We start from the raw sequence: 114042 nt of genomic DNA, 5'->3' as shown, positions 1-114042 counted from the left end.
CTCCTGGATCTGGGCCTCGGTGAACAGCACGTTGACGAGGTCGTTCTCCACGTGGGCAGAGTCCATGGCGCAGAGCCTAGGGGCGCTGCGGGTCGGTGGCGACGGCGGGTCAGTGGCGACGGCGGGGCTTGTAGACCTCGACCGGCACCCGCTGGGAGCTGGAGCCCTTGAGCAGGTCGTTGCCGGCGTAGCTCGCGACGAAGGTGTGCTCGCCGCGGTCCAGGCGGCCCAGGTCGAGCACGACGGTGCCGTTGTCGCGCAGCTGGCCGCGCTCGACGACGCGACGGCCGGCGGTGAGCACGACCGCGCCGCTGGGGGTGGCGGGGTCGCCGGCGGCGCTCACGCGCACGGTGACGCGCACCTTGTCGCCGAGCTCGACGCGGCGCGGGGCGCGGGCGTCGGTGTCGGAGGCGACCGGCCTCTTGGTCAGCTCGACCTCGCCGATGCCGGCCTTCTCGCGGCGGGCGCGGTCGACGACGATGCTCTCGCTGGCGTAGCCGGGCTTGGAGAAGGTGACCTCGTAGCTGCCGCTGCGCACCCGCAGGGCGAAGTAGCCGTGCTCGATGTCGTTGTCGGGCGAGGCGTAGGACAGGTCGCTGGCCACGACGTCGCCGGTGGCCAGGTCGACGGCCTGCACCTCGACGTCGTCGACGTGGCGACCGCGCTGGTCGACGACCGCGCCCTGCACCATCGCCCCGCCCGTGCCGGCGACCCGGGGGGCGACGCCGTGGCTGGAGGACGCGGTGGCCGTGGTGCCGGGAGCGAGCATGGCCGTGGCGGCGAGGGTGGCGGCGGCGACGAGCGTGGTCGTGAGCATCTTCATCGGGGGGTCTCCGGGGGGAGCGGCGGGCAGGGGGCGCCCGAGGGGGTCAGGTCCGGCGGGGTGGGCCGGGGGCGGCCGGGGGGCTGCCACGCAGACCATCGGCACGTCGGGTCGCCGACCTAAGGCGTTCGGCCCGCCCTGCCCGTGGGGCGTCGAGCGGTCTGGACCGCCCGTCGCGGTCCGGCCCGGGACGGCCCGGGGGCCCGGGGGCCCGGGAGGGCTCAGGCCACCGGGGGCGCCGCGATCCGCAGCAGGCCGTCGGCCCGGGTGCCGCGCAGGGGCCCGGGGAGGTCGATCCAGCGCTGGCCGTGCCAGTCGGTGACGAGCGCGTCGAGGGCGCGCACGTGCTCGTGGAGGAGCTCGGCGGCCGGGGCCCCGGCGTCGAGGGCGGCCAGGCGCAGGACGCGGCGACGCAGGGCGTCGGGCCGGTCGGCGAGCTCGGCCACCGGCAGGGCGCCGTCGGACCCGACCAGCCGGGCGTGCTCGACCTCGGCGAGGTCGTCGAGCAGGTCGGCGTCGGCGCGCAGCTGCTCGGCCGTGCGGGCCAGGGCCGCGGCCACGCCGGGGCCCAGGTGCTCCTCGAGGGCGGGCAGCACGGCGCGGCGCACCCGGACCCGCGCGTAGCCCGGGTCGTGGTTGTGCGGGTCGTCCCAGACGTCGAGGCCCTCGACCTGGCAGGCGGTGACCGTGTCGTCGCGGGCGACCTCGAGCAGCGGGCGGCGGTAGCGGTCGAAGCGGCGGCGCATCCCGGCCAGGGAGCGGGCGCCGGAGCCGCGGGCCAGCCCCAGCAGCACCGTCTCGGCCTGGTCGTCGCGGGTGTGGCCGAGCAGCACCGCGGCGGCGTCGAAGTGGGCGCCGACCCGGTCGAGCACGGCGTAGCGGGCCCGTCGCGCCGCCCCCTCGGGACCCTCGCCGTCGAGCACGACCTGCACCCGCGCCCCCGCCGTCTCGTCGGCGCCCAGCGCGGCCATCTGCTCCACCACGCGGGCGGCCTGCTCGGCCGAGCCCTCCTGCAGGCCGTGGTCGACCGTGACCCCGACGACGCGCCAGCCCCCCGCCCGCGACTCGTGCACCGTGGCGGCCAGCAGGGCGAGCGAGTCGGGCCCGCCGGAGCAGGCCACCACCACCGTCGCGCCCGCGGGGAGGTCGGCCAGCTCCCGGCGTACGGCGAGTCGGACCGCGGCGACCGCGGGGTGCAGCCTGGGCATCGCGCTCGACCCGGCCTGTTTCAGAGGACCCGGGCGACCCAGGCGGAGGGGTCGTGGATCTCGGCCTTGCTCGGGAGGTTCTGCGGGCCGGCCCACACGGCGTTGAACTGCTCCATGCCGACCCGGTCGACGACGGTGCGCACGAAGGCGGCGCCGTCGCTGTACTGCGCCATCTTGGCGTCGAGGCCGAGCAGGCGGCGCAGCAGGCGGTCGAGGGCGCCGACGCCCTTGCGCCGCTCGTCGAAGCGGCCGCGGATGTGCTCGACGCTCGGGATGACGCGCGGGCCGACGCCGTCCATGACCACGTCGGCGTGGCCCTCGAGCAGGCTCATGACGCCGGTGACCTGGTCCATCAGCTCCTTCTGCTCGGGGCTGCTCACCAGGTCCATCAGCGAGCCGCCCTCGCCGTCGCGACCACGCGAGCGCAGCACCTCGCTGACCCGCTTGAGGCCGTCGTCGAGCATGCGGGAGGAGTCCATGGTGTCGGCGACCTGGCCGACCAGGGAGAAGAGGTGGTCGCGCATCCAGGGGACGGCGGTGAACTGCACGCGGTGGGTCTCCTCGTGCAGGCAGACCCAGAGCCGGAAGTCGGTGGGGTCGACGCCGAGCTCCCGCTCGACGTGCACGATGTTGGGGGCGACCAGCAGCAGCCGGCCCGACGGGGCGAAGAACGGGTCGAACTGGCCCAGCACCTTGCCGCCGAGGAAGCCGAGCAGCCCGCCGACCTCGAGACCGGTGATCCGCGACCCCAGGGCCAGCGAGAGCCCCGAGGGGGGCTTCTTCTCCACCAGCTTGGCCACGACCGGGGCCAGCACCGCCTTGAAGCCGTCGGCGTTGGCCTGCACCCACCCGGCACGGTCGACCACGAGGACCGGCGCGGTGCCGTCGGGGGTGTCGAGCCCGGTGAAGTCGCGCACCAGCCCGGTGGAGCGGTGGGCGCCGGCGCGCAGCTCCTCCACGACGGCCGTCGCCTCGGCCCGCCCGACCGTGGGGCCGTCGCCGGCCAGGCGCGAGCCCAGCGAGACCGCGAGGTCCCAGTCGATGATCTCCGGGGTCTCCGGCGTGGGGGTGCTCATGGCCCCGAACCTATCCGTGGCGCCCTGACCCGGGCGCGGGTCAGGGTCCGGGTCACGAGCAGGTGCAGGCCGCGAGGGCGGCCGCGGCGCGGTCGAGGGCGGCCCGGGCGTCGAGGGTGTCGACCTCGCGGATCCGGTCGGCCATGAGCGCGAAGACCAGCGGCGTGCCCCGGCGGTCGACCGCGACGCCGGCCAGGCTGCTCACCCCGGTGAGGGTGCCGGTCTTGGCGCGCACGTCGCCGACCGCGTCCGGAGCCACGTCGTCGAAGCGCAGCGCGAGCGAGCCGGTGAAGCCGGCCACCGGCAGGCCGCCCAGCACGGCGCGCAGCGGGGAGTCCGCGGCGGAGGTGCCGACCGCGCGCAGCACCCCGACCAGTGTCTCGGGGGCGATGAGGTTCTCCCGCGACAGCCCGCTGCCGTCGAGCTGGCGCACCGGCACCGGCACGCCGAGGTCGCGCAGCACCTCGGCGACGCCGGCCACCCCGGCCGCGCTGCTGCCCTCTCCCCCGCTGGCCAGGCCGACGTGGCGCAGCAGCACCTCGGTGGCCTCGTTGTCGCTGACCTGGAGCAGCTGGTCGACGATCTCGGGCAGCGGCGCGCTGCTCACCTCGGCCACCGGGTCGGCACCGACCGCGGCCTGGGCGCGCCGCGGGCGGCCCTGCACCGCCACGCCGGCCTGTCGCAGCGCGGCCGCGAAGACGTCGGCGGCCTCGCGCGCCGGGTCGGCCACGCGGCCGACGCCGCTGGCGGGACGGCCCTCGTCGACCCACAGCGCCGAGATCGGCGCCACGACTCCGTCGGGCACGTAGTCGGCGGGCCACGACGGGTTGACCGCGGGGCCGGTGAAGAGGCTGGCGTCGTAGGTGAGGCGCAGCGGGCCGGCGCCCGTGCCCCGCAGCGCCGCGGCCGTGCGGCGCGCCAGCGTGGTCACGTCGGCCCGCCGGGGGTACGCCGCGCCCTCGGCCGCCGCCGGGGTCCGGGCCAGGAACGGGTCTCCCCCGCCGACGAGGGTCAGCGTCGACCCGCGGCGCACGACCCGCGTCTCGAAGGTGGTCGCGGGGTCGAGCACGCTGAGCGCGCCCACGGCGGTGAGCAGCTTCGTGGTGGAGGCGGGCACGGCGGCCGGCGTCCGCCCGCGGGCCACCAGGCCCACCGGCGCCGACCCCGCGGCGCCGTCGCCGAGGCCGGCCACCGCGGCGACCACGTGGCGCCCGAGGTCGCGGTCGCCGAGCGCGGCCGCGAGCGTGCGTCGTACGGCGGCACGGTCGAGGGTGCGCAGGCCGGCCGCGACGGCGACGGGCGCCGGCTCGTCGAGGTCGGGGAGGTCGAGGCCGTCGGGCGGCGGGACGCGGGAGGGGTCGTCGGGGCCGGGCGCGGGGTCGCCGGTGAGCGCGGCGAAGCGGTCGCCGACCTCCCGGGCGGCGTCGTCGAGCACGCCGGTGCGCCACGCCGCGGCCCCGCCGGCGCCGAGCGCGAGCACGAGGACCACCGCCAGCAGACGCCCGCCACGCCGCCGCGGAGCGTGGCCTGCGTCACGTCGACCCACCGAATCCCCTTCCCGCTGCAGCGTTTCGGGTCATTGTGCGCGACAATCGCCGCCGGGCCCACGTCGGGCCCGAGGACCTGGCCCCCGACCCGACCGGTCGAGGGCCCACCGACATCCGGCCCACGACGGGCCGACACAAGCGGAGGCTGACTGTGCTGGAGTTCGACGTGCTCGTGGAGATCCCCAAGGGTCAGCGCAACAAGTACGAGGTCGACCACGAGTCGGGGCGCATCCGCCTGGACCGCACCCTCTTCACCTCCACGCAGTACCCCGCCGACTACGGCTACATCGAGGACACCCTCGGCATGGACGGCGACCCGCTCGACGCGCTGGTCATCCTCCAGGAGCCGACCTTCCCGGGCTGCCTGATCAAGTGCCGCGCGATCGGCATGTTCCGCATGACCGACGAGGCCGGCGGCGACGACAAGGTCCTCTGCGTGCCGGCGACCGACCCGCGCCAGGAGCACCTGCGCGACATCAGCCACGTCTCGAAGTTCGACCGCCTGGAGATCCAGCACTTCTTCGAGGTCTACAAGGACCTCGAGCCCGGCAAGTCCGTCGAGGGCGCGGAGTGGGTCGGCCGCACCGAGGCCGAGGCCGAGGTCCACGCCTCCTTCGACCGCTTCAAGAAGACCGGCCACTGAGCCGACGCCCTCCCGCAGCCCCCGTCCGGTCACCCGGGCGGGGGCTGCGGTGCGTCAGGGGAGGCGGCGGACGCCGCGCACGTAGGCCACGGCGCCGCTGACCTGGAGGGTGACGTCCTGGACGCCGCCGCGGGCCAGCCAGCTGCGCAGCTCGACGCTGGAGCAGCCCGGCCCGAGCAGCCCGCTGGCGCGACCGACCTGCCAGGCCGGCGAGAGCGCCGGCACGGTGCCGCGCAGCAGCAGGCTGGCGCTGAGCACGCCGCCGGGCCGCAGCACCCGCGCGAGCTCGGCCACGGCGGCGGCGGGGTCGGGGAAGCAGTGCAGCCCCATGAGGCTGACGACGAGGTCGAAGGAGGCGTCGTCGAAGGGCAGGTCGGCCACGTCGGCGGCCGCCGTGGTGACCAGGTGGTCGACCTTGCGGTCGGCGGCGGCGCGACGGGTCCGCTCGAGCATCACCTCGGCGATGTCGACGGCCACCACCTCCACCTGCTGGTCGGCGCGCAGCGAGCGCAGCGCCACCCCGCCGCCGCACGGCACGTCGAGCACGCGGGAGCCGTCGGGCAGGTGGCCGACCTCCTCGGCGGCGGTGAAGAGCAGCTGCTGGTCGGTGCCCAGGCCCAGGCGCCACAGCGGCCCACCGACGCCGGGGTGCTCGACGGTCCAGTCGTAGAAGGCGCCCCACAGCGGGTCGCCCTCCCAGCCGCCGGTGACCCGCCCGGGCAGGCGCGCGACCTGCTCGCCGGCCGCACGCGCCCCGACGTACGCCGAGCCGAGCGCACCGCCGACGGCGGAGACCAGGCGGGCCGGCCCGCGCGGGCGCGCCATCAGGCCCCGGCCCGCTCCGCCGCGGCGCGCACCGAGGACTCGCGCGGGGTGCCGGCGGGGCCGACGAGGGCCGGCGAGCGCAGCATCTCCTCGGGCACGCCGAGGGCGTCGACGAGGTCGACCGCGATCGGGCGGACCTTGCGGCACAGCGAGGAGACCTCGCGGCTGATCGCCTTGGAGCGCTGCACCGAGAGCCGGCCGTGCTCCATGAACCACGCCCGGTCGGCCTCGATGACCGAGAGGGCGTGCAGGTCGCACAGCAGGTTGAGGGCCACCTTCTGGTCGCCGTCGGGCAGGGCGCGCACCTTGGCCACGAAGGCCTCGAGCACGAGCCGCTCCATGTGGGCGTGGGCCGCGCCGATCACGTGGTCCTGCACGCGCGAGAAGACCTGGCCGGCGTTCATGCCGCCGTCGATGCCGCGCTTGAGGCGCCGCGCGACGCCGCTGACCATGTGCTCCTCGCGGAAGCGGAGCATGCCGAGCTGGTACTCGGGGTCGAGCAGCCCGGCCTCCTGGTCCCACTCGTCGCCGCCGGGCAGCACGTCGCGCAGCCGCTGCACCAGCTTGTGCACGGCCGTCTTCTCCACGACGGTCTCGACGGCCAGGCCGGCGACGAACCGGACCATGCCGAACTGGTCCATGTCCTCGAAATCGCTGGCGTAGCCGGTGAGCAGGCCCTTGGCCACCAGCTGCATGAGCACGGTGTTGTCGCCCTCGAAGGTGGTGAAGACGTCGGTGTCGGCCTTGAGCGCGGCGAAGCGGTTCTCGGCGAGGTAGCCCGCGCCGCCGCAGGCCTCACGGCACTCCTGGATGGTGCGGGTGGCGTGCCAGGTGCCGAGCGCCTTGGTGCCGGCGGCACGCGACTCCAGCTCGCGCTTGGCCGTCTCGGCCTCGACCTCGTCGCCGCCGGCGGCGGTGGCCACGGCGTGCAGGTCGGCGGCGACGACCTCCTGGGCGAAGTGGAGCGCGTAGGTGCGGGCCAGCAGCGGCAGCAGCCGGCGCTGGTGCACGCCGTAGTCGAGCAGCAGCTCCTCCTGCTCGGGGTCGGAGGCCTCGAACTGGCGGCGCCGGTCGCCGTACCTGACCGCGATCGCGATCGCGACCTTGGCGGCGTTGATGCCGGCGCCGCCGACGCAGACGCGGCCCTGGATGAGGGTGCCGAGCATGGTGAAGAAGCGGCGGTTGGGGCTCTCGATCGCGCTCTCGTAGACCCCGGCGGGCGTGACGTCGGCGAAGCGGTTGAGCAGGCTCGTGCGCGGCACCCGCACGTGGTCGAACCACAGCCGCCCGTTGTCGACGCCGTCGAGGCCCATCTTGGGCCCGTCGTCCTCGATGCGCACGCCCGGCGCGGGCTCGCCGTCGACGCGGATCGGCACCACGAAGGCGTGCACGCCCTGCGACTCACCGCCGATCTCGAGCTGGGCGAAGACCACGGCCACCGTGCCGTGGACGGCGGCGTTGCCGATGTAGTCCTTGCCGGCCTCCTCCGAGGTCGTGGTGATCACGAACTCCTGGGTGGCCAGGTCGAAGGTCGCGACGGTGCCGAGGGCCTGCACGTTGGACCCGTGACCGGTCTCGGTCATCGCGAAGCAGCCCAGCAGCCGCCCGGCGATGAGGTCGGGCAGGTAGCGGTCGTGGTGCTCCTTCGTGCCGAGCTGGAGCACGGCGCCGCCGAAGAGGCCGAACTGCACGCCGGTCTTCACCAGCACCGAGAGGTCGCCCAGCGCGAGGGTCTCGAAGGCCGCCACCGAGGCGCCGACGTCGCCGCCGCCGCCGTACTCCTCGGGGAACCCGAGGCCGCTCTGGCCGGTCGAGGCGATCTCGACCACGACGTCCTTGACCCGCTCGCGGAACTCGTCGGGCGTCATCGTCTCGGCGTCGCGCAGCACCTGCGCGTGGTCGACGAGGCTGTCGCGCACGAGCTGGCGCACCTCGGCGTACTTCCCGTCGAGCAGGCGGGTCATCGCCGCCACGTCGACCTCGGGCTGGCGGTAGCCCGAGCGGTGACGCTCCGGCTCGGGCGTGCTCGCGGCCGGGGCGGGGGCCTCGGTGGCGGCCGACGGGGTGACGGTGTCGCTTGACATGCTCCGACGCTACTCGCGGGTCACCGGGGCGCCCAGGGAAACGCCCGATCTGCCGCCCTCACGGGTGAGACCGGGGCGGGCGCGGTCCGGGCCGGGGGCTCAGTCGCGGGAGACGGGCACCTTCGAGGTGGTGGTCGTCGGGTGCGACTGGAGGGGGTAGCGGTCGAACTTCTGCCCGCTGGCCAGGCCACCGACGTAGAAGGCGACCAGCGCGATCATGATGCCGGCGATGTCGTCGGCGATGTAGTGCCAGCCGAAGTAGAGGGTGGCGACGACGGTGACGCCGAAGTTGACCCAGAAGACGACCTTGAGCACACGGTTCTGCAGCGTGAACTGCACCATGAGGGCCACCAGCAGCGTGATCGCGGTGTGGAGGCTGGCGAAGCCGGCGACCGACTGCACCTGGCCCTCCAGGCCCGGGATCATGTAGCTCTGCCGGGTGTAGACCAGCGACTCCATCAGCGACGTCGTCGGTGTGTCGGCCAGCGGCTGGTAGATCGCGACGTACTCAAGGCCCGGGCCCAGGGTGGGCAGGGCGTAGTAGGAGATCGTGCCGAGGGTCCACGCCACGCACTGCGAGGTGACGAACCAGTAGCCGTAGGACATGTTGCGCGACCACACCAGCCAGGCCGTGACCGCCAGCGGCACCAGCGGCAGGAACCACAGGTAGATGTAGCTGAGCAGGTGGGCGGCGACGGTGGTGCCGAGCAGGTCGTGCAGCACGATCGCGGGGTCGTTGCCGAAGAAGAGCGCGCGGTCGAGCAGGTGCAGCTCGCGGTCGTACATCCGGTCGGAGACGAGCGGGAGGTAGGACTTGATGTTGCGGTAGCAGACGTAGACGACGTAGAAGCAGATGATGCCGAGCGCGACCAGCGTCAGGCGCTCCTTGTTCCAGTGCGAGCGCAGGCGCTCGCGCACGATCGCCGGCATCAGCGTCGGGCGGCCCTTGGAGTACCACAGCGTGCGTGGCAGCAGGTCGAGCAGCAGCGCGCCGAGCAGCAGCAGCGGCAGGCGCAGCCACGACGGGCCGAGGAAGCTGCCCTCGGGGTCGACGAGGCCCTGGTCGAGCACGGCGGCGGTGATGACGGCCCACAGGCCCATCCCGATCGCGGTGACCACGAGGAGGACGTAGGCGCGGCGATACACGCAGGTCAGTGTAAGGACTGTCCCTACGCTTCGCCCCCTCCGCGCGCCCCGGGGAGCACCGCGAGCCGCGTGGCGTCCACCACCACGCCCACCCGGTCGCCCGGCGCTACCCGGTGGTCGAGGCCCGCCACGGCGTCGACCTCGCCCACCCCGTCGACGTCGAGGACCAGCCGCAGCTGCTCCGGCGTGCCCCGCAGCGAGCGCACCGTCGCCGCCAGCGCGCCGACCTGCGCGCCCGTCTGTGCGCCCGGCTGTGCGCCCGTCTGCCCGGGCGTGGCCAGCTGCAGCGCGGAGCGGCGTACGGCGACCGCCGCGGCCCCGCCCGCGGCGACGGGCCGGCCGGCCGCCGCCAGCACCCGGTCGGCCGCGGGGCCGTGCAGGACGCGGGCGTAGCCCAGGAAGAGGGCGGTGGCCTCGTCGACGGGGTGGCGCCACACCTCGCCGATGTCGCCGTGCTGCACCAGGCGACCCGCCCGCATCACCGCGAGCCGGTCGGCCACGGTGAAGGCCTCCTCGTGGTCGTGGGTCACCATCAGCGCGGTCGTGCCGGCGCGGCGCAGGATGTCGCGCAGCTCCACGGCCAGCCGCTCGCGCAGCCCGGCGTCGAGGGCCGAGAGCGGCTCGTCGAGCAGCAGCAGCCGGGGCTCGACGGCCAGCGAGCGGGCCAGCGCCACCCGCTGGCGCTCGCCGCCCGACAGCGTGCCGGGCAGCCGGTCGGCGTAGCCGGTGAGCCCGACCAGCTCGAGCAGCTCCTCGACGCGGCGGGCCTGCTCGCGGGTCCCGGAGCGCGAGCGGCGGCGCAGGCGCAGGGCGTAGCCCACGTTGCGCCCGACGGTGAGGTGGCCGAAGAGCTGCCCGTCCTGGAACATCAGCGCGAAGCCCCGCCTGTGGGTCGGCACGCGGGCCAGGTCGTCGCCGTCCCACGCGATCCGGCCCGTCGCGGGCTCGAGGCCGGCCACCGCGCGCAGCAGCGTCGACTTGCCGCACCCCGAGGGGCCCAGCACGGCGAGCACCTGGCCGTCGGGGAGGTCGAGGTCGAGCCCGCTGACGGCCGGGCGGCCGTCGTAGGACACCGAGACGTCGCTCAGCGCGAGCATCGCGCTCCTCCTGTCGTCGGGCCGGTCACGGGGCCGGTCACGAGGCCGGTCACGGGGCCGGTCACAGGGCCGGTCACAGGGCCCCCAGCGACGGCACGCGCAGCCGCTCGACGGCCAGCATCACACCGGCGGTGGCCGCGGCCAGCACCACGGAGGCGGCCAGGGCCATGCCGTAGTTCATCGCCCCGGGGCTGCCGATGAGGCGGTAGATGACCACCGGCAGGGTCGGGGACTCCTCGCGCGCGAGGAAGGACGTGGCCCCGAACTCCCCCAGCGACACCGCGAAGGCGAAGCCGGCGGCGGCCAGCAGGGGGCGCCACACCACCGGCAGGTCGACGGTGAGCACGGTGCGCCAGGCCCCGGCGCCCAGCGAGGCGGCCGCCTGGCGCTGCCGGTCGTCGACGCCGCCGAGCACGGGGGCGATCGTGCGCACCACCAGCGGCAGCGCCACCAGCGCCTGGGCCACCGGCACCAGCAGCGGGGAGTCGCGCAGGTCGAGCGGCGGGGAGTCGAGGGTGATGAGGAAGCCGAAGCCGAGCGTCACCGCCGAGACGCCCAGGGGCAGCATGAAGAAGCCGTCGAGGGCCGCACGCACCCGCCGCTCGGCCCGCCCGCGGGAGCCCCGGGTGACCACGACGGCCACCAGCAGGCCCAGGGTCAGCGACATCCAGGTCGCGTCGACCGCGGTGCGCAGCGAGGTGAGCAGCGCGTCGGTCACCGGCACCAGCAGGGCGCCGCCCTCGCCGGGGGTGCGCAGGGCGCGGTAGTTGCCCAGGCTCCAGGCGTCGTCGACGCGCAGCGAGCCGCTCACCAGCACGGCCACGGGCGCGGCGACCACCACGAGCAGCAGCGCGGTGGCGCCCAGCTGGGGGAGGTCGCCGCGGCGGGGGCGGCGCGGGCGGGGCACGACGCGCGCCAGCGTCGGATCGGGCACCGCCCGCAGCCGCGCGGCCACCAGCAGCAGCGCGGTGACCGCCACGAGCTGGAGGATCGACAGGGCCGCGGCCGCCTGGAGGTCGAGCAGGTTGGTGGTGAGCAGGTAGATCTCGGTCTCCACCGAGGAGTAGCGCAGCCCGCCCAGGGTCAGCACGACGCCGAAGGCGGTGGCGCAGAAGAGGAAGACCACGCTGGCCGACGACACGATCGCCGGGCGCAGCGCCGGCAGCGTCACGGTGCGCAGCACCTGCAGCGGGCTCGCACCCAGCGCCGCGGCCGCCTCGCCCGGGCGCGGGTCGAGCGACTCCCACGCCGCGCCCACGCCGCGGATGACCACGGCGACGTTGAAGAAGACCAGGCCCGCCACGATCGCCACCGGGCTGCCGTCGAGGCCGAGGAAGGCCAGCGGGCCCGCCTCGCCCAGCAGCTGGCGGAAGGCGATGCCGACGACCACGGTCGGCAGCACGAAGGGCACGAGCAGAGCGGCGCGCACCACCCGGCGCAGCGGGAAGTCGAGGCGGTGCAGGGCGAAGGCGGCCGGCAGGCCCAGCAGCACCGACAGCGCCGTGGCCACCGTCGCCGACCAGACGGTGAACCACAGCACCCGGTGCACCCGCTCGCGGCCCAGCACCTCGAGCACGGCACCCGGGTCGAGCACGCCGTCGACGACGAAGCCGCGTGCCAGCATGCCGCTCACCGGCAGCACGAAGAAGACCGCCAGCACCGCCACCGGCAGCGCCGCGAGCGCCAGCAGGGTCAGCGCCCGCCTCACCGGGTGACGACGTCCGTCCACTCCTGCAGCCACGTGGCGCGCTCGGTGGCGATCTCGGCGGGGTCGACCTCGTAGGGGTCGGTGGGGCGCGCGGCGTGCCGCGCCCAGTCGGTCGGCAGCTCGGTGCCCTCGACGACCGGGAAGACGTACATCGACTCCGGCAGCGCGGCCTGCACCTCCGGCCCGGTCATGAAGCGCACCAGCGCCTCGGCCCCGGCCACGTTCTCCGCGCCCGCCAGGACCCCGACGTACTCGACCTGCTGGAAGCAGGTGTCGAGCAGCGCCCGGGTGGTCGACGAGCCGTCGTCGGCGAGGGTGAAGGCCGGGGAGGAGTCGTAGGAGACGACGACCGGGCGGTCGCCGGAGCCGCCGCCCTGGGTGAAGTCGGTCTGGTAGGCGTCCGACCAGCCGTCGACGAGCTTGGCGCCGTTGTCCATGAGGTCGGCCCAGTAGTCGGGCCAGTCCTCGCCGTACTCCGCGATCGTGGCCAGCAGGAAGGCCAGGCCCGGGGAGCTGGTCGTGGCCCCGGGCACCACGAGCAGGTCGCGGTAGGCGGGGTCGGTGAGGTCGTCGAGCGAGGCCGGCGGCTCGAGGTCGCGCTCGGCGAACCACGTCTCGTCGACGTTGACGCACACGTTGCCGTTGTCGACCGCGGTCAGCGCCCCGTCGTCGTCGCCGGGCACCGCGTAGTCGGAGACCCCGGCGGGGGTCTCGAAGGAGTAGGGGGCGAAGACGCCCTCCTCCAGGGCGCGGGAGGCGAAGGTGTTGTCCACGCCGAAGGCCACGTCGCCGGTCGGGGAGTCCTTGGTCAGGACCAGCTTGTTGGTCAGGCTGCCGGCGTCACCGGAGGCGCGGACCACGAGGTCGTAGCCCGACTGCCGCTCGAAGGCACGCTCGACCTTCGTGGGCAGGAAGAACGACTCGTGGGTGACCAGCACGACCTCGCTGCCGTCGCCGGTGGCCCCCTCGGTGCCGCCGGCGTCGGTGGAGGAGGGGCCCGCACCGCCCGCGTCACCGGCGGTCGGGTCGTCGTCGCCGGTGCCGACCAGTGAGCAGGCCGGGGTGAGGCCGAGGACCACCGCGGTGGTCAGGACGGTGAGTGCGCGCGCACGCCTCATGTGGACTCCCTTCGCCGGTGCTAACCGGAGCAGGTTCGGAGGGTCTGCGGTACGACGCGACTCGTCGTCCGCACTCTCAGCACGCCACCGGTGGCCGGTCGTGCTCCCCTGTCTTCTGCGGCCAGTGTAGGTCGCCGGCCGCTCCGGCACGGTCGGCCGCCGGGCCGTGGCCACCCGGCGCCCGCCCGGTGGGTGCGGCTGGCGGGGTCTGAGAGGCTTCCGGCGTGCCGAGCCTCCGCCACCAGCTCCTCGCGACCCTCATCCCCCGACTGCGCCGGGCCGGCGAGCTGAGCTCGCTGCCCGAGGAGCGCGAGCGCGTGCTCGAGGGGCAGGCACGCCGCGCGCCCGGGCTGGCGACGGGGCTGGTGCCCGGCTTCGCGCGGCGCTTCACCCTGGTCACCGACTCCTCCGCCGGCTTCGACGTGCACGTGCTCGCCCCACGCGGGGTCGAGCCCGAGCGGACCCTGGTGTGGATGCACGGCGGCGCCTACGTCGCCGGCATCGACCCCTTCCACGTGCGCTACGCCGCCGCGCTCGCCCGCCGGCTCGGGGTGCGGGTGGTGCTGCCCGACTACCCGCTGGCCCCGGGCAGCACCTGGGCCGACTCCCACGACCGGCTCGTCGACGTCGTCGCGCGCGCCTGCGCCCACGGCCCGGTGCTGCTGGGCGGCGACTCCGCCGGCGGCGGCATCGCGCTGGCCGTGGCCCAGAGCGTGCGCGACCGCGGTCTCGACCCGGCGGGGTCGCTGGAGCGGCTGCTGCTGCTCTCGCCCTGGGTCGACCTCACCACCTCCACGCCCGCGACGCGGTGGTTCGCGGCGCGCGACCCGTGGCTCTTCGAGTCCAAGCTGCACGCCTACGCCGCGTGGTGGGCCGGCTCCCCCGACGACCTGGCCCGCCCCGAGGTCTCCCCGGCGCTGGGCGACCTCGCCGGCCTGCCGCCGGCGCTCGTGCTCTGCGGCACGCGCGACCTGCTCGTCCCCGGCGTACGGCTGCTGGCGCGGCGGGCCGCCGAGGCCGGGTGGGACCTCACCTACGTCGAGGAGCCCGACCTCATCCACGTCTACCCGATCCTGCCGCTCATCCCCGAGGCACGTCGGGCCCGGCGCACCGTCGAGGCCTTCCTGCGGGGGTCGGCCCGGTGAGCGGCCCGGTGGGCCGTTCGGCGGGCGGTTCGGCGGGCGGCCCGGTGGTGTGGTCGAGCGACTTCGCGGGGCTCGCGCCCGCGGTCGCCTACGCCGTGTGGCGGCTGCGGCAGGAGGTCTTCGTGGTCGAGCAGGCCTGCCCCTACCCCGACCTCGACGGCCGTGACACCGAGCCCGGCACCCGCCACGTCGTGCTCCCCGACCCCGAGCGACCCGACGAGGTGCCGGTGCTGGGCTACGCCCGGGTGCTCGACGACGGCGACACGTGGCGTATCGGCCGGGTCGTGCTGCATCCCGCGGGGCGCGGGCGAGGGCTCAGCGGTGCGCTGATGGAGGCGTGCGTGGCGCTGTGCGACGGGGTCGGGACCGGGGCCGAGACCGGGAGCGCGGTGCGCCGTGACGTCGTGCTCGACGCCCAGGCGCCGCTGGCGGGCTGGTACGCCGGCTTCGGCTTCGCCGTCGACGGGCCGGAGTTCCTGGAGGACGGCATCCCCCACGTACCGATGCGGCGGCGCGGCTGAGAGGTCCCGGCGTGGCCTGCGGGGGTGGTGGGGGCCGCGGAGGTTTCGAGACGGTCGCTGGCGCTCCCTCCTCGACCACCGGGGGCGGGGCGGGGCGGTCGCCGGCGGGGTCGGGCGGGCGTAGGGTCCGAGACGTGCTGCGACGACTCGGACTCTCCCTGGCCACCCTCGCCCTCGCCTCGACCGGGGTGGTGGCGCTCGCGCCCCCGGCGGCGTACGCGGCCCAGGCCGGCAGCGAGGCCGGTGCGGGCGGCGACACGCTCTTCCCGCGGCAGGGCGACGCGCGCTACCAGGTCCGGTCCTACGACGTGTCGCTCGACTACACGCCCGTGACCAACCGGCTCACCGCCACGACGCGGATCGTCGCCGTCGCGGCGCGCGACCTGGGCCGCTTCGACCTCGACCTCGAGGGTCTCGACGTGTCACGCGTGCTGGTCGACGGCGAGCAGGCCGCCTTCTCGCGCGACGGCCACGAGCTCACGGTGCGCCCCGACGGCGGGCTCGACCGGGGGCGCTTCACGGTGCGCGTCGACTACGCCGGGGAGCCGCAGGAGCACATCGACCCCGACGGGTCCACCGAGGGCTGGGTCCGCACGGCCGACGGCGCCACCGCCCTGGGCGAGCCGGTCGGCACGATGACCTGGATCCCCTCCAACAACACCCCCGGCGACAAGGCGCGCTACACCTTCCGCCTCACCGTGCCCACCGGCTACGAGGCCACCGCCAACGGCGTGCTCGTCTCCCGGCGCGACGAGGGCCTCACCACCACGTGGACCTGGCGGGCCGACGACCCGATGGCGACCTACCTGGCCATGGTCTCGATCGGGCAGTTCGACGTCTTCGAGTCGCAGACCGAGTCGGTCGACGGCCGCACGATCCCGATCTGGTCCTTCACCGACGTGACCGGCGGCGACGCCGCTGCGGCGCGGCGGCTGCTGCCGAAGGTGATCGCCTTCCAGGAGAGGCTCTTCGGCCCCTACCCCTTCGACGCCGCCGGGCTGGTCGTCGACGACGCCGACGTGGGCTACGCGCTGGAGACCCAGACCCGTCCGTTCTACCCCTCGGTCGGGGCCGCCGACGGCGCGCTCGTCCACGAGACCGCGCACCAGTGGTTCGGCGACTCCGTGACCCTGGTCGACTGGCACGACATCTGGCTGGCCGAGGGCTTCGCGACCTACGCCGAGTGGCTCTGGGACGCCCGCCACGGCGGTGACACCGCTCAGGAGCACTTCGACGACCTGTACGCCACCCCGGCCTCGGGTGCCCTGTGGCGCCCGGCGCCCACCGAGTTCACCGACGCCGCCGACCTCTTCGGCAGCCCGGTCTACAACCGCGGGGCGATGACGCTGCACGCGCTGCGCAAGGAGGTCGGCGGCGACGACTTCTTCCGAATCGTGCGGCTGTGGGCGCAGCGCAACGAGGACGGCAGCGTGCGCACCGCGCAGCTCGTGCGGCTCGCGGAGCGGGTCTCCGGTCGCGAGCTGTCGCCGCTCTTCCGCACCTGGCTGGAGAAGGCGGGCAAGCCGGCCGGTTACTGACCGCTGGGCTCGGAGTCGCTGGGTCCGGAGTCGCTGGGCTCGGGGTCGCTGGGCTCGGGGTCGCTGAGCCCGGGGTCGCTGGGTCCGGGGTCGCTGGGTCCGGGGTCGCTGGGTCCGGGGCCGCTGGGTCCGGGGCCGCTGGGTCCGGGGTCGCTGGGTCCGGGGTCGTGGGACTGTTGGTCGGTGGGCCCGGGCCCGGGGTAGCCGGCCTGGCCGGGGGCCGCGGGTCGGCGTGGCTCGCGGACCGGCCCGTGCTGGCGCAGGAGCGCGATGGTGGCCCAGCCGAGGGCGTCGATCGCCCGCTGCGGCGACCACGGTTCCTGCCGGTCGCAGAGCGCGACCCGGAGCCCGTCGACCAGACCCTGGAGCACGTCGAGGGCGACCTCGTCGTCGAGGCCGGTCAGGTGTCGGATCCAGTGGCGCTCCTGGGTCCGGGCCTGCGCGACCGCCGCGGCGAGGGCGTCGTCGGCCCGGGCGAGCTCGCAGAGGGCCAGCCACACCCTGACCGCGCGGTGGCCCTCCTCACCAAGGGGCAGCAGCGTCGCGAGGGGACCGTCGCCCCGGCCCCTGCCGCCGAGGTCGCTGGTCGCTCGCACACCGGCCCAGGCCCGGACGCACATCAGCTGCATCAGCCGCTCCCGTCCGCCGAGGTGGTGCAGCACGGTGCTCGGGCTGAGGTCGGCCTCGGCCGCGATCCGGCGCAGCGACAGGGCCTCCACCCCGTCACGCGTCACCAGCCGCGACACGGCGGCCGCGAGCTCCTCGACGCGGTAGGTGGTGTCGAGGATCCGGGGCACGACGTCATCCCAACACGGTCTGACGCAGCGCGTCGCCGGCTCTCCACAGGCCCCGGTCGCCACCGGCCGCCTCTCCACAGACCGGTTCACCGCCGGCTGCCCCTCGCGGCCGCCGGTCGCTCGTCGGCAGTCCGCGGTGAGCGTCCGCGGGTTGAACGAACGTTCGATCAACCCGCGAGCAACTCCCCCGCGAAGCCGGAGCGACAAGCGGCACCGACCAGCAGCGAGCCCAAGGGCGGAGCGCTCCGGTCATGCCGAGACGTTGAACGAACGTTCGATCAACCCACGAGCGACTCCCCCGAAGCCGGAGCGACCGGCCGCACCGACCAGCAGCGAGCCCAAGGGCGGAGCGCTCCGGTCCTGCCGAGACGTTGAACGAACATTCGATCAACCCACGAGCGACTCCTCCGAAGCCGGAGCGACCAGGCACGCTCGGTCGGCAGCAGGCGCGGGCCGGGCGGGCCTGCGGCGGTGGGAGCGCGGCGGTGGGAGCGCGTCGGTGAGGATCCGCGGACGGAGCGAACGACCCACCACCACTGAAGCCGGCCCCGGCGAGCCGGGCCGACGGACGCGCCAGTCAGCGACGGACGCGAGCCGAGCGCGAGGACCCCGCGGTCATGACCGGGATGGGACGAGCGTTCGACCACGCCCAGGGCACGTCTCAGGGAGCGACTCGTGAGCTCCGGTCACCCGTCGCCGATGCCTGCCGCGGGGCCGAGCACGGTGACTGCTCCGCGCGCGAGGCATCGACTCAGCGGGTCTCTCCCCCGCGGTCGAGCTGCACGTGGTCGGCGTGCCAGCTCGTCGCCGGCTTGGCCCGGGTGTCGCCGCAGGACCCGAGGCGGGGCGCCACCGTGGACGACAGGTGGACGGTCGCCACGAACGCACCCGCGGGGTCGACGACCCGCAGCACGGCCTGCTGTCCCTCTGCCTGTCCCTCTGCCTGTCCCTCTGCCTCTCCCTCTGCCTGCCCCGCTGCCTGCCGCCCCTCTGCGTGCACCTCGGCACGCGGCGGCGGGAGCGCCTCGAGGCTGACCGCGAGCGGCACGTCGTGGGCCAGCCCGAGCCGCTCGCGCACCGCCAGCTCGGCGACCTGCTCGGGCGCGGACCGCCCGGCGCTCCCCCGTACGCGCCCGGGCGGGAGCGCACCGGCCACGACGGCCTCGGCCACCGCCACGGCGTCGTCGGCGCCGACCCGGCCGAGGGCCAGTCCGCTGGGGAGGGCCAGCAGGGTCCCGGAGAAGCGGTGGCCGCCGAGGTGGGTGGTCTCCCAGGTGCCCTCGGGCCAGCGGGCGGCCAGCGCCGCGGCGACCGGGCGACCGAGCTCGGCGCAGCACAGGTCCCGCGAGCCGTTGGTGCACACCAGCCACAGCGGCTCCGCGTCGTCGCGGTGGGGCAGCAGCCCGGAACCCTCGGGGTCGTGGGGGTCGACCCCGGTGACGGCGTCGGCCGAGGGCAGCGTGGCCGACCAGAGCCGCGGTGCCTCCCCGTCGTCGAGGTGGGCCACGACCACCCGGGCCGGTGTGACCTCGCCGGGCAGCGGCGTACGGGCGCCGGGGCGACGGAGCAGCTGGACGCGCACGTCGCGCAGACCGGCGAGGTGGGCGCGGGCGGACTCGGGCAGGCGCGACTCGCGGAGCGCCTTGCGCCCCCACGGCCCGGGCTGCTCGAGGAAGAGCCAGCGACGGTCGGTGGGTGCGGTGCCGGCGAGCGGCTCGTCGTCGGCGAGGCTGGCGGCGGCGCAGCGGAGGTCCACCGGCCCATCAGACCACGCCGTGTGGCTCGGGCCTCGGGACGGCCGTGAGCTCGGACCCGGCACCGGGCGCGGGGCCGAGCGCGGGCCGAGCGCGGAGCCGAGCGGGGGGGCCGGGCGCAGGGCCTGACCGGGGTCCGGGGCGCCCGCTCACACCACCTGCCGACCACCGACCCAGACCGCCTGCACGAGCGGCACCCCGGGCCGGTAGGCCAAGTGCACGTGGCTCGGCGCGTCGAGCACGACCAGGTCGGCGCGGGCCCCGACGGTGAGCCGTCCGACGTCGTCGCGGTCGAGCGCGGCCGCCCCGACCGCCGTGGCCGCGTGCACGGCCTCGCCCGCGGTGAGGCCCATCTCGCGCACGGCCAGGGCGATGCAGAAGGCCATGCTGCTGGTGAAGCTGGAGCCGGGGTTGCAGTCGCTGGCCAGCGCCACCCGCACGCCGGCATCGAGCAGCCTGCGGGCGTCGGGGTAGGGCTGCCGCGTGGAGAACTCCACGCCCGGCAGCAGGGTCGCGACCGTGGCCGTCTCGCGCAGCGCGTCGACGTCGGCGTCGGTGAGGTAGGTGCAGTGGTCGACGGCGCTCAGACCGAGCTCGGCGGCCAGCAGCACCCCGGGCCCGGGCCCGAGCTGGTTGGCGTGCAGGCGCCCCCGCAGCCCGACCGCCGCTCCCGCAGCGAGCACCGCGCGGGCCTGGTCGGCGTCGAAGGCGCCGGTCTCGCAGAAGACGTCGATCCACCGGGCGTGGGGCGCGGCGGCCTCCAGCATCGGCCCGGTGACGAGGTCGACGTAGGCCGCCGGGTCGTCGGCGAGCTCGGCGGGCACGACGTGGGCCCCCAGGTACGTCGTCTCCTCGGTGAACTGGCGCGCCACCGCGAGCGAGCGCGCCTCGTCGCGCACGGTCAGGCCGTAGCCGCTCTTGGTCTCCAGCGTCGTCGTGCCCTGCCGACGCATCTCCGCGACCAGGCGCGCCACCGTGGCAGTCAGCTGCTCGTCGGTGGCGGCGCGGGTCGCGGCGACCGTGGTGCGGATGCCGCCGGCGGCGTAGGGACGCCCGGCCATCCGTGCCTCGAACTCCGCGGCCCGGTCGCCGGCGTGCACCAGGTGGGAGTGGGAGTCGACGAAGCCCGGCAGCACGGCCCGCCCGCCGAGGTCCACGCGCAGGTCGGCCGTCGGCGCCGACGCCGCCGGCCCCACCCACGCGACCCGTCCGCGCTTGACCAGCAGCGCCGCGTCGTGGCGCAGCCCGAGCAGGTCGTCGTCCTCGGGGTCGTTGGTCACCAGCTCCCCGATGCCGGTCAGCAGGGTGGTCGGCCCGGCGGCCCCGCCCGCACCGGACGGGCCGGGCGGGCCGGACGGGATGGATGGGGTAGGGCCGGGCGGGGTGGGGCCGGGCGGGGTGGGGCCGGGCGGGGTGAGGGGGGTGTGCGGGCCACCGGTCACGGCAGGACCTCCTGGATCGCGGCGGCCAGGGCGGCGCCGAGGGGCTGGTCGGGGGCCGGGGCCGCGGGGCCGACGACCCAGCGACCGTCGACCATGACGGCGAGGACGTCGGCGGCGCTCGCGGCGAAGACGGCGGTGTGCTCGTCGTAGCCGGTGCCGGCGGTGCGCGGGGAGGTCGTGTCGAGCACGACCAGGTCGGCCCGGGCGCCGACCTCGAGGCGTCCGGCGTCGGGGAAGCCGAGCCCGGCGTGGTCGGTGCCGGCCGCGAGGAGCTCGCCCGCGCTCCAGTGACCGCGGCGGCGCGAGGTCAGCCGCTCGTCGAGCTCCAGGGCGCGCATCTCCTCCCAGGGGTCGACCACGGCGTGGCTGTCGCTGCCCAGCGAGAGGACCGCTCCCGCGTCGGCGAGACGGCGCGCGGGGCCGACGCCGTCGCCGAGGTCGCGCTCGGTGGTCGGGCAGAGGCAGACGCGCGTGCCGGAGCCGCCGAGGAGGTCGACGTCGGCGTCGGTGAGGTGGGTGGCGTGGACCGCGGTGGTCCGGGGGCCGAGCGCGCCGGCGTCGGCGAGCAGGCGGGTCGGGGTGACGCCGTGGGCGGCGAGGCAGGCGGCGTTCTCGGCCGGCTGCTCGGAGAGGTGCACGTGCAGCGGGCCGCTGGCGGCCGCGGCCACCACCGTCGGCAGGTCGACCCGGGGCACCGCCCTCACCGAGTGGATCGCCGCGCCCACGACGACGTCGTCGCTCCCGTGCAGCCGCTCGACCAGCGCGGCGCGCCGCTCGGCCCAGGCCTGCGCGGAGCCGTCGCTGCACCGCCGCTGCACACCCTCGACCGGGGCGCCGAAGCCGCTGCTGAGGTAGCAGGTGTCGAGCAGGGTCAGCCGCAGTCCGACCGCGCGGGCGGCCTCGACGAGGGCGAGCTCCATCGCGTGGTCGGGGTAGGGCGTGCCGTCGGGCCGGTGGTGGAGGTAGTGGAACTCCCCGAGGGTCGTCACGCCCGAGGCGACGATCTCCCCGAGGACGGCCCGGGCGAGGCGGTGGTAGGAGTCGGGGTCCAGGCGCGCGGCGACGGCGTACATCTGCTCGCGCCAGGTCCAGAACGTGCCCCGGCCGCGCTGGGTGCGCCCCCGCAGCGCGCGGTGGAAGGCGTGGCTGTGGGCGTTGGCCTGCCCCGGCACGACCAGGCCGTCGAGCACCACCGCCTCGCGCCCCTCGCGCCCCTCGCGCCCTTCGCCCACCGCGCCCCCCGGCTCCACGCGCGTGAAGCGACCGTCGGCCACCTCCACCAGGACGTCGTCGCGGGTGGCGCCGCCGACCCACGCCCGCCGCAGCACGTACGCCGCGGTGGCCGCGCCGGCCCCGGCGCCGGCCGGGCGGGCGGCTCCCCGGGGCGAGCCGCCGGTCGCGGGGCCGGTCGAGGGGCCGGTCGAGGGGCCGGTGACAGGTCCGCTCACCGCGCCAGCACCTCGAGCGCGTCGGCCAGCGCCTCGACGCCGGCGAGGCAGTCGGCGACCTCGGCGTGCTCGGCCGGGGAGTGCGAGACGCCGGTGGGGTTGCGCACGAAGAGCATGGCCGTCGGCACGCCGGCCGCGGCGAGCACGCCCGCGTCGTGGCCGGCCTGCGTGTCGAGCACCGGCCAGCCGCGCCCGACCGCGTCGAGGACCCCGACCAGCGCCGGGTCGAAGCCCACCGCTCCCGAGACCGACTCGGGGTGCACCGCCAGCGAGGTGCCGTCGCGCTCGGCGCGGGCGACGCCCTGGGCGGTGATCGCGGCGACCAGCGCCTCCAGCTCGGGCTCGCTCGCGGCCCGGGCGTCGAGCCAGGCGCCGACCTTGGAGGCGATGACGTTGGTCGACCCCGGGGTCACCTCGACCCGCCCGATCGTGGCGCGGGCCCCGGCCAGCCGCGCCTGCTTGTGGGCCGCGAGCGCGATCATCGCGAAGGTCAGCACCGGGTCGGCGCGGTCCTCCATGCGGGTCGTGCCGGCGTGGTCGGCGCGGCCCTCGAGGTCGAGCCGCCAGCGCCCGTGCGGCCAGATGCCGCGAGCCGCGCCCACCGGCGCGTCGAGGTCGACCAGTGCCCGGCCCTGCTCGACGTGCAGCTCGACGAAGGTGCCGACGCCCTCGAGCAGCCCGGTCCCCGGCCCTGTGCCCGATCCTCCGCGCGACCCCACGCCCGACCCGGCGCCCGACCCTGCGCCCGGCCCCTCCTCGAGCCCTTGCCCCAGCCCGGCCGCCTCCAGCGCGTCGGGCAGCCGCACGCCGTCGGGGTCGACGAGCTCGCGCAGGTCGGCCCACGCCGCCCTGCCGGTGGCCCACCGCGAGCCCAGGCAGGCTCGCCCGAAGCGCGAGCCCTCCTCCTCCGCGAACACCGACACCCCGACCGGACGGCCGGGCCGCACGCCCCGCTCGCGCAGCCGGTCCAGCGCGGCCAGGGCCGAGACGACGCCGAGCGGACCGTCGTAGGCCCCGCCGTCGTCGACGGAGTCGAGGTGCGAGCCGGTCAGCACCCCCGGACCGCTCGCCCCCTCCGGGCGCCACCACGCCACGACGCTGCCCAGCCCGTCGACCCGTACGTCGAGCCCGCGGCCCGCGCACTGCTCCAGGAACCACGCGCGCAGCTCGCGCTCGGCGCCGTCCCACGGCCGCCGGTGGTAGCCGCCGGTGCGCGCCGAGCGGCCGACGGGCGCGAGGTCGCGCCACATCGCCTCGAAGTCCGGGCGACGGCCGGCGGGCCGCTCAGCGGGGGTGTCGGGCACAGTGACCTCCGTGGAGTTCCGAGACGTGGTGCGGCGTCGCCGCATGGTGCGCCGCTACAGCGACCGACCGGTCGACCCGGCCGTGGTGACCCGCGCGATCGAGCACGCGACCCGTGCGCCGAGCGCCGGCTTCAGCCAGGGCTGGGGCTTCCTGGTGCTGGAGGACCCCGCCGACGTGCGCCGCTTCTGGGAGGCCACCAGCGACGACGTGGACGACCCCGGCCCGTGGCTGGCGGGCATGATGACCGCGCCGGTGGTGATCGTGCCGTGCAGCAGCAAGTCGGCCTACCTCGCCCGCTACGCCGAGCCCGACAAGGGCTGGGAGGACCGTGCGGAGGCGCGCTGGGCCAAGCCCTACTGGCACATGGACGCCGCGATGGCCAGCCTGCTCATCCTGCAGACCGCGGTCGACGAGGGCCTGGGGGCCTGCTTCTTCGGTGTGCCCCCGGGGCGCGAGGCCGCGCTGCGCGAGGCGTTCGGGCTGCCCGACGAGGTCGACCCGATCGGGGTGGTCGCCCTGGGCCACCGGGTCGCCGACACCGGCAGCGCCGGCTCTCCGGCGCGCCGTGGGCGCCGGCCGCTGGAGGAGGTCCTCCACCGCGGCCGCTGGGGAGCCGGCGCGGGCGCCGCCACCGGCGCCGACGGTGCCGGTGGCGCCGACGGTGCCGACAGCAGGGCGGCGGACGACGACGGGTAGCGGCACCGAGCCAGTCCACCGGCCGCCGCGCGGCCGGTCAACGCGCCGGGGGGCCAGGCCGTCTCGGATCCGAGACGGCCCGTCCCCGGGGGGTCCGTAGGCTGGGGCACGCGGAGGTGAGGTCAGATGAGCGACGAGACCCGGGCGGCCCGCAGGGACCAGGCCGCCGACGAGCGCGAGCGGCGCAAGCGCAGCGGGCAGAGCGCGGCCGCCGCCCGCATCCAGCACCAGTCCAGCTGGGTCGACCAGCAGATCCGCGTGGCCATGGCCCGCGGCGACTTCGACGACCTGCCCGGCGCGGGCAAGCCGATCCAGGGCCTCGGCACCGACCACGACCCCGACTGGTGGGTCAAGAAGCTCGTCGAGCGCGAGCAGATCACCGGCGTGCTGCCGCCGAGCCTGGCCCTGCGCAAGGAGGACGCCGAGCTCGACGCCCGCCTCGACACCTTCACGATGGAGGCCGAGGCGCGCCGGGCGGTCGAGGACTTCAACGCCCGCGTGCTGCACGCTCGCTACACCCCCACCGACGGCCCGCCCCTCATCACCATGCCGCGCGACGTGGACGCGGCCCTCGCCGGCTGGCGGGCCCGGCGCGAGGAGCGGCGCGAGGCCCAGCGCCATGCGCTCGCCGCCCGGGCCGCGGCCGCTCCCGCCCCGCGGCGCCGCTGGTGGCACCGGCGCGCAGCCGACCGGTAGCCGCGGCCTCCCACCCGGCCGCCGACGCACCCACCAGCCCCACCCACCGACGCACCCTCCGGCCCACCCACGGCAGCGGCCCGCCCCCGTCCGTCCGGCGAGAGATCGGTCATACCCGTCGGTAACCGTGCGCTGCTACGTTCGCGCGCATGCGACCCAGCAAGGACTTCCTCCGCCCCCTCGCGGTGGGTGCGCCCACCCCGCCCACCGACATCCCGGCCCGCCCCAGCCGGGCGATCCACTTCTTCGACCCGAGCAACGCGAAGATGGCGGCCAAGATCCCGCAGATGGTCGGCGGCGTCGACGTCCTGCTGGGCAACCTCGAGGACGCGGTCAAGGCCGACAACAAGGTGGCCGCGCGGGAGGGCCTCGTGCGGATCGGCCAGGAGACCGAGGGCCTCGGCGGGCCCGACAGCCCCACGCAGCTGTGGACGCGCATCAACTCCCTCGACAGCCCGTGGGCCCTCGACGACCTCACCACGCTGGTGCCGGCGATCGGCCACAAGCTCGACGTGGTCATGGTGCCGAAGGTGCAGGGCGCCGAGGACATCCACTACGTCGACCGCCTGCTGGCCCAGCTCGAGGCCAAGGCCGGTCTCGACCGCCCGATCCTGGTGCACGCCATCCTCGAGACCGCGCGCGGCATGGCCAACGTCGAGGAGATCTGCGGCGCGAGCCCGCGCATGCAGGGCCTCAGCCTGGGCCCGGCCGACCTGGCCGCCGACCGCCGCATGAAGACCACCCGCGTCGGCGGCGGCCACCCCGGCTACCTCGTGCGCCAGGACCCGCCCCGCAACGAGCTCGGCGTCGCCGAGATCGAGGCGCCGCGCTCGGTCTTCCAGCAGGACCTGTGGCACTACACCATCGCCCGCATGGTCGACGCCTGCGCGATGCACGGCATCTACCCCTACTACGGCCCCTTCGGCGACATCGCCGACGTCGTGGCCTGCGAGGACCAGTTCCGCAACGCCTTCCTGCTCGGCTGCGTCGGCACGTGGAGCCTGCACCCCAAGCAGATCGCCATCGCCCACCGGGTCTTCAGCCCGTCGGTCGAGGACGTCGCGCACGCCCGGCGCGTGGTCGCGGCCATGGGCGACGGCACGGGCGCGGTGATGCTCGACGGCAAGATGGAGGACGACGCCTCCCTCAAGCAGTGCCTGGTCATGGTGGAGCTGGCCGAGCAGCTGGCCGCCATCGACCCCGAGCTCGCCGAGCAGTACGCCGCCGCCGGGTCGGAGGACTGAGATGACCGAGCACCCCACCGCGCCCGAGACCCCCGCGCACACCCCGCTGCGCTCGGTGCTCTACATGCCCAGCTCCAACGAGCGCGCCCTGGAGAAGGCCAAGTCGCTGCCGTGCGACGGCCTCATCCTCGACCTCGAGGACGCCGTCGCCCCCGACGCCAAGCCCGCGGCGCGCGAGGCGGCCGCGGCCGCCGTGGCGTCGGGCGAGTACGGACGGCGCACCGTCACCATCCGCGTCAACGGCCTCGGCACCGAGTGGCACGACGCCGACCTCGTGGCCGCCGCCCAGGCCGGCCCCGCCGGCGTCGTGGTGCCGAAGGTCGGCAGCGCCGACGAGGTCCGTGCCCTGGTCGCCGCCCTGGAGAAGGCCGGCGCCCCCGACCACACCCGGCTGTGGGCCATGGTCGAGACCCCGCAGGCCATCCTCGACGTGCGCGAGATCGCCGCCGCCTCCGACCGGCTCGCGGTGCTGGTGATGGGCACCAACGACCTGGTCAAGGAGCTCTACGCCGAGCACGTGCCCGGCCGCGCGCCGCTGCTCACCTCGCTGTCGCTGTCGCTGCTGGCCGCCCGGGCCGCCGGCGTCGCGATCCTCGACGGTGTCTACAACGACGTGAAGGACGCCGACGGGTTCCTCGCCGAGTGCCGCCAGGGCCGCGAGATGGGCTTCGACGGCAAGACCCTCATCCACCCCGGCCAGGTCGAGGGCGCCAACACCGCCTTCGCCCCGAGCCTCGAGGCGGTCGAGGACGCCCGCGGCGTGCTCCGGGCGTGGGAGGACGGTCGGGGCTCGGGCGTGGTGACCTACCGCGGCAAGATGGTGGAGAACCTCCACGTCGAGTCCGCGACCCGCACGCTGCGCATCCACGAGGCGATCACCGCGCTGCAGTGACCCGGCGGTGATCCTGGCGGTGGTCCGGGCGGTGGTGTGATGGGGGCGTGAGCCTCCTCGACGCGTTCCACACCAGCATCCGCCTCGCCGGGCGGGAGGACGAGCCCGCACCCGGCATCGTCCTCGACACCGACGGCCCGGTGCGTCGTCGCTACCCGGCGACGCCCGGGTCGTCGTACTGCATGGTCGAGTGCCCGGAGGGTCTCGGCGAGGACCCCGACCACTGGATCGCGCGGCAGGTGGCGTTCTTCTCCGGGCGCGGGGAGCAGGTGGAGTGGAAGACCTACTCCTACGACTCCCCCGCCGACCTCGCCGACCGGCTCGTCGCGGCGGGCTTCGTCGCCGAGGACGAGGAGACGCTGCTGCTCGGCGAGGTCGCCGGGCTGGTCCACGACGTGGCGCTCCCCGACGGCGTCGCCCTGCGGCAGGTGAGCAGCGAGGAGGACCTCGCGCGGGTCGACGTCCTCCTGCGCACGATCTGGGGCGAGGGCCGCGACGACGGCTCGCTCGCCGCCGAGGTGCGCGCCGACCCCGACGCGCTCGACGTCGTCGTGGCGGAGGAGTCGCCCGCAGGGCCGGTGCTGTGCGCCGGGTGGCTGCGCTACACCCGCGGCACCGACTTCGCCAGCATGTGGGGCGGCTCGACGCTGCCGCAGTGGCGGCGTCGTGGGCTCTACCGGGCGACGGTCGCGCACCGCGCCGCGCTGGCCCGCGACCGCGGCCACCGCTACGTGCGCCTCGACACCTCGCCACAGTCGCGACCGATCCTCGAGCGGCTCGGCCTGCGGGCGGTCGCCACCACGACGCCCTACGTCCTCGACGGGCGCAGCGGCGCCGCGCGGTCTTCGTGAACCAGCCGTGAGCCGGTCGTGATGCGGTCGACGGCCGCCTGACCTGGGACGACGCCGCACGGTCACCCCCAGAGGTGAGCGCCGTCACAGTCGTCGGGGAGTAGACCTGGACCTCCACACTCTGGAGGGAGTCTCACATGGTCCTCATCGGACTTGTCCTGCTGCTCATCGGCATCTTCGCGTCCATCCCGCTGCTCACGACGGTCGGCATCATCCTGCTGGTCGTCGGCCTGGTCCTGAACCTCGTGCCGATCGGAGGCACCCGACGGCGGGTCTTCTGACCCCCGCTCGGCGACCAGCACGACCGCGGCACGACCGCGCCGCACGACGACCCCCGGCCCTCGGTCGGGGGTCGTCGTCGTGAGGCGCCGCGCAGCCGGTCAGCCCCAGAGGTCGCGGACCCGGTCGACCCACGCGGCGGCCTGGGCGTGCCCGGCGCGGGCCGAGGGTGGGCGCGCCGCGGGGTCGAGCACGTTGCGGCCGATGGCCGCCCGGGCGTCGTCGTCGGGCGTGATCACCAGGTGGGCCACGCCCAGGTCGGCGAGCTGCCGACTCGCGCTGCGCAGTGGCCCGACGCCCCGGTCGGCGGGGGCGAGCACGACCACGGGGTCGCAACCCTCGGCGAGGTCGGCGTTGGTGCCCGAGCGCACGCCGCCGTCGACGTAGGTGCGCCCCAGGATCGGGATGGGCGGGTAGACGCACGGTACGGCGCAGCTGGCGTTGACGGCGTCCTCGAGGCCCACGTCGCCGCCGGGCCCGAAGCGCACCAGCTCCCCGGTGGCGACCTCGACGGCGGTCACGACGAGGTCACGCTCGGGCCAGGTGGTGCTGGTGAGGCGGCGTCGCACCTGCGCGTAGCGCTCCTCGACGCTGGGGGTGCGCCCCGCGGCCGCCAGGCGTACGGCGCGCCGCCCCAGCACCCGGCCGAAGCGCTCGACGTCGCCGCGCGAGGCCAGCAGCCCCAGCGCGAACTGCGCCACGACGCCCACCCCGATCCGCGCCGGCGGGTCGGTGTCGGTGGGGGGCAGCAGCTGACGGCGGTAGAGCTCCTCGAGGCCGACGCCGCTGGTGACCTGCGCCCCCACGATGGAGCCCGCCGACGTGCCGACGACCCGGTCGGCGACGGTCAGGTCCACCCCCGCCTCGGCCAGGCCGGCGAGCAGGCCGGTCTCCCAGGCGATCCCGGTGATGCCGCCGCCGCCCAGGACCAGTCCGCGTCTCGTCACGGCGCCATCCTGCCCTCCCCCCGCCCGACGGGGGCGCGGCGCGCGGAGCGCGGACCTCAGCCCTCGTGCCGCTCGCCCGCGTCGAGCCGGGCCACCCGCCGCGGGCCCGCGGTGCGCCGGTAGGACGCGTCGACCAGCTCGGCCACCTCGGCCCACTGCTCCTCCCACCCCGGCGACCCGGGTGCCGCGAGGTCGAGGCCGACCCAGCCCGAGGGACCCAGGTAGGCCGGCACGAACGAGCGCGGGTCGCCCAGCACGGCCTCGCGCTCGCCGGGCTCGAGCAGCACCACCACGCAGCGGGGGTGCTGCACCCAGGCGCCGTCGACGCGCCGGGAGCAGCCGTAGTAGGCGAAGACCTTGCCGCGCGGGGCGGCGAAGAAGGCGGGGCGGCCGTGGGAGACCTTCACCGCGGCGTCGGGCAGGGCCAGCGCGAGCGTGCGCAGCCGCAGCAGGGCGGGGTCGTCGTCGTCGAACATTGGCGGGTGGGCCACGCCTCAGGTTGGCTCCCAGCCGGCGAGGAAGTCCAGCACCACCGCCGCCGGCATCTCGCACGGGCGGAAGCGGTCGGCGCCGTCGCCGGGCGAGTAGAGGTTGGCGCTCACCACCGCCGTACCGCCGCGCTCCTCGGCCCACACCTTCTGCGAGCGGCCGCCGACCTGCTCGCTGCGGGTCAGCGACCAGGTGCGCCCGGCGTAGCGCACGGTGCTGTGGCCCAGCGGCACCCGCGCGAAGAGCCGCGCGGCCTCCGTGGCCTCCTGGTCCACCTCGGGCTCGGGTCGGGGCGCGGGGTCGGGCACGCCGCCATCATGGCGCGCTCCCGGGCGCCCGACATGGCGGCCGGCGCGGCGGCCGGCGCGGCGGCCGACGCGGGCGGCGATGATGGGGCGCGTGAGAGCGGTGGTGCAGCGGGTGACGTCGGCGCGCGTCGAGGTGGCGGGGGCCGACGGGCCCGCGGTGGTGGGGGCGATCGAGCGGCCGGGCCTGCTGGTCTACCTCGGCGTCACCCACGACGACGGGCCCGCCGACGTGGCCTGGGTGGCCCGCAAGGTGTGGGAGCTGCGGCTGCTGCGCGGTGAGGTCTCCGCCTCCGAGGCCGGGGCCCCGGTGCTGGTCGTCAGCCAGTTCACGCTCTACGGCGACGCGCGCAAGGGGCGCCGGCCCACCTGGCACGCGGCCGCTCCCGGCCCGGTCAGCGAGCCGCTCTACGACGCGGTCTGCGCCGAGCTCGAGCGTCTCGGCGCCGAGGTCGCCCGCGGCGTCTTCGGCGCCGACATGGCCGTCACCTCCGTCAACGACGGCCCGATCACCCTCGTCCTCGACTCCCCCCGCCCCCACGCTGGGTGAGCGGGCAGCGCCACCCGCCCCGGTGGTTGAGGAGGGAGCGCCAGCGACCGTCTCGAAACCACCCCACCCGGGGTGGTTGAGGAGGGAGCGCCAGCGACCGTCTCGAAACCACCCCACCCGGGGTGGTTGAGGAGGGAGCGCCAGCGACCGTCTCGAAACCACCCCACCCGGAGGCCTCGAGACTTTCGCCGCTGCGCTCCCCCTCCTCGACCACCCCCGCCACCCCTGCAGAGACGCAGACCACACGCCGATCCGTGCTCGCCCCTGACGGCCCGGCGCCGCGCGGCGCACACTGACGCCATGTCCCCCGGTCCGGTCGCACCCCACCCCGCACCCGACGTTCGGCGACCCCCCGCGGGCGCGCCCGGTCGCACCTGGCCGCTGGTGGTCGCGATGGCGGCGGCGGCGACCCTGGGCTGGCTGCCCTTCGTCGGCCGCGACGTCGGGCCCGACGAGGGCGGCCTGCTGCTGGTGGCGGCGCAGTGGGCGCCGGGCCCGTCGGTCTACGGCGACTACTTCGTCGACCGCCCGCCGGTGCTCCTCGCCCTGGTGGCGGCGGCCGAGCACCTCGGCGGTCTCGTCGGGCTGCGGCTGCTCGGCACGCTGGCGGTGGTGGCCTGCGTGCTGCTGGCCGGCCTCGTCGGGCGGCTCGCCGCCCCCGGCACCCGCTGGGGTCCGCTGATGGCGGCCGGTGCGGCGGCCGCGCTGACGGCCACCCCGCTCTTCGGTGGCACGGTGGTCGACGCGGAGATCCTGGGCGTGCCCTTCCTGCTGGCCGGCACGGCCGCGACCCTCGCAGCGCTCACCGCGCCCGACGCACGGCGGGCCGCCCTCCGGGGCGCGCTGGCCGGCGCGGCCGCCGTGGCCGCCGCGCTCACGAAGCAGAACCTCGTGGACGTCGGCGTGCTCCTCGCCGCCCTGGCCGTCACCGGGCTCCTCGCCCGTCGCGGCGTCGCGCGGCTGCGGCCCCTGCTGGCCGGCGCGGTCGCCGGCGGCCTCGCGGCCCTCGTCCTGGCGCTGGTCGGTGCGGCGACCCGCGGCACCGGACCGGTCGAGCTGTGGCGGGCCGTGGTGACCTTCCGCAGCCAGGCGGGCCGGGTCATCGCGACGGCCGACCCGCCGTCGTCGGCCGACCGGTTCGTGGTGATGCTCGTGGCGCTGCTCGCCAGCGGCGCTCCGCTGCTGCTGGCCGCCCTTGCGCCGTCCTTGCGCCGCGCGGTGCCCCTCGGGCCCGACCGGCTCGACCTGCGCTGGGCCGCCGCCGCCGTGCTGGCCTGGGAGTGCGTGGGGGTGGCGCTGGGTGGCAGCTACTGGCTGCACTACCTGACCGGCCTGGTGCCCGGCATCGTGCTCGTCGCCGCCCTGGCCGCACGCACCCCGCCCCGGCCTCCCGGCTGGCGGCGGCGCGCGCTGGTCACGGCGTACGCCGGCACGGCCCTGTCGGCCGCGGTCGCGGTCGGGTGGGTGGGGGTGCACCCGATCGAGCGCTCCGAGCTCGCGGTGTCGGCGTGGCTGGTGGACCACGGCAGTCCGGGCGACACCGCGGTCGTGGCCTTCGGGGAGCCCAACGTGCTGTGGGCGGCGGGGATGTCCAGCCCCTACGAGCAGCTGTGGAGCCTGCCGGTGCGCGTCTCCGACCCCGACCTGCGCGAGCTCGCCGCGGTGCTGGAGGGCCCGCGGCGCCCGACCTGGCTGGTGGTCGCCGGTCGCTCGCTGCTCACCTGGGGCGTCGACCCCGACGCGGCCGAGCCCGCGGTGGCCGCCCACTACCGCGAGGTCGCCGTGGTCGCGGGCTACACCGTGCTGGAGGTGCGCCGGTGAGGTCGCCGCTCACCGGTCGCACCGACGGGCTCCCGCGCGACCTCGCGCCCTTCCCGCCGACCCGCCCCGTGGCGCGCGCCCGGGCCCTCGCCGCGGTGGCCGCCCTGCTGGCGGTGTGGGTCGCGCTCGTCGGCATCCCCAACGACACCGTCGGCGTGGCGCTGTGGCTCTGGCTGGTCGCGCTGGCCTGGCACGCCGACGCCCCGCCCGCGCGCCGCTGGGACTTCGCCCGCGACTGGTGGCTCCCGATGCTGCTGCTGGTCGTCTACTGGCTCCTGCGGGGCCTGGCCGACCAGACCGGCGTGCCGGTGCACGTCGAGACCCCGGTGCGCCTCGACGCCTGGCTGGGCGGAGGCACGGTGCCGACGGTGTGGCTGCAGCGCGAGCTGTGCGGGGTGCCCTGCGACCCCGACGGCGCGCCCCGGTGGTGGGACGTCGCGCTCACCACCGTCTACGCCTCGCACTTCCTCGTCGCCCAGGTGCTCGCCGGGGTGCTGTGGCTGCGCGACCGCGTCGTGTGGCTGGCCTGGATGCGGCGGCTGGTGGTGCTCAACCTGTGCGGGCTGGTCGTCTACGTCCTCTACCCCATGGCGCCGCCCTGGATGGCCGCCGACCTCGGCGCGCTGCCCCCGGTGGAGCGGATCAGCGGCCGCGGCTGGTCGGAGCTGGGTCTGCACCGGCAGAGCATGGTGCTGCTCGGCATGTCCAACAAGGTCGCTGCGATGCCCTCGCTGCACGCCGGCACGGCCTTCCTGGTGGCCTTCTTCGCCCTCGGTCGACTGCGCTCACGGTGGCGGTGGCTGCTGCTGGCCTACCCGCTGGCGATGTGCGTGACGCTCGTCCACGGCGGCGAGCACTACGTCGTCGACACCCTCGCCGGCGCGGCGCTCGCCCTCGCCGTCGCGGTCGGCTGCAGCGTGTGGGAGCGGCGTACGGCGGCCCGCGACTCCGCCCGCGACTCCGCCCACGACTCAGCCCATGACTCAGCCCACGACTCCGAGGGCCTCAGTCGCGGACGACCGGCTCCATCGGCACCGTGACGCCCCGCTCGGCGGCGACCTCGCCGGCGCGGGAGTAGCCCGCGTCGACGTGGCGGATGACGCCCATGGCCGGGTCGTTGGTCAGCACCCGCTCGAGCTTCTCTGCGGCCAGCGGGGTGCCGTCGGCCACGCACACCTGGCCGGCGTGGATCGAGCGTCCCATGCCGACGCCGCCGCCGTGGTGGAGCGAGACCCACGACGCACCGGAGGCGGTGCTGACCAACGCGTTGAGCAGGGCCCAGTCGGCGATGGCGTCGGAGCCGTCGAGCATCGCCTCGGTCTCGCGGTAGGGCGAGGCCACCGAGCCGCAGTCGAGGTGGTCGCGGCCGATGACCACCGGCGCCGAGAGCTCCCCGGAGGCCACCATCTCGTTGAAGCGCCGGCCGGCGCGGGCCCGCTCGCCCTGGCCCAGCCAGCAGATCCGGGCCGGGAGGCCCTGGAAATGCACCCGCTCCTGCGCCATCGCGATCCAGCGGTGGAGCCGGGCGTTGGCGGCGCTCTCCTCGGCGGGGAAGAGCTCGAGCACGGCGCGGTCGGTCGCGGCGATGTCGGCCGGGTCGCCGGAGAGCGCGGCCCACCGGAAGGGCCCGCGACCCTCGCAGAACTGCGGCCGGATGTAGGCCGGCACGAAGCCGGGGAAGGAGAAGGCGCGCTCGCAGCCCCCCTTGCGGGCCTCGTCGCGGATCGAGTTGCCGTAGTCGAAGACCTCGGCGCCGGCGTCCTGGAAGCCGACCATGGCCGCGACGTGCGCGGCCATCGACGCCCGCGCACGCAGCGTGAAGCCCTCGGGGTCGCGGGCGGCCTCCTCGCGCCAGGCCGCGGGGTCCACGCCGACGGGGAGGTAGGACAGCGGGTCGTGGGCGGAGGTCTGGTCGGTGACGACGTCGATCGGGGCACCCTGCGCGAGCAGCGCGGGGACGACCTCGGCCGCGTTGCCGAGCACGCCGATCGACAGCGGCCGCCGGGCGTCACGGGCCTCGACGGCGAGGGCGACCGCGTGCTCGAGGGAGTCGGCCTGCACGTCGAGGTAGCGGTGCTCCAGGCGCCGGGTGATGCGCGCCTGGTCGACCTCGACGCACAGCGCCACGCCGTCGTTCATGGTCACCGCCAGCGGCTGCGCCCCGCCCATGCCGCCGAGCCCGGCGGTGAGGGTGATCGTGCCGGCCAGGGTGCCGCCCCCGATCTTGTCGGCCACGGCGGCGAAGGTCTCGAAGGTGCCCTGGAGGATGCCCTGGGTGCCGATGTAGATCCACGACCCGGCCGTCATCTGGCCGTACATCGTCAGCCCCAGGTCCTCCAGGCGACGGAACTCCTCCCAGGTGGCCCAGTCGCCGACGAGGTGGGAGTTGGCGATCAGCACGCGCGGCGCCCAGGCGTGCGTGCGCATCACCCCGACCGGCTTGCCGCTCTGCACGAGCATCGTCTCGTCGTCGCCGAGGGTGGTGAGGGTCCGCACCAGGGCGTCGTAGGCCTCCCAGCTGCGGGCGGCGCGGCCGGTGCCGCCGTAGACGACGAGGTCATCGGGCCGCTCGGCGTTGTCGGGGTCGAGGTTGTTCATCAGCATCCGCAGCGCGGCCTCGGTCTGCCACGACCGGGCGGTCAGCGTCGTGCCGCGCGCGGCCCGGATCGGCAGCCGCGGGTTACCGCCCCCACCCCCGGCGCTCGCGGCCCCCGCGCTCGCGGCACCGGCGGGCGTGCGGACGTCCCCGCTCATCGCAGCGCTCCGGTGACCGACTCGGCGGCGGCCACGACGGCGCCCGAGGCCACGAGACCGACCGCGACCTCGATCTCCGGGGCGAGGTGGCGGTCGGGGCCGGGGCCGTCGAGCCCGTGCTCGCGCAGCAGCCGCACGACGGCGCCGGTGGCCGGGGAGGGCGCGAGGCCCGCGGTGTCGCCGGTGGTGGAGCGCAGGTCGAGGGCGCGGGCCGCGGTCATCACCTCGATCGCCACCACGCGGGTCAGGCCGTCGACGGCGCGGCGCAGCTTGCGGGCCGCGCCCCAGCCCATCGACACGTGGTCCTCCTGCATCGCCGAGCTCGGGATCGAGTCGACCGAGGCCGGCGCGGCGAGCCGCTTGAGCTCGGAGACGATCGCCGCCTGCGTGTACTGCGCGATCATCAGCCCGCTGTCGACACCGGGGTCGTGGGCGAGGAAGGGCGGCAGTCCGTGGCTGCGCGCCCGGTCGAGGAAGCGGTCGGTGCGCCGCTCGCTGATCGAGGCGACGTCGGCGGCCACGATGGCCAGGAAGTCGAGCACGTAGGCGACCGGGGCGCCGTGGAAGTTGCCGTTGGACTCCACGGTGTCGCCGAGCACGACCGGATTGTCGACGGCCGAGGCCAGCTCGACCTCGGCCACCCGCGCGGCGTGGTCGACGGTGTCGCGGGCGGCGCCGTGCACCTGCGGCGAGCAGCGCAGCGAGTAGGCGTCCTGGACGCGGTGGCACCCGGGCCCGCGGTGGGAGGCCATCAGCGGGGAGTCGGCGAGCAGCGCGACCAGGTTGGCGGCCGAGGCGCCCTGCCCCGGGTGGGGGCGCAGGGCCTGCAGCGCGGCGGCGAAGACCCGGTCGGTGCCGAGCTGGCCCTCCACCGACATCGCGGCGGCCACGTCGGCGGTGCGCAGCAGGCGGCGCAGGTCGGCGATCGCCATCACCAGCATGCCGAGCATGCCGTCGGTGCCGTTGATGAGGGCCAGGCCCTCCTTCTCGGCCAGCTCGACGGGTCGCAGCCCGGCCGCGGCCAGCGCCTCGCCGGCCGGGCGCAGCACCCCGCCGGCGTCGCGCACCGGCCCCTCGCCCATGAGGGCCAGCGCGCAGTGCGACAGCGGAGCGAGGTCGCCGGAGCAGCCCAGCGACCCGTGCTCGTGCACCACCGGCGTGATCCGGTGGGTCAGCAGCGCCGCGAGCAGCTCCGCGGTCTCGAGCCTGACCCCGGTGCGGCCGGTGGCCAGGGTCGAGAGCCGCAGCAGCATGAGCGCGCGGGTCACCTCCACCTCGACCTCCGGTCCCGAGCCCGCGGCGTGGCTGCGCACCAGCGAGCGCTGCAGCTGTGCCCGCTGGGCGACCGGGATGTGGCGGGTCGCGAGCGCCCCGAAGCCGGTGCTCACGCCGTACGCCGGCACGTCGCCGGCCGCCAGCAGCTCCACCACCTCGCGGGCGGCGCCGATCGCGCTCCGGGCCTCGGGGGCGAGCACGACGGGGGCGCCGTCGCGGGCGACGGCCACGACGTCGGCGGGGGTGACCGGACCGGTGCCGACCACCACGGCCGCGCCGTGGTCGCCGGTGGCCCGGTCGGCGTCGTGGCTCCGGTGGTCGGTGCTGGGGTCGGTGACGGTGTCCATGGGCCCAGTCTCGGCAGCCGGCCGGGTCGCCGACAGGGCCGTCCGACCACCACTGTCTCGGATCCGAGACGAATCGGCCGGGCCCGCCGACCGGTGCCACCGCGGTGGTCTCGACCACCCGTCGGCCCGACGGAGGACCTGTCAGCCTGACGAGACGACGGCCGGCACCGGCGCCGCGGGGCGGTCGGGCGCTCCCGTCGCCCCGCGCGGAGCGCCAACCGAACTGGATCGGATCCAAGTCTCACGAATTTAGGCGGTCTAGCCCGCGAGACCCCCGCGATGTGCAAAATGGATCGCGGAAGTCACATTTGAGATGTGTCTTACCCGCGTCCGGCTGAGGGAGGTCGGCGCGTCCTCCCCCTCAGCAGCAGGAGTCTCTCTATGCGTTCTCGCCTGGTCCCCGTCGCGACGGCGCTCGCCGTCGCGGCCTCGACCGCCCTCATGATGGCCCCCACCTCGACGGCGGCCCCCGCCGCCGGCGGCGACAGCTCGGCCAAGCTGACCAACACCAACTTCGCCTTCACCGCGACCGGCTACGGCACCCTCGTCGAGGGCGGCATGGTCCCGGCCGACTCCGGCACCACCGGCTTCAGCACCATCGCGTGCACCAACCAGGCCGGCAAGACCCGCGACAACTACATCGCCGAGGTGAACGTGCCCGGCCTCGGCACCATCTCCGGTGTCCGCACCGACGTGCAGACCCGCCAGCGCAAGAACAAGGTCTTCTCCCTGGCCAAGCACTCCGTCGCCGACGTCTCGATCCTCGACACCCCCCTCGGGTCGCTGTCGATCACCGGGGTCTCGGCCACCTCGCGCGTCACCTACACCAAGTCGGGCCCCGACAAGGGCTTCAAGACCGCCACCAACACCTCGGTGCTCGGCATCAAGCTCCAGCCCGCCGGCGGCCTGCCCGCGCAGACGCTGCCCCTGCCCACGCCTGACCAGCCGATCGAGATCCCCGGCCTGGCCACCATCTCGCTGGGCAAGAGCATCGAGAAGAAGAACCGCCAGGGCGCCACGGCCTACGCCAACGCCCTCTTCATCCACGTCATCCCGACCGACACCACCGTCAAGGTCGCCCGCAGCGCCGCCAAGCTCGAGCGTGGCGCGGTCTCCGGGATCTTCAACGGCAACTCCAGCCCCGTGCGCGCCGACGTCATCGGCGACCTCATCCGGGTCGGCCGCGCCGTCAACTCGATCATGCCGTGCACCGGCACCGACGGCGAGCTGAAGAAGAAGAGCGCCGCCAGCGTCAACCTGGCCGACCAGGTCGTCGTCGACGGCGCCTACAGCCAGCAGCGCGCCAACCAGGTCAAGGGCCGCGCGAGCGGCACCGAGGAGTCCGGCGTCGCCAAGATCTCCCTCGGCGGCGACGCCCTGGTCATCGAGGGCCTCCAGGCGAAGGTCAACGTGGTCCGCAAGGGCGGCAAGGTGACCAAGAACGGCTTCACGAAGTTCGTCGGCATCACTGCCGGCGGTCAGGCCCAGGAGCTCGACCAGCTGCCCGAGACCATCGAGATCCCCGGCGTCGGCCTGGTCAAGCTGGAGTTCAACCTCAAGCGCAAGACCGCCTGGGGCATGAAGGTCGTCGCGCTGCGCATCACGCTGCTCGAGGCCGGCGGCGACGACGTCGACTCGGTCGTCAACATCGGCGAGGCCAAGCTCCGCATCCAGCCGCTCGGCAGCTGACCCGCCGCGGCGGTCGCCACCGGCCCGTCGCACCACCGCCGCGCCACGCGGCACCCGTCCCCACCCGACCGGCCCGGTCCCCTCACGCAGGGGGCCGGGCCGGTCGGCGTACCGGGCCCTGCTCCGGAGGCGGACCGGCCCTGGCCGCGGACTGGGACGCGGCGCGCGGGCGGGCCCGGCGGGGCTTGTACTGGACCGGTGACCACCCCGCCCTCGACCGCGACCCGGCCGGCGACCGAGGTCGGCGCGGCTCGCCGCTGGGCCATGCTGGCGGCCTCGACGACGGCGCAGGCGGCGGCCGGCATCACCATCCACGGGCCCGCGTTCCTCATCCCCGTGCTCGTCGCCGACGGCGGGCTCAGCCTCGCCCAGGCCGGTCTCGTCGCCGCCGCACCGACGCTCGGCGTCACCCTCACGCTGGTGGCGTGGGGGGCGCTGGCCGACGCCCGCGGCGAGCGCGCCACGCTGCTGGTCGGGCTCGTGCTCACCGCCGCGCTCGGCGGCGTCGCCATGGCCGGAGGCGGTGTCGTCGCCCTGGCGCTGGCCCTGGCCGCGGCCGGGGCGGCCGCGGCGAGCACCGCCTCGGCCAGCGGGCGGGTGGTCGTCGGGTGGTTCCCGCCGCACCGTCGCGGCCTGGCCATGGGCATCCGGCAGATGGCCCAGCCGGCCGGGGTCGGGATCGCGGCCGTCACCATCGCCGTGGTCGCCGAGACCCGCGGCGTCACGGCGGCCCTCGGGGTGCCCGTCGCTGCCGCGCTGCTGGCCGCCGCCCTGGTCGCCGCGGTCGTCGTCGACCCGCCGCGGCCCGAGCGCCGCGAGGGCAGCGCCCCCAACCCCTACCGCGAGGACGGCTTCCTGGCCCGCGTGCACGCCGTGTCGGTGCTCCTGGTCGTACCGCAGTTCCTCGTGTGGACCTTCGCCCTCGTCTGGCTGGTGCAGGACCGCGGCTGGTCGGCGGCCGCGGCGGGCACGCTCGTCGCCGTCTCCCAGCTGCTCGGGGCGCTCGGGCGGGTGGCGGTCGGACAGCTCAGCGACGTCGTCGGGAGCCGGATCCGCCCGCTGCGCTGGGTCACGGTGGCGGCGGGGCTCTCGATGGCCGCCCTCGGCCTCGCCGCCGGGCTCGACGCGGCCGTGGCCGTGCCGCTGGTGGTGCTCGCCACCGTGGTCACGGTCGCCGACAACGGCCTGGCCTTCACCGCCGTCGCCGAGCGGGCCGGGCCGTTCTGGTCGGGGCGGGCGCTGGGTGCGCAGAACACCGCGCAGTACCTCGCCGCCTCCGCCGTCCCGCCCGTCGCCGGCCTGCTCGTGGCGCAGGCGGGGTACGCCGCCGCCTTCGCCCTGGCCGCCCTCTGCCCGCTGGCCGCGGTGGCCCTCGTGCCGGTGCGCGGGGAGCGCGCCCTGCGCTGAGGCGGCGGACCGGGCCGTCGGGTCAGGGCCGGGGATCAGGGCGGGGGATCGGGGCCGGGGGACCCGGGCGGGTGAAGCCGCGGGGGTCCGGGGAGGGGCAGGGTCGAGGGTTCAACCCGAGGAGTCCCATGACCACCATCACCATCGTCGTCGTCCTGACCGTGCTCGTGCTGGCCGCCGTCGTGGCCACCGTCGTGCTCGTCGGGCGCCGCAACGCCCGGCTCAAGGAGGTCCGCCTCGAGCAGGCCGGGCAGCTGCGCGGCCAGGCCCAGCGTCAGGGCGGCTCCATCGCCGAGGCCCGGCAGCGGGCGGAGGCCGCCGAGGAGGAGGCCCGCGTCGCGCAGATGCAGGCCGACCGCGCCCGCGAGCGCGCCGAGGCCGCCCGCCACGAGGCCACCGTCGCCGAGGCCCACCAGGAGGACGCCCTGCGCGAGGCCGACCAGCTCGACCCCGACCGCGCCGCCACGCCGGCGCCCGTGACCGGCAGCCCCACCGACCTGCCCGGCGGGCCCGAGGGCGCCACCCCCGCGGCCGGCACGGCCACCGGCGCTCCCGCGACCTCGGCGCCTTCCGCGACCTCCGCGACCGCACCGGCCTTCCCGCCGAAGCCGGAGGGCTCCGACCGGCCCGGCATGGCCCCGGTCGAGCCCGGCACCCAGCCCGCCCCCGGCCGTCGCGCCGCCCCCGTGGGCGAGACCGAGCCCGCCGCCGCCCCCGACGCCGGTCAGGGGCGCCACCGCTCCCCCTGAGCCCCGACCGCGGCGCCCGCCACAGCACCACGTGGCCGCCCGGGTCTGAGAGGCTGCCGGGGTGGACGAGCCGAGGCAGCCGACGACCGCGACCGGCGGGTCGCAGGTGCCGGCGGCGACGCGCGCGCTGCGGGTGCTGCGCTTCCTGGCGACCCAGCCCGACCCCGTGCCGCTCGAGCGGATCGCGCGGGAGGTCGGGCTGCCGCGCAGCACGGCGTACCACCTGCTCGCGGCGATGATCGCCGAGGGCTTCGTGACGCACCTGGTCGAGGAGCACCGCTACGGCCTGGGCGTCGCGGCCTTCGAGGTGGGCAGCGGCTACTCCCGCCAGGAGCCGCTGCAGCGCCTGTCGCGCCGGGCGCTCGCGGCGCTGGTCGACCGCGTCGGCCAGACCGCGCACCTCGCCGTGCTGCACGGTCGCGACGTGCTCTACGTCGTCGAGGAGCGCGCGCCGGGCCGCCCGCCGCTGGTCACCGACGTGGGCGTGCGCCTGCCCGCCCACCTGACCGCGAGCGGGCGGGCCGTGCTGGCGCGTCTGCCGGCCGCGCAGGTGCGGGCGCTCTACCCCTCGCCCGACGCCTTCGTCGACCGCCACGGCAGCGGTCCCCGCACCCTCGGCGAGCTGCGCGCGGTGCTGGTCGAGACCCGCCGGCGCGGCCACGCCACCGAGGACGGCGAGGTGACCCCGGGCATGGCCAGCACCGCCGCCGCCGTGCTCGACCACAACGGGCACCCGGTCGCCGGCCTGGCCGTCACCTACCCCGCCGGCGAGGTGTCGCCCGCCCTGGTCGCCCGCGAGGTCGGCCGCACCGCCGACCTGCTCACCCGACGCCTGGGCGGACACCCCGCAGCAGGCCCCGAGCGACCAGCGGTCGACTGACCTCGGGCCTGCCCCGGCGCCCGGGCGACCCCCTGGCCGGAGCGCGGCACCGGCCTGTCGTCGGCGCTCGACGACAGGGACCGCAGGAGGTGTGTCCACGCCGACACGACCGGATCAAGTTACCTACCGGTAGGATTCTTCTCACCCCCCGGAGGGCCTGACGGTCCTGCTCGCTCGGCCCTAGGCTCGCGGGCACGTCACGGCCGCCCCGGGACGTGCTCCGTCGAGGAAGGGCCACCCGTTCCGATGCAGATCTTCGCCATCGTCGTCTCCCTGGCGCTGACCGCCGTCGCCGTCGTGCTGACCGTGAGGGCCGTGCGCTCGATCGTCGCCACGGTGCGGATCGGGCAGCCGACCACCGGTCGCACCGACCAACCGGTCCAGCGCACGCTGACCATGGTCAAGGAGACGTTCCTGCACACCCGGATGCTCCAGTGGAGCGTCGTCGGCGTGATGCACTGGTTCGTCTACCTGGCCTTCATCGTGCTGGGCGCCGCGGTCTTCACGGCGTACTTCCAGCTCTTCGACCCCGAGTTCCAGCTCCCGGTCATCGGTCACTTCTTCCTCTACGAGTGGCTCGGCGAGATCCTCGGCGTGCTCGGCACGGTCGGCATCGTCTACCTCGCGATCTACCGCCAGAAGCACCACCCGCGCCGCGAGGGCCGCAACTCCCGCTTCTACCGCTCCACGATGTGGCAGGCCTACTTCGTCGAGGCGATGGCGCTGCTCGAGGGCTCCGCGATCCTCTTCATCCGCGGCGCGGAGTACAACCTCGGCCAGGCCCTCGGCGGCGAGGACGTGGAGAAGTACAGCCGCTTCCACTTCCCGGTCAGCTCGTTCTTCGGCGACGTGCTCTACGGCACCGACCCGGAGACGCTGGAGAACATCATCATCGTCATCGCGATGATCAAGATCGTCCTGGCCATGATCTGGCTCATCGTCATCTCGCTGAACCTCACCATGGGCGTCGCCTGGCACCGCTTCACCGCCTGGCCCAACATCTGGTTCAAGCGCGAGGGCTCCGGCCGCACCGCGCTGGGCGGCGTCAAGCCCCTCACCAGCGGCGGCAAGGTCGTCAGCCTCGAGGACCTCGAGGACCTCGACGAGGACTCCAAGCTCGGCGTCGGCGCCATCGAGGACTTCAGCTGGAAGGGCATCCTCGACTTCACCACCTGCACCGAGTGCGGCCGCTGCCAGAGCCAGTGCCCGGCCTGGAACACCGAGAAGCCCCTCTCCCCCAAGCTCCTCATCACCGCGATGCGCGACCACGCCTACGCGAAGGCGCCGTACCTCAAGGCCGCCGAGGGCGACCGCGCCGCGCTGCTGGAGAACGACAGCGCCCTGGCCCTCGAGGTCGAGCGGCCGCTGGTCGGCGACACCGGCGACGACTGGTTCTACAACCCCGACTCCGGCGCCGCCGTGATCGACCCCGACGTGCTGTGGAACTGCACCTCCTGCGGCGCCTGCGTGCAGCAGTGCCCCGTCGACATCGAGCACGTCGACCACATCATCGACATGCGCCGCCACCAGATCCTGGTGGAGTCGAACTTCCCCGCCGAGCTCAACGGCCTCTTCAAGGGGCTGGAGAACAAGGGCAACCCGTGGAACATGTCGCCCAACGCCCGCCTCGACTGGGCCAAGGGTCTCGACGTCGAGGTCAAGGTCGTCGGCGAGACCATCGAGTCGCTCGACGAGGTCGACTGGCTGTTCTGGGTCGGCTGCGCCGGCGCCTACGAGGACCGCGCGAAGAAGACCACCCGCGCCGTCGCCGAGCTGCTCGACATGGCCGGCGTCTCCTTCGGCGTGCTCGGCAACGGCGAGACCTGCACCGGTGACCCCGCCCGGCGTGCCGGCAACGAGTTCGTCTTCCAGGGCCTGGCCCAGCAGAACGCGGAGACGCTCAAGGAGTACAAGGTCAAGAAGGTCGTCTCGACCTGCGCCCACTGCTTCAACACCCTCAAGAACGAGTACAAGGAGTTCGGTGTCGAGCTCGAGGTCGTGCACCACACCCAGCTGCTCAACCGGCTGGTGCGCGAGGGGAAGCTGACCCCGGTCAAGGAGGGCGCCGGCGCGCAGAAGCGCTCCATCACCTACCACGACCCCTGCTACATCGGCCGCCACAACGGCGTCTACACGCCCCCGCGCGAGCTGCTCCAGATCCTGCCCGGCGCCGAGGTCGTCGAGATGGAGCGCAACTCCGAGCGCTCCTTCTGCTGCGGCGCCGGCGGCGCGCGCATGTGGATGGAGGAGAACATCGGCGAGCGGATCAACATGAACCGCACGAACGAGGCGGTCGAGACCGGCGCCGACCAGATCGCCGTCGGCTGCCCCTTCTGCCGCGTCATGCTCTCCGACGGCCTCACCATGAAGCAGTCGAAGGGCGAGGCCCGCGAGGAGGTCGAGGTCCTCGACGTCGCGCAGATGCTGCTGGCGTCGGTCAAGGGCGAGCAGGCCACCAAGCTGGCGCCCGGTGCGGGCGCGGCCACCGCCGCTCCCGCGGCCGCGGCCCAGGGCGGCGGCACCACGACCCTCGAGCGCCCGGTCGAGACCAAGGCCGAGCCCGAGGCCGGCGACGAGACCATCACCGACGACACGGTGGTCGAGACCCAGGACGCCGGACCGCTGGCGAAGGCCAGCGGGGGCTCGTCGCTCTTCGACAGCCCCGAGGCCGCGGCCGCCGACGACAAGCCGGCCGGCGCGACCCAGGGCGCCTCGCTCTTCGACACCCCCGAGACCGCTGCCCCCGGCAAGTCCGTGCCGGCCGAGGCCAAGGCCGCCGAGCCGACCTCCGCGGGCGGCTCGCTCTTCGACCTCGGCGGCGACCAGCCGGCGGCGAAGGCGACCCCCGCCGAGGACGCGCCGTCGACCAGCGGCTCGACGTCGGGCGGCTCCACGTCGGGCGGCTCGCTCTTCGACCTCGGCGGCGACCAGCCCGCCGCGACGCCGGCCCCGTCGCAGGAGGCGCCCAAGGAGAAGCCGGCCGACCCGCCGGCCGCCACGGCGGTCTCGTCGGGCGGATCGCTCTTCGACATCCCGGCCGACGAGCCGGCGGCGAAGCCCGCGGCTCCCGAGGCGAAGGCCGACCCGGCCGCCGCCTCGCCCGCCGCGACGGAGCCGGCTCCGTCGGCTGCTCCGACGCCGAGCACCGACCTCGGCGCCGGTGGCTCGCTCTTCGACATCCCGGCCGCCGAGCCCGCCCCGGCGAAGCCGGCTGCGAGCGCCCCGGTCGAGACCCCCGAGCCCGAGCCCGCTGAGCCCGAGGCGCCGGCGGCGCAGGAGACGGCCGCTCCGGTCGAGCCGGCCGCACCGGCCGCTCCGGTCGCTCCGGTCGCCGGCCTGGGCTCGGGCGGGTCGCTCTTCGACATCGCCGCTCCCGCGCCGCGGGCCAGTGCACCGGCCGCTCCCGTCGCGTCCGAGGCGGCCACTGCGACCCCGGCCGACAGCACGAGCGAGGCCCCGGACGGCCCGAGCGAGGACGCCGCCGCCAGCAGCGCCCCCGCGGAGGAGCCGGCACCGGTCGCCCCGGCGGCCCCGGCCGCCTCGGTCACCCCGCGGGCCGGGATCCCGGAGGGCGGCTCGCTCTTCGACATCGAGGCTCCCGAGCCCGTCGCGGCCCCGCAGCCGCCGACGGCCCGGAGCGCGGCCGGCACGGCGTCCGAGGACACCTCCGCGGACACCACCGGGAGCACGGTGGCCGACGAGGCCCCGGCCGCGACGCCGGTCGCGGAGGACACCTCCGCGGGGGCGGCCCTGAGCGTGGCGGCCACGCAGGCCGCCGCCACCGACGACGCCCCGGCCCAGCCGGAGGCCGAGGCGATCGTGGCCGAGACCGACGACGCGACGGACGACGCCGAGGAGCAGGCCGAGCAGGCCCTGGCCGATGCCGAGGACGACGCGGCGCAGGACGAGCCCGCCCAGCCCGAGGGCGAGAAGGCCCAGGACGCGGATCCCGAGGACGAGAAGCCGAAGGCGGCGAGCAACGGCGCGGCCCACACCCCCCGCACCGACGCCGACATCTCCGGCTCGAGCTCGCTCTTCGACCTCTGAGTCACCCGCGGCGAGCGCCGCACCCCCGTGGCCCGCACCGACCCGTCGGTGCGGGCCACGTGCGTTCCGGGCCCGGACACACTGGCCCAGGGGACGGGGGCACGACGGCGACGTCCGAGGGCAACCATCCGTGCTTCGGAGGCGTCCCAGCGACGATGACGACCTCGCGCCCCTCCGCCCACACCGCCGGCGTGGCCCGCGCCGCCCGCGCGGGCCGCACCGCCGCCCTCGCCGTACTGATCCCCGCCTCCCTGAGCCCCCTCCTGCTGATCCTGGTGGCCCTCGTGCTCGGACGCCTTCCCTGACCCGCTGACCGCGCACCGGGCTCGGAGCCGAGGCCGCGGCCGCGGCCGGGTCGGGGTCGGGAGCGGACGTCATGCGAAGGGTGGATGCGCATCCATTCCTCGCATGACGCTCTCCTCCGGCGGGCGGGGACGCCCACCCGCCCCGGCCGCACGGCCCGCTCAAATCACGCAATTGCGCGACTGAGCACCACCCCGCCCACACGATTGCGCGATCCACGCACCTGACCGGCCCGACCGACAGTCCCGACCGCGCAAAGCCGCCAGCAGGCGAGTCGAGGCGACCGCGCTGATCGCGAGCACGCCCCAGACACCCACCACCGCCCACACCGCGCCATTGCGGGGTAGCGACAGCCAGCCAGCACCCACCACCCGGCGCAGGACGCACCCCGGCGCAGCACCCGACACCCCCACACACACCCAGACGCACCGCGGCCCGCGCCGACCGAGGTCGACGCGGGCCGCGGGAGGGGCCGGGCGGGTCAGCCCTGCGGGTCCTCGGGGACCACGACGGGGCGCAGACGCGCCCACGCCAGGAAGACCGCACCGACGGCGAGCATCGCGATGCCCGCCCACAGGTTGGCGTTCCAGCCACCTGTCTTCTCGGTCTCGGGGTCTCCGAAGATCCCCATGAACGTGAGGATGACGCCGTAGATGCCGATGAGGGCACCGATGATGTTGCGGATGTCGAAGGCACCCGCGGTGTGCTGGCTCCGGGCCATGACGATCTCCGATCAGGTGGGGGTCAGAAGACCACGTTGAGGACGACGACGAGGGCGAGCGCGAGGCCGGCGAGCGGCATGGTGCGCTGGTACCACGGGTGCGAGGCCTCGTCGGGGTCGACGAGGTCCTCGCGGGGGGTCTCGGAGTAGACGAGGCCCTTGAGCTCGGCGTAGGGCTTCGGCTTGGTCATCGAGGTGACGACCACGCTGACCACGATGTCGACCACGAAGGCGGCACCGGCGGCCACGAAGGAGGCACCCTGGCCGGCGAGCGGGATGACGCCGAGGCTGAGCGAGCCGAAGGCGTCCTCCGACAGGAAGGCGACGGCGACCGCCGAGAGCGTGCCCGCGACCAGGCCGGTCCAGCCGGCCGTGGGCGTCATCCGCTTCCAGAACATGCCGAGGATGAAGGTGGCGAAGAGCGGGGCGTTGAAGAAGCCGAAGAGCGTCTGCAGGTAGTTCATGATGTTGGAGAAGTTCGACGCCAGCTGCGCGGTGAAGATCGCGATCGCCGTGGCGGCGACCGTGGCCCAGCGGCCCACCGCGAGGTAGTAGTCGTCGGAGCGGTCCTTGACGACGTAGCGCTCCCACAGGTCGAAGCTGAGCACGGTGTTGAAGGCCGAGATGTTGGCCGCCATGCCGGCCATGAAGGCCGCCAGCAGGCCGGCGATGGCCACGCCGAGCAGCCCGTTGGGCAGCACGTCGCGCATCAGCAGGATCAGCGAGTCGTTGTACTTCACCGTGCCGTCGGCTCCGCCCGCCACCGTCTCGCCGGCCTTGGTGCGCGCGATGTCGGAGACGAGGACGGCCGCGATCATGCCGGGCAGGATCGTGATGAAGGGGATGAGGATCTTGGGGAAGGCGCCGATGATCGGGGTCTTGCGCGCCGCCGAGATCGAGTTGGTGGCCATCGCGCGCTGGACCTCGACGAAGTTGGTCGTCCAGTAGCCGAAGGACAGCACGAAGCCGAGACCGAAGACGATGCCGATCACCGAGAGCAGCTCGGAGTCGAAGCCGGTCAGCGCGGTGCCGGGCCAGGAGTTGAGCTGCTCGGCGGCCGAGGGGCCGTCGGGGTTGCTGCTCGCGGCCTCGGTGATGCCGACCTTGAGACCGTCCCAGCCGCCCACGCGGTTGAGCCCGATCAGGGTCAGCGGCAGCAGTGCCGCGACGATGACGAAGAACTGGAGCACCTCGTTGTAGATGGCCGCGCTCAGCCCGCCGAGGGTGATGTAGGAGAGCACGATGACCGCGGCGACGACCAGGGCGAGGGTGAGGTTCCACCCCAGCAGGGCCTGGATGATGCTGCCGAGCAGGTAGAGGTTGATGCCGGCGATGAGCAGCTGCGCCACGGCGAAGGAGATCGCGTTGACCAGGTGGGCGCCGGTGCCGAAGCGGCGCAGCATGAACTCGGGGACCGAGCGCACCTTCGAGCCGTAGTAGAACGGCATCATCACGACGCCGAGGAACAGCATGGCGGGGATGGCGCCGACCCAGAAGTAGTGCACCGCCGGCAGGCCGAACTCGGCACCGTTGGCCGACATGCCCATGATCTCGACCGCGCCGAGGTTGGCGGAGATGAAGGCCAGGCCGGTCACCCAGGCGGGCAGCGAGCGGCCCGAGAGGAAGAAGTCCACCGAGTCGGAGACGTTGCGGCGGGCCACGACGCCGATCCCGAGCACGAAGGCGAAGTAGATGGCGATGAGCAGGTAGTCGACGAAGTGGGCTGAGATCAGCGTGTCGCCGGCCATCGCCGTGGGGGCGGAGATCGACATGCAGCGTCCTTTCGGGGATGAGCAAACCTGCTGAACATACGCCCGCCCGTGCCGACCAGCGCCACCCCCTCGGGTGACGGCGTCAACCATCAGCGCCACGACGACGTCATCTGATGTCGTGTTGCCCTTGTGGTGACGTCACAGTGATGTCATGGTGGTGCACATGGACCTGACCCCGTACGTCGACAGCCTCCGCCGCGACCTCCTCGCCGCGGCCGACGCCTCGGGCGAGGAGGCCCGTGCGCTGGCCCAGCGGCTGGGCCACGCGCTCGACCCGGCCGCGCGGCTCGCGCTCATGGAGGCCATCTCCCACGCGGCGGCCCAGATCACGGCCGAGATGCCGGTCGGCGGCGTCGACGTACGTCTCGACGGGCGGGAGCTGGCCTTCGTCGTCGACGCCACGCCCCCCGCGCCGCTGCTGCCGCCGGCCCCACCCGCACCCCCGGCGCCGCCGGCACCACCCGCCGAGGACCTCGACGACGCGGCGGTCTCGCGGGTCACGCTGCGGCTGCCGGAGCCGGTCAAGGCGCGCGCGGAGGAGCTCGCCGCCGAGGCCGGGCAGTCGCTCAACACCTGGCTCGTCCACGCCGTACGACGAGCCACGCATCAGCCCTCCGAGCCGCTCGACCTCACCAGCACCGCCCACCCCGGCGCCCAGCCGGGCCCCGGGGGCGGGCCGGTCTTCACCCGCCGGCCCGGCAGCCGCCGGCTCACCGGCTGGGTCTGACCCGCACGCCCACGACGCCGCGCGTCGACGGCCCCCGAGACGCACGACGCCCCACCCCGACGACCGGCGGACCGCCGACCCCGCACTCACCGAGGCGTACGTCATGCGACCCGTGGATGCGCATCCACCCTCCGCATGACATCCACCGCCCCACCCCGCACACCCACCCGCTCGCCGCGCCATGCGTCATGCGGCCCGTGGATGCGCATCCACCCTCCGCATGACGTCCGCCGCCCCGCCCTGCACACCCACCCGCTCGCCGCGCCGTACTTCATACGACCCGTGGATGCGCATCCACCCTCAGCATGACATCCACCGCCCCGCCCCGCCCCGCGCACCGCCCCACCCCGCGCACCGACCCACCCCGCACCCCGACCCACCCGCACCCCGACCATCCAGGAGCAGCCATGAGCAGCACCCGCGAGCACCGCCTCGCCGTCGACGGACCGGTCGACCTCGTCGTCCGCAACCCCCGCGGCGTCGTCGACGTCACCGCGACACCCGCAGCCGCCGGCGGCGGCGCCGAGCCGGTCACCGTCTCGGTCGCGGGCCCCGCCCCCGACACCGTCGACGTCCGCTCCGAGGACGGTCGGGTCGAGGTCGCGGCACCCACCGGGCGCAGCGCCGAGGGCCACTACCACCTCACGATCCGCGTGCCGGCCGGCTCCCGCCTGACCGCTCGACTCGGCTCCAGCGAGCTGAGCACCGTCGGCCCCCTCGCCACTGCGACCGTCCAGGGCGCTTCGGGCGACGTGACCGTCGAGGTCCTCGCCGGGCCCTCCCGCGTCGAGACCGGCTCCGGCAACGTCCGGCTCTCGCGCTGCGCCGACGTCACCGTGCAGTCGGGATCCGGGGACGTGGACCTCGGACGGGTCGACGGCGCGGCCCAGGTCTCCACCGGGTCGGGTGACGTCACCGTCGAGGCCTGCACCCGCGAGCTCGTCGTGAAGACCGGCTCGGGCGACCTCCACGTCCACAGCCTCCAGGGCGCACTCTCCTTCAGCACCGCCAGCGGCGACCTGGCCGTCGACCGGGCCGAGCACGGCTCGATCTCCGCGCGCAGCGCCTCGGGCGACGTGCACGTCGGCGTGCCCGCCGGCCTCCCCACCTGGGCCGACGTCGGCTCCGTCAGCGGCGAGGTCGCCTCCGAGCTCGACGCGGTCGGCGAGCCGGCCCCGGGCCAGGACCACCTGCTCGTGCGCGCCACCACCGTCTCGGGCGACGTCCGCCTCTCACGGCGCTGAGCCCGGCCCCGACGCCCACACGACACCGCCCGCCGAGCGCTTGACCCTGCCCCTGCGTCAGCCGCGAGCGTGGCACGAGCCGACCCTCACCAGCCGACCCTGACCAGCCGACCCTGAACAACCCACCCGACCAGCCCACAGACCAGCCTGCCCGACCCCGCCGTTCCGAGCCGACCCATCCGGCCCGTCCCAGCGACCGAAGGACCCACCATGAGCTACCCGCCCAGCATCCACCGCGACGAGGCCCGCCAGGTCGTGGCCGACCGCGTCGCCCGTGCCAACGAGCGCCACCTGCCCACCGTGCCGCGCCGCCGCCGACTCGCCCGCGGCCTGCGCCGCGTCGCCGACGCCCTCGACGCCTGACCGTCCACCGAAGGCCCCCAGGAAGCCCACCGGACGCACGTCCGGCGCACGCCCCCAGGCCCACGCACGACCCGACCCCGCGGCCCGATCGACCCGGGCCGGCACCGGGCGGGTCAGGACCGCATCGCGACGCCCTCGCGCCAGTAGCCCATGAAGGCCACCTGGCGGCGGTCCATGCCGAGGTCGCGCACCATCACACGGCGCAGCCCGGTGACGACCTTCGACTCCCCCGCGATCCAGGCGTAGACCGTCTGGCGATCGGCGGCCGCCCGCTCCGAGCGACTCGCCCCGTCCCGCCCACCGGCCCCGCCCCCGCCGTCCTCGGCGACGACCTCGCCGGAGGAGGAGTACGTCGGGGTCTCCCACAGGTCGGGGTCGACCTCGTCGACCTCCACCTGCCCGATCGGCACCACGGGCGACTCCAGGCAGGCCAGCACCTCGCGCTGCAGCGCCACCCCGCGGGGCGCGCCGTCGCGGGGCAGCCAGGTCAGCTCGACGCCGGCCGGGCGCGGCAGGTCCTGCACGTCGGCGGCGCAGGGCACCTCGACGAAGGCGTGGCCCTCGGCGTCGGCGTCGAGGCCCGCGAGGATGCCCGCGACGGCCGGCACGGCGGTCTCGTCGCCGACGAGGAGCACGCGGGCGCCCGGCGTGGGGGCGAACTCGATGCCGCCGTAGGCCACGCCACGGCGCGGGGCGAGCACGACGGCCCGGTCGCCGACCCGGGCGCGCGAGGCCCAGCGGGCGCCGGGGCCGAGCGGGTGCTCGCCGTCGGGGCCCTCGTCGTGGAGCACGACGTCGACGACCAGGCGGGTGTCCTCGCCCTCGCCGACGATGTCGCGGATGGTGTAGGTGCGCATGTGGCCGCGCTCGGCCTGCGGCAGGGCCTGCCAGGCGGCGTACCAGCCGCTGTCGGCGGCCTCGAAGGACGGCAGCGGCCCGTCGCCGTCGGGCAGGACGAGCTTGAAGCGCTGGTCGAGCAGCGGGCCGTCGACGCCGAGGTCGGCCAGCGCAGGTGCGCCGAGCTCGAGGCGCACGAAGCTGGGCGAGAGCCGCTCGACACGGCGCACGGTCACCGTCTCCAGCAGCATCGGCAGCGCCGCGCGCGCGGTGGAGGTGGCTGTGGCCATGGGGTGCTCCCGGAGCGGTCGAGATGAGGTAAGGCAAACCTTACCTGACACCGCGACGGGCTGCCCCGAGCGTCCTGCTCCGACCGTCCTGCCCTGACCGTCCTGCTCGGCGCGACCGGGGCCGCGGCCGCCTCAGATCGAGGTGCGGTGGAAGCCCTGGAAGGAGCGCGACGGCGTCGGGCCGCGCTGGCCCTGGTAGCGCGAGCCGTACCTCTCCGAGCCGTAGGGGTGCTCGGAGGGCGAGGAGAGCCGGAAGAAGCAGAACTGCCCGATCTTCATGCCGGGGTAGAGCTTGATCGGCAGCGTCGCCACGTTGGCCAGCTCCAGCGTGACGTGGCCGGAGAAGCCGGGGTCGACGAAGCCCGCGGTGGCGTGGGTCAACAGCCCGAGGCGCCCCAGCGAGGACTTGCCCTCCACGCGGGCCGCGATGTCGTCGGGCAGCGTCACGACCTCGTACGTCGACCCCAGCACGAACTCGCCCGGGTGCAGGATGAACGCCTCGTCCCCCTCAGGCTCGACGATCCGGGTGAGGTCGGACTGGTCGGCCGCGGGGTCGATGTGGGGGTACTTGTGGTTCTCGAAGACGCGGAAGTACCGGTCGAGGCGCACGTCGATGCTCGACGGCTGGAGCATCTGCGGCTCCCACGGGTCGAGGGCCACACGGCCGCCGTCGATCTCGGCCAGGATGTCGCGGTCGCTGAGCAGCACGCGCCTCAACCTACCGGCCCCGCGCCGGCGCCACCCTGGGGTCCGGGGCTCGGCCGGCTGCCGCATCATGGGTCGGTGACCTACCAGCGCTACGTCGCCCTGGGCGACTCCTTCACCGAGGGCGTCGGCGACCCCGACCCCGACCGCCCCAACGGCCTGCGGGGCTGGGCCGACCGCGTCGCCGAGGTCCTCGGCGCCGCCTCGCCCGACTTCGGCTACGCCAACCTCGCCATCCGCGGCCGCAAGCTCGACGGGATCCTCGCCGAGCAGCTCGAGCCGGCGCTGGCCCTCGAGCCCGACCTGGTCACGATCTACGCCGGTGCCAACGACATCCTGCGCCCCTCGGTCGACCTCGACGCCCTCGCCGAGCGCTACGACGCCGCACTCGGCCGCCTCGCCGCCACCGGCGCGCGGCTGCTGGTGTGGACCGCCTTCGACCCGGGCGGCTCGGCGATCTACCGCCCGGTGCGCCCCCGCTTCGCGCTCTACAACGAGCTGGTGCGCGAGGCCGCCGACCGCCACGGCGCCACCATCGTCGACTTCTGGCGCCTCAAGGAGTACCGCGACTGGCGGCTGTGGGACGAGGACCGCATGCACATGGGCCCCGCCGGCCACCAGCGGATGGCGATCGAGGTGCTCGACACCCTCGGCGTCGCGCACGACCTGGCCGCGCTGCCCCTGCGCGAGGCCGCGCCGACGACGCGACGCGAGCAGGCCGCCGCGCACGCGACGTGGCTGCGCGAGAGCGCCGTACCGTGGGTGCACCGACGGCTCACCGGACGCTCCTCGGGCGACGGCCTCTCGCCCAAGCACCCGACCCTGACCCGCGACCTGACCGCCCGGTCCGCACCCTCCTCTGCACCCTCCGGAGCGTGATCGTCTAGCATGACGCCGTCGCCGGGGCCGCCCCTCGGTGATGTTGCGGATGTAGCTCAGTTGGTAGAGCGCGACCTTCCCAAGGTCGATGTCGCGAGTTCGAGTCTCGTCATCCGCTCCACACACCGGCAGGCCGGCCCCCACCCGGGCCGCCTGCCGGTTCCTGCTCAGCCGCGCTGTACCCCGCCGGCACCCTCCGGGTCGGTCGGCCCCCGGCAGCGCCGACGTCGGCCCCGGCGACCCAGGCGACGGGGGGCTTTACACGGGCCGACACCGGGAGCACAGTGGTGCCTGTCACAGGAATTTGACGGTCTCGCGGCGCGGTCCCACCGCGGCGCGGTCCCCGCTCGGACGGCGCTGTCCCCCCGGAGCCGTCCGAGCGGGGCACACCCCTCACCACCGGGCCCCTAGCCTCACGACGTGAGGATCGAAGCCACGGCGGGACCACCCGGCGGACCAGCGCAGGAGTGCTACGTCCGCCAGGGCACCGACTACCTCTCGATGGTCACCGACATCATGGCCGCCATCCCGCCCGGCTGGGACCTCATCGCCATCACGACCGGGCCCGACCGCCCTGGCGGCTCCCCGGCCGCACCACGACCCCTCGACCGGTCGAAGCGCAGACCCCCGCCCCCGCCCCGGGGCTCCTAGCGTCGCGGCTGCCACCTGGCCCGGCTCCCGCTCTCCGCTCGGGCCGCCACCCGCTCCACCGCTCCTCCCGAGACCGGCAGGCGCCCCCGGGCAGGAGTACGGTGGGGAGCATCACCCGCGACGCCGGGCCCGTCGGGTCCGCCGAGACGCAGGTGCGGAAGGTGGACGTCATGACGACGTCACCGCACGCCCCGTCCCCCGCTGCCCCGGTCGCCTCCGCGCCGGGCGGCACCGCCGTCGCCAGCCAGCCGCTGCGCCTGAGCATCGCCGAGGATCCCCACGGTCCCGTCGACGGTGCGTGGTGGCCACGCTCGCGCGACCTGGTCACCGAGGTCGCCGACCTCGTCGACCACTTCCCGGTCGAGGTCGGGCGCCTCGACCGGCTGCTGTTCTCCCGCCCCGACTGGGACGACCCGGAGGGCGTCGCCACCCCGCGCCGGGTCCGCGCGGCCCGCGGCATGGTCAAGACCGGCTCCTTCCCCAGCGACGACACCCACCTCGTGGTGGCCAAGCTGTCCTCGGGGCGACGGGTCCGTCTCGTCGTCGTGCCGCCCGGCACCTCGGAGTCCGAGGCCCGCGCCGTCATGACCGCTGCGGGCGGCCCCGACAACCACCGGACCGCCCGTGAGCTGCTGGGCCTCGACACCGACCGGCCCGACGACCTCGGCCACCACGCCTGGGACGACGACAGCGCCGGCGCCACCCCCTGACCTGGCCCGGGCTCCCCCGGGACCTGGGCCCGCCCGGGTCGCGCACCGGCGCGGCCTAGGCTCGCCGGGTGGAGTTCACCGGTTTCCCCGTCGCAGCGCTCGACTTCTACGACGACCTCGAGGTCGACAACACCAAGTCGTTCTGGGAGAAGCACCGCGGGGTCTACGAGGAGTCGGTGAAGGCCCCCTTCACCGCGCTCGCCGAGGTGCTGGCCCCGGAGTTCGGGGCGGTGAAGATCTTCCGGCCCTACCGCGACGTGCGCTTCGCCAAGGACAAGACGCCCTACAAGACCCACCAGGGCGCCTTCGCCGCCGCGGGCCCGTCGACCGGGTGGTACGTCGAGCTCTCCCCGCGCGGCCTGCGCACCGGCGCCGGCTTCTACGAGGCCTCGGGGGGTCGGCTCCAGGCCTTCCGCGCCGCCGTCGCCCACGACCTCTACGGCGCGGAGCTCGAGTCGCTCCTCGCCACGCTGGTCGGCGAGGGCTTCGAGGTGGGCGGCGACCGGCTCAAGACCTCGCCGCGCGGCTACGACGCCGACCACCCGCGCATCGACCTGCTGCGCCACCGCTCGCTGACCGTCGGGCGGTCCCACGGCTTCGAGCCGGTCATCCACACCCCCGCCGCCCTCGACCTCGTGCGCGACGACTGGCGCACCCTGCGCCCCCTCGTCGACTGGGCCCGGCGCCACTGCCAGGACTGACGCCGCCCGTCCCGGCCCCGCTCCGGCCGTCCTACTGACCGTTGCGACCACTGGCCGACCGTGGTGACGCCCTGCCAGTGGTCGCAACGGTCGGTAGGACGCGGGCGGGGGCGTCGGCCGGCGGCCCGCGGCGGTCCGCACCGAGCCGCCCACCGGTCGTGGCCGGGAGTTCACCGGCCGGCCGCCCGCCGCTGCCACCGTGCGGGCCATGGCCAAGCGCAGGATCTACCTCCACATCGGTCTCCCCGGCGCCGGCGGCGCCTTCCTCCCCGCGGCGCTCGCCCACCACGCCTCGGCGCTCGCTGCCGCGGGCGTGCACGTGCCGACCCGCGCCGGCGACGAGGTGCTGCGGGCCGCCGTGGAGCTGCGGCGCGACCACAAGCAGCACGGCTACCGCCGCCGCGAGGTCGAGGGCACGTGGGCGGCCCTGTGCCACCGTGCCCGGAAGGCCTGCGCGAAGGGCGAGAGCGTCGTGCTGGCCGAGGAGCACCTCGCCGGCGCCGACACCGACCAGATCGCCCTGCTCCTCGACGCGCTGAGCGGGTGGGAGGTGCACGTCGTGGCCGTCGTCGCCGACCCCGCCTCCCAGCTGGTGGGCGCCTGGGCCGACACGATCCGCACCGGGGCCACCCGCTCGCTGCGCCGCTGGACCCGTCGGGTGCTCGACCCCGCCCGCGAGGCGCCCGAGGCCGTCGCCTTCTGGGACGAGCACGACCTGGAGGGCGTGCTGCACCGGTGGTCCGCCGCGCTGCGCCGCCCCGACCGGATGCACGTGGTCGTCGCGCCCCGCGCCGACGACGCCCGCGGCGCCTCCGTCTCCCGCCGCGACTGCGCTGCCTCGGTGTGGGCCGACCTCGGTCGCGTGGTCGGCTTCGACGCCGCCGCGCTCCCGCTCACCGAGGTCGACACCGACCGCGGCGCCCGGCTCGACGCGACCGGCCTGGCCGTGCTGCGCGGGGTCAACCGGGCCGTCGACGGCCGCGTGGCCCCCGGCGCGCAGCGACGCGTGGTGTCGGACCACCTGGCCCGCCGCGAGGAGGCCTCGGGCCCGGAGCTCCCGACGCTCCCCGCCGAGCTCCACGGCGAGCTGCGCGACCTCGCCGAGCGCTGGGCCAAGGCGGTGGCCGACGCCGGCTGGCTGCTGTACGGCGATGCCGCCGACCTCGTGCCGGCGCTGCCGACCCGCGCGGTCGACCCCGACGAGGTCGGCCCCGGCGCGCGGCTGGCCTCGGTGACCGACTCGGTCGCCGACCTGCTGGTCGAGGTGGCCCGCCTGCGCGAGGAGAACGACGCCCTCGCCCGTCGTACCGCGAAGCTCGAGCGCAAGCGCACCAAGCTCAAGACCCGGCTGGCCGCCGCCACCGCAGCCGGCCCAGCCGGCTCACCCGGCCCAGCCGACTCAGCCGACTCAGCCGACGGGGGCTGACGGACCGGGGCCCGAGCCCGCACGACCAGCGGCCGCGGGCAGGTCGCCGCAGGTCAGTGCGGCTGCCAGGCGTCCTCGTCGGAGGTCCGCTCGGTGACGGTGCTGGGCAGCTCGCGGTCGGCGAGCTGCTGGATGGAGACCTGCTCGAAGACGTCGCGCAGGGCGCGGCGGGCGGCGATCCAGACGTGCTGCAGCTCCCCGGCGGCCTCGTTGTAGGTCACGGCCTCCGGGCGCAGGCCGTAGACCGAGACCAGCGGGCCGTCGACGGCCCGGATGACGTCGGCCACCGACACGTCGCCCGCGGCGCGTCCCATGCGCCAGCCGCCGGACTGACCGCGCTGCGACATCACGATGCCGGCGCGGCGCAGGTCGGCGAGGATCGCCTGCAGGAAGCCGTGGGGGATCTCCTGGAGCCGGCCGAGCTCCTCGGCGCTGACCGCGCGACCGTCGGCGCGCGAGGCCATCTCGATGAGGGCCCGCAGGGCGTAGTCGGACTTGGCGGAGACGCGCATGGGGCCAGTCTGTCAGATGAGTCGACCCCTCCAGTCGACCTTGGCGACTCACGCGACTCAGTAGCCCTGACCGAGCCCCCGTGCGGCCCTCACCGGCACCGTGCCGGCCCCGCGCCGGTCAGTGCGCCCGCTGCGCCCGGCGTACGTCGGGCACGTCGAGCCGCACCCCCTCACGCGCGAACTGCTCGAGCCGCACCGCCCAGGCGACCCACAGCACCCACAGCACCACCACGAGGGCGGCGAGCAGCCCCGTGGTGACGGGGTCGGCGTCGCGCAGGCCGGCGAGGGTGGTGACGTTGGTGAGCACGATGACGCCGCCGGCGACGACGCCCAGCACCCGCGCGGGCAGGTGCCGCACGACGAGGGCGGCCACCGGGGCGGCCACGGCCCCGCCGAGCATGAGCGCGAGCACGACCGCGCCGTCGATGCCGGCCCGGCCGAGGCCGAGGAGGAAGCCCAGCGAGCCGCCCACCGCCACCACGAACTCGGCGGTGTCGACCGACCCGACGACCTTGCGCGGCTCGAGGCGGCCCGAGGAGAGCAGCGTGCTGGTGCCGACGGGGCCCCAGCCGCCCCCGCCGACGGCGTCGAGGGCGCCGGCCACCAGCCCGACGGGCGCGAGGAGCGCGGCCCGCGGGGGCGGGCCGGGCCGCGGGGTGCGGGTGCCCTGGGCGAGGAAGCGCAGCGTGACCCAGCAGCCCAGCACGAGCAGCACGACGGCGACGACCGGCACCGCCACGTCGGCGTCGAGGCCCACCAGGAAGGTGGCGCCCGCGAAGGCGCCGACGAAGCCGGGCACGGCGAGGATGCCGACCGTGCGCCAGTCGGTGTTGCCCAGCGCGTGGTGGGCGGCGCCGGAGACCAGCGTCGTGCCGATCTCGGAGAGGTGGATCGCCGCCGAGGCCGCGGCCGGGCCCGTGCCGGCGGCCAGCAGCAGCGTGGCCGAGGTGACGCCGTAGCCCATGCCGACCGAGCCGTCGACCAGCTGCGCGGCCAGTCCGACCAGGGCGAGCACGACCAGCCTGCGCACCGCGTCCCCCTCCGGTCGGCGTCGGTCGGGGCGCGCACGCGGCACCGACCGACAAATTCGATCAAGACAGTCGACTTTAGCGCGCGGCGGCGCGCCCCACCACCCGTTCCCGCGGACGCGCCCGCGGGCCGTCGCGACCCCGACCGTTCGCTTGCGCGGGCGAGCGGCCGCTCCTACCATGATGTTACCGACCAGTAAACCGACGGGTAACCGACGTCACCCCGGTCCCCCGCACCACCACCGGCACCACCACCGGCAGCACCCCCACCGGCCCGCCCACCGGCGACCGAACCCCAGCGACGAACCAGAAGGTGTGGATCAGTGAGCCACTACAAGAGCAACCTGCGCGACATCGAGTTCAACCTCTTCGAGGTGCTCGGACGCGACGAGATCCTCGGCACCGGCCCCTTCGCGGAGGTCGACGGCGACACGGCCCGCGAGATCCTCGCCGAGGTCGACCGCCTCTCCCGCGAGGAGCTGGCCGCGTCCTACGAGGACAGCGACCGCAACCCGCCGGTCTTCGACCCGGCCACCAACACCGCGCCGATCCCCGCGTCGTTCAAGAAGAGCTACCAGGCCTGGATGGACTCCGAGTACTGGCGCCTGCAGATCTCCGAGGAGCTCGGCGGCACCCCGGCCCCCTCCTCGCTGGTGTGGGCCCTCGGCGAGCTGGTGCTCGGCGCCAACGCCCCCGTGTGGATGTACGGCGCGGGCGCCCCCTTCGCCGGCGTGGTCCACCGCAACGGCAACGAGCGCGACAAGCGCATCGCCGAGATCATGGTCGAGCGCCAGTGGGGCGCCACCATGGTGCTCACCGAGCCCGACGCCGGCTCCGACGTCGGCGCGGGCCGCGCCAAGGCCACGCCCAACGAGGACGGCTCCTGGAACATCGAGGGCGTCAAGCGCTTCATCACCTCGGCCGAGCACGACATGAGCGAGAACATCATGCACCTCGTGCTCGCCCGCCCCGTGGGCGTCGAGGGCGTCGGCGGCCCCGGCACCAAGGGCCTCTCGCTCTTCCTGCTCCCCCAGCACCACTTCGACCACCAGACCGGCGAGCTCACCGGCGAGCGCAACGGCGTCTACGTCACCAACGTCGAGCACAAGATGGGCATCAAGGTCTCCAACACCTGCGAGGTCACCTTCGGCGACTCCTCCGTCGGCGGCGGCGAGCCGGCCAAGGGCTGGCTGCTCGGCGAGGTGCACAACGGCATCGCGCAGATGTTCCAGGTCATCGAGAACGCCCGCATGATGGTGGGCACGAAGGCCATCGCGACGCTGTCGACCGGCTACCTCAACGCCCTCGACTACGCCAAGACCCGCCAGCAGGGCGCCGACCTGACCCAGTCGGGCGACAAGACCGCCCCGCGCGTCACCATCACCCACCACCCCGACGTGCGCCGCTCGCTGATGGTGCAGAAGTCCTTCTCCGAGGCCATGCGCGCCCTGGTGCTCTACACCGCCTCCTACCAGGACCAGGTGATGCTCGCCGAGCACGCCGGCACGACCGACACCGACGAGGTCAAGCTCGCCGCCGCGGTCAACGACCTGCTCCTGCCGATCGTCAAGGGCTACGGCTCGGAGCGCTCGTGGGTGCTGCTGGGCACCGAGTCGCTGCAGACCTTCGGCGGCTCGGGATTCCTGCAGGAGTACCCCATCGAGCAGTACGTCCGCGACGCCAAGATCGACACCCTCTACGAGGGCACGACCGCGATCCAGGGCCAGGACTTCTTCTTCCGCAAGATCGTCAAGGACCAGGGCCGGGCGCTGGGCCACCTCGCCGGCCAGGTCCAGGCCTTCCTCGACGCCGAGGGCGGCAACGGCCGGCTGAAGAACGAGCGCGCGCTGCTCGCGACCGCGCTCGAGGACACCAACGCCATGGTCGGGCACATGATCAACGACCTGATGTCGGCCCAGGACGAGATCCGCAACATCTACAAGGTCGGCCTCAACACCAGCCGGCTGCTGATGGCCCTGGGCGACGTGGTCTGCGGCTGGCTGCTGCTGCGCCAGGCCGAGGTCGCGCTGGAGAAGCTCGGCGGCGAGCCGAGCGCCAAGGACAAGGCGTTCTACGAGGGCAAGGTCGCCGCCGCGCAGTTCTTCGCGCAGTACAACCTGCCCAAGATCAGCGCCGAGCGCGCCATCGCCGAGGCCACCGGCCTGGACCTGATGGACCTCGACGAGGCGTCGTTCTGACCCACCGGCCGATCGCCGGCTGACCCCCGGCAGGCCCCCTGCCCGGAGCCCTGCCCGGAGTCCTGCCACCCCGCACCACCGCCGACCCGCCCGGTCCTCCGGGCGGGTCGGTGTGCGTCCCGGCCCCCCGTCGGGGGGACCCGTGGTCCCCCGCGGCCCCGTAGGATCGAGGCACGCCTCTCGCTCCTCGGACCCGGAAGGGCCCCGCTTGCTGCTCCTCGTGACCGCCCACCTCCTGGTGGCGGCGCTGTGCCCCGTCCTCGTCCGCACCCTCGGCCTCCGGGCCTTCTGGCTGGTCGCCACCGTGCCCGCGGCGACCACCGTGTGGGCCCTGACGCAGACCTCACGCGTCGCCGACGGTCGTGCGCGCGTCGAGGTCACCGGGTGGGTGCCCTCGCTGGGGCTCGACCTCGCCTTCCGCATGGGCGCCCTGCAGTGGCTGCTGGTGCTGGTGGTCGCCGGGATCGGGGCGGTCGTGCTGGCCTACTGCCGGTGGTACTTCTCCCCCGACTCCCGCGACCTGGGCCGCTTCGCCGGCGTGCTGGTCGCCTTCGTGGGCGCGATGCTCGGGCTGGTCCTGGCCGACGACCTGCTGCTGGTCTACGTCTTCTGGGAGCTGACCACGGTCTTCTCCTTCGTGCTCATCGGCCACGACCCCACCCAGCGCGCCCACCGCCAGTCGGCGCTCCAGGCCCTGCTCGTCACGACCTTCGGCGGCCTGGCCATGCTGGTCGGGATGCTGCTGCTCGGTCACGCCGCCGGCACCTTCCGCATCAGCGAGATCCTGGCCGACCCGCCCACCGGCACCGCGGTGGCCGTGGCCGTGCTCCTGGTGCTCGTGGGCGCCGCGACCAAGTCGGCCCTGCTGCCCTTCCACTTCTGGCTCCCGGGCGCGATGGTCGCCCCGACCCCGGTGAGCGCCTACCTCCACGCCGCCTCGATGGTGAAGGCCGGCGTCTACCTCGTGGCCCTGCTCGCCCCCGCCTTCGCGGCCTCCGCCGGCTGGCGCCCGGCGCTGCTGGTGCTGGGGGTGGCCACCATGCTGCTCGGCGGCTGGCGCGCGCTGCGCCAGATCGACGTCAAGCTGCTGCTGGCCTACGGCACGGTCAGCCAGCTGGGCTTCCTGCTCGTCGTGCTCGGCCTCGGCACGCGCAGCGCCACCCTGGCCGGCCTCGGGCTGCTGCTGGCCCACGCCCTCTTCAAGGCCGCGCTCTTCCTCGTCGTCGGCGTCATCGACCGCTCCACCGGCACCCGCGACATGCACGAGCTCTCCGGCCTCGGCCGGCGCCTGCCCGTGCTGGCGGCGGCCGCGACGCTGGCCGCCGCCTCGATGGCCGGGGTGCCGCCGCTGCTGGGCTTCGTGTCGAAGGAGGCCTCCCTCGTGGCCCTGGTCGACCTGGCCCGCGAGGGCGAGGGCACCGGCCTGGGCCCCGTCGCCGGCTGGGCCGTGCTGCTCGGCGTCGTGGCCGGCTCGGTGCTCACCGCGGCCTACTCCGCCCGCTTCGTGTGGGGCGCCTTCGCCACCAAGCCCGGGGTGGAGCCGACCCGGGTCGACCACGTGCCGGCCGGGTTCGCCGCCGGCCCGGTGCTGCTGACCGGCCTCACCGTCGCGCTCGGCCTGCTCGGGCCGACCCTCACCGGGCTGCTCGCCCCTGCGGTCGAGGTCTTCCCCGAGGGCGCCCACGAGCCCGAGCTGACGCTGTGGCACGGCCCCGGACTCGCGCTGCTGCTCTCGGTGGTCGTGCTGGCCCTGGGCGCCGCGGCCCACGTCGGGCGCGCCCGCGTGGCTCGCCTCCAGGGCAGCTGGGGCTCCGACCGCAGCCTCGAGCACGGCTACCGGCTGGTGATGCGCGGCGTCGACCGGGCGGCGGTCGAGGTCACCGGCCTGACCCAGCGCGGGTCGGTGTCGACGTACCTCGCGATCATCCTGCTCGTCGTGCTCGTCGTGCCGGGCTCGACGCTGCTGCTGGCCGACGCCTCCGAGATCGACGTCGTCGCCTGGGACACCCCCGCGCAGGCCGTCGTCGGGCTGGTCGCCGTGGGCGCCGCGGTCATGGCCACCCGCGCCCGCCGCCGCCTCCGCGCGGTCGTGCTGGCCGGGGTCACCGGCTACGGCGCGGCCCTGCTCTTCGTGCTCCACGGCGCCCCCGACCTGGCGCTGACCCAGATCCTCGTCGAGACCGTCTCGCTGCTGGTCTTCGTGCTCGTGCTGCGCCGGCTGCCGGAGTACTTCACCGACCGGCCGCTGGCCCGCAGCCGCTGGTGGCGCGTGGCGCTCGCCGTCGCGGTGGGCACGGCGGTCGCGGGCTTCATGCTCGTCGCCGGCTCCGCGCGCACCGCCGCCCCCGTCTCGATCGCCTTCCCCCCCGAGGCCGTGTCGTACGGCGGGGGCAAGAACATCGTCAACGTCGTGCTGGTCGACGTGCGGGCCTGGGACACGCTCGGCGAGCTCTCGGTGCTGGTCGCCGCCGCGACCGGCGTCGCCAGCCTCGTCTTCGTCACCGCCCGCGACGCCGGGATCCGGCGCGTGCACGAGATCCCCTACCCCGCGGGCGTGCGCAAGATCCCGACCCGCCCGGGCCGGCGCGCCTGGCTGCCCGGCTCGCGGACCCTGAGCCCCGACCGCCGCTCGATCGTCTTCGAGGTCATCACCCGGCTGCTCTTCCACGCCATGGTCGTCTTCTCGGTCTACCTGCTCATCGCCGGCCACAACCTGCCCGGCGGCGGCTTCGCCGCGGGCATGGTCACGGGGCTGGCGCTGGCCGTGCGCTACCTCGCGGGCGGGCGCTACGAGCTCGACGAGGCCGCTCCCATCGACGCCGGCCGCCTTATCGGCGCCGGTCTCGCCGTGGCCGCCGCCTCCGCGATGGCGCCGCTGGCCTTCGGCGGCTCGGTGCTGCAGAGCGCCGACATCACGATCCACCTCGGCCCGCTGGGCGAGCCTCACCTGGTCACCTCGGTCTTCTTCGACATCGGGGTCTACCTCGTGGTCATCGGCCTGGTGCTCGACCTGCTGCGCGCGCTCGGCTCGCGCATCGACCGCCACATCCTGGCCGATGAGCGCGCCGCCCTGGCCGCGGGCCGCGGCGACACCGCCTCGGACCCCGCGCGCGGCACCACGCCCCAGCCGGTCGACCAGCCGACCGACCAGGCCGCCCCGGAAGGAGCCCGCTGATGGAGGAGGTCAACCTCACCCTCACCCTGACCGGGGCCGCGCTCGTGGGCTGCGGGGTCTACCTGCTGCTCGAGCGCAGCCTCACCCGCGTGCTGGTCGGGCTGGTCGTGCTCAGCAACGGCATCAGCCTGCTCTACCTCGTGGCCGGCGGGAAGGCCGGCAACGCCCCCATCGTCGGCAAGGCCGAGGGCCGCCTCAGCGACGCGCTGCCCCAGGCCCTCGTGCTCACCGCCATCGTCATCACCCTCGGCACCACCGCCTTCGTGGTGGCCATGGCCTACCGCAGCTGGCAGCTCAACGGCCACGACGACGTGCAGGACGACGTCGAGGACGCCTCGATCCGCCGCCGCGCCGACCTCGACGAGTCCTCCCAGGGCTACGACCTCGACTCCGCCGACACCTCCGAGCGCCCGGCCGAGGAGGGGACCCGTCCGTGAACGTCGAGGCCCTCGTGCCCCTGCCCGTCGTGCTGCCGCTGCTGGGCGCCGGCGCCACCCTCATGCTCTCGCACCGCCCGCAGCTCCAGCGCGCGATCAGCCTCGGCAGCCTCATGGCGGTCACCGCGCTGGCCGCGGTGCTGCTGGTGGCCGCCGACCGCAGCGGCCCGCAGGTGATCTGGATCGGCGGCTGGCCCGAGCCGCTGGGCGTCTCGCTGGTCGCCGACCGGCTCTCGGCGCTGATGCTGCTGGTCTCGGCCGTGGTGGTCACGGCGGTCCTGGCGTACTCGCTGGGTCAGGGCATGACCGGCGACGACGAGGAGCACGCCTCGCTGTCGATCTACCACCCCACCTTCCTGGTGCTGGTGGCCGGCGTCTCCAACGCCTTCCTGGCCGGCGACCTCTTCAACCTCTTCGTCAGCTTCGAGATGCTGCTCTTCGCCAGCTACGTGCTGCTGACCCTCGGCGGCACCGAGGCCCGCATCCGCGCCGGCACGATCTACGTCGTCGTCAACCTGATGTCCTCGATGCTCTTCCTCATCTCCATCGCGGTCGTCTACGCCGCCACCGGCAGCCTCAACCTGGCCCAGCTCTCCCAGCGCATCGCCGAGCTGCCCGACCACGTCGCGCTGATGCTCCAGCTGCTGCTGCTGACCACGTTCGCGATCAAGGCGGCGGTCTTCCCGCTGTCGTTCTGGCTGCCCGACAGCTACCCCACCGCACCGGCGCCGGTCACGGCCGTCTTCGCGGGCCTGCTCACCAAGGTCGGCGTCTACGCGATCCTGCGCGTGCAGACGCTGCTCTTCCCCGACAGCCCGCTCACCGACCTGCTGCTGTGGGCGGCGCTGCTGACCATGGTCGTGGGCATCCTCGGCGCCATCGCCCAGAGCGACATCAAGCGCATGCTGTCCTTCACGCTGGTCAGCCACATCGGCTACATGATCTTCGGCATCGGCCTGGCCACCGACGCCGGCGTCTCCGGGGCGATCTTCTACGTCGCCCACCACATCACCATCCAGACCGCGCTCTTCCTCGTCGTCGGGCTGGTCGAGCGCCGCGCGGGCAGCACCTCGCTGATCCGCCTCGGCGGGCTGGCGCGCCTCGCGCCGGTGCTGGGGCTGCTCTTCTTCGTGCCGGCGATGAACCTCGCCGGCATCCCGCCGCTCTCGGGCTTCCTGGGCAAGGTCGGCCTGCTCCAGGCCGGCGTCGACGTCGGGACGCCCCTGGCCTACGCCCTGGTCGCCGGGGCCGTGGCCACCAGCCTGCTGACCCTCTACGCCGTGGCCAAGACCTGGGCCGTGGCCTTCTGGCGCTCCCCCGAGGAGGCCCACGAGGCCGCCGCGAGCCTGCCCGACCCGGGCTTCGACACCGGCCCCCACACCGGTCAGGTCGGCGGCGGCTCGCTGGCGAGCGTGGCCGCCGACGACGGCGGACCCCTGCCGGGTGCGGCGCTGTCGGTGAGCGACGTCGCCGAGGCCGAGCGGATCGTCAGCGACGAGACGCCCGACCGCGACCTGCACCAGCGCCTGTGCGACGGCGACCTGCCCGAGCGGCTGCCGCTGTCGATGGTGCTGCCGACCGCCGGGCTGGTGGCCTTCAGCCTGCTGCTCAGCGTGGTGGCCGGGCCGCTCTTCGGCTTCACCGACCGCGCGGCCGCCGACCTGCGCGAGCGCACGGCCTACGTCGAGACCGTGCTCGCCGAGGTGCCCTCGTGAGCCCGCGCATGCGCACCCGCCGCGACGGCAGCAGCACCCCCTCGCGGCGTCACGCCGTGCAGCCGGTCTCGGTGATCTGGCTGACCGTGGTCTGGACGCTGCTGTGGGGCTTCCCCGACGTGCTGATCGTGCTCTCCGGGGTGCTCGTGGCGGTGCTGGTGTGCCTGGTCTTCCCGATGCCGCGGCTGCGGCTGGGCGGGCGGCTGCGCCCGGTCGCCCTGGCGCGGCTGCTGGGCCACGTCGCGGTCGACGTGGTCGCCGCCAGCGTGCAGGTCGCCCTCATCGTGCTGCGCCCGCGCTGCGTGCCGCGCAGCGCCGTCGTGGCCGTGCCGCTGCGCGCGGAGTCGGACCTCGTGCTCACCACCGTCGCCGTCCTGGTCTCGCTCGTGCCCGGCAGCGTGGTCGTCGAGACCCGCCGCTCCACCCACACCCTCTACCTGCACGTGCTCGACGTCGCCGACGAGGGCGCCGCCCAGCGCTACCGCGACGACGTGCTCGCCCTGGAGGCGCGCGTGCTCGCCGCCTTCGCCCCCGAGGACCCGGGCGCGGACGTCGGCGCGGCCGCCGCGGCGGGTCTCACCGCCGACGGCGGGGCCGGCGGGGGCGGGTCTGCCGGGGGCGGGCCGGCCGCCGGTCGCACGCCCGGACCCCCGTCACGCGACACCGACCGCGACCGGGAGGCCGCCCCGTGAGCCCCAGCGACCTCGTGACCACCGCCTGCGTGGTGATGCTCGGCCTCGCCGCCGTGCTGCTCGTCGTGCGGATCACCCGCGGCCCCACCGTGCTCGACCGCACCGTCGCCCTCGACGTGCTCGTCGCCGTGGTCATCTGCGCCATCGCCGTCGACGCCGTCGAGCGCGACACCTCCACCACGCTTCCGGTGCTGCTCGTGCTGACCCTGGTCGGCTTCGTCGGCTCGGTCGCGGTGGCGCGCTTCGCCAAGGGCAGCGACGACGTCGACGCCGAGAGCGGCGACGAGGCCGAGGGGGGCCGGCTGTGAACGCCCTGGCCGCCCTGGCCCCCCTGACCGCCATGACCGCCACGACCCCCCTGGCCGCGGTGCCCGAGGTGGCGGCGCAGGTCAGCGACGTCGTCGGGTCGGTGCTGCTGCTGGCCGGCTGCGCCCTCTCGCTCATCGCCGCGATCGGCATGGTGCGCCTGCCCGACCTGCTGACCCGCATGCACGCCGCGACCAAGCCGCAGGTGCTCGGCCTGGTGCTCGTCATCGCCGGGCTCGCCCTGCGGCTGCGCGAGCCCGAGGCGCTGGGCATGCTCGTGCTGGTCGTGCTCTTCCAGATGGCCACCGCCCCCGTCGCCGCCCACATGGTGGGGCGGGCCGCCTTCCGCGGCGACCAGGTCGACCGCGAGCGGCTGGTGGTCGACGAGCTCTCCGAGGGCGTCCACGACCTCGGCGACGAGCCCCGCGGCGCGCCGTAGGGCCGTGGCTGCCCGCGGCGGATCCGCACGCTGTCACGCCCCGATGCCTCGTCCACCGACCCGTCGTGGCGGGGCGGCTGGGTGGGCGACCCGGCGTCACAGCGGGTGGTGCGGGCGGGCGAGGGGGCGCAGGGCGGCGGCCGCCTCGCTCCTCACCACGTCGCTGAGGCGACCCAGCAGGGGCGAGTCGAGCCGCCAGCGCTGCCAGTGCAGCGCCACGTCGACCCGGTCGCGGCCCGGTCGGTCGCCGGCGGCGAGCAGCACCAGCCGACCGGACGCGAGGTCGGGCCCGAGCTGCGGCTCGGGCACCAGCCCCCAGCCGAGCCCGCGGCGCACGGCCTGGTGGAAGTCGGCGGAGGTCGGCACGCGGTGCACCACCGGGGGCCGGGGGTGGCCGCGCGCGGCGAGCAGGTCGTCCTGGAGGGCGTCCTTCTCGTTGAAGACCACCACCGGCATCGCGGCCCAGTCGGCCCGGCCCGCGCGCACCCAGCGCTCCGCGAAGGCCGGCGACGCGGCCGGGCGGTAGCGCAGCACCCCCAGCGGCCCCACCGTGCACCCCTGCACCGCCACCGGGTCGCTGGTGACCGCGGCCAGGGCCTCGCCGCGGCGCAGCAGGTCGGTCGAGGTGGCCTGGTCCTCGACGTCGAGGCGCAGCGCGACACCGGGCCAGCCGCCGACGGCGCTGAGCACCCCGCCGAACCACGTGGCCAGCGAGTCGGCGTTGACCGCCACCCGCAGCTCCACCACCGCGCCGCTGGCGCTCAGCTCCTCGCGGGCCTCGGCCCACAGCAGGCTGGTCTCGCGCCCCAGCCGCACCAGCCGCTCGCCCGCGCGCGTGGGGGCGCAGGGTGCCGTACGCCGGACGAGGACCTGGCCCGCCGCCGACTCCAGCGCGCGGATGCGCTGGCTGACCGCGCTCGGCGTCACGCTGAGCGCGCGGGCCGCGGCCTCGAAGCTGCCGGTGTCGGCGATCGCCACCAGGGCGGCGAGCTGGGCGGGCTGCAGGTCCATGAAGCCACGCTAAGGCACCCTGAGGATCATTCGCTGGCCTTCACCATCGCGCGGCCCTAGCGTCGGGGCCGTGATCCTCGACCTCGGCGCCGGCCTGCTCACCGGGCTCTCCCTCATCGTGGCCATCGGCGCACAGAACGCCTTCGTGCTGCGCCAGGGGCTGCTGCGCCGCCACGTCGGGGCCGTCGTCGCGGTCTGCGCGGTCTCCGACCTCGTGCTGATCCTCGCCGGGGTCGCCGGCATCGGCACCCTGGTCGAGCGCGCCCCGCTCGCCCTCGAGGTGGTGCGGTGGCTGGGGGTGGCGTTCCTGACGGCCTACGGCGTGCGCTCGCTGCTCGCCGCCCGCGGCTCCTCGGCGCTGCGCACCACTGGCGCCGCGTCGGCCGCGCTCGGCTCGACGGTGGCGACGGCGGCCGCGCTGACCTGGCTCAACCCGCACGTCTACCTCGACACCGTGCTGCTGCTCGGCTCGATCGCGAGCGCGCACGGGCCCGAGGGACGGTGGTGGTTCGCCGCCGGGGCGTGCGCGGCGTCGGTGCTGTGGTTCGCCGGGCTCGGCTACGGCGCTCGGCTTGCCTCGGGCCTCTTCGCCCGGCCGCGGGCCTGGCAGGTGCTCGACGTGGTCATCGGCGTCGTGATGCTGCTGATCGCGGTCTCGCTCGCGCTGCGGTGAGCCCCGGGCCCCGGGCACCAGACCCGGCGCACACCCGGGGCGGGGTCGCGCCGACGGTGGCGGGCGCCCGGGGCGGGGTCGCGCCGACGGTGGCGGGCGCCCGGGGCGGTGTCGCACCGACGGCGGCACGCCCCCGGGTCGACATCCTCCGCGTCGACGTCGACGTCGACGTCGGTCGACGTCGGTCGACGTCGGTCAGCGTCGGTCAGCGTCGGTCAGCGTCGGTCAGCGGGCGCGGCGCAGGGCGGCCTTGGCCTTCTCCGCGGCGGTGATGGCGCCGGCCTTGGCCTTGTCGACGCCGGTGCGGGCGCCGGGGGCCGCGGGGGTGACGCCGGCCTTGCGGAGGTAGGAGTTGGCGCGCAGCACCTTGGCCTCGGTGGCCAGGGCCGGGCTGCGCCACGTCACCGAGAGCGAGATCGACAGCGCGGGGCCGTTGACCACCTTGTGCTGGGTGTAGGGCGGCACGTAGATGCCGCAGCCCGGCTCGAGCACGTGGTCGACGGGGTCCTGCACGTCGGCCTTGAGGTTGCGGTGACCGCCGGCCACGAGGCGCTCCGCCTCGGCCGCGCGCGCCTCGGGGCTCATCCAGGTGCCGGTGACCATCGTCTTGCTGCCCTGCACCTGCAGCAGCACGTTGTGCTCGGGGTCGATGTGGCTGGGCGTCATCGAGCCCGGGGCGGAGAGGAAGACGAAGCCCTCGCGGTTGTAGGCCTGGCCGGGCCCGGAGACGAGGTCCTCGATCTCGTCGAGGCAGGCGTCGAGGAGGGCGCTGTAGCGCGGGTCCTGCTCGACGTTCTTGAGCACGCACCACGCGCCGTTGGTCTCGAGGCCGAGGATCATCTCGCGCAGCTCGAGGTCGAGCTGCGGGGCGTTGCCGTCGGCCACCACGTCGGGCAGGGCGCCCACGTTGTGCTCGATGCTGTCGGCCGGCAGCGACACCGCGAGGTCGGCCAGCGACTCCAGGGTGAGCAGCTCGTGGCTGCGCAGCTGGTGGCTGACCTCCTGCGGCTCGCCGGTCTCGCCGGCGGTGCGCAGGGCGGCGGTGGACTGCTCGTCGAGGTGGAGCAGGGTCATGGTCGTGCCTCTTCCGGGGTCGTGGGTGCGGTGGCGGTGCTGGCGGTGGTGGTGGCGGTGGTGGCGGTGGTGGCGGTGGTGCGTCGCGAGGCGGACGTCGCGGCGGTGGGGGCGCGGGTGCGGTCGGCAGCGCGGCGGTCGTGCCGGGCGCGCCACCGGTGGCGGACCCCGTCGACGGTCTCCAGCAGGCGGGGTGCCGTGCGGACCGCCCACTCGCCGGCCCCGGGCCGCAGCGCCACGGCGAGGGTGACCAGCTCGCGGCGGTCGGGGTGCAGGCGGTCGGCCATCGGGTGCCCGGGGTCGGCGCAGGTGTCGACCAGCGCGGCGCCGGTGTCGGGGAAGCGGCGCAGCTGCTCGAGGTAGAGCAGCAGGCCCGGGGAGTGGGCGGCGTGCTGCTCGTCGTAGGCCGTCTTCCAGGTGAAGACCGTGTCGCCCTCGCGCACGTCGACGAGCACCGCGACGGCGCTGCCGTCGCCGGCGACCAGGGCCAGCACCGACAGCGCGCCGCGGGCGTGGAGGGCGCGACAGGCCTCGACGAAGAACGCCCGCTGGTCGGCGTGGTGGGCGATGGCGCCGCCGTCGGCACCCTTCCACCCGGCGGCCTCGAGACGCAGGAACGTCGCGACGCCCTCGTCGGCACGGCCCGCCTCGGCCAGGTCGACGACCTGCAGGCCGCCGCCGACGCTCTCGTCGAGGCGGCGCCACACCCGGCGCAGCTCCTTGCGGCGCTTGCCCGGCAGCTGCCGGGCGACGTAGTCGACGGGGTGGTCGACGGGGTGGTCGACGGGGTGGTCGGGCGAGGGCGCGCCGGTCGGGTCGCGGCGGGTCACCGCTCGCTGGAGGGACGCCAGGCGCCGGGTCGATCTACCGGTCCGGGCCGCCGCCGCCTCGACGTCGCGGGCCACGTCGGCGTCCAGGGAGGTCAGCACCAGCCAGGGGTCCTCGCCGTCGCGGGCCAGGCGCTCGAGCGCCGTACGCCACCCGTCGACCCCGAGCTCCGGCGCCACGAGCGGGGTGCCGAGGAAGTGCTGGGTGTGCTGCCAGGTCGTGGTCGCCCGCACGGGCAGGCGGCGGTGGCGACGGCGACCGACCACGGGCAGCAGCAGCGCGAGGCGGCCGGCGTCGTCGCGCACCGTCAGGAGCCGCACGTCGTCGCCGCCCAGGTGGCGCAGCGCCGGCGGCAGCATGTCGGGGCCGTGGAAGGGGTTGGCGTGGCGCGCACGGGCGGCGAGGTCGTGCCAGTCGTCGACCAGCCCTCCAGCGGGCGCAGCGTCGACCAGCTGCCCGGCCGGGCGAGCGGCGTGGGGGGCGCTGGGGGACACGAGGGCTCCATCGGGCGAGGCGTCAGGTTCGCACGGGAGCCGAGTCGAGGGGCGCCGCGGCACGCGGAACCCCTCCCCCCGCGCTCTGGTATACCCCGGGCTCCCAGCAGCAAACGGAGCCAGCCCCCCGGGTGGGGCGACCCCGGTCACGTCGCGACCGGCCCGGGCCGAGTCGCTGCGAGGCGGGCGGGACGGCTGAGCAGGCGGGCAGGGGCTGGAGCCGGCTGCGCCGCGCGGCGGGGGCTGAGGGCCGGGCACGCGGCGCGGGCCGACGGGCCGAACGGATGGGCCGGGCGGCTGGGCCAGGCGGGGCGAGCCCGGCGGAGCGAGCCCGGTGGTGCGAGCCCGGTGGTGCGAGCCCCGGTGGAGCGAGCCCGGCGGCGGGCCGGGTGTCCGGACGCCCGGGCCGGGAGGGTCCTGGCTCAGACGGGGAGCCCGTCCGTGCGTGCTAGGGGGAGGGGCACGGTCGTGCCCCTCCCCCTAGCACGCGGAGAGGTCGTCCGGGCCGGGTCGCCGCGACTCCGCGAGCGCAGGCTCGACGCGTGGATCGCAGGCGGCTGGTGCGTGCGATCCACGCGTCAAGCCCGAGGGTCCAGGCCCGAAGGTCCAGGCTCGAAGGTCCAGGCTCGAAGGTCCAGGCCGGCGGGCTCAGGCGGGGCGCACGGGTCCGCCGCCGGGCGCAGCGGCCTCGAGGACGACGACGGGGTCGCCCACGCGCACGACCGGCGGTGGCGTCCCGGCGGGGAGACCGGTCAGGTCGGGGACGAGGTTGACCCCGAACCACGTGGCGCCGTCCCACCGACGGATCCGGGCCAGGGAGGCGATCGGCTCGCGGCCGCGCTCGGCGGTGTCGGGGTCGACGGTGGTCATCACGCAGCGCGCGCAGCCCTTCACGGCGCGGAGCACGACGTCGCCGACCCGGACGCGACGCCAGTCGTCCTCGACCCAGGCGCTGGTGCCGGCGACGACGAGGTTGGGACGGAAGCGGGTCATGCCCAGCGGCTCACCGGCGGGCTGGTGGGTCTCCTGGCTGCGCTCGAGCACGGCGTCGTCGAGGGCGGCCAGCGAGGCCTCGGTGGTGACGAGGAGCGGGTAGCCGTCGGCCAGCGACACCCGGTCGTCCTCGCCCGAGAAACGGGGGTCGGTCGGGCGCTGGGCCGGGTCGTCGAGGTGCACCAGCCGGGCCGGGCGCCCCAGCACGCGGGCGCTCCAGTCGTCGGCGTCGCGCCCGGCGACGGCCACGTCGAGCACCGACCCCCACAGGTGCGCGGTGACCCGCTCGGCTCCGGCGGGCAGCGCGACGTCGAGCGGCTCGGCACCGGGGGCGTGCAGGCGCACGCCGTACGCCGTCTCCTCGGGGCGCACGAGCAGCAGTCCGTTGACCTCGCGCGCGGTGAGCGCGTCGCCGTCGGGGTCGACGAACATCCAGCGCCGGTCGCCCGCGAGGCCCCAGGGCTCGACGGCCGCCTCGGCGAGGCTCTCGCCGCGGCAGGACTTGACCGGGTAGCGGTGGATCGACCGGAGGGTGGCGCTCACGACGGTGAGGCTAGTCGCCACAGGCGCCGCAGCACGCGAGCGCGGCGCGACGCCGCCTCGCCCGCAGGTCGACCGGAGCGTGCGGTCGGCCGCCTACGCGTCCCGCGAGTCCGGGCCGACGGCGTCCTGGTGGAGGTCGAGGCGGGCGACGGTCTCGCCCTCGCTGAGCTCGCCGGTGGGGACGAAGCCGAGGCCCGCGTAGAAGGGGGCGGGACTGCCGGGGCCCTCGTGGTAGGTGACGTAGGCCGCCGGGCAGGCCCGCGAGCGGAGCTCGGCGCAGACCGCCCGCACGGCGGCGGCGCCGTGGCCGCGACCCTGGTGGGCGGCGTCGACGTTGAGTCGCCACAGACCGCTGCGGACGTCGGCGGGGTCGTCGTCCCACTCCACGTCGAGGAAGGCCATGACGAAGCCGACGACCTCCTCGCCCGAGGGCCGCGTCGCGACGATCGCCCGCGGCCAGGCGACCGGACCGTGGGCGTAGGCCTCGGCCAGCGACTTCGCGACCGAGCCGACGAAGTGGTCCTGGTCGGGGCGCACGGCGACCTCGAGCAGGGCGTCGATGTTCTCCCCCGTGACCGGGTCGAGACGCACGCCCCCGGCACCGGCGTCCGCGGACCGGCCGGCGGCAGCGCTCACGAGGCACCACCGAGCGGCAGCTCGAGCACGGCAGGGGCTCCGGCGGCGATCCGCACGGGCACGCCCCAGTCCTGCTGGTGCATCCGGCAGGCCGCGCCCTCCCCGCCGTCGGCGTCGCACGAGGCGGCGCGCGCCGCCACGTGGAGCACGCCCTCGCCCACGTGGGGGTCGAGCTCGAGCACACGGGTGAGGTCGGTGCCGCGACCCGAGCCCGAGCGCAGCAGCGCGGGCGGCGTCGCCTCCACCACCAGCTGGGCGGCGGGGCCGAAGCGGTCGTCGACCTTCTGCCCCGGCGGCGGCTCGAAGCTCACCACCAGCTCCACACCACCGGCGACCTCGGTGACCGGGCGCTGGGTGACGTGGGCGAACCCCCCGGACCGGGCGACCTCGCGCCCCAGCGGCACACGCGTCAGCCGGTGGGCGGTCGACTCCACGACGACGAGCACGGCGGCGCCGCCGTCAGCGGCGTCGGCGGCGGCGTCGGCGGCGTCGTCGGCGGCGTCGGTCGCGCCGCCGGCCTCGACGTACGCCGCACTGGGCTCGGCCAGGTCGGTGGCGAGCGTGGTGAGCCGGCCGGTCGCGGGGTCCCAGCGCCGCACGGCGCCGTTGTAGGTGTCGCACACCGCGACGCTCCCGTCGGGCAGCACCGTGACGCCGAGCGGGTGCTGCAGCAGCGCGGGCCCGTCGGCACCGCCCGCCCCGTCGCGGAAGCCGAACTCGAAGAGACCGGAGCCGACCGCGGTGCCGACCTGGCCGTCGGCGTCGATCCACCGCAGCGAGGAGGTCTCGGAGTCGGCCAGCCACATCCGGTCGCCGGCGGGGGCCAGCCGCGAGGTCTGCGCGAACCACGCCTCGGGCCCCGGCCCGTCGAGCAGGCCCTCGTGGGTGGTGCCGGCGGCGACCTCGACGTCGCCGGTGCGGGGGTCGAAGGTCCACAGCTGGTGCACCCCGGCCATGGCGACCCAGACCCGCCCGCGCCACCAGGCGACGTCCCACGGCGAGGAGAGCCGGCTGGCGCCGTCGAGGTCGGTGGCCTGGTGGCCGTCGCCGGCGAGCACGCGGGTCTCCCCGGTGGCCAGCGTGAGCCCCTGGAGCCGGTGGCCCACGGTGTCGGCGACAACGACGTCGTAGCCCACCTCGGCGGCCAGGTCGGACGGCAGCAGGCACAGCCCGTTGGGCTCGCGGAAACCGCCGACGCGGCGCACCACCGCGCCGTCGGCGTCGAGCTCGACCACCTCGTCGTGGCCGGCGTCGGCCACCAGCACCGACCCGCCCGGCAGCGGCACCGCCGAGGCCGGGAAGCGCAGGTCGGTGGGCTCGACCACGGGCGGCACGTAGGGCGAGCCGGCCGGCTGCAGGGTGCCGCGCTCGCGGTGCTCGGCGACGAGCTCCTCGAGCAGGGCGGCGACGGCGTGGGCGTGGCCCTCCCCGGCGTACTGCGCGACGACGTAGCCCTCGGGGTCGATGAGCACCAGGGTCGGCCAGGCGCGGGCGGTGTAGGCCTGCCAGGTGACCAGGTCGGGGTCGTCGAGCACGGGGTGGTGCACGGAGTAGCGCTCGACCGCGGCGGCCAGGGCGTCGGGGTCGGCCTCGTGGACGAACTTCGGGGAGTGCACGCCGACCACGACGAGCTCCTCGGCCCACTGCTCCTCCACCGGGCGCAGCTCGTCGAGCACGTGGAGGCAGTTGACGCAGCAGAAGGTCCAGAAGTCGAGCAGCACGAAGCGCCCGCGCAGGTCGCGCAGGGCCAGCGGCCCGTCGGTGTTCAGCCAGCCACGCCCGACCAGCTCGGGGGCGCGCACACGGGGTCGACGACTCATGGGCTCCAGCCTAGGAGGGGGCGCAGGAGGGCGCCCCGACGGTCGGAGGAGGGCGCCGGGCGCGTGCGGGCCAGCCTGGGGAGAACCGCCGAAGACGCAGGTGAGAGGCTCGGCAGGCGGTACCGTCGACCCTGTCCACACCGAGGAGACCCCGCCGATGAGCAGCGTCGTCACGACCGGGGTCCTCGACCCTGCGCCGTACGACGCGTATGCCCGCATGGTGCAGCGCCTGCTCGACGTGCCGGTGGCGCTGGTGACCCTGGTCGAGCCCGAGCGGCAGTGGTTCCCCGGCGCCGTGGGCCTGCCGGCCGAGGTCGAGGCCGTGCGCGAGACCCCGCTGTCGCACTCGGTGTGCCAGTACGTCGTGGCCGACGCCTCCCCCCTGGTCATCGAGGACACCCGCCTCGACGACCGGCTGCGCACCAACGGCGCGGTCGTCGACCTCGACGTCATCGCCTACGCCGGCTGGCCGCTCACCGACCACGCCGGGCTCGTGGTCGGCTCGCTGTGCGCCATCGACCACCGGCCCCGGGCCTGGAGCGAGGACGACCTCGCGGTGCTCGAGGACGTCGCCGCGGCCTGCTCGGCGGCGCTGTCGGAGCGCCGGCTGCGCGAGCTGGCCTCGGAGTCGGCGCGTCGCGCCCACGACCTCTCCAGCCGCAGCCGGGTGCTGCTCGCGCTCAGCGAGGCCCTCTCGGCCACCCTCACCCTCACCGACGTGGCCGCCGCGCTCCAGCGCACCGCCCTGGAGCAGCTCGGCTGCATCCGCGCCGGCCTGTGGGTCACCGACGCCCACGACCCGATCCGCTCCGCCGACCTGCCGCTGGCCCAGCCCGCGACCCGGGGGATGCTGCGCTACGTCAGCCCCGTGGGCGACACCTGGGGCTCGGCGCGGCTCAACCACGCCCTGGGCCTCGACGACTCCAACCCCGTCGGGGAGAGCGTGCTGGAGCAGCGCCCGCTCAGCTTCGCCGACGCCGCGACCCAGAACGCCCGCTACCCCACCCTCGACTACAGCGAGCAGGTCGGCCAGGCGCGCAGCTTCTGGCCGCTCGTCGAGCGCGGCGAGGTGCTCGGCTCGATGGCGCTGGTCTGGGAGGAGCGGCGCGTCCTCACCGACGACGAGCTCGTCACCCTCGGCGCGCTCGCCGCCTACACCGCGCAGGCCGCCCGCCGCGCCCTGCTCACCGGGTCGCAGGCCGACTCGCTGGTGACGCTGCAGCGGGCCCTGCTGCCACGACTGCCCGAGGGCGGCGCCCTCAGCCTCGCCGCGCGCTACCGCCCCGCCGCCGAGCGCGACCAGGTGGGCGGCGACTGGTACGACGCCGTCACCCTCGCCTCGGGCGCCACGAGCCTGATGATCGGCGACGTCGTGGGCCACGACGTGGCCGCGGCCGCCACCATGGGCACGCTGCGCACGATGCTGCGCGCGCTGACCTGGTCGCACGGCGACGCCACCGCGCAGAACGTCTCGCGCCTCGACGCCGCCATGCGCGACCTGGGCGTGGAGGGCATGGCCACCCTGGTGCACCTGTGGGTGCAGCCCGACACCGGCGACGGTGCCCGGCCCGGAGACGCCGTGCTGCGCTGGACCAACGCCGGCCACGTGCCGCCGCTGCTGCTCGACCCCCACGGCACGGCCCGCCTGCTCGCCCCCGAGCCGGCCGACCTCATGGTGGGGGTCGACGCCACCGTCGAGCGCCGCGAGCACACCGCGCGGGTGGAGGCGGGCTCCACGCTGCTGCTCTACACCGACGGCCTCATCGAGCGCCGCCGCGAGAGCATCGACGCCGGCCTGGCCCGCCTCGCCGCCGTCGCCGCGCGCCACCACGCGCTGGCGCTGCCCGACTTCCTCGATGCCGTGCTGGCCGACGCCGCCGACGACAGCGACCACGCCCACGACGACGACGTGGCGCTGCTCGCCGTACGGTTCACGGGCTGAGGCGTCCACCGGCCGGACGACCCGGCCGGCGACCGGGCGGGCCCTAGGGTGACGGCATGGACGACCGTGAGCTGCTGGCCGGGTGGGTCGCGGTGTGGTGGAGCGCCGTCGAGGACCTCACCACGCTGCTCGACTCCCTCTCCGACGAGGACTGGGAGCGCCCTACGGCGCTGCCCGGATGGGACGTGCGCGCCGTCGCCGCCCACGTCGCCCACCTCGAGACCGTGCTCGCCACGGGCGAGGAGGAGACCGCCGAGGTCGGCGAGCCCGCCCACGCGCGCGGCGTGATGGGCCACTACACCGAGATCGGCGTGGTCAACCGGCGTACGACGCAGCCCGCGGCCCTCGTCGACGAGATCCGCCGCGCCACGGCCGCCCGCCACGCGTGGCTGCAGGAGCACCCGCCCATCGACGCCTCGGCGCGGCCCGACGTGGTCTTCGGAGGCGTGCCCTGGGACTGGCGCACGCTGCTGCGCAACCGCCCGCTCGACGTGTGGCTGCACGAGCAGGACGTGCGCGACGCGGTCGGACGCCCCGGCGGCGAGGACTCCCCGGCCGCGGTGCACACCGCCGACTACCTCTCCGACGGCCTCGGCTTCGTGCTGGCCAAGCGCGCCGGCGCCGCCCCCGGCACGACGCTGGTCCTCGAGCTGGAGGGCCACGCACCGAAGGCCTTCGGGATCGGCGAGGACGGCCGCGGCCACCGCCTCGACACCGCCCCCGCCGACCCGACCCTGCGGCTGCGCACCGACCGCGGCACCTTCGTGCGCCTGGCCGGTGGCCGTCTGCACGGCACCGAGACCCTCGCCGGCCTGCGCGCCGACGGCCGGCTGGTCGTCGAGGGCGACGCCGACCTCGCCGAGACCCTCCTCGCCCGCATCGCCACCACCCCCTGACCCGCCTCGTCACCCCGCCACGACCGACACCTCCCCGTCGATCGAGGAGGGAGCCACGCACCGGCACCCACGGCGATCGAGCAGGGAGCGGCCACACACCGGCACCACGGCGATCGAGGAGGGAGCCAGGCACCGGCACCCCCCGGCGATCGAGGAGGGAGCGCCAGCGACCGTCTCGAGATCCCCGCACCCGCCCTCCCAGCCCCACCCCGACCGCCACCACCACGACCGCCACCACCCCGACCAGCCCCACCCCGACACCCACACCCGGAGACTCCATGACCGCCACCGACACCTGGCGCCTCGCCGACATCCCCGACCAGGCCGGGCGCACGATCGTCGTGACCGGCACCAGCGCCGGCGGGCTGGGCCACCACACCGCCCTCGAGCTGGCCCGCCGCGGCGCCCGCGTCGTGCTCGCCGGGCGCACCGAGTCGAAGCTGGCCGAGACCGACCGGCTCATCCGCGCCGAGGTGAGCGAGCCCCGTGTGGAGCGGCTCGTGCTCGACGTGGCCGACCTGGCCTCGGTGCGCCGCGCCGCCACGGAGGCCTCCCGCCTCGGGCCGATCCACGCGCTGGTCAACAACGCCGGGGTCATGGCCACCCCGCAGACCCGCACCGCCGACGGCTTCGAGCTGCAGCTGGCCACCAACCATCTCGGCCCCTTCCTGCTCACCGGCCTGCTGCTGCCCCAGCTGGTGGCCAGCGGCGAGGCCCGCGTGGTCGCCGTCTCCTCCCTCGGCCACCGGATGGCGCGCCGCGCCCCGCTCGGCGACCCGCGCGACACCTCCGGGCGCTACAGCCGCTGGCTCGTCTACGGCCAGACCAAGCTGGCCAACCTGCTCTTCACCTACGAGCTCGACCGGCGCGCCCGCGAGGCCGGCCTGCCGGTCAAGGCGCTGGCGGCCCACCCCGGCTTCGCGGGCACCCACCTGGTGGCCAACGGCGCGGTCGGCCGGGCCAGCGGCGGCCTCGCCTCCATCCTCGGCGGCGCCACGCGGGCGGTCTCGCAGTCGGCCGCCGCGGGCGCCTGGCCCACGCTGATGGCGACCACGGCGGACCTGCCGGGCTCGACGTACTGCGGGCCGAGCGGGCTCGGCGAGCTCGGCGGCGCCCCCCAGGTCGTCACCAGCAACGCCCTCTCCCACGACGCCGAGGCCCAGCGCCGGCTGTGGGAGGTCAGCGAGCGGGCCACCGGCATCACCTACCCCTGACCGCCCACCCGGTCAGCCCCACCCGGTCAGCCTCACCCGGTCAGCCCGGCCCGGCCCGCACGGCGGCCGATGGGTCAGTCGGCGTCGCGGACGCGGACGAGGCCGCCGCGGGTGCCGACGTAGGCCGCGCCGTCGGGGCCGAGGGCGACCGGGGAGCCGGTGGGGTCAGCGGGGTCGACGAGGGGGCCGAGGCCCAGGCGCACGCCGAAGGCGGTGTGGCCGGTGGCGGCCTCGACGGCGGTGAGGTACCACGCGTCGGCGCCCCACCAGCTGCGCCGCTTGGTCGGCAGGTAGACCAGCCCGGTCACCGGCGAGACCACGGCGCCGGCCGACGGGGCGACCAGGTCGGTGCTCCAGCGCTCCACGCACTCGCCGTCGACGACGTCGACGCGGGCCACGCCGCCGCTGGGCGCGCGGCCGAGCAGGGTCGGCGACCAGCCCGAGGAGCCGGCGGTGTTGGCGACCACGACCCCGCGCCCCACCGAGACCAGCGGGCCGCGGGTGGCGCTGTGGTCGTCCTCGAAGAGCGCCGCCGAGCAGACCTCGGAGCCGTCGCGCGCGTCGAGCACGCGCAGGTGCATCCGCGGCTCGGCGTTGTCGGTGAGGGCGACCAGCCCTCCGGCCAGCGGCACCGGCGGCGTGCCGCTGCCCTGGTCGGGCTGACCGTCCTTGACCTCCTCGCCGCGGTCGTAGGCCGCGCGCCACACCACGCCCGGTCGTCCGCCGCGCAGCGCGAGGCGGTACGTCGCGGCCGTGCTGCTCACGAGCACCTCGCTCCCCGCGGTGCCGGTCGATCCGCCGGTCGAGCCGCCGGCCGATCCGCCCGCCGCGCCGCCGCCCGGACCGCTGGGCGAGGCCGCCGCCGACCCGCCGGTCGTGCCTCCTGCGGCGCCCGCGGCGTCGCCAGCCGAGCCGCCCGCAGAGCCACCCGCGGGCGCGACCACGAGCGGCTGCCCGACGGTCTCGCCGAGGTCGGTGGTGCGCACGGTGTCGTCGGGGGCGACGACGCCGACGCGGCCGTCGCGGGTGACGAACCACAGCCGCCCGTCGCCACCGGCGCCGCTCGTGCCCGTCGGCCCGGCGGCCGCGGCGGCGGAGACCAGGCAGTCGCCGGCGGGCACGGCGGCGGAGACGTCGACGTCGCGCACCACGGCGAGCTCGCCCTCGTCGTCACCGATCGCCACGACCAGCACCCGCCGATCGAGGGTCGGCACCACGGCGCCCGTGCCGTCGGCGGCGTCCGGGAGGTCCGCGGCGGCGTCGTCACCGGCAGCCTCGCCACCGTCGCCCTCGGCCGCACCCCCGGAGCCCCCGTCGGAGCCCCCGGCACCGAGCACGGAGGCCACGGAGGAGGTGGTGGCGAAGGCCGAGGCGCAGGCGCCCGCGGGCTCCTCTTCCGCCCCGTCGGACCCGTCGGACCCGTCGGAGCCGCCCGAGGAGTCGGGGTCGCCGGACCCGCCGGCGGCGAGGTCGAGGGTGTCGCGGGCGCGCAGCGAGTCGGCACCGACCAGTCGCAGGGTCGAGCCGCAGCGCGCGAGCAGCGCGTCGCCGGCGGCGGTGACGCCCCAGCAGCGCCCGCCCCAGCCGAACCAGCGCGAGGTCACCCCGGGTGACTCCCCGCGCGGACCCGGCCCGCCCGCGACGTCGAGCAGCGGCTGGGCGGCGACGGGTCGCCCGACGTAGGCCGGGGTCACCAGCGCGCCCGGCCCGGGCGGCACGGGCAGCCAGCCGGCGGGGGCGACCACCGCGATGCCGACGGCCGCGGCCACCGCGCCGACCCACGCCGCGGCGACCCGCGGGGTCGGTCGCAGCCAGGCGCGCACCGCCGGGTGGAGCAGGCTCGCCAGCGCGAGCAGCAGCACCCACGGGCCCAGGGCGAGCCACAGGACGGCCACCCCGACGAGGGCGGCCGTGCGCTGGTGCCTCACGCCCCCGGACCCCCGCGGCCCACCGCGCCCGTGACCGCGTCAGCGACCCCGTGAACGCCCCGGTGAGCGACCCCGAGAACGACCCCGCGAGCGACCCGGCCGGCGTCGGAGCCGCCCGCCACCCGACCCGTCGTACCGCGCGCCAGCCCGCCAGCCACCCCGCCGACCACACCGCCGGCCACCCCGCCGACCACGCCGCCCCCGTGGGGCGCGTGTGACGGGAGTGACGACATGGCACCGATCGTAGGCCGAGGGGTGGTGCCCCCGCTGGGCTTTCGAGGCCATGATGAGCCCCATGAGCAGCCCCCGCGCCGGACAGCCCGCCGAGCCCGCCGACCTCGTCGACGTCGCCCACCTCGTCACCGCCTACTACACCGGCGAGCCCGACCCCGACGACGTCGACCAGCAGGTCGCCTTCGGCACCTCCGGCCACCGCGGTTCCTCGCTCCGGACCTCCTTCAACGAGGCGCACATCCTGGCCACCACCCAGGCGATCTGCGACTACCGCCGCGAGCAGGGCTACGACGGCCCGCTCTTCATCGGCCGCGACACCCACGGTCTCTCCGAGCCGGCCTGGGCCACCGCGCTGGAGGTGCTGGTGGCCAACGACGTCACCGTGCTCGTCGACGACCGCGACGCCTACACCCCCACCCCGGCGGTCTCCCACGCGATCCTGCGCGCCAACCGGGGCCGCACGAGCGGGCCGGGCCTGGCCGACGGCATCGTCGTGACCCCCTCGCACAACCCGCCGGCCGACGGCGGCTTCAAGTACAACCCGCCCCACGGCGGGCCGGCCGACTCCGACGCCACGAAGGTCATCGCCGCGCGCGCCAACCAGCTCATCGCCGCGGGGCTGCACGACGTGCGCCGCGTGCCCTTCGCGCGGGCGCGGGCCGCGGTGTCGACGTACGACTTCCTGGGCGGCTACGTCGACGACCTGCCCCAGGTCGTCGACCTCGAGGCGATCCGCTCCGCGGGGGTGCGCATCGGCGCCGACCCGCTCGGCGGCGCGGCGGTGCACTACTGGGGCGAGATCGCCGAGCGCCACGGCCTCGACCTCACCGTGGTCAACCCGCTGGTCGACGCCACCTGGCGCTTCATGACCCTCGACTGGGACGGCAAGATCCGCATGGACTGCTCCTCGCCCTCGGCGATGGCCTCGCTGGTCGCGCAGAAGGACGCCTACGACATCGCCACCGGCAACGACGCCGACGCCGACCGCCACGGCATCGTCACCCCCGACGCCGGGCTGATGAACCCCAACCACTTCCTCGCCGTCGCCATCGGCCACCTCTTCGGGGGCGCGCGCCCCGACTGGCCGGCCTCGGCGCGCATCGGCAAGACGCTGGTGTCGTCGTCGATGATCGACCGGGTCGCGGCCTCGATCGGCACGCCGCTGGTGGAGGTGCCGGTGGGCTTCAAGTGGTTCGTGCCCGGGCTGCTCGACGGCTCCTTCGGCTTCGGCGGGGAGGAGTCGGCCGGGGCGTCGTTCCTGCGCCGCGACGGCTCGGCCTGGACCACCGACAAGGACGGCCTCATCCTCTGCCTGCTGGCCTCGGAGATCCTCGCCAGCAGCGGCAGGACGCCCTCGCAGCACTACGCCGACCTCGTCGCGCAGCACGGCGACCCCGCCTACGCCCGCATCGACGCCCCCGCCACCCGCGAGCAGAAGGCCGCGCTGGCCGCGCTCTCCCCCGACGACGTCACCGCCACCACTCTGGCCGGGGAGGAGATCACCGCCAAGCTCACCGAGGCCCCCGGCAACGGCGCCGCCATCGGCGGGCTCAAGGTGACCACCGAGTCGGCGTGGTTCGCCGCGCGCCCGTCGGGCACCGAGGACGTCTACAAGATCTACGCCGAGTCCTTCCAGGGCCCCGACCACCTCGCCCAGGTGCAGGCCGAGGCCCGCGACGTCGTCTCCGCCGCCCTCGGCGCCTGACCCCCGCCGCGGCAGCGGCGTCTGCGGCAGCAGCGTCCGCGGCAGCAGCGTCCGCGGCAGCGATGTCCTACTGACCGTTGCGACTACTGGCAGGGCGTCACAACGGTCAGGCAGTGGTCGCAACGGTCAGTAAGACGCGCCGGCCGCGCGCCCCGGGCCCGGGCTCAGCGCCCCGCGGCGACGTGCTCGGCGGCGAGGAACGACAGCCCGAGGGCGGGGAGCAGGCCGTTGCCGGCGAGGTAGCCCGCGGCGCCGTGGCCGGAGATGCCGGCGGCGGCGCCCCCGGCGGCGTAGAGCCCGGTCACGGGGCCGTCGGCGCGCTGCACGCGGGCGTGCTCGTCGACGACCAGCCCGCCCTGGGTGTGGAAGAGCGCGGGCGTGACGGGCACGGCGCGGTACGCCGCAGCCAGCGGCGCCTCCCACCGCGTGCGCCCGTGCGGGTCGTCGGCCTCGCCGCTCGCCGCGGCGCGGGCCGCCTCGAGCGTCGCGCCCAGCACGCCGGCGTCGACGTCGATCGCGGCGGCCAGGCCGGCCACGTCGGCGGCGGTGCGGGTGACCCCCGACTCGACGGTGTCGCGGTAGTCGGTGAAGGACTGGCACGCCTCGTGGATCCGCTCGTCGAGCACCAGCCAGCCGCGCCCGCCCTCGGCGGCCTGGAGCGCCGCGGCGTACTCGGAGTAGCCGGTGGTCTCGTCGCCGAAGCGGCGCCCGGTGGTGTCGACGACGACGGCGCCGTGCATGACGGTGGCCCAGCCGGCCAGGGTGGCGGCGGGGGTGAGGGCGGCGTGGCCCTGGTAGGAGTCGAGGTAGGCGGTCTGCGCGCCGAGCCGCTCGCCCAGGCGCAGGGCGTCGCCGGTGGAGCCCTCGCTGCCGTGGTAGGTCGCGCCGGCGATCTCGGGCAGGTGGCGGGCCACGAGCTCGCGGTCGGCGCCGAAGCCGTTGGTGGCCAGCAGCACGGCGCGGGTCGGCACGCGCTCCTCGCCGTTGGGGGTCTCGACCACGGCCTCGCACACCGCGCCGTCGTCGTCGAGCACGACGTCGACGAGCCGGGCCGGCACGAGCAGGTCGACGAGGTCGCTGGCGCGCGCGGCGCGCACGAGGTCGGCCAGCATGGCCTGGCCGGCGCGGCCGGGCACGGTGTGGCAGCGCAGCGCGGAGTGGCCGGGGTAGCCGAAGTCGGTGACCAGCGAGAGCGGCAGCCCGGCCTCGTCGGCCAGCCACTCCACCAGCCGGGCGCTGACCCCGGCCAGGGCCACGGCGAGCCGCTCGTCGGCCTGGCCGTGGGTCTTGGCGCGGATGTCGTCGACGAAGCGCTCGGCGGAGTCCTCCACCCCGGCCTCGCGCTGCCAGCGGGTGCCGGCGCCGGGCACCATCGCGGTCGACATGGCGGTGTTGTTGCCGCGCGCGAAGTGCTCGTTGCGCTCCACCACCAGCACCGAGAGGCCCAGCGAGGCGGCGCGCAGCGCGGCCACCAGCCCGCCGCCGGCGCCGGCGACGACGAGGTCGGGACCCTCCGGGCTCATCGCGTCGCCCCCGTCGTGGCCGGGGCAGCGGTCGTGGCGGGGGCGGCGTCGTCGAGCCGGCCGGTCACCCGCGCCCGCAGCCCGAGGAGGGCCAGGGCGGTGGCGGTGGGGTCGAGCACGTACGGCGCCCGCGCCTGCTCGGCCACGTCGACGGCCGAGCACGCGTTGAGCACGAAGTCGCAGTCGAGGCCCTCGACGGTGCGCTCCACCGCCGCGGCCCAGGTGGCGTCGTCGGCGATGTCGTCGACCGACAGGTCGAGCACGGCGGTCGGGGCGACGGTCGCGGCGGCGTACTGACCCAGGCGGCGGTCGAGCTCGTCCGCGATGGGGGCGTTGCGGGCCACCGCGCCCAGGCGGGCGCCCTGGCCGGTGACGAAGGCCGCGGTGAGCCGGCCCAGGCCGAGCACCGGTCGCGCGAGACCGGCCAGGCCCTCGCCCTCAGCCCCCTCGCCGTCGGCCTCGGCGAGGTCGGCGAGCGGGTCGAGCACGCAGTCGGGGAGGTAGGCGTCCCAGCCGGTGGGGTCGACGGCGGCGTAGCGGGCGTGGAGCGCGCGCTCGCTGGCCCGCACGTCGTCGGCGGTGTCGAGGGCGCGCGGCAGGCGCGGGGTGCGGGCGTCGGGCTCGCCCGTCGGGCCTCCCCCGGAGCTGCCGGAGCTGCCGGGGTCGAGGTGCTCGAGCACGACGGTGACGCCGGCGGGCGCGAGGGCGTCGTAGCGCGCCTGGCGCCGGGCCAGCTCGGCGTCGTCGACGACGATCGGGGTGATGGCGAGCAGTCGCATCAGGCGGGGACTCCCTGGGTCGGGTCGGTGGTGCGGGCGGGCGGCGCTGCGGCCGGCCCGGCGGGCGGTGCGGTGGCGGCGGGCGCGGCGTACGGCGGGGCCGCGCAGGGCGGCTGCGCCTCGGGGCCGAGGCCCAGGGCGCGGGGGTCGTTGGGGTGCGCGGCGAGCGGGTGGACGGTGATGTCCATCCACGGGTGCAGCGGCAGCGAGGTCAGGCAGGCGTGCAGCTCGGTGGCGTCGGCGACGTCGTAGAGGCTCCAGTTGGCCCAGCGGCCCGGGATGCGCCAGAGCCGGCGCAGCTGGCCGGCGGCGGCGAGACGCTGGCCCTGGGCCAGCTCGCGGGCGAAGACCTCCTCGCGCTGCTCGACCGGCGTCTCGGGCGGCCAGACGATCTCGATGTGCACCAGGAACTCCACGTGCTCCCCTCCCTTCTCTCTGCTCGCGCCCCTCGACCGTCGGTCGGGCCGGGCGGTCGGGGTCAGACCCCGAGGTAGGCCTCGCGCACGCGCGGGTCGTCGGCCAGCTCGGCGCCGGTGCCCTCGAGCACGATGGCGCCGCTCTCGATGACGTAGGCGCGGTCGGAGATGGCGAGGGCCTGGGAGGCGTTCTGCTCCACGATGAGCACGGTGACCCCGGAGTCGCGGATGCGGCGGATGGCCTCGAGCACCTGGGCGACCAGGTTGGGCGCGAGGCCCACCGACGGCTCGTCGAGGGTCAGGCAGGTGGGGCGCGCCATCATGGCCCGCCCGATGGCCAGCATCTGCTGCTGCCCGCCCGACATGGTCTCGGCCTTCTGGGCCCGCCGCGCGGCGAGGATCGGGAAGAGGTCGAAGACCTCCTCCAGGGAGGCCTTCACCGTGGAGCGGGGCTGGGAGTAGGCGCCCATCTCGAGGTTCTCGATGACCTGGAGGTCGCCGAAGAGGGCGCGGTCCTGGGCCACGTGGACGAGCCCGGCGCGCACGACCTGGTGGGGCTTCATCTTGTGCACCGCGGCGCCGTCGAAGAGGATCTCGCCGCCGGTGACCGAGACCAGCCCGGCGACGGCGCGCAGCGTGGTGGTCTTGCCCGCGCCGTTGGCGCCGATGAGGGAGACGATCTCGCCGCGCGCGACGTGCAGGTCGAGGCCGTGGAGGATCTCCAGGCGGCGGTAGCCGGCGTGCAGGTCGCGCAGCTGCAGCAGGGAGTCGCCCGCCGGGCGGTGCGGCGCGGGCGCCGTACCCGGCGTGGGAGCGGGAGTGGGGGTGCTCATGCGTAGTCCTCTCCGAGGTAGGCCTCGACGACCCGGGGATCGGTGATGACCTCGTGGGGGTCGCCGAGGGCGAGCTCGGCGCCCTCGGCCATGACCAGCAGGCGCTCGGAGAGCGCCATCACCGCGGCCATGATGTGCTCGACGAACATCACCGTCATGCCGTCGGCGTGGATCTCGCGCAGCAGCTCGATCATGGGGGCGCGCTCGGCGGGCACGAGCCCGGCGAGCACCTCGTCGAGCAGCAGCAGCCGCGGCTCGAGGGCCAGGGCGCGGGCGAGCTCGAGGCGCTTGAGGCCGGCGGTGGGCAGGCTGCCCGACGGGGAGTGGACGTAGCGGTCCAGCTGCACCCGGTCGATCACCTCCAGCGCGGCGCGGCGCGCGGCCTTGCGGGAGCGGTGGCGGCCGTGGGCGGCGATGGCGACGTTGTCGAGCACGCTCATCGACTCGAACGGCCGCATCAGCTGGAAGGTGCGCACCAGCCCGACGGAGGCGACCTTGGCCGGCCCCCAGCCGGTGATGTCCTGGCCGTCGAAGACGACGCGGCCGCGGGTGGGCTCGAGCTGGCCGGCGAGCAGCGAGAAGAGCGTGGTCTTGCCCGCGCCGTTGGGCCCGACGATGCCGAGGAACTCCCCGTCGGTGACGTCGACGTCGACGTCGCGCACGGCGGTGAGGCCGGCGAAGGTCTTGGTCAGCGACTCCACGTGCAGCAGCGTCATGAGCGGAACCGATCGCGCAGGGTGCCGTAGATGCCCTTGGGCATGAACAGCACGATGAGGACGAGCAGGGCGGCGTAGATGGCGACGTCGAGGCCCGTGACGCCCTGGAGGAAGGCGAGGAACTCCGGCGGGTCGCGCAGGATCTGGGCGATCCACTCCGAGAGCGGGCCGACGACCAGGGCGCCGACGAGCGGGCCGAAGACGGTGCCGATGCCGCCGATGACGGCGGGCACGATCGCGTTGACCGAGACCCCGGAGCCGAAGGCCTGCTCGGGGCCGACGAAGAAGTAGTACTGGGTGTAGAAGGCGCCGGCCAGCGAGGTGAAGGCGCAGCTGAGCGCGACCGTGAGGAGGCGGTAGCGCATGACGCGGATGCCGAGGGAGGCGGCGGCGACCTCGTCGTCGCGCACGGCCTGCACGTACTGCCCCGCGCGGGAGTTGACGAAGGCGACCGTGCCGAAGAGGCCGAGGGCGAGCACGGCGAGCGGGATCCAGAAGTAGATCGGGCTGCCCTGCTCGAACTGCATCATCGACCAGGAGTCCTCCAGCAGCAGGGGCACGTTGAAGCCCTCGGTGCGGCGCAGGAAGTCGAGGTTCTGCACCGCGAGCAGGAAGACCTGCGCGAAGGCGAAGGTGGCCAGCGCGAAGTAGGCCCCGGCCAGGCGGTAGCGCAGGCACAGAAAGGCGATGAGGGTGCCGGCGGCCGCGGAGATCGCGGCGCCCACGAGCATCGAGATCCACGGCGAGACGCCGTGCTCGACCAGGAGGTAGGCGTCGGTGTAGGCGCCGATGCCGAAGAAGGCGGCGTGGCCGAAGCTGAACATGCCGCCGTAGCCGCTCATCAGGTTCCACCCCACCGCCAGGATCGCGAAGATCAGGGTGCGGATGGCCACGGCCTCGGTCTGCTCGTCGAGGAGCAGGGGCAGTACGGCGAGCAGCGCGACGATGAGCGCCAGCGCGGCGTAGGTGCGCGAGGTGGAGCGGTCCTTCAGGCGCGGGTCGTCGAGACCGACGCTGGGGCGGCGCGTGGCGCCGGGGGCGGGGGTGCCGGGCGTGCCGGCGGTGCTGGTGGCGCTCATCGGGTCGCTCCGAAGATGCCCTGGGGGCGGAAGAAGAGGACGAGGACGAAGACGCCGAAGACCAGGATCAGCGAGCCGGTGCCGGGCAGGTAGAGCGCCCCGACGGTCTGCACGAGGCCGATGATCAGCCCGCCGACGACGGCGCCGGCGACGTTGCCGAGGCCGCCGAGCACGACGATGACGAAGGCGAGGATGGTGAACTGCTCGCCCACCGACGGGGTCAGGCTGAGGAAGGGCGCCATGAGGCCGCCGGCCACGGCCACGCAGGCCGAGCCGATGCCGAAGGTCAGGGCGTAGACCCGGCTGACGTCGACGCCGACCAGGGAGGCGCCCTGGGTGTTGGCGGAGACCGCGCGGATGGAGAGGCCGAAGGAGGTGCCGCGCAGCAGCAGGGTGAGCGCCCCGGCCACGAGCAGCGCTCCGCCGAAGGCGATGAGCCGCTCGTAGGACATGATCGCGTCGAGGATCTCGACGCGGCCGCTGACCGAGCCCGGCACGCGCAGCGGGCGGCCGCCGAAGATCATCAGCAGCACGTTGACGATGAGCAGCGAGAGCCCGAGCGTGATGAGCAGCGGGCCCTCCTCGTTGCCGGCCATGGTGAGCTTGTTGAGCAGGGTGGCCTGCACGAGCACGCCGAAGAGGAACATCACCGGCACGGCCAGCAGCGTCGCGACGTAGACCGGGATGCCGCCGGAGGTCGACATCTCGTAGACCAGGAACATCGCCATGGTGAGCATGGCGCCCTGGGCGAAGTTGACGATGCCGAGCACGCCGAAGATCAGCGTGAGCCCGACCGAGACGAGGGCGTAGACCCCGCCGAGCAGGAGGCCGGTGGCCACCGACTGGGTGACCAGGCCGGTCTCGCGCTGGCCCACGGTGTAGACGAGGGCCAGCGCGACCACGACGGCGGCCAGGACGAAGAGGGGCGCCGCCGGCAGCTTCAGGCTGCGGCGCTCCCGGTCGGGCTCCATGGTGGTGGGCCCTCCGGGATCGGTGGCGGTGGGGCTCGTTGTCATCCGGGTGTCATCCGTTCCTGACGGCGGGGCCGCCTCAGCGGTTGGTCGGGTAGACGGGCTCGCTGGTCGTGAAGTCCTCGGGGAAGACCTGCTCGACCTCGCCGTCCTGGATCTGCATGACGATGACGGTGGCGTTCTCGTTCTGCCCGGTCTCGTCGAAGGTGATGGGGCCGTCGAAGGCCAGCAGCGGGTCGTCGACCTCGATGCCGGCGAGGGCCTCGCGCACGGCCTCGGGGTCGTCGGAGCCGGCCTCCTCGAGGGCCTGGGCGATGACGACGACGGCCTGGTAGGACAGCATCGAGGCCGTCTCCATGGGCTTGCCGTACTCCTCCTCGAAGCGGGTGCGGATGTCCTGCACGCGCTCGTCGGTGGCGGCGTAGTGGTAGTTGGCGCTGAGCACCTGGTTGCCCGCCTGGCCGGCGTCGCCGGGGAAGGCGCCGTCGTCGAAGCCGCCGTTGGCCACGCCGTAGACGGCGTCGATGTCGGGGCCGAGGGCCTCGACGGCCTGGGCGATGAGGAGGCTGTCGGGGTAGTAGCCGGTGGCGACGATGACGTCGGGGTCGGCCGCGGCGGCCTCGCGCACCTGGGTGGTGGCGTCGGTGAAGTTGGTGCCGGGGTAGGTGACCTCCTCCAGCACCTCCACGCCGTTGGCCTCGGCCTCCTCGGCGAAGGCGTCGAAGACGCTCTGGCCGAAGGCGCCCTCGATGTGGATGTAGGAGACCGACTCGATCGGCTCGTCGTTGGCCTCGGCCAGCGCGATGAGCGCCTTGGCGCCGTCGGTGCCCATGCTCGTGGCGTTGGGCTGGATGCGGAAGGTGTTCTGGTAGCCCTGCTCGAGGATCGAGTCGTCGACGGCGACGTCGATGACCAGCGGCACGCCGGAGCGCTCGGCCACGGCGGAGACGTTGGCGGTGACGTCGCTCTGGTAGGTGCCGACCAGGGCGACCGCGCCCTCGCTGATCAGGCGCTGGGCCTCGCTCTGGCCGCTGTCGGCCACGCCCTTGCTGTCGCCCTCGCCGAGGGTGAGCTGGGCGCCGTCGAGGGCCTCGATGCCGCCGGCGGCGTTGATGTCGTCGACGGCCATCTGGGCGCCGTTGTTCATCAGCGAGCCGACCCCGGCCAGGGCGCCGGTGAGCGGGTGGACCGCACCGATCATGATCTCGCCGTCGGCGCTGCCGGAGGAGCCGGAGCCGCCGCAGGCGGAGAGGGCGAGGGCGCTCGCGGCGAGCGCCGCGGCGAGGGAGACCTTCTTCATGGTGCTGGACCAACCTTTCGTGCCTGGGGCACAGTGTGCGTTCCTCTTGGGGGAACAGTGGCCTGAGTCGCTGCGTTCCGCTGAGCGGAGCGTCTGACGGGCACCCGAGTGGCCCTCGATCGACGTTCCAGTGAGTATGCACGCCTCTCACGGGGATTTCTAGGGGCTATCCCCCGCGAAACGCAAGCGTTACAGTTCCGGTCAGCGAAACGCTACGACGAAAGAAGGCGCCGTGAGCACAGACCCGATCCGCGGAGAGGCCGCCCGGGAGACCCCGGGCGGAACGGAGTCGGCCGACCGGGTCGCCGACGTGCTGCTGCTCTTCGCGCGCTCCGAGGACCCCCTCGGCGTCTCCCGCATCGCCCGCGACCTGGCGCTGAGCAAGGCGGTGGTGCACCGCATCCTGCAGTCGCTGTCGTCGCGCTCGCTGGTGCAGCCCGTGCCGGGCGGCTCCAGCTACGTGCTCGGCCCGGCCGCGGCCGGGCTGGCCGCGCGGGCCTGGAGCCAGCTCGACGTGCGCTCGGTGGCCTCGCCGGTGCTGCGCAAGCTGCGCGACGCGACCCGGGAGACCACGACGCTCTCGGTGCTGGTGGGCGACCAGCGCATCTACCTCGACCAGTTCGAGAGCCCGCAGGAGATCAAGATGGTGGTCGAGATCGGCCCCCGCTTCCCCCTGCACTCGGGCGCCTCGAGCCGCGCGATCCTGGCCCACCTGCCGCAGCCGCTCATCGACGAGGCCGTGCGCCAGCTGGTCGCGCTCAAGCCCGACACCGACGTCGAGGCCTACCTCGCCGACCTCGCCACCTCCCGCGAGCGCGGCTACGCCGTCTCCCTCAACGAGCGCAACACCGGAGCCGCCTCGATCGCCGCGCCCTTCTTCGACGTCGCGGGCAACGTGCTGGGCTCGGTCAGCTCCTCGGGCCCGGTCTTCCGCTACGCCGACCTCGCCGACGGCGCCGACGAGCGCCAGACCCGCCTGGTGGTCGAGGCCGCCAACGACATCACCGACCGCCTCCGCTAAGGACCCCCGTGCTCCCCCGCTCCTTCCTCTACGTGCCCGGCAACCGCCCCGAACTCTTCGACAAGGCCGCCGGCGGCCAGGCCGACGCCGTCGTCCTCGACCTCGAGGACGCCGTGCCCCTGCCCGCCAAGGCCGAGGCCCGCGAGGCCGTGCGCCGCTGGCTCGACGCCCGCGACCCCACCACCGGCGCCCAGGCCTGGGTCCGCGTCGACCCCGCCGCCCTCACCGCCGACCTCGACGCCGTCCTCCACCCCCACCTCGACGGCCTCTTCCTCGCCACCGCCACCCCCGCCGCCCTCGACTCCCTCACCGCCCACCCCCGGTGGTTGAGGAGCGAGCGCCAGCGAGCGTCTCGAAACCACCACCCGAGCGGTGACCCGGTGGTCGAGGAGCAAGCGGTGGTTGAGGAGCGAGCGCCAGCGAGCGTCTCGAAACCACCAAGCGTCGTAGCCCTCATCGAGTCCGCCGAAGGCCTCCAGACCCTCCAGCAGATGTCCACCCACCCCGCCCTGACCGCCTTCGGCATCGGCGAGGTCGACCTCCTCGGCGACCTCCGTGTCACCCGCACCCACCGCACCGAGGCCGTCGTGCTGGCCTTGCGCACCCAGGTCGTCGTGGCCAGCGCCGCCGCCGGCCTGGAGGCCCCGGTCGCCCCGACGTCGACCGACTTCCGCGACCTCGACGCCTTCGCCGAGAGCACCCGCCTCGCCCTCGACCACGGCTTCCGCTCCCGTACGGCGATCCACCCCGCCCAGGTGCCCGTCATCCACGACGCCCTCACCCCCACCGCCGACGAGGTCGCCGCCGCCCAGGACGTCGTCGGGCGCTACGAGGACTCGGGCAGCAGCGTCGCCCTGGACAGCACGGGGCGACTCATCGACGGTGCCGTCGTGCGGGGTGCCCGAGAGACGCTGGCGCGAGCGGACACATGAGCGGCGGAAAGACGTGCACGGCGGAGCGCCCGACACTGGTGCTACCGGCGAGTTGAGTGATCGATTCCGGTTGAACTCGTACGGTTACGGAGTGGCTATGCAGTGGGACGACACGCTCGTCATAGGGGTCGCTTCGAGTGCACTCTTCGACCTGTCTGAGTCGCACGCGGTCTTCACGGAACATGGAGAGGACGAGTACCGGTCGTTTCAGGAGGCGCAGTACGAGTCGCAACTGCCGCCCGGCATTGCCTTCCCGTTCATTAGAAGGCTCCTCGGGTTGAACGACCTCGCTACCGGGTCGTCCCCGGTAGTCGAGGTCATCGTGTTGTCGCGGAACGATCCCGAGACCGGGGCAAGAGTCATGCGATCAATCGAGACGCACGGCCTACCCATGACTCGTGCGGTCTTCACGCAGGGTCGCTCTCCCTATAAGTACATGCCCGCGTTCGGGATGAAGTTGTTTCTGTCCGCGGAGCCCAGGGACGTCGCTGAGGCCACCGAGCTCGGGTTTCCGGCCGGGCAGGTTGTGGGGTCCGTGACTGATCTCGAAGCGGACGATCCAAGTGACCGCGACCTACGGATCGCGTTCGACTTTGATGCCGTCCTGGCCGACGACTCCGCGGAACGGATTTACGTCGATGAGGGGATTGAGGGCTACCACGAACATGAGGCCACGATGGCCGAAGTTCCGCTGCCGCCTGGGCCGATGAAGAACCTGCTCGAAGCCGTCAATCGTATCCAGGATCTGGAGGACGCCCGGGCCAACAATGACGACGCGTATGCGCGCCGCCTGTTCGTCTCCATCGTCACCGCCCGTAACGCTCCTGCACACGCGCGCGCTATCAAGTCGCTGAAGTCGTGGGGACTGCGTGTGAATGACGGCTTCTTCCTGGGTGGCTGGGAGAAAAGCACGGTCTTGGAGATCCTGAAGCCCCACATCTTCTTCGACGATCAGATGTCGCACCTCGAGGGTACGCGCAGTCTCGTCCCTAGCGTCCACGTTCCATTCGGGGTAAAGAACCTTTAGGGCCCAGTCGAGCGAGTGGGCGGCGGTACGACTTAGGGCAGACCCAGTCCTCCTCCAGAACTGAAGTTCCTTGCTTTGCGGGCCCTTACGTCGAGGGCTGGGTCGAAATCTGACTCGAGGACGCCGCTGCCCGCTCGCGCTCCCGCCGGAACGCGTCGGCGCCCCGACGGGTGTGAAGCTTCTGGGCGGCTTTGCCCTTCGCCGTTACGCACCAATCACCCGCCCTCGATCCGCACTTGCAGCGGTGGAGGAGACGCTTTTTCTCCATGGGGTCAGGTTTTGTGCGGCTCATGCCGTGATGATGGCAGTTAGAGCGTGCGCTTGCGCTTAGGTCCGGAACTATCCGTGCACTCAAAAGGCCAGGACCGCGATTCTGCTGCCGAAACTACCTGGTGACTCCGTAGGGGCACTCGACCTGAGGGTTCATGACTCTGCGACAGACGTCCACGGTGCGCTCGCGGCGACCTGGACTACTGACGGCAGCCCTAGACAGCAGGCATTGAACGCGGCGGTGTTACGTCAATTCCTGGGTTTGATTGGTCAGCCCAGACGCTTAGCGACACCCGCTGCATACTCCGTTTTCGAGGTCAGGGGCCTTGCAGAAGCAGCTGCTGCACGTCCCTTGCGCGTTGTCACGGCGCTGGCAGTCGCAATCGCCGCAGCGGGGACAGAATTGGTGACTGCACTTGTCACACGGCGAGCCGGTCGCCGTGCCGGCGAAGCCGCAGCGGCAACGCTTCCCGAGTCGAGGCGCCGCGGACTTCTCTGGTGGGGCCTGGCCTCCGTGGAACTTATCCACACCCCACAAGTCGGAAGTGCTAAACACGGCGTAGACACGCTTCTCGGTGGCTACCGCGCTCACGTAGAAGTCCTGGCGCCGTTCCCACTCGTCAGTCCAGTGGGTCTTCCTCGTCATTGTTTCGCCCGCCTTGAGGGTGAGCAGCGGATGGTCGAGGGGCACGTCTCCGCGCTTCCAGGGATATACCTTCAGTGAGTCGCCTCGAAGAGCAGAATGAATGACGCGCGGGTGGGCACGATCGATGATGACTACCGCCCCGGAGGAGAGCCTGTTCGATAAGGCGATGGCGCAGGCTGGGCCGCTCGCGGCCGACCGCGCGACGAGCTTCTTGAGATCTTCGCCGGTGATCGGACCGTTACCGACGAGGTCGTCGAGCATGTCCTGCGGGACGACCAGGTCTGCTGCGATCTCTTCGCAAAGGCGCTCAACTTCAGCGTCTGGGTCGTCACGGTCGGCGAGCCAGTTGAGGGCGTCGTCGTCGCGTTCGATCAGAATGTGTCCGACCTCGTGAAGGAGGGTGAAGTTCTCCTTCTTCGAGCCCGGTGTCGGCGAGTACATGACGGTTTTGTGTTCGGCAAAGGACAGTCCGTCGCACAAGCCACCGGCGCCTCGCTGGGATGTGAGCGCCGGTTCGGCAACCACGGTGTAGCCGAGGCTCTCGATGCCGGTGATGGGGTGGTTCGCGATGGCGGCACGTTGCGCTGGCCCGATCGCCGCGAGGAGGCGACGTGCGTGGTCGCGGCGGGTGCTCACGCCGGGTTCTCGAAACCGGGCAGCTTCTTGAATTGCTGAAGGATCGCCAGGAGCGTCTGGGGTGTCGCGGAGGTGGCGTTGCGTTTGCCGGCGGTGGCAAGCAGCCGCTTGGAATGTTCAGCGAGTCGTCCGACGGGGACGTTGCTTTCCCGGGACCATTGGTCGAGGAACGCGGCGATGACCTCGTCGTCGAAGAGGACGTCGAGGGTCTGCGCCTGCAGTGTGTTGGTCGTCAGGATTGAGTCCGCGGCGACGTGGAGGACTTCGGCGACTGCGTTGATGGTCGCTGGTGGTGGATTGACCTTGCCGCGTTCCCAGGAGAAAACCGTACTGGTGGTGACGTCCCAGCCTCGTTGGTTCAGTTGCTGTGCGAGTTCGCCGACGGTGAGGCCGGCTGACTTTCGTTTGGCGGCGAGCTGGTGGCCGTTGATGAGAACTGCTGGGTCTTCCACGAGACCGAGCATCTGAGCGATCGGGTCGTCGACTCGCACTGGCGCCGGCCTGGGTTGGTCCGTGTCGGCGTCGAGCTCGGCAAGTGCTTCTGGAAGTCCAGGTGCCCACTTGGCGATGGCAGCGATCAAGTCACGTTCGTCGTCGGCGAGGTCGGCGGACGTCGGGTGCCCGGCCACTATGTCGAGCAGTGCTTCGACGAATGGGTCGGTCGCGGGCGACGTCTTCTCGTTGTTCGGATCATTCATCCTCCGTCACCTCCTCGTGACACTTCTTGATGATGGTCTTGAGCTGGGCGCCGACGGCCTGGCCGCTGATGCCGAGCTCCTCGCCGATCTGCTTGTTCGTCTCTCCCTTCAGGACGTGCCGCACGATCGTGACTTGCCGTCCGGTGAGACTTTCGACAGCGGTGTTCAGTTTCTCCTGCCGTCGATGCGCGAGGTCCTCGGCGGCGGCGTAGTCCCCGAGCGGGTCACGGTCGATGATGCGAGGTGCCTCGGGATCACCGGGTGGGAACCGCTCCCGGGTCTTCTTTTCGGTGCGCACCAGGTCGACGCACCGGTTCAGCACCGCCCTGCGGAGGTAGCCGCGCCAACCCTCACCCAAGTCGGTGAGCTTCTGCTCCTCGACCAGCTCGAGAAGGTGGGCAAACAGCAGACCGATCGCCTCGTCGGCCAGGTCGGGCCGCTTGCCGTCAAAGAATCGGTTCGCAACCTTGCGAAGCCAGTCGTGGTGCTGCCGGTACTGGGCGGCGACGTCAGACGGGGTGCAGACGCGCGCGTCCTTACCCGGGTCATCCGAGTCGGCCAGCGCGTCGGTCACCCTTCCAGTATCGGCGATGCGGCCGAGAGGACCGGTGACATTTCGGCTTGATCGGCAGAGGAATCCGCCGCACGTCCCACCTCGGTCGCTGGAAGGTCGCCGTACATCGCGCTATACCAGCGTCGGCGCACACCGGAGTGGCAGATGCACGTGCCGGTGGCGTCGGCCGGCGGCCGGCGCACGATCCCGGCCGGCAGGCCGGAGACGTCGAGGTCTACCCGCCGGTCAGCGGTGGGAAGGCCCAGCATGTGCTTGACCAGCTCGGCGGCGATCAAGGTACCGGCGAACCAGGACACTTGTGGTGACGCAACCGCGATGACGTCGCCATTACCACTCGCCGCGCCCGCACCGGCGTCGCCGCTCTGGGGTCGCATCTCGGCCTCGGCGTACGCCTGACGGATCAGGTCGCTGATCGGGGCGCTGACCAGAGCGTCACGTCGCTGCGCGGGAACGCGGCCAGCGGCGATCGCCCTGTCGACGTCGGGGGCCGCCAAGACGGCTCCGTCCTGGAGAAGAGCGAGCACCCGCGGGATAGGGATGCCGGTGACCTGGGAGTACACGCCGGCTTGGGTCAGTGGCGGGTCAGCGCGGACGAAATCGCAGAAGGGGCAGGCAAAACCGTCGGCAAACCGTTCCCACTGCACGTGGAGCTCGGTGCCCGACACCCCGGCAGACAATGTCGCCTTGCTAAGCACGTCGGCGACGTCGAGCCGGCCGGTCAGAGTGTCGACGCTTGAGACCACGACGCCGTGCCAGCCGGGCTCGTTCTTGGTGGTGTTCCAGGTGGCGACATCGGTGTCGTGAGCCTCGGCGGTCAGTCCGAGCTGCCGGAGGCGCTCGACCATTCCGGTGGACTTCTTGCCGGTCTCGCCTCCCAGCAGGGCCGGGTACCGGTAAGGGTTACGGTCGGGGTCGAAGACGTCCTTGTCGACCGCGGTCACCTCCAGCGCCGCGGCCAAAGCGGCCGTGGCTCCCGACCCGTTCAACAAAGGCGAGCATGCCGTCGCGAGCAGCGCCATCGCGCTGGTGCCGACCGATCCGACGCCGAGGAACGAGGTCCGCTCAACCCCGAACCCGGCCACCGGCCTCGTAACTGTGAGGTCGGTGGCGTCGACCAGCCGCAGACGATGGTCGATGAGGTTGGTCTCGACCGTCCCGGTCACCTCCACGCCCGGGAATCCCAGATCGGAGAGAACCTTGATGAGGACCTGGCTGACCGCCAGAGTCCCTGCGGCATGAAGCCCGAGACCGTGGACGGTGCCGGTCTCCATGACGACGGGGTGGTCGGCGAGCACGATGTTCCAGTCGCCGCCACCGACGTAGACGTCGCAGACGGGTTCGGCGATGCCGAAACCGACTGTGATCCGTCGAGTGGGGGGCAGGTCGGTAATCGGGCGCACCGGCATCACCTTGTCAAGCAGGTCAGCCCACGATGCAGCTTGCCACCAGTTGTTCGGCAGGCGACCTTCGCCGGCCGGGTCGTCGACGACGACGCCTGGCACCAGGCGGGCAATCATCGTCACGAACGCGGCGACGGCGACGCGCGCAGCATCGTCGGCGTCCGCTGCGACGGCAACGGCGACTTCGGTCTCGTCGAGCCGGTGCAGAATCTGGGTCGCCGGCTCCTGCGCCCCGCCGACGGTCTGGCTCCCGAGGAGCCGCAGACGCGGGTCCGAAACTGGGGAGTTCACGACGACTCTTCCGCGACGATCCAGCGGTCGCGGTCCGGTCCAGCGCTCAGTTCGACCCAGTACCCACTGTGGAAGATGTAGACGGCGCAGGCGTCCAGGCCACGCCGCAGGCCCAGCCCGAAGAACGGGACGACGATCGAGATGCCGCCCTCGAAGGAGATGACCGGGTTGGCGTCGTCGGCGGCAGAATGGAACGCATCACCGGGGTGGCTGTGGATGCGTGCCACGTACAGGTCGTCCGGGCCTAGCGCGAGGGCGAGGTCCATCTGACCTTCGCGGGGAACCTCGACGTTGACGTGGCCGTAGGTGTCGCGGTGCGCGTTTTGCCGAGGTATGACCAGCTCGGAGCCGGTGCCCCTCTTGATCATCGCGGTGCCTTCGAGGCCGAAGGTGCCACGGTCCTCGAAGAAGGTGCGCGCGTCCTGGAGGACCTTCGAGGTCAGCACCAGCGGTACCCCCGGGGCCGGGGGCGTCGTTGCGGGCGTGGGGGAGGTGTGGTGGTTACGCATGGATGCCTGCTTTCCGGAGCAGCGATTCGATCAGGGAGTCGAGCCGCATGCTGAAGCGGTGGGTGTCCCAGCGCTCGGTGAAGTGACTTTCGTGGGCGTAGTAGCCACGGGTGCCGCTGACGCACACGAATGGAACGCCGAGGCTGGGATGGATGCCGAGGCCGAAGCCAGGTATCCACTTCTCCACGGTCAGGATCTCGCCGTCGTCGTCGACCAAGGTCGCGTCGAACGGCTCGGAGTCGTAGCGGGAACCGTCCAGGAGCAGGTTCCACGTGCCGTCTGCACGGGTCAGGGTCATCACGATGTTCGACCCGTCCCGGTGGAGGTCGCCGGCCAGATCGCCGAGCTTCAGGCGGGCCCGGCCGACCTCTGCGTCGAGAAGGTCGGCCAGGACAGCCGGGTGAAGAGCCACTGCCTGCTACTTGACGCGGGGGAAGCCCGCGCCGTCGACCTGGGGCTTGCGGTTGATCAGCACCAGGACGTCGCCCTCGACGATGCCGAGGTCGCCGAAGGTCGCCGACGGGTCGAGCTCGTTGTCGGAGACCCGGGGCAGGCTCAGCGAGTAGTTGCCGGTGGTCAGCCAGCCCTTGTTGATGAACAGCTTGACTTCCTTGTCGTCGACCTCGCCGACAGTGTCGGACGGCTTGACCGTCACCTTGTCGCTGTGGCCCGCCAGGGACCGGACGGTCACCTTGAAGGGGTGGTCGTCGCCGTGACCCGGCTTGGACGTCGTGTCGCTCTCGGAGTGAGTGCTCACTGTGGGCTCCTTCCTGTTTGTGCCCGCTCTGCCTGATAGACGCCGTCGCGGGGGTCCGTGAAAGCCTGCTGCCGGAAAGAATTCAGCGACATGCTCGTTTCGCGTCTCAAGGGGACCGCGTTCGGAGAGGCTGCCGATCGCCTGACCTGGCACGTCAAACCGTCGAACGCGGCGGTCCCATAGGGCAGGTTCGGCAGACGGCCGGTCGGCGCCCGGGTGGCCAGCCTCCAACTGTGCTGCGAGCTCTTGAGACTCCGACTAGCGTCAATCTGGGCGAAATGACCCAGCCACCGCCGACCAGGAAGGGCGGGGCGATGACAGTGGGCGGCTGGCCGCCATTGCCCATACCGCCGGCGCCTAGTGCTGCTGAGGTGCGGCTTGTGGGAACACAGCTGATCGCTACGCCATTGGAACGGCGCTTTTGCCTATCCGGGTCCAGGCGACGACTGCAAGCGCGACGAGGACCGGCCACAGCGCCAGGCGTTCGAGCAGGCCGGAGACCGTGCCCTCGTCGGACAGGATGAACGCCACGGCTGCGACTGCGGTCACCGCGCTAGTCGAGAGCAGGCCCCTCGCCAACCGCGGCTCGCGGCGGCGCAGCCGCGCGCCGAGAACCAGTAGGGAGAGCGGCTGGGCCACGAAGAGCGGCGTTGCAGCCAGGGCGTGCAGGCTGGCGTCGAGGTCGAGCGGCGCGAAGCCGGTGGCCACCGAGCTCAGCCCGGAGACCACCAGCAGCGCGGTGACCCACCAGCCGAGCGAACGGGCGAGCAGCAGCGCGCCGACGGCCAGCAGCAGCCCGAAGCCGAAGAACGAGAGGTTCATCAGGTCGTGGCGGGGTGAGCAGTACGCGGCGGTGCAGCCGACCTCGCCGAGGCGGCTCACCGAGTCGGCGACGAAGCTGTAGCCGCCGGTGGTCGCTGCGGCGACAACGAACTCGGTGGCGATGTAGGCCGGCCGCACCATCAGGGCGACGGCACCCCAGCGAGCGGCGGTGTGAGAGGCCCGGCCGGGGTGGCGTACGGGTGGGCGGGGCACGCGCTCACGGTAGGCGCGGGGTGGTTCCGGTCTTGTCGCGGACCGGTCGGGTGGACGGTCAGTCGCGCCAGAACAGGTGGTGGACCACGCCGCTGGGGCTGGGCACGACGTCGCGGTGGTAGCGGTCGAGGAGGTCGTCGGGGGAGGTCCAGAGCCGGGAGCCGCCGCCGATCTCGATCGGGGCGACCGCGACGTGGAGGGTGTCGATGAGGCCGGCGTCGAGGAACTGGCGCACGGTGTCGGCGCCGCCGCCGAGGCGGACGTCCTTGCCGTCGGCCGCCTCGAGGGCCCAGGCCAGCACTGACGCGGGGTCACCGCCGACGAAGTGGAACGTCGTGTCACCCAGGCTGAACGACGGGCGCGGGTGGTGGGTCATCACGAAGACCGGGGTGTGGAACGGCGGCTCGTCGCCCCACCAGCCCTGCCACTCCTCGTCGGCCCACGGGCCGCGGTGGGGGCTGAACTTGTTGCGCCCCATAATTTCGGCGCCGATGTCGCGGTGGAACTCGCGGACCAGGTGGTCGTCGAGGCCGCGGCTGCCGCCGGGCTCGCTGCGCCCGGGCCAGCTCGCCGTGCCCACCGCCCAGCCCATGAGGTCCATCGGGTCGACGCTGCCGAAGGGGCGCTCGAGGCTCTGGCCCTCCCCCGCGGCGTAGCCATCGCTCGACACGGCGACGTTGTGGACCCTGACCAGCTGCGTCACGTGGTGCTCCTCGGTTGTCGTCAGGAACTTCGACCGGCGGCAGGGTGAGGACTCATCGCTGGGCGGCTCCGGCTCGGCGGCCGCGGGCGTAGCCGGCCCGGGCGGCGAGGAGGACTAGTCCGAGGGCGGCCAGGCCGAGGCCGACGAGCTGCCAGGTGGACAGGAAGGTGCCGTCGGCCGACACGGTGTCGTCCCAGCCCATGACCCAGTCGGTCTGGGGGTCGAGCGGGGCGTAGGCGAACCAGCCGTCACCGGGCGGGTCGGGCCGGGTCGTCAGGAGCAGGACGACGCCGGCGAGCACGAGGGCTGCCGATGCGAGCCACCAGGCGAGGGGTTTCACGGGGTGAGTATGGCTGGTGGGGGCGTGGTTTCGAGACGCTCGCTGGCGCTCGCTCCTCAACCACCGGGGGGGGTGCATGGTGGTTTCGAGACGCTCGCTGGCGCTCGCTCCTCAACCACCGGGGGGGTGCATGGTGGTTTCGAGACGCTCGCTGGCGCTCGCTCCTCAACCACCGGGGTTGGGGAGTGGGGGTGGGGTGGGGCGGCGTACCGAGGTCGTGGTGTGGGGGGCCTGACCTCGGCACGCCGCGGCTGGGTCAGGCGGGGTTGCCGGAGCGGCGGACGAACTGGCCGCGGGGGGTGCCGACGACGTCGCCGTCCTGGAGCACCGCGGAGCCGCGCAGGTAGGTGTCGGTGACGCGGGCGGTGAGCTCGAAGCCCTCGAAGGGGGTGTACTCCTGGGTGGAGAGGGAGTCGGCGGCGTGCACCTCGTAGGTGACGTCGTCGTCGACGAGGCAGAAGTCGGCGTCCTTGCCGACCGCCAGGTCGCCCTTCTGCTTCAGGCCGAAGCGCTCGGCGGGGTTGCGGGCGGTGAGCTCGGCGACGGCGCCGTAGGACAGGCCGCGGCGGCGGCCCTCGGTGAGCAGGGCGGGCAGGAGGTACTCCGTGCCGCCGAAGCCCGACTTGGCCAGGAAGACGTCGTCCTTCGGGTCGCCGAACTTCGTCTCCTCCTTGCAGCAGGCGTGGTCGGAGGTGACCCAGGAGAAGTGGCCCGCGAGCAGGTGCTCCCACAGCGAGTCGACGTCCTCGGGCGAGCGCAGCGGCGGGTTGACCTTGCCGCCGAGGTTGGCGGTGGTGAAGTCGGCGACGAGGTGGCCGACGGTGACCTCGCGGCGGAAGTCGATGTGGGGGAAGGTCGACTGCATCATCATCGCCGCCTCGATCGCCTTGCGCGAGGTGAGGTGGAGCAGGTTGATGTTGGGCAGCTCGGTCTCGTGGGCGAGGTAGGAGGCGATGGTGATCGCGAGACCCTCGGAGTGCGGCGGGCGCGAGGCGCTGTAGGCCTCCAGGCCGGTGAGCGTGCCGTCCTTCTCGACCAGCTTGGTGTAGGCCCGCATGATCTCGGCGGTCTCGCAGTGCAGCGAGAGCGAGATGGCGTCGCGGTCCTGGGCGAAGCGCTCGTCGTTGCGGGCCTGCTGGATGCCGCGCATCACGAACTCGAAGTGGGCCAGGTCGTAGGACTGGTCCTCGGGCAGCATGAGGAACGAGCCCTGGTCGGCGGAGCGGCCGTGCAGGCCGTGGCTGCCGTAGAACATGAAGATCTTGAACGACGGCACCCCGAAGTCCTCGATCATCATCGGGATCTCCTCGATGTGCTCCTCGAGGATCGGCGCCACGTGGAAGGCGTAGTCGACGTAGGCCCGGCCGTCGGTGGCGGCCAGCACGTCGGGGAAGACCTCGCGGTAGGGGCCCGAGCGGTTCATGTAGTAGGCGCCCGTGCGGATGTAGGTGATGCCGGAGGTCACGCCGCCCTGCGCGGAGGCGCGGCTCTCGCTCTCGGCGTCCTCGCCCAGCTCGTTGTAGATGCCCCAGTGTTGGTGGACGTCGACGACGCCGGGGAAGAGGAGCTTGCCGCCCGCGTCGAGCACCTCGGCGCCGGTCGTGTCGAGGCCGGCCTCGACGGCGGCGAAGACGCCGTCCTTCACCGCGACGTCGAGCCGCTCGGGCTCGGCGTGGCCGGGGCGCACCACGCGCGCGTTCGTGATCACCAGGTCGTAGTCGCTCATGAGGTCACCCTTCACTTCGTGCTGTCGGTCGTGGTCATGGGGTCCACCGAGGTCAGCGGCGCGAGCACCGCGCCGATGTCGGTGCAGGTCTCCAGCGCGGCGCACGCCTCGGCGAGTGCGTCGACCTGGTCGTCGGCCAGCGTGCGGCCGGCGTTGGCGCGGAACTTCGCGGCCAGCTCCTCGAAGGACAGCGGTCGCTGCGGCCCCCCGCGGGTGGTCAGGACCTCCTCCACCAGCTCGCGGCCGTCGACCAGGTGGGCGGTCAGCACGGCGGGGAACTGCGTGGGGAAGATGTCGGTGCAGCGCTGGTCGGGCACCACGTCGACCTTGGCCATCAACGCACGGCGCTGCGGGTCGCGGGCCAGCTCGTCGGTGTAGTCCTCCACACCGGCGCCGAGCCCGGCGCCGCCGAGCAGGCCGACGGCCACGGCGTACGGCCCGGAGAACTGCGCCATGTAGCCCGTCTCCGGGGTGCGCTTGACCTCGATCGGCTCCCCGATCGTGCGCAGGTTGGGCGCCGGCACCCCGAGCACCAGCCGCTCCACGTCGTCGGGCTGTACGCCGCGAGCGCGCAGCCGCCCGGCGGCGTCGACCGCGGCGTGGGTGAAGTGGTTGGCGGGGTAGGGCTTGAAGAAGATGTCGGGAACCGCCCAGGTCTCCCCCAGGCCATCGACGACCGCGGCGGCGTCGAAGCGCCCGTGCAGCCAGGCCTGGTAGAAGCCGAAGCGGCCCTCCAGCACCGTCGGCGGGCCGGTGAGGCCGAAGGAGACCAGCTCGGCGGCCGAGACCGCGGCGTGGGCGGCCCACCCGCAGTGCAGCCGCTTGACCGTGCCGCCGGTGCGGTTGGCCTCGATGATGCCCGAGGCCATGGAGGCCGCGACCCCGAGGCTGTCGACGACCGCGTCGGCCCCGCCTCCGGCCAGGACGGTCGCGGCGACCGCGCCGCCCATCGCGCCGCAGATGGAGGTGGCGTGCTGGCCGTGCTCGAAGAAGGTGGAGTTCTTGGCCGCCTCGTCGTAGCCGGCCATGCCCAGGCGCACGCAGGTCTCCAGGCCCAGCGCGATCGCGCGCACCAGCTCCTGCCCGCCCGCGCCCGCGCGCTCGGCGGCGGCCAGCGCGACCGGCACCACCGTGGCGCTGGGGTGCAGCACCGAGGGCAGGTGGGTGTCGTCGTAGTCGAGGGAGTGGGCGAGCACGCCGTTGACGAACGCCGCCAGCCCGGCCGGCAGCCCCTCGGGCACGCCGACGGCCGAGGCCGCCGCGTGGCCGCCCTGGCTGCGCGCCCACGCGCGGGCCGCGCGGCTGGTCTCCAGCGGGGCCGCGGCCACCGCGATGCCGACGGTGTCGAGCACGCGCTTGCGCACGCTGTCGACCACGGCCTCGGGCAGGGCGTCGAAGGTCGTGGCCTCGGCGAAGGCGCCGAGCTGCTGGGCCAGGGTCGCGTCGCTCACGAGGCGGCTCCGCTCTGGCTCTGGCTCTGGCTCTGGGGCTGGGTCGAGCGCAGCGCGAGCGGGCGCACCGGGGACCCGGTGGCGCCGAAGATGTTCATCGGCACGAGGACGAACGTGAACTCCGCCCACCCGGCCGCGGCCAAGCCCTCGAGGTCGAGCGCCTCGACGATGTAGATGCCCGCCTCGACCAGCAGCACCCGGTGGGCCGGCAGCAGCGCGTGGCCGCCGCCCGGCGCGAGCCGCTCGAAGGCGATGGTGTCGGCGCCCGCGGCGTGCACCCCGCGCTCGGCCAGCCACACGGCGCCGGCCTCCCCGACCCCGGGCACGCCCGAGGCGCCCCCGACGTACGCCGCGCCCTCGGCGAAGCGCGCGCCCCAGCCGCTGCGGACCAGCACGACGTCGCCCGCGCCGACGGTGACGCCGGCGCGCTCGGCGGTGGCCTCGAGGTCGGCGACGGTGATCTCGTAGCCGCCCTCGCAGTGGGTGAGGCCGAGGTGGCCCGCGACGTCGAGCAGCACGCCGCGGCGCAGCATCGGGGCGATGGTGTGCACGCCGTGCTCCTCGTACTTGCCGCCCACGCAGGCCGCGGCCGCGTCGGCGCCGCCGTGGAGCTTGCCGTCGAAGGAGACGTGGGCCAGCGCGTCGATGTGGGTGCCGACGTGGGTGCCGGTGGTGATCATGTCGTTGGCGGCGCTGCTGCCGTCGGAGCGCACCATGTCGCCGTGGCGACGCGGCAGGGTGTGCCAGAACTGCGGGTGGTTGGGCGACTGCGGCATGCCCACGCGCAGCTGGCGGCCCAGGTCGATCGTCTCGACCCCGGCCTGCACGGCGCGGAGCAGGTCGTCGGCGCCGGCGACCGGCGCGGGGGCCGGGGTGGCCTCGGTGCTGGCAGCGGTGGGGTCGGCGGGGGCGTGCGGGGTGGTCGTCGGGGTGTCGCTCACCGGACGGCCTCCTCTTCCTTGAGTCGGGTGATGGCCTCGGCGTCGTAGCCGAGCTCGCCGAGCACGGCGTCGGTGTCGTGGCCCAGGGCGCGGCCGGTGAAGCGGATGCGCCCGGGGGTGGCGCTCATGCGCCACATGACGTTGTGCTGGAGCAGGGGGCCGAGGTCGGGGTCGTCGACCTCGAGCAGCATCCCGGTCTCGCGCACGTGGGGGTCCTCGGTGAGGTCGCGGGAGTCGTAGACCGGCGCGATCGCGGCGCCGGCCTCGGTGAAGGCGGCCAGCACGGTCTCGCGGTCGCGCGCGGCGATCCAGGAGCCGACGTGCTCGTCGAGCAGGTCGACGTGCTCCGCGCGCCCGCCGCCGGTGGCGAACCACGGCTCGGCGATGACCTCGGGGTGGCCCACCAGCTCCATGACCCGCTCGGCGATGCGCTGGGCGCTGGTGGAGATCGCGACCCAGCGGTCGTCGGAGGTGCGGTAGGTGTTGCGGGGGGCGTTGTTGGTGGAGCGGTTGCCGTGGCGCTGGGCGATCTCGCCGGTCTGCTGGTAGACCGTCGGGCCCGGGCCGACCGCGGCCATGATCGGCTCGAGGATGCTGAGGTCGACGACCTGGCCCTCGCCGGTGCGGTCGCGGTGGCGCAGCGCCATGAGCACCGCCGAGGAGGCGGCGATGCCGCAGATGGAGTCGGCCAGGCCGAAGGCGGGCAGCGTGGGCGGGCCGTCGGCCTCGCCGGTGGCGGCCGCGAAGCCGCTCATCGCCTCGGCCAGGGTGCCGAAGCCGGCGCGGCTGCTGTAGGGCCCGCCCTGCCCGAAGCCGGTCAGTCGCGCGAGGACCAGGCCGGGGTTGTCGGCGTGGAGCACCTCGGGGCCCAGGCCCCAGCGCTCGAGGGTGCCGGGGCGGAAGTTCTCGACCAGCACGTCGGCGCTCGCGGCCAGCCGGCGCAGCACCTCGGCGCCGCCGGGGGCCTTGAGGTCGACCGCGACGGTGCGCTTGTTGCGGCTGATCTCCTTCCACCACAGCGGCACGCCGTCCTTGCTGCGCCCGTGGCCGCGCATGTTGTCGCCGCCGCGGGGGTGCTCGACCTTGATCACCTCGGCGCCGTAGTCGCCGAGGATCTGGCAGCACAGCGGCCCGGCCAGGATCGTCGACACGTCGAGCACGCGCAGGCCGGCGAGCGGCCCGTCGGTGACGTCGACGGCGGCGTCGACCGCGGTGTCGACGGCGGGTGCGCCGTCGGGGCGGGGGTGGGAGTCAGACACGCAGCATCCGTTTCGCTGGAAGAAACGTTCGGGATCGAGACGTCACTCTAACCGGAACGGTCCAATCCGTGAAGGGGTCGCTTTCTGCCGTCTTGTCAACCGAAGCGCGCGCTACGGTGGGCGCATGACCGATCCTGGACCGTTCCTACTGGCGGAACGCACGCGGGACGCCATCGCCGATCTCGTCGCCGCGGTCACCGTCGCGTACGACGACCTGCCCGCCCCGGTCGCGGCGCGACTGCCCGTGGTGCTCACCGACCTGGTGGGCGTGGCGGCGGCGGGGCTGCGCACCCCCGAGCTGCGCGCCCTGCTCGAGGCGTGGCCGCTGGCGCCGGGACCGCACCCGCTGCCGGGCAGCGACGTGCGCACCACCCCGGAGACGGCAGCGCTGCTCACCGCGGCCGCCGCCTGCTCCCAGGAGCTCGACGAGGGCAACAAGCACGCCGCCGGACACCCGGCCGTCCACGTCGTGCCCGCGGCGCTCGCCGCCGCGCAGCAGGCCGGCAGGCCGGTGGGCGGGCGCGACTTCCTCGCCGCGGTCGCCGGGGGCTACGAGGTGGCCGCGCGCTTCGGCCACGCCGTGCGCCGCGACCCCGCCTGGCACACCCACGGCCACTGGGGCGCCACCGGCGCGGCCTACGCCGCCGCCCGCATCCTCGGCGCCACGACCGGGCAGGTCGCCGCCGCCGTCGACGCCGCCACCGGGCTGATGGGCGTCACGCCGTGGTCGGCCGTGCTCGCCGGCGACGTCACCCGCAACCTGTGGGCCGGGCAGGCCGACCTCGCCGGCCTGTCGGCCGCGCACCTCGCCCGGGCCGGGCTGGTCGCCAACCGCGGCGGCGCCGCGGCCGCCTTCGCCCTGCTCGGCGGGCTCGACCCCGACCTGCTGCTCGACGGGCTGGGCCGCGGGGCGGACGGCCAGGCTGGCGACCGGACTGACGACGGGGCGGACGACGGGGCTGACGACGGGGTGGCACCGCGGTGGCTGGCCGCCGAGGGCTACCTCAAGCAGCACGCCGCCTGCTCCTACACCCACGCCGCGATCGACCTCGTGCTCGCGCTGCGAGCCGCCGCGGGCGAGGGCTCGGCGTCGGGCGCCGCCGCCGGCGGGTTTTCGCAGGCCGGCTCGGCCGCGGACGCGGACCTCGCGGGCGGCGCGGGCGCGCCGCGCGGCTGGGACGCGGGCGAGGTGCTCGGCGTACGCGTCGTGATCCACTCGCTGGCCGCTCCCCTGCTCCAGCACCACCCGACCAACCGGCTGGCCGCCATGTTCTCGCTGCCCTTCGCCGTGGCCACCGCGGCGGTCAGCGGGGCCGTGACGCCCGCGACGATGGAGCCCGGCACCCCCGCCTTCGCCGCGGCCGAGGCCTTCAGCGACCGCGTGCACGTCGAGGTCTCCGCCGACCTCGACCGGTGGCTGCCCACCCGCCGGATCTGCGAGGTCGAGGTCGCGCTGCGCGACGGCCGCACCCTCGCCCTGGCCCAGCCCGACCCGATCGGCGACGCCCGCCACTTCCCGCTCGACGACGCGGCCCTGGTGGCCAAGCTCGACGGCCTGCTCGGCCCCGGCGTCGGCGCTCCCCTGCGCGCCGCCGTCGACCGGCTCGTGGACGCCGACGACGTCGTCACCGCCTGGGCGGCCCTCCCGCTGGGGTGAGCGCGCCCGCAACTTCTTACCGACCGTTGCGACCTCTGGACGGGCGTCATGACGGTCAGGTAGTGGTCGCAACGGTCAGTAGGACGTGGGGCCGCGCGCCTCAGGTGGTCGACGCCGACGGCGCGGCGGCGTCGATGGCCGCGACCTCGGAGAAGTAGCGGCGGTGGACGTGGAGCACCTCGCCGATCAGGTCGAGGCGGTGCCACAGCAACCCGCTCGGTGGGCCGACGGCGGTGTCGCGGGGCAGCTCGGCCATGAGCGTGGTGCACGAGGTCTGGGAGAACGTGCCGGAGTCGAAGATCAGCAGCCGCCGGTCGGTCGCGACGACCGTGCGGTAGCGGTCGGTGACCTGGAAGCGGATCGCGGTCTGCCCCGCGAAGGCTCCCTGCACCTGCTCGCCGGGCTCGAGGTGCTCCTGGGCGTTCTCGGTGATCCTGCGGCTCGCACGCGACACGGGTGCTCCCTGGGGTCGAAGGAGACCCCCACCGTGCCCAGGAAAGCTAAAGACCCATCTCACCCGACGGGGTGAGATGGGTCCTCGGCTGGTGCGGTGGTTTCGAGACGCTCGCTGGCGCTCGCTCCTCAACCACCGGGGCGAAGCGCTCGCTCCTCAACCACCGGGGCGAGGCGCTCGCTCCTCAACCACCGGGGCGACGCGCTCTCCTCGACCACCGGGGCGAGGCGCTCGCCCCCGACCACCGGCGGGGTGGCTCAGGCGGCCTGGGTCATCTGCTTGCGACGGGCCTGCTGGGTGAGGCGGGCCTGGGCGGCGCGGCGGACCTTGGGGCCCTTGGTGGTCATGGCCCACAGGGTCTTGAGCTGCTCGGGGGCGTTCTTGACCGTGGTGGTCTCGAGGAAGCCGTTGGGCAGCGAGAGGCGCACGACCTTGTGCCAGGCCGAGTAGACCTGGGCCGGCAGCGAGGCCTCGTGGTAGTTCAGCTCGTACTTGTCGAAGAGGGCCTTCACCTTCGGCGCGACCTCGGCGTAGCGGTTCGAGGGGAGGTCGGGGAAGAGGTGGTGCTCGATCTGGTGCGACAGGTTGCCGGTCATCAGGTGCATCGCCTTGGAGCCGGAGATGTTGGCCGAGCCGAGCATCTGGCGCAGGTACCACTCGCCGCGGGTCTCGTTCTCGGGGATCGACTTCTTCTCGAAGGTCTCGACGCCCTCGGGGAAGTGGCCGCACATGATCACCGAGTGCGACCAGACGTTGCGCACGAGGTTGGCGGTGAAGTTGGCGGCCAGGGTCGGCAGGAAGGAGCCGGTCGGCAGGGCCAGCGCCGGGTTGACCACGTAGTCCTTGGTGGCCTGCTTGCGGATCTTGCGCAGGGTGTTGGCGGCGTTCTTCTTGAAGGTCTCGCTGCGCTTGTCCTTCGGGATCGACAGGTTCTTGCCGAGCTCGAGGTCGTAGGCGGCGATGCCGTACTCGAAGAAGCAGGCGTTGATGAAGTTCCACAGCGGCTGCGCGAGGTACATCGGGATCCAGCGCTGGTCCTCGTCGACGCGCATGATGCCGTAGCCGAGGTCGTTGTCCTTGCCCACGATGTTGGTGTAGGTGTGGTGGATCTCGTTGTGCGAGTGCTTCCAGCCCTCGGCGGTCGAGGCGTTGTCCCACTCCCAGGTGGTGGAGTGGATCTTCGGGTCGCGCATCCAGTCCCACTGGCCGTGCATGACGTTGTGGCCGATCTCCATGTTCTCCAGGATCTTGGCGATCGAGAGACCGACGGTGCCGGCGACCCAGGCCGGCGGGAAGACCGAGGCCAGCAGCACCGCGCGCGAGCCCAGCTCGAGCTTGCGCTGCACGTCGACGACCCTGCGGATGTAGGCCGCGTCGCTGGCGCCGCGGTCGTCGAGCACGCTCTGACGGATCGCGTCGAGCTCCACGCCGATGGCCTCGATGTCCTCGGGGGTGAGGTGGGCGGTCGGGTTGACGGGCTGCTTGGTGATGACGGTCATGGTGCGCTCCTTCGGTGGGACGAGCGGGTGGATCAGGTGCAGGTCAGGGGGTGTCGCGGTGAGTCGGCGAGCGACTCAGTGGGTGATCTCGCACGGCCCGGCGGCCGCGCTGATGCAGGTCTGGATGTTGACGCCGTCGCCGGGCTGGGCCACGGTCAGCTCGCCGTTGCGCAGGTCGCGCACGGCGCCCTCGCGGAGCGGCAGGACGCAGCCGAAGCAGACGCCCATGCGGCAGCCGCTGGGCATCAGCACGCCCGCCGACTCGGCGGCGTCGAGGATGGTCGTGGCGCCGTCGGCCTCGACGACCGTGCCGCCGCCGGTGGGGCCGGTGAAGCTCAGCGTGCCGCCCTCGCCGGTGGCCACGACGGCGGTGCGGAAGCGCTCGATGTGCAGCGGCAGACCGGCCTCGCCGTGGTGGGCCTCGAGGGCGTCGAGCAGGCCGACCGGGCCGCAGGCGTACGTCGTGCGCTCGGCCAGGTCGGGCACGAGCGCGGCCAGCCCCGTGGTGGGGTCGGCGACGTCGAGCATGCCGTCGCGGTCGGTGTGCAGCTCCACGAGGCGCAGCCGGCCCTCCGCGGCGTACTGGCGCAGCTCGTCGCCGAAGATGACCTCCGAGCGCGAGAGCGCCGAGTGCAGCAGCACGATGTCGGCGCGCACCGGGGTGGCGCGGGAGAACATGTTGCGCAGCATGCCGATGACCGGGGTGATGCCGGAGCCCGCGGTGACCATGAGCAGCTTGGTCGGCAGCGGGTCGGGCAGCACGAAGTCGCCGTCGGCCTGGCCGAGGTGGATCATCTGGCCGGGCGTGAGGTGGTGCACGAGGTGGTTGGAGACCACGCCGTCGGGGATCGCCTTGACGGTGATCGAGATGCAGCCGTCGGCGCGGGGGCCGTGGGTCAGCGAGTAGGTGCGCCACAGGCGCACGCCGTCGACGTCGACGCCCACGCGGAGGTACTGCCCCGGCACGTGGCCGGCCCAGTCGCGGCCGGGCTTGAGGACGAGGGTGGCCGACTGCGCGGTCTCGGGCTGCACCGCGACGACCTTGGCGCGCAGGTCGGCGCCCTTGCGCAGCGGGTGGAAGACGTCGAGGACGTCGTCGAGCTCCAGCGGCGTGACCGCGGCCTCGGCGACGCGGCGCAGGCGCTGGCGCAGCGAGGGACGCCCGGTGGTCGGGCGCGGGCCGGTCGGCGCGGTGGTGGCGGCGCTCGCCGTCGTCGCGGCGGCGGCCGGGGCGGTGGCCTCGGTCGTCGTCTCGGCGGTGGTGGACACAGTGGCGCTCATGGGTTCCACTGTCCTACGCCAGGCCGTTAAAGTCCTGTGCCGGTGATGTGAAGTCACCGGGCTGTTTTGTTCGCAGGTGACAGTTTGTGACCGCGACCGCGTCCATGTCGGGGTTGCGGTCGGACGGGAGGGTCGGATGGTGCGCCGCATCACCCGTCGTACGGCGGGCCACGGGCTCCAGCTGCCGGCGCGTGCCGTGAGCGAGATGCGCTCGGAGCTGGCGGTCGTGGCCGACCGCGTCGTCGACGCCATCATCGCCGACGTGCCCGGCTACGAGGGCGCGCTCAGCGGCCCGATGGGCGAGAACATCCGCACCGCGGTGCAGCTGGCCCTCGGCGGCTTCCTGTCGCTGGCCAGCGGCCGGCGCGGCGTCGATCCCCGCACCCCCGCCGCGCCGTCGGTCGAGGGCGCCTACCAGCTCGGCCGCGGCGAGGCCCGCAGCGGCCGCTCGACCGACGCGCTGCTCGCGGCCTACCGGATCGGGGCCCGCGTGTCGTGGCGCGAGATGTCGGCCACCGCCGTGCGCAGCGGCATGCCGGCCGAGACGGTGGCCTCCTTCGCCGAGCTGGTCTTCGCCTACATCGACGAGCTCTCCGCGGCCAGCGTCGCCGGCCACGCCGACGAGGTCACCACCGCCGGTCGCGCCCGGCAGCGGCTGCTGGAGCGGCTGGCCCAGCACCTGCTCGACGACACCCCCGTCGAGACCGTGCTCGACGCCGCCCAGCGCGCCGAGTGGGAGCCGCCCACCACGCTGACCGCCGTCCTGGTGCCCGACTCCCAGCTGCGGCCCGTGCTCTCGGCGGTGGCCGCCAGCACCCTGGTCGTGCCCGAGCCGCCCGCGCGGCCCGGCGCCGACCGCGAGTCGCTCGTGCTCGTGCCCGACGCCCACGACCACCGCCGCGCGGCGCTGCTGCGCGTGCTCGGCGACCGCGGCGCGCTGGCGGGCCCGGCGCGGCCGTGGCTGGAGGTGCGCGCCTCCTACGACCGCGCCGTGCGCGCCCGCGACCTGGGCCTGGCGCTCGACACCGAGGCCCACCTCACCGCCCTCGTGCTCAGCGCCGACGCCTCGGCCCGCGCGGACCTGCGCGCCCAGGTGCTCGCGCCGCTGGGCGACCTGCGCCCGGCCACCGCCGAGAAGCTGGTCGAGACGCTGCGCTCCTGGCTGCTGCACCAGGGTCGGCGCGAGGACGTCGCCGAGGCGCTCTTCGTGCACCCGCAGACCGTGCGCTACCGCATGGGCCAGCTGCGCGAGGTCTACGGCGAGCGCCTGGAGGACCCCGAGTTCGTGCTCGCCCTCACCGTCGCGCTGGGCTGAGGCGCGGGCGGGGCGCGGGCGGGGCGCGGGCGGGGCGCGGGCCCGGTCGCGTCCTACTGACCGTTGCGACCTCTACCTGACCGTCATGACTGTCAGGTAGAGGTCGCAACGGGCGGTAACACGAGGAGCAGGGACCGCCACCGCGGCCGGCCCGACCGCGGGGGTGAGGCCCCCCTCATCCTTTTAGGGGGTATCCCGGGCCAGGTGCAACCGCCGGGGCCCCGGCGGGCGAAGCACAGGCATGGAGGTCATCGGAGCGCTCGAGGAGGAGCCGGTCGGCGCGCGTCTCGCGCGCCGCGAGGAGACCGCCCTCGAGGAGGTCTACTCCGCCTACGGCCCCAGCCTGCTGGCCTACCTGCGCCGCTTCGTCGGCGACGACGCCGAGGACGTCCTGCAGCGCACGCTCATGGACGTGTGGCGCCAGGCCGACCGCTACGAGCCCACCATGCGGCTCAGCTCGTGGCTGTTCACGATCGCCCACCGCCGCGCCGTCGACACCCTGCGCACCCGCCGCCACGACGTCGTGCCCGTCGAGGACGCCCGCGACCTCGTGGGCGAGGACGGCCGCGAGACCGCGGAGCGGTACGCCGAGGCCGCCGACGTGCACGCCGCGCTGGCGCGACTGGGCGAGCGCGACCGCGAGGTGCTCGAGCTCGCCTACTTCGAGGGCCTCACCCAGCGCGAGATCGCCGACCACCTCGACCTGCCGCTGGGCACCGTCAAGGCCCGGGCCGCCCGCGCCTCGCGCCGCCTCGCCGACCTCGTGCGCACCGACGACCCGGACGGAGCCGACCGATGACCCCCCGCCGCCCCGACCTCCCCGGACGACCCGGCACCCCCGGCCCGCCTCCGGACGGGGAGGACCACCCCGACCTGCAGGCGCTGCTGCGCGCGGAGCTCGACAACGCCCGCGTGCTCGCCGTCGGCGACCACCTGGCCGGTTGCCCGCAGTGCCGCGCCGAGCTGGCCGAGCAGGCCGTCGGCCACGCCCTGCTGACCCGGGCCGCCCGCACCCTCACCGCCCGGCCGGGCACCGCC

106 protein-coding genes, 1 tRNA gene and 1 riboswitch (1 of these 108 only partly in view) are annotated in these 114042 nt (G+C 74.5%); of the genes, 48 read left to right on the top strand and 59 right to left on the bottom strand.

All coding sequences use genetic code 11. From position 1 onward, the window contains the following. The 5 genes from hpt to dacB form a co-directional block, all read right to left on the bottom strand. Nucleotides 1-66 carry the 5' portion of a hypoxanthine phosphoribosyltransferase gene (gene hpt, locus LPA27_RS04070; RefSeq protein ID WP_056864886.1) on the bottom strand. The gene continues 486 nt to the left of window position 1, outside the view, so the window shows 66 of its 552 coding nt (coding positions 1-66); its start codon is at nt 64-66; its stop codon lies beyond the left edge, outside the window. A 43-nt stretch (nt 67-109) separates the two neighbouring features. Beyond that, nucleotides 110-823, bottom strand: a complete 714-nt coding sequence (locus LPA27_RS04065) for an Ig-like domain repeat protein (protein ID WP_228941599.1) — start codon at nt 821-823, stop codon at nt 110-112. A 221-nt stretch (nt 824-1044) separates the two neighbouring features. Further along, on the bottom strand, nt 1045-2031 hold the full coding sequence (gene tilS / locus LPA27_RS19215; RefSeq protein WP_267477178.1) for a tRNA lysidine(34) synthetase TilS: 987 nt from the start codon (nt 2029-2031) through the stop codon (nt 1045-1047). Nucleotides 2032-2051: 20 nt separating this feature from the next. After that, nucleotides 2052-3107: a zinc-dependent metalloprotease gene (locus LPA27_RS04050; RefSeq protein ID WP_228941598.1), complete on the bottom strand. Its 1056-nt coding sequence runs from the start codon at nt 3105-3107 to the stop codon at nt 2052-2054. A gap of 52 nt (nt 3108-3159) precedes the next feature. Next, the gene (gene dacB / locus LPA27_RS04045; protein WP_228941597.1) at nt 3160-4596 is read right to left on the bottom strand and encodes a D-alanyl-D-alanine carboxypeptidase/D-alanyl-D-alanine-endopeptidase; all 1437 of its coding nucleotides are present in this window, start codon (nt 4594-4596) and stop codon (nt 3160-3162) included. Nucleotides 4597-4808: 212 nt separating this feature from the next. Between dacB and LPA27_RS04040 the strand changes: the two genes are divergently transcribed. Continuing rightward, complete coding sequence (locus LPA27_RS04040) at nt 4809-5297, top strand: inorganic diphosphatase (RefSeq protein ID WP_056865249.1); 489 nt, start codon at nt 4809-4811, stop codon at nt 5295-5297. A gap of 54 nt (nt 5298-5351) precedes the next feature. On the opposite strand, the gene LPA27_RS04035 is transcribed toward LPA27_RS04040, so the two are convergent. From LPA27_RS04035 to LPA27_RS04010, 6 genes are all read right to left on the bottom strand, one after another. Beyond that, the gene (locus LPA27_RS04035) at nt 5352-6122 is read right to left on the bottom strand and encodes a class I SAM-dependent methyltransferase (RefSeq protein WP_228941596.1); all 771 of its coding nucleotides are present in this window, start codon (nt 6120-6122) and stop codon (nt 5352-5354) included. Beyond that, nucleotides 6122-8206, bottom strand: a complete 2085-nt coding sequence (locus LPA27_RS04030; protein WP_324251238.1) for an acyl-CoA dehydrogenase — start codon at nt 8204-8206, stop codon at nt 6122-6124. The genes LPA27_RS04035 and LPA27_RS04030 overlap by 1 nt, the downstream gene beginning before the upstream one ends. A gap of 99 nt (nt 8207-8305) precedes the next feature. Then, nucleotides 8306-9352 carry a phosphatase PAP2 family protein gene (locus tag LPA27_RS04025; protein WP_165699049.1) on the bottom strand — a complete coding sequence of 349 codons (1047 nt, stop codon included), beginning with the start codon at nt 9350-9352 and terminating at the stop codon, nt 8306-8308. A gap of 23 nt (nt 9353-9375) precedes the next feature. Next, a complete protein-coding gene (locus LPA27_RS04020) occupies nt 9376-10449 on the bottom strand; it encodes an ABC transporter ATP-binding protein (RefSeq protein WP_228941595.1) in 1074 nt (357 codons plus the stop codon). A 73-nt stretch (nt 10450-10522) separates the two neighbouring features. Then, a complete protein-coding gene (locus tag LPA27_RS04015) occupies nt 10523-12157 on the bottom strand; it encodes an ABC transporter permease (RefSeq protein ID WP_056905448.1) in 1635 nt (544 codons plus the stop codon). Then, nucleotides 12154-13275, bottom strand: a complete 1122-nt coding sequence (locus tag LPA27_RS04010) for a thiamine ABC transporter substrate-binding protein (RefSeq protein ID WP_228941594.1) — start codon at nt 13273-13275, stop codon at nt 12154-12156. Before LPA27_RS04010 ends, LPA27_RS04015 begins: the two co-directional genes overlap by 4 nt. Next, nucleotides 13265-13395, bottom strand: a riboswitch (TPP riboswitch). Its footprint overlaps the gene before it by 11 nt. 104 nt (nt 13396-13499) lie before the next feature. Here LPA27_RS04010 and LPA27_RS04005 point away from each other — a divergent pair. The 3 genes from LPA27_RS04005 (at nt 13500) to LPA27_RS03995 (ending at nt 16479) form a co-directional block, all read left to right on the top strand. Continuing rightward, nucleotides 13500-14420: an alpha/beta hydrolase gene (locus tag LPA27_RS04005; protein ID WP_228941593.1), complete on the top strand. Its 921-nt coding sequence runs from the start codon at nt 13500-13502 to the stop codon at nt 14418-14420. Further along, a complete protein-coding gene (locus LPA27_RS04000; RefSeq protein ID WP_228941592.1) occupies nt 14417-14941 on the top strand; it encodes a GNAT family N-acetyltransferase in 525 nt (174 codons plus the stop codon). The genes LPA27_RS04005 and LPA27_RS04000 overlap by 4 nt, the downstream gene beginning before the upstream one ends. 134 nt (nt 14942-15075) lie before the next feature. Beyond that, nucleotides 15076-16479: a M1 family metallopeptidase gene (locus LPA27_RS03995; protein ID WP_228941591.1), complete on the top strand. Its 1404-nt coding sequence runs from the start codon at nt 15076-15078 to the stop codon at nt 16477-16479. Here LPA27_RS03995 and LPA27_RS03990 read toward each other — a convergent pair. The 5 genes from LPA27_RS03990 to LPA27_RS03970 all read right to left on the bottom strand — a co-directional run bounded on the left by LPA27_RS03990 (nt 16473) and on the right by LPA27_RS03970 (nt 23224). Next, nucleotides 16473-17276: a TetR family transcriptional regulator C-terminal domain-containing protein gene (locus LPA27_RS03990; RefSeq protein WP_228941590.1), complete on the bottom strand. Its 804-nt coding sequence runs from the start codon at nt 17274-17276 to the stop codon at nt 16473-16475. The genes LPA27_RS03995 and LPA27_RS03990 overlap by 7 nt on opposite strands. Before the next feature lie 751 nt (nt 17277-18027). Beyond that, on the bottom strand, nt 18028-19032 hold the full coding sequence (locus LPA27_RS03985) for a sucrase ferredoxin (RefSeq protein ID WP_228941589.1): 1005 nt from the start codon (nt 19030-19032) through the stop codon (nt 18028-18030). 147 nt (nt 19033-19179) lie between these two features. After that, the gene (gene hutI / locus LPA27_RS03980) at nt 19180-20334 is read right to left on the bottom strand and encodes an imidazolonepropionase (protein ID WP_416383227.1); all 1155 of its coding nucleotides are present in this window, start codon (nt 20332-20334) and stop codon (nt 19180-19182) included. Nucleotides 20335-20468: 134 nt separating this feature from the next. Further along, nucleotides 20469-21920: a formimidoylglutamate deiminase gene (locus tag LPA27_RS03975; protein WP_228941587.1), complete on the bottom strand. Its 1452-nt coding sequence runs from the start codon at nt 21918-21920 to the stop codon at nt 20469-20471. After that, the gene (locus LPA27_RS03970; RefSeq protein WP_324251237.1) at nt 21917-23224 is read right to left on the bottom strand and encodes an allantoate amidohydrolase; all 1308 of its coding nucleotides are present in this window, start codon (nt 23222-23224) and stop codon (nt 21917-21919) included. The genes LPA27_RS03975 and LPA27_RS03970 overlap by 4 nt, the downstream gene beginning before the upstream one ends. A gap of 10 nt (nt 23225-23234) precedes the next feature. Here LPA27_RS03970 and LPA27_RS03965 point away from each other — a divergent pair, with 10 nt between their 5' ends. From LPA27_RS03965 to LPA27_RS03940, 6 genes are all read left to right on the top strand, one after another. After that, nucleotides 23235-23921, top strand: coding sequence for a nitroreductase family protein (locus tag LPA27_RS03965; protein WP_228941586.1), 687 nt, complete (start codon nt 23235-23237; stop codon nt 23919-23921). A 126-nt stretch (nt 23922-24047) separates the two neighbouring features. Beyond that, complete coding sequence (locus LPA27_RS03960; protein WP_228941585.1) at nt 24048-24617, top strand: DUF1992 domain-containing protein; 570 nt, start codon at nt 24048-24050, stop codon at nt 24615-24617. Nucleotides 24618-24766: 149 nt separating this feature from the next. Further along, on the top strand, nt 24767-25861 hold the full coding sequence (locus LPA27_RS03955; RefSeq protein ID WP_228941584.1) for an HpcH/HpaI aldolase/citrate lyase family protein: 1095 nt from the start codon (nt 24767-24769) through the stop codon (nt 25859-25861). A gap of 1 nt (nt 25862) precedes the next feature. Then, a complete protein-coding gene (locus LPA27_RS03950) occupies nt 25863-26753 on the top strand; it encodes an HpcH/HpaI aldolase/citrate lyase family protein (protein ID WP_228941583.1) in 891 nt (296 codons plus the stop codon). Between the two features lie 47 nt (nt 26754-26800). After that, complete coding sequence (locus tag LPA27_RS03945; RefSeq protein WP_056864903.1) at nt 26801-27604, top strand: GNAT family N-acetyltransferase; 804 nt, start codon at nt 26801-26803, stop codon at nt 27602-27604. 137 nt (nt 27605-27741) lie between these two features. Next, nucleotides 27742-27885 carry a hypothetical protein gene (locus LPA27_RS03940; RefSeq protein ID WP_165699050.1) on the top strand — a complete coding sequence of 48 codons (144 nt, stop codon included), beginning with the start codon at nt 27742-27744 and terminating at the stop codon, nt 27883-27885. Nucleotides 27886-27984: 99 nt separating this feature from the next. Here the strand turns inward: LPA27_RS03940 and LPA27_RS03935 are convergent, their stop codons facing one another. Genes LPA27_RS03935 through LPA27_RS03925 form a run of 3 tightly spaced genes read right to left on the bottom strand, consistent with a single transcriptional unit; the run spans nt 27985 to nt 29627 of the window. Then, nucleotides 27985-28830: a patatin-like phospholipase family protein gene (locus LPA27_RS03935; protein WP_228941582.1), complete on the bottom strand. Its 846-nt coding sequence runs from the start codon at nt 28828-28830 to the stop codon at nt 27985-27987. Between the two features lie 56 nt (nt 28831-28886). Then, nucleotides 28887-29321: an MmcQ/YjbR family DNA-binding protein gene (locus LPA27_RS03930; RefSeq protein ID WP_228941581.1), complete on the bottom strand. Its 435-nt coding sequence runs from the start codon at nt 29319-29321 to the stop codon at nt 28887-28889. A gap of 3 nt (nt 29322-29324) precedes the next feature. Then, nucleotides 29325-29627, bottom strand: a complete 303-nt coding sequence (locus LPA27_RS03925) for a peptide methionine sulfoxide reductase (RefSeq protein WP_200919160.1) — start codon at nt 29625-29627, stop codon at nt 29325-29327. Nucleotides 29628-29718: 91 nt separating this feature from the next. Here LPA27_RS03925 and dtd point away from each other — a divergent pair, with 91 nt between their 5' ends. The 3 genes from dtd to LPA27_RS03910 all read left to right on the top strand — a co-directional run bounded on the left by dtd (nt 29719) and on the right by LPA27_RS03910 (nt 33035). Continuing rightward, nucleotides 29719-30174, top strand: coding sequence for a D-aminoacyl-tRNA deacylase (gene dtd / locus LPA27_RS03920; RefSeq protein ID WP_056864906.1), 456 nt, complete (start codon nt 29719-29721; stop codon nt 30172-30174). A gap of 300 nt (nt 30175-30474) precedes the next feature. Then, nucleotides 30475-31995 (top strand): hypothetical protein, encoded by a 1521-nt coding sequence (locus LPA27_RS03915; RefSeq protein ID WP_228941580.1) that lies wholly within the window; start codon nt 30475-30477, stop codon nt 31993-31995. After that, on the top strand, nt 31992-33035 hold the full coding sequence (locus LPA27_RS03910; protein ID WP_228941579.1) for a phosphatase PAP2 family protein: 1044 nt from the start codon (nt 31992-31994) through the stop codon (nt 33033-33035). The genes LPA27_RS03915 and LPA27_RS03910 overlap by 4 nt, the downstream gene beginning before the upstream one ends. Here LPA27_RS03910 and hutU read toward each other — a convergent pair. Together hutU and hutH are read right to left on the bottom strand one after the other, a co-directional pair. Further along, a complete protein-coding gene (gene hutU, locus LPA27_RS03905; protein WP_228941578.1) occupies nt 33001-34749 on the bottom strand; it encodes a urocanate hydratase in 1749 nt (582 codons plus the stop codon). The genes LPA27_RS03910 and hutU overlap by 35 nt on opposite strands. Continuing rightward, complete coding sequence (gene hutH, locus LPA27_RS03900) at nt 34746-36371, bottom strand: histidine ammonia-lyase (RefSeq protein WP_228941577.1); 1626 nt, start codon at nt 36369-36371, stop codon at nt 34746-34748. Before hutH ends, hutU begins: the two co-directional genes overlap by 4 nt. Before the next feature lie 381 nt (nt 36372-36752). Here hutH and LPA27_RS03895 point away from each other — a divergent pair, with 381 nt between their 5' ends. From LPA27_RS03895 to LPA27_RS03870, 6 genes are all read left to right on the top strand, one after another. Further along, nucleotides 36753-38060 carry a choice-of-anchor P family protein gene (locus tag LPA27_RS03895; RefSeq protein ID WP_056864909.1) on the top strand — a complete coding sequence of 436 codons (1308 nt, stop codon included), beginning with the start codon at nt 36753-36755 and terminating at the stop codon, nt 38058-38060. A gap of 198 nt (nt 38061-38258) precedes the next feature. Next, the gene (locus LPA27_RS03890) at nt 38259-39467 is read left to right on the top strand and encodes an MFS transporter (protein WP_228941576.1); all 1209 of its coding nucleotides are present in this window, start codon (nt 38259-38261) and stop codon (nt 39465-39467) included. 128 nt (nt 39468-39595) lie between these two features. Further along, nucleotides 39596-40216, top strand: coding sequence for a hypothetical protein (locus tag LPA27_RS03885; protein WP_228941575.1), 621 nt, complete (start codon nt 39596-39598; stop codon nt 40214-40216). A gap of 61 nt (nt 40217-40277) precedes the next feature. Continuing rightward, on the top strand, nt 40278-41096 hold the full coding sequence (locus LPA27_RS03880) for an IclR family transcriptional regulator (RefSeq protein ID WP_056864911.1): 819 nt from the start codon (nt 40278-40280) through the stop codon (nt 41094-41096). A 246-nt stretch (nt 41097-41342) separates the two neighbouring features. After that, entirely contained in the window at nt 41343-45143 is a 3801-nt protein-coding gene (locus LPA27_RS03875; protein ID WP_228941574.1) for a (Fe-S)-binding protein, read from the top strand. A 155-nt stretch (nt 45144-45298) separates the two neighbouring features. After that, entirely contained in the window at nt 45299-45448 is a 150-nt protein-coding gene (locus LPA27_RS03870) for a hypothetical protein (RefSeq protein ID WP_228941573.1), read from the top strand. A 479-nt stretch (nt 45449-45927) separates the two neighbouring features. On the opposite strand, the gene LPA27_RS03865 is transcribed toward LPA27_RS03870, so the two are convergent. Both LPA27_RS03865 and LPA27_RS03860 read right to left on the bottom strand, forming a co-directional pair. Continuing rightward, nucleotides 45928-46167, bottom strand: coding sequence for a hypothetical protein (locus tag LPA27_RS03865; protein ID WP_228941572.1), 240 nt, complete (start codon nt 46165-46167; stop codon nt 45928-45930). A 23-nt stretch (nt 46168-46190) separates the two neighbouring features. Continuing rightward, on the bottom strand, nt 46191-47915 hold the full coding sequence (locus LPA27_RS03860) for a sodium:solute symporter family protein (protein ID WP_228941613.1): 1725 nt from the start codon (nt 47913-47915) through the stop codon (nt 46191-46193). A gap of 187 nt (nt 47916-48102) precedes the next feature. Between LPA27_RS03860 and LPA27_RS03855 the strand changes: the two genes are divergently transcribed. From LPA27_RS03855 to LPA27_RS03845, 3 genes are all read left to right on the top strand, one after another. Further along, nucleotides 48103-48666, top strand: coding sequence for a pilus assembly protein HicB (locus tag LPA27_RS03855; protein WP_228941571.1), 564 nt, complete (start codon nt 48103-48105; stop codon nt 48664-48666). A 407-nt stretch (nt 48667-49073) separates the two neighbouring features. Further along, nucleotides 49074-49910, top strand: coding sequence for a DUF4097 family beta strand repeat-containing protein (locus LPA27_RS03850; protein WP_228941570.1), 837 nt, complete (start codon nt 49074-49076; stop codon nt 49908-49910). Between the two features lie 210 nt (nt 49911-50120). Continuing rightward, the gene (locus LPA27_RS03845) at nt 50121-50273 is read left to right on the top strand and encodes a hypothetical protein (protein WP_156718361.1); all 153 of its coding nucleotides are present in this window, start codon (nt 50121-50123) and stop codon (nt 50271-50273) included. Between the two features lie 113 nt (nt 50274-50386). Here LPA27_RS03845 and LPA27_RS03840 read toward each other — a convergent pair whose 3' ends face one another. Both LPA27_RS03840 and dcd read right to left on the bottom strand, forming a co-directional pair. Beyond that, nucleotides 50387-51400: a siderophore-interacting protein gene (locus LPA27_RS03840; protein WP_228941569.1), complete on the bottom strand. Its 1014-nt coding sequence runs from the start codon at nt 51398-51400 to the stop codon at nt 50387-50389. A gap of 132 nt (nt 51401-51532) precedes the next feature. Next, on the bottom strand, nt 51533-52108 hold the full coding sequence (gene dcd / locus LPA27_RS03835; protein WP_056864915.1) for a dCTP deaminase: 576 nt from the start codon (nt 52106-52108) through the stop codon (nt 51533-51535). Between the two features lie 75 nt (nt 52109-52183). Between dcd and LPA27_RS03830 the strand changes: the two genes are divergently transcribed. The 6 genes from LPA27_RS03830 (at nt 52184) to LPA27_RS03805 (ending at nt 56472) form a co-directional block, all read left to right on the top strand. Beyond that, the gene (locus LPA27_RS03830) at nt 52184-52984 is read left to right on the top strand and encodes an SGNH/GDSL hydrolase family protein (protein WP_056864916.1); all 801 of its coding nucleotides are present in this window, start codon (nt 52184-52186) and stop codon (nt 52982-52984) included. A gap of 45 nt (nt 52985-53029) precedes the next feature. Then, nucleotides 53030-53105: transfer RNA gene (locus tag LPA27_RS03825), tRNA-Gly, on the top strand. 299 nt (nt 53106-53404) lie between these two features. Next, entirely contained in the window at nt 53405-53635 is a 231-nt protein-coding gene (locus tag LPA27_RS03820; RefSeq protein WP_156718359.1) for a hypothetical protein, read from the top strand. A 170-nt stretch (nt 53636-53805) separates the two neighbouring features. Further along, entirely contained in the window at nt 53806-54345 is a 540-nt protein-coding gene (locus LPA27_RS03815) for a DUF5994 family protein (RefSeq protein ID WP_228941568.1), read from the top strand. A gap of 68 nt (nt 54346-54413) precedes the next feature. Beyond that, complete coding sequence (locus LPA27_RS03810; RefSeq protein WP_056864918.1) at nt 54414-55046, top strand: DUF2461 domain-containing protein; 633 nt, start codon at nt 54414-54416, stop codon at nt 55044-55046. A gap of 208 nt (nt 55047-55254) precedes the next feature. Further along, nucleotides 55255-56472, top strand: coding sequence for a hypothetical protein (locus tag LPA27_RS03805; RefSeq protein ID WP_228941567.1), 1218 nt, complete (start codon nt 55255-55257; stop codon nt 56470-56472). Between the two features lie 53 nt (nt 56473-56525). On the opposite strand, the gene LPA27_RS03800 is transcribed toward LPA27_RS03805, so the two are convergent. After that, nucleotides 56526-56984 carry an RrF2 family transcriptional regulator gene (locus tag LPA27_RS03800; RefSeq protein ID WP_056864920.1) on the bottom strand — a complete coding sequence of 153 codons (459 nt, stop codon included), beginning with the start codon at nt 56982-56984 and terminating at the stop codon, nt 56526-56528. A gap of 118 nt (nt 56985-57102) precedes the next feature. Beyond that, nucleotides 57103-58014: a sulfite exporter TauE/SafE family protein gene (locus LPA27_RS03795; protein WP_056905259.1), complete on the bottom strand. Its 912-nt coding sequence runs from the start codon at nt 58012-58014 to the stop codon at nt 57103-57105. A 321-nt stretch (nt 58015-58335) separates the two neighbouring features. Between LPA27_RS03795 and LPA27_RS03790 the strand changes: the two genes are divergently transcribed. From LPA27_RS03790 to mnhG, 7 genes are all read left to right on the top strand, one after another. Continuing rightward, complete coding sequence (locus LPA27_RS03790; RefSeq protein ID WP_056864922.1) at nt 58336-60210, top strand: acyl-CoA dehydrogenase; 1875 nt, start codon at nt 58336-58338, stop codon at nt 60208-60210. A gap of 208 nt (nt 60211-60418) precedes the next feature. Continuing rightward, nucleotides 60419-63385, top strand: coding sequence for a Na+/H+ antiporter subunit A (locus LPA27_RS03785; RefSeq protein ID WP_228941566.1), 2967 nt, complete (start codon nt 60419-60421; stop codon nt 63383-63385). Beyond that, the gene (locus LPA27_RS03780; RefSeq protein ID WP_228941565.1) at nt 63385-63822 is read left to right on the top strand and encodes a Na(+)/H(+) antiporter subunit C; all 438 of its coding nucleotides are present in this window, start codon (nt 63385-63387) and stop codon (nt 63820-63822) included. The genes LPA27_RS03785 and LPA27_RS03780 overlap by 1 nt, the downstream gene beginning before the upstream one ends. Then, a complete protein-coding gene (locus tag LPA27_RS03775; protein WP_228941564.1) occupies nt 63819-65537 on the top strand; it encodes a Na+/H+ antiporter subunit D in 1719 nt (572 codons plus the stop codon). Before LPA27_RS03780 ends, LPA27_RS03775 begins: the two co-directional genes overlap by 4 nt. Continuing rightward, nucleotides 65534-66229: a Na+/H+ antiporter subunit E gene (locus LPA27_RS03770; protein WP_228941563.1), complete on the top strand. Its 696-nt coding sequence runs from the start codon at nt 65534-65536 to the stop codon at nt 66227-66229. The genes LPA27_RS03775 and LPA27_RS03770 overlap by 4 nt, the downstream gene beginning before the upstream one ends. Beyond that, nucleotides 66226-66537 (top strand): monovalent cation/H+ antiporter complex subunit F, encoded by a 312-nt coding sequence (locus LPA27_RS03765; RefSeq protein ID WP_228941562.1) that lies wholly within the window; start codon nt 66226-66228, stop codon nt 66535-66537. Before LPA27_RS03770 ends, LPA27_RS03765 begins: the two co-directional genes overlap by 4 nt. Nucleotides 66538-66569: 32 nt before the next feature. After that, complete coding sequence (gene mnhG, locus LPA27_RS03760) at nt 66570-66974, top strand: monovalent cation/H(+) antiporter subunit G (protein ID WP_228941561.1); 405 nt, start codon at nt 66570-66572, stop codon at nt 66972-66974. A 96-nt stretch (nt 66975-67070) separates the two neighbouring features. Here mnhG and LPA27_RS03755 read toward each other — a convergent pair whose 3' ends face one another. Further along, complete coding sequence (locus LPA27_RS03755; RefSeq protein ID WP_228941560.1) at nt 67071-67985, bottom strand: LysR family transcriptional regulator ArgP; 915 nt, start codon at nt 67983-67985, stop codon at nt 67071-67073. 70 nt (nt 67986-68055) lie between these two features. On the opposite strand from LPA27_RS03755, the gene LPA27_RS03750 reads away from it, so the two are divergent. Then, nucleotides 68056-68658 carry a LysE/ArgO family amino acid transporter gene (locus tag LPA27_RS03750; protein ID WP_156697944.1) on the top strand — a complete coding sequence of 201 codons (603 nt, stop codon included), beginning with the start codon at nt 68056-68058 and terminating at the stop codon, nt 68656-68658. 225 nt (nt 68659-68883) lie between these two features. Here the strand turns inward: LPA27_RS03750 and LPA27_RS03745 are convergent, their stop codons facing one another. The 5 genes from LPA27_RS03745 to LPA27_RS03725 form a co-directional block, all read right to left on the bottom strand. Further along, nucleotides 68884-69732: a cupin domain-containing protein gene (locus tag LPA27_RS03745; protein WP_228941559.1), complete on the bottom strand. Its 849-nt coding sequence runs from the start codon at nt 69730-69732 to the stop codon at nt 68884-68886. Next, nucleotides 69729-71054, bottom strand: coding sequence for a GNAT family N-acetyltransferase (locus LPA27_RS03740; protein WP_228941558.1), 1326 nt, complete (start codon nt 71052-71054; stop codon nt 69729-69731). Before LPA27_RS03740 ends, LPA27_RS03745 begins: the two co-directional genes overlap by 4 nt. Before the next feature lie 648 nt (nt 71055-71702). After that, a complete protein-coding gene (locus tag LPA27_RS03735) occupies nt 71703-72590 on the bottom strand; it encodes an MOSC domain-containing protein (protein WP_228941557.1) in 888 nt (295 codons plus the stop codon). Nucleotides 72591-72683: 93 nt separating this feature from the next. After that, a complete protein-coding gene (locus tag LPA27_RS03730) occupies nt 72684-73226 on the bottom strand; it encodes a GNAT family N-acetyltransferase (RefSeq protein ID WP_228941556.1) in 543 nt (180 codons plus the stop codon). Continuing rightward, nucleotides 73223-75046 carry a thioredoxin-like domain-containing protein gene (locus tag LPA27_RS03725; RefSeq protein ID WP_228941555.1) on the bottom strand — a complete coding sequence of 608 codons (1824 nt, stop codon included), beginning with the start codon at nt 75044-75046 and terminating at the stop codon, nt 73223-73225. The genes LPA27_RS03730 and LPA27_RS03725 overlap by 4 nt, the downstream gene beginning before the upstream one ends. A gap of 157 nt (nt 75047-75203) precedes the next feature. Here LPA27_RS03725 and LPA27_RS03720 point away from each other — a divergent pair, with 157 nt between their 5' ends. From LPA27_RS03720 to LPA27_RS03710, 3 genes are all read left to right on the top strand, one after another. Continuing rightward, nucleotides 75204-76988 (top strand): GAF domain-containing SpoIIE family protein phosphatase, encoded by a 1785-nt coding sequence (locus tag LPA27_RS03720; protein WP_228941554.1) that lies wholly within the window; start codon nt 75204-75206, stop codon nt 76986-76988. 56 nt (nt 76989-77044) lie between these two features. Beyond that, the gene (locus tag LPA27_RS03715; protein WP_228941553.1) at nt 77045-77884 is read left to right on the top strand and encodes a maleylpyruvate isomerase family mycothiol-dependent enzyme; all 840 of its coding nucleotides are present in this window, start codon (nt 77045-77047) and stop codon (nt 77882-77884) included. Nucleotides 77885-78162: 278 nt separating this feature from the next. Next, nucleotides 78163-79098 (top strand): oxidoreductase, encoded by a 936-nt coding sequence (locus LPA27_RS03710; protein ID WP_056905248.1) that lies wholly within the window; start codon nt 78163-78165, stop codon nt 79096-79098. Nucleotides 79099-79172: 74 nt separating this feature from the next. Here the strand turns inward: LPA27_RS03710 and LPA27_RS03705 are convergent, their stop codons facing one another. Beyond that, nucleotides 79173-81026 (bottom strand): hypothetical protein, encoded by a 1854-nt coding sequence (locus LPA27_RS03705; RefSeq protein ID WP_228941552.1) that lies wholly within the window; start codon nt 81024-81026, stop codon nt 79173-79175. A 62-nt stretch (nt 81027-81088) separates the two neighbouring features. On the opposite strand from LPA27_RS03705, the gene LPA27_RS03700 reads away from it, so the two are divergent. Both LPA27_RS03700 and pgm read left to right on the top strand, forming a co-directional pair. After that, entirely contained in the window at nt 81089-81244 is a 156-nt protein-coding gene (locus LPA27_RS03700) for a hypothetical protein (RefSeq protein WP_228941551.1), read from the top strand. A gap of 77 nt (nt 81245-81321) precedes the next feature. Further along, nucleotides 81322-82965 (top strand): phosphoglucomutase (alpha-D-glucose-1,6-bisphosphate-dependent), encoded by a 1644-nt coding sequence (gene pgm, locus LPA27_RS03695; protein WP_228941550.1) that lies wholly within the window; start codon nt 81322-81324, stop codon nt 82963-82965. A gap of 164 nt (nt 82966-83129) precedes the next feature. On the opposite strand, the gene LPA27_RS03690 is transcribed toward pgm, so the two are convergent. The 8 genes from LPA27_RS03690 to LPA27_RS03655 all read right to left on the bottom strand — a co-directional run bounded on the left by LPA27_RS03690 (nt 83130) and on the right by LPA27_RS03655 (nt 90582). Continuing rightward, nucleotides 83130-84488 (bottom strand): FAD-binding protein, encoded by a 1359-nt coding sequence (locus LPA27_RS03690; protein ID WP_228941549.1) that lies wholly within the window; start codon nt 84486-84488, stop codon nt 83130-83132. Continuing rightward, nucleotides 84485-85267: a hypothetical protein gene (locus LPA27_RS03685; protein ID WP_228941548.1), complete on the bottom strand. Its 783-nt coding sequence runs from the start codon at nt 85265-85267 to the stop codon at nt 84485-84487. The genes LPA27_RS03690 and LPA27_RS03685 overlap by 4 nt, the downstream gene beginning before the upstream one ends. Beyond that, nucleotides 85267-85683 carry a muconolactone Delta-isomerase gene (locus LPA27_RS03680; protein WP_228941547.1) on the bottom strand — a complete coding sequence of 139 codons (417 nt, stop codon included), beginning with the start codon at nt 85681-85683 and terminating at the stop codon, nt 85267-85269. Before LPA27_RS03680 ends, LPA27_RS03685 begins: the two co-directional genes overlap by 1 nt. 62 nt (nt 85684-85745) lie before the next feature. Continuing rightward, complete coding sequence (locus tag LPA27_RS03675) at nt 85746-86516, bottom strand: ABC transporter ATP-binding protein (RefSeq protein WP_228941546.1); 771 nt, start codon at nt 86514-86516, stop codon at nt 85746-85748. Beyond that, the gene (locus LPA27_RS03670; protein ID WP_082503315.1) at nt 86513-87232 is read right to left on the bottom strand and encodes an ABC transporter ATP-binding protein; all 720 of its coding nucleotides are present in this window, start codon (nt 87230-87232) and stop codon (nt 86513-86515) included. The genes LPA27_RS03675 and LPA27_RS03670 overlap by 4 nt, the downstream gene beginning before the upstream one ends. After that, nucleotides 87229-88311 carry a branched-chain amino acid ABC transporter permease gene (locus LPA27_RS03665; RefSeq protein WP_228941545.1) on the bottom strand — a complete coding sequence of 361 codons (1083 nt, stop codon included), beginning with the start codon at nt 88309-88311 and terminating at the stop codon, nt 87229-87231. Before LPA27_RS03665 ends, LPA27_RS03670 begins: the two co-directional genes overlap by 4 nt. Then, the gene (locus LPA27_RS03660) at nt 88308-89327 is read right to left on the bottom strand and encodes a branched-chain amino acid ABC transporter permease (protein WP_228941544.1); all 1020 of its coding nucleotides are present in this window, start codon (nt 89325-89327) and stop codon (nt 88308-88310) included. Before LPA27_RS03660 ends, LPA27_RS03665 begins: the two co-directional genes overlap by 4 nt. 34 nt (nt 89328-89361) lie before the next feature. Further along, nucleotides 89362-90582, bottom strand: coding sequence for an ABC transporter substrate-binding protein (locus tag LPA27_RS03655; protein ID WP_228941543.1), 1221 nt, complete (start codon nt 90580-90582; stop codon nt 89362-89364). Between the two features lie 232 nt (nt 90583-90814). Between LPA27_RS03655 and LPA27_RS03650 the strand changes: the two genes are divergently transcribed. From LPA27_RS03650 to LPA27_RS03640, 3 genes are all read left to right on the top strand, one after another. Beyond that, nucleotides 90815-91603 carry an IclR family transcriptional regulator gene (locus tag LPA27_RS03650; RefSeq protein WP_056864942.1) on the top strand — a complete coding sequence of 263 codons (789 nt, stop codon included), beginning with the start codon at nt 90815-90817 and terminating at the stop codon, nt 91601-91603. A gap of 8 nt (nt 91604-91611) precedes the next feature. Next, a complete protein-coding gene (locus LPA27_RS03645) occupies nt 91612-92535 on the top strand; it encodes an HpcH/HpaI aldolase/citrate lyase family protein (protein WP_228941542.1) in 924 nt (307 codons plus the stop codon). Between the two features lie 97 nt (nt 92536-92632). Then, on the top strand, nt 92633-93562 hold the full coding sequence (locus LPA27_RS03640; protein ID WP_228941612.1) for a 5'-nucleotidase: 930 nt from the start codon (nt 92633-92635) through the stop codon (nt 93560-93562). 553 nt (nt 93563-94115) lie between these two features. On the opposite strand, the gene LPA27_RS03635 is transcribed toward LPA27_RS03640, so the two are convergent. The 14 genes from LPA27_RS03635 to LPA27_RS03570 all read right to left on the bottom strand — a co-directional run bounded on the left by LPA27_RS03635 (nt 94116) and on the right by LPA27_RS03570 (nt 106705). Further along, nucleotides 94116-95114 carry an ImmA/IrrE family metallo-endopeptidase gene (locus LPA27_RS03635; RefSeq protein ID WP_228941541.1) on the bottom strand — a complete coding sequence of 333 codons (999 nt, stop codon included), beginning with the start codon at nt 95112-95114 and terminating at the stop codon, nt 94116-94118. Further along, nucleotides 95111-95812, bottom strand: coding sequence for a helix-turn-helix domain-containing protein (locus LPA27_RS03630; protein ID WP_228941540.1), 702 nt, complete (start codon nt 95810-95812; stop codon nt 95111-95113). The genes LPA27_RS03635 and LPA27_RS03630 overlap by 4 nt, the downstream gene beginning before the upstream one ends. Then, a complete protein-coding gene (locus tag LPA27_RS03625; RefSeq protein WP_228941539.1) occupies nt 95805-96386 on the bottom strand; it encodes a sigma-70 family RNA polymerase sigma factor in 582 nt (193 codons plus the stop codon). The genes LPA27_RS03630 and LPA27_RS03625 overlap by 8 nt, the downstream gene beginning before the upstream one ends. Beyond that, a complete protein-coding gene (locus LPA27_RS03620) occupies nt 96383-98077 on the bottom strand; it encodes a hypothetical protein (protein ID WP_228941538.1) in 1695 nt (564 codons plus the stop codon). Before LPA27_RS03620 ends, LPA27_RS03625 begins: the two co-directional genes overlap by 4 nt. Further along, complete coding sequence (locus LPA27_RS03615; RefSeq protein ID WP_228941537.1) at nt 98074-98523, bottom strand: hypothetical protein; 450 nt, start codon at nt 98521-98523, stop codon at nt 98074-98076. Before LPA27_RS03615 ends, LPA27_RS03620 begins: the two co-directional genes overlap by 4 nt. A gap of 55 nt (nt 98524-98578) precedes the next feature. Further along, complete coding sequence (locus LPA27_RS03610; protein WP_228941536.1) at nt 98579-98998, bottom strand: hypothetical protein; 420 nt, start codon at nt 98996-98998, stop codon at nt 98579-98581. A gap of 6 nt (nt 98999-99004) precedes the next feature. Continuing rightward, nucleotides 99005-99343 (bottom strand): hypothetical protein, encoded by a 339-nt coding sequence (locus tag LPA27_RS03605; protein ID WP_228941535.1) that lies wholly within the window; start codon nt 99341-99343, stop codon nt 99005-99007. 399 nt (nt 99344-99742) lie between these two features. After that, on the bottom strand, nt 99743-100378 hold the full coding sequence (locus tag LPA27_RS03600) for a DUF998 domain-containing protein (RefSeq protein ID WP_228941534.1): 636 nt from the start codon (nt 100376-100378) through the stop codon (nt 99743-99745). A gap of 58 nt (nt 100379-100436) precedes the next feature. Beyond that, a complete protein-coding gene (locus LPA27_RS03595) occupies nt 100437-101081 on the bottom strand; it encodes a dihydrofolate reductase family protein (protein WP_228941533.1) in 645 nt (214 codons plus the stop codon). Between the two features lie 52 nt (nt 101082-101133). Further along, nucleotides 101134-101421, bottom strand: coding sequence for a hypothetical protein (locus LPA27_RS03590; protein ID WP_228941532.1), 288 nt, complete (start codon nt 101419-101421; stop codon nt 101134-101136). A gap of 256 nt (nt 101422-101677) precedes the next feature. After that, on the bottom strand, nt 101678-103147 hold the full coding sequence (locus LPA27_RS03585; RefSeq protein WP_056865269.1) for a dihydroorotase: 1470 nt from the start codon (nt 103145-103147) through the stop codon (nt 101678-101680). A gap of 11 nt (nt 103148-103158) precedes the next feature. Then, nucleotides 103159-104598, bottom strand: a complete 1440-nt coding sequence (locus LPA27_RS03580) for an MmgE/PrpD family protein (RefSeq protein WP_228941531.1) — start codon at nt 104596-104598, stop codon at nt 103159-103161. Beyond that, complete coding sequence (locus tag LPA27_RS03575) at nt 104595-105539, bottom strand: cyclase family protein (protein ID WP_228941530.1); 945 nt, start codon at nt 105537-105539, stop codon at nt 104595-104597. The genes LPA27_RS03580 and LPA27_RS03575 overlap by 4 nt, the downstream gene beginning before the upstream one ends. Next, on the bottom strand, nt 105536-106705 hold the full coding sequence (locus LPA27_RS03570) for a CaiB/BaiF CoA transferase family protein (protein WP_056865271.1): 1170 nt from the start codon (nt 106703-106705) through the stop codon (nt 105536-105538). The genes LPA27_RS03575 and LPA27_RS03570 overlap by 4 nt, the downstream gene beginning before the upstream one ends. A gap of 217 nt (nt 106706-106922) precedes the next feature. On the opposite strand from LPA27_RS03570, the gene LPA27_RS03565 reads away from it, so the two are divergent. After that, a complete protein-coding gene (locus tag LPA27_RS03565) occupies nt 106923-108455 on the top strand; it encodes an MmgE/PrpD family protein (RefSeq protein WP_228941529.1) in 1533 nt (510 codons plus the stop codon). A 100-nt stretch (nt 108456-108555) separates the two neighbouring features. Here LPA27_RS03565 and LPA27_RS03560 read toward each other — a convergent pair whose 3' ends face one another. From LPA27_RS03560 to LPA27_RS03550, 3 genes are all read right to left on the bottom strand, one after another. Beyond that, entirely contained in the window at nt 108556-108909 is a 354-nt protein-coding gene (locus LPA27_RS03560) for a hypothetical protein (protein WP_228941528.1), read from the bottom strand. 257 nt (nt 108910-109166) lie between these two features. Next, complete coding sequence (locus tag LPA27_RS03555; RefSeq protein WP_228941527.1) at nt 109167-110408, bottom strand: fatty acid desaturase family protein; 1242 nt, start codon at nt 110406-110408, stop codon at nt 109167-109169. 75 nt (nt 110409-110483) lie between these two features. Then, entirely contained in the window at nt 110484-111689 is a 1206-nt protein-coding gene (locus tag LPA27_RS03550; protein ID WP_228941526.1) for a ferredoxin reductase, read from the bottom strand. A gap of 136 nt (nt 111690-111825) precedes the next feature. Here LPA27_RS03550 and LPA27_RS03545 point away from each other — a divergent pair, with 136 nt between their 5' ends. From LPA27_RS03545 to LPA27_RS03535, 3 genes are all read left to right on the top strand, one after another. Beyond that, entirely contained in the window at nt 111826-113004 is a 1179-nt protein-coding gene (locus LPA27_RS03545) for a PucR family transcriptional regulator (protein ID WP_228941525.1), read from the top strand. A 241-nt stretch (nt 113005-113245) separates the two neighbouring features. Continuing rightward, nucleotides 113246-113803: an RNA polymerase sigma factor gene (locus tag LPA27_RS03540; protein WP_056864964.1), complete on the top strand. Its 558-nt coding sequence runs from the start codon at nt 113246-113248 to the stop codon at nt 113801-113803. Beyond that, a partial coding sequence (locus LPA27_RS03535) for a zf-HC2 domain-containing protein (RefSeq protein ID WP_228941524.1) occupies nt 113800-114042 on the top strand: 243 nt, incomplete at its 3' end. The genes LPA27_RS03540 and LPA27_RS03535, both read left to right, overlap by 4 nt.

The organism is Nocardioides sp. Leaf374 (assembly GCF_916862475.1).
Taxonomy (GTDB): domain Bacteria; phylum Actinomycetota; class Actinomycetes; order Propionibacteriales; family Nocardioidaceae; genus Nocardioides; species Nocardioides kribbensis.
The sequence above is the reverse complement of the archived record's forward strand: the minus strand, read 5'-3'. Positions and strand labels throughout refer to the sequence as shown.

Coding starts and splice junctions, on each gene's coding strand:
- LPA27_RS04065 (WP_228941599.1), bottom strand. CDS start 823: ATGAAGATGCTCACGACCACGCTCGTCGCCGCCGCCACCCTCGCCGCC.
- LPA27_RS03915 (WP_228941580.1), top strand. CDS start 30,475: ATGTCCCCCGGTCCGGTCGCACCCCACCCCGCACCCGACGTTCGGCGA.
- LPA27_RS03555 (WP_228941527.1), bottom strand. CDS start 110,408: ATGACCGTCATCACCAAGCAGCCCGTCAACCCGACCGCCCACCTCACC.
- LPA27_RS03710 (WP_056905248.1), top strand. CDS start 78,163: ATGACCGCCACCGACACCTGGCGCCTCGCCGACATCCCCGACCAGGCC.
- LPA27_RS03780 (WP_228941565.1), top strand. CDS start 63,385: ATGGAGGAGGTCAACCTCACCCTCACCCTGACCGGGGCCGCGCTCGTG.
- hutH (WP_228941577.1), bottom strand. CDS start 36,371: ATGGACACCGTCACCGACCCCAGCACCGACCACCGGAGCCACGACGCC.
- LPA27_RS03845 (WP_156718361.1), top strand. CDS start 50,121: ATGAGCTACCCGCCCAGCATCCACCGCGACGAGGCCCGCCAGGTCGTG.
- LPA27_RS03875 (WP_228941574.1), top strand. CDS start 41,343: ATGCAGATCTTCGCCATCGTCGTCTCCCTGGCGCTGACCGCCGTCGCC.
- LPA27_RS03960 (WP_228941585.1), top strand. CDS start 24,048: ATGAGCGACGAGACCCGGGCGGCCCGCAGGGACCAGGCCGCCGACGAG.
- LPA27_RS03855 (WP_228941571.1), top strand. CDS start 48,103: ATGGACCTGACCCCGTACGTCGACAGCCTCCGCCGCGACCTCCTCGCC.
- mnhG (WP_228941561.1), top strand. CDS start 66,570: ATGACCGCCACGACCCCCCTGGCCGCGGTGCCCGAGGTGGCGGCGCAG.
- LPA27_RS03685 (WP_228941548.1), bottom strand. CDS start 85,267: ATGCGACTGCTCGCCATCACCCCGATCGTCGTCGACGACGCCGAGCTG.
- LPA27_RS03895 (WP_056864909.1), top strand. CDS start 36,753: ATGCGTTCTCGCCTGGTCCCCGTCGCGACGGCGCTCGCCGTCGCGGCC.
- LPA27_RS03950 (WP_228941583.1), top strand. CDS start 25,863: ATGACCGAGCACCCCACCGCGCCCGAGACCCCCGCGCACACCCCGCTG.
- LPA27_RS04035 (WP_228941596.1), bottom strand. CDS start 6,122: ATGGCGCGCCCGCGCGGGCCGGCCCGCCTGGTCTCCGCCGTCGGCGGT.
- LPA27_RS04020 (WP_228941595.1), bottom strand. CDS start 10,449: ATGCTCGCGCTGAGCGACGTCTCGGTGTCCTACGACGGCCGCCCGGCC.
- LPA27_RS03630 (WP_228941540.1), bottom strand. CDS start 95,812: ATGAATGATCCGAACAACGAGAAGACGTCGCCCGCGACCGACCCATTC.
- LPA27_RS03850 (WP_228941570.1), top strand. CDS start 49,074: ATGAGCAGCACCCGCGAGCACCGCCTCGCCGTCGACGGACCGGTCGAC.
- LPA27_RS03870 (WP_228941573.1), top strand. CDS start 45,299: ATGACGACCTCGCGCCCCTCCGCCCACACCGCCGGCGTGGCCCGCGCC.
- LPA27_RS03655 (WP_228941543.1), bottom strand. CDS start 90,582: ATGAAGAAGGTCTCCCTCGCCGCGGCGCTCGCCGCGAGCGCCCTCGCC.
- LPA27_RS03800 (WP_056864920.1), bottom strand. CDS start 56,984: ATGCGCGTCTCCGCCAAGTCCGACTACGCCCTGCGGGCCCTCATCGAG.
- LPA27_RS03715 (WP_228941553.1), top strand. CDS start 77,045: ATGGACGACCGTGAGCTGCTGGCCGGGTGGGTCGCGGTGTGGTGGAGC.
- LPA27_RS03860 (WP_228941613.1), bottom strand. CDS start 47,915: ATGGCCGGCGACACGCTGATCTCAGCCCACTTCGTCGACTACCTGCTC.
- hutU (WP_228941578.1), bottom strand. CDS start 34,749: ATGAGCGGGGACGTCCGCACGCCCGCCGGTGCCGCGAGCGCGGGGGCC.
- LPA27_RS03540 (WP_056864964.1), top strand. CDS start 113,246: ATGGAGGTCATCGGAGCGCTCGAGGAGGAGCCGGTCGGCGCGCGTCTC.
- pgm (WP_228941550.1), top strand. CDS start 81,322: ATGAGCAGCCCCCGCGCCGGACAGCCCGCCGAGCCCGCCGACCTCGTC.
- LPA27_RS03565 (WP_228941529.1), top strand. CDS start 106,923: ATGACCGATCCTGGACCGTTCCTACTGGCGGAACGCACGCGGGACGCC.
- LPA27_RS03660 (WP_228941544.1), bottom strand. CDS start 89,327: ATGACAACGAGCCCCACCGCCACCGATCCCGGAGGGCCCACCACCATG.
- LPA27_RS03745 (WP_228941559.1), bottom strand. CDS start 69,732: ATGACCCTGCTCCACCTCGACGAGCAGTCCACCGCCGCCCTGCGCACC.
- LPA27_RS03675 (WP_228941546.1), bottom strand. CDS start 86,516: ATGAGCACCCCCACTCCCGCTCCCACGCCGGGTACGGCGCCCGCGCCG.
- LPA27_RS04050 (WP_228941598.1), bottom strand. CDS start 3,107: ATGAGCACCCCCACGCCGGAGACCCCGGAGATCATCGACTGGGACCTC.
- LPA27_RS03550 (WP_228941526.1), bottom strand. CDS start 111,689: ATGAGCGCCACTGTGTCCACCACCGCCGAGACGACGACCGAGGCCACC.
- LPA27_RS03545 (WP_228941525.1), top strand. CDS start 111,826: ATGGTGCGCCGCATCACCCGTCGTACGGCGGGCCACGGGCTCCAGCTG.
- LPA27_RS03720 (WP_228941554.1), top strand. CDS start 75,204: ATGAGCAGCGTCGTCACGACCGGGGTCCTCGACCCTGCGCCGTACGAC.
- LPA27_RS03640 (WP_228941612.1), top strand. CDS start 92,633: ATGCAGTGGGACGACACGCTCGTCATAGGGGTCGCTTCGAGTGCACTC.
- LPA27_RS03665 (WP_228941545.1), bottom strand. CDS start 88,311: ATGAGCGCCACCAGCACCGCCGGCACGCCCGGCACCCCCGCCCCCGGC.
- LPA27_RS04030 (WP_324251238.1), bottom strand. CDS start 8,206: ATGTCAAGCGACACCGTCACCCCGTCGGCCGCCACCGAGGCCCCCGCC.
- LPA27_RS03840 (WP_228941569.1), bottom strand. CDS start 51,400: ATGGCCACAGCCACCTCCACCGCGCGCGCGGCGCTGCCGATGCTGCTG.
- LPA27_RS03955 (WP_228941584.1), top strand. CDS start 24,767: ATGCGACCCAGCAAGGACTTCCTCCGCCCCCTCGCGGTGGGTGCGCCC.
- LPA27_RS03670 (WP_082503315.1), bottom strand. CDS start 87,232: ATGACGCTGCTGCACGTGGAGTCGCTGACCAAGACCTTCGCCGGCCTC.
- LPA27_RS03865 (WP_228941572.1), bottom strand. CDS start 46,167: ATGGCCCGGAGCCAGCACACCGCGGGTGCCTTCGACATCCGCAACATC.
- LPA27_RS03690 (WP_228941549.1), bottom strand. CDS start 84,488: ATGAGCCCGGAGGGTCCCGACCTCGTCGTCGCCGGCGCCGGCGGCGGG.
- LPA27_RS03725 (WP_228941555.1), bottom strand. CDS start 75,046: ATGAGTCGTCGACCCCGTGTGCGCGCCCCCGAGCTGGTCGGGCGTGGC.
- LPA27_RS03585 (WP_056865269.1), bottom strand. CDS start 103,147: ATGAGCGACTACGACCTGGTGATCACGAACGCGCGCGTGGTGCGCCCC.
- LPA27_RS03815 (WP_228941568.1), top strand. CDS start 53,806: ATGACGACGTCACCGCACGCCCCGTCCCCCGCTGCCCCGGTCGCCTCC.
- tilS (WP_267477178.1), bottom strand. CDS start 2,031: ATGCCCAGGCTGCACCCCGCGGTCGCCGCGGTCCGACTCGCCGTACGC.
- LPA27_RS03940 (WP_165699050.1), top strand. CDS start 27,742: ATGGTCCTCATCGGACTTGTCCTGCTGCTCATCGGCATCTTCGCGTCC.
- LPA27_RS03755 (WP_228941560.1), bottom strand. CDS start 67,985: ATGGACCTGCAGCCCGCCCAGCTCGCCGCCCTGGTGGCGATCGCCGAC.
- LPA27_RS04010 (WP_228941594.1), bottom strand. CDS start 13,275: ATGAGGCGTGCGCGCGCACTCACCGTCCTGACCACCGCGGTGGTCCTC.
- LPA27_RS03885 (WP_228941575.1), top strand. CDS start 39,596: ATGACCACCATCACCATCGTCGTCGTCCTGACCGTGCTCGTGCTGGCC.
- LPA27_RS03805 (WP_228941567.1), top strand. CDS start 55,255: ATGGCCAAGCGCAGGATCTACCTCCACATCGGTCTCCCCGGCGCCGGC.